The 112,201-nt window shown below is 70.4% G+C and carries 108 protein-coding genes (2 of these 108 running past the window's edge); 47 read left to right on the top strand and 61 right to left on the bottom strand.

Features of this window, described 5'->3' with window-relative positions:
• The 5 genes in view from L3Q67_RS43680 to rnhA are tightly spaced (at most 19 nt apart) and all read left to right on the top strand, a layout consistent with a single transcriptional unit that may run on beyond the window.
• A protein-coding gene (locus L3Q67_RS43680; RefSeq protein ID WP_499191790.1) for a class I adenylate-forming enzyme family protein crosses the window boundary here: on the top strand, positions 1-247 show its 3' end. It extends 1,313 nt beyond the left edge of the window; the window shows 247 of its 1,560 coding nt (coding positions 1,314-1,560); its start codon lies off the left edge, out of view; it ends in the stop codon at positions 245-247.
• Positions 238-1,017, top strand: a complete 780-nt coding sequence (locus L3Q67_RS43685; protein WP_499187255.1) for a class I SAM-dependent methyltransferase — start codon at positions 238-240, stop codon at positions 1,015-1,017. The genes L3Q67_RS43680 and L3Q67_RS43685 overlap by 10 nt, the downstream gene beginning before the upstream one ends.
• Entirely contained in the window at positions 1,017-2,483 is a 1,467-nt protein-coding gene (locus L3Q67_RS43690) for a CoA-transferase family III protein (protein ID WP_499187256.1), read from the top strand. Before L3Q67_RS43685 ends, L3Q67_RS43690 begins: the two co-directional genes overlap by 1 nt.
• Positions 2,480-3,919: a class I adenylate-forming enzyme family protein gene (locus L3Q67_RS43695; RefSeq protein WP_499187257.1), complete on the top strand. Its 1,440-nt coding sequence runs from the start codon at positions 2,480-2,482 to the stop codon at positions 3,917-3,919. Before L3Q67_RS43690 ends, L3Q67_RS43695 begins: the two co-directional genes overlap by 4 nt.
• Positions 3,920-3,938: 19 nt before the next feature.
• The gene (gene rnhA, locus L3Q67_RS43700; protein ID WP_209665226.1) at positions 3,939-4,391 is read left to right on the top strand and encodes a ribonuclease HI; all 453 of its coding nucleotides are present in this window, start codon (positions 3,939-3,941) and stop codon (positions 4,389-4,391) included.
• Here the strand turns inward: rnhA and L3Q67_RS43705 are convergent, their stop codons facing one another.
• Complete coding sequence (locus tag L3Q67_RS43705) at positions 4,392-5,675, bottom strand: alpha/beta hydrolase family protein (RefSeq protein ID WP_499187258.1); 1,284 nt, start codon at positions 5,673-5,675, stop codon at positions 4,392-4,394.
• Between the two features lie 119 nt (positions 5,676-5,794).
• Between L3Q67_RS43705 and L3Q67_RS43710 the strand changes: the two genes are divergently transcribed.
• Together L3Q67_RS43710 and L3Q67_RS43715 are read left to right on the top strand one after the other, a co-directional pair.
• Positions 5,795-6,727, top strand: a complete 933-nt coding sequence (locus L3Q67_RS43710; protein WP_499187259.1) for a CE1 family esterase — start codon at positions 5,795-5,797, stop codon at positions 6,725-6,727.
• Positions 6,728-7,193: 466 nt separating this feature from the next.
• Positions 7,194-7,883, top strand: coding sequence for an SGNH/GDSL hydrolase family protein (locus L3Q67_RS43715; RefSeq protein ID WP_499187260.1), 690 nt, complete (start codon positions 7,194-7,196; stop codon positions 7,881-7,883).
• A 21-nt stretch (positions 7,884-7,904) separates the two neighbouring features.
• Here the strand turns inward: L3Q67_RS43715 and L3Q67_RS43720 are convergent, their stop codons facing one another.
• A complete protein-coding gene (locus L3Q67_RS43720) occupies positions 7,905-9,047 on the bottom strand; it encodes a hypothetical protein (protein WP_499187261.1) in 1,143 nt (380 codons plus the stop codon).
• Between the two features lie 457 nt (positions 9,048-9,504).
• On the opposite strand from L3Q67_RS43720, the gene L3Q67_RS43725 reads away from it, so the two are divergent.
• Complete coding sequence (locus L3Q67_RS43725; protein WP_499187262.1) at positions 9,505-10,659, top strand: response regulator transcription factor; 1,155 nt, start codon at positions 9,505-9,507, stop codon at positions 10,657-10,659.
• Here L3Q67_RS43725 and L3Q67_RS43730 read toward each other — a convergent pair.
• Positions 10,616-10,903 carry a DUF1707 SHOCT-like domain-containing protein gene (locus L3Q67_RS43730; RefSeq protein WP_499187263.1) on the bottom strand — a complete coding sequence of 96 codons (288 nt, stop codon included), beginning with the start codon at positions 10,901-10,903 and terminating at the stop codon, positions 10,616-10,618. The two genes, L3Q67_RS43725 and L3Q67_RS43730, sit on opposite strands and share 44 nt — an antisense overlap.
• A 14-nt stretch (positions 10,904-10,917) precedes the next feature.
• Entirely contained in the window at positions 10,918-11,262 is a 345-nt protein-coding gene (locus L3Q67_RS43735) for a GntR family transcriptional regulator (protein WP_499187264.1), read from the bottom strand.
• A gap of 64 nt (positions 11,263-11,326) precedes the next feature.
• On the opposite strand from L3Q67_RS43735, the gene L3Q67_RS43740 reads away from it, so the two are divergent.
• On the top strand, positions 11,327-11,515 hold the full coding sequence (locus tag L3Q67_RS43740) for a hypothetical protein (RefSeq protein WP_499187265.1): 189 nt from the start codon (positions 11,327-11,329) through the stop codon (positions 11,513-11,515).
• A 65-nt stretch (positions 11,516-11,580) separates the two neighbouring features.
• Here L3Q67_RS43740 and L3Q67_RS43745 read toward each other — a convergent pair whose 3' ends face one another.
• The 3 genes from L3Q67_RS43745 to xylA all read right to left on the bottom strand — a co-directional run bounded on the left by L3Q67_RS43745 (position 11,581) and on the right by xylA (position 15,337).
• Positions 11,581-12,852, bottom strand: a complete 1,272-nt coding sequence (locus tag L3Q67_RS43745; protein ID WP_499187266.1) for a hypothetical protein — start codon at positions 12,850-12,852, stop codon at positions 11,581-11,583.
• A 225-nt stretch (positions 12,853-13,077) separates the two neighbouring features.
• Positions 13,078-14,013, bottom strand: coding sequence for an aminoglycoside phosphotransferase/kinase family protein (locus L3Q67_RS43750; RefSeq protein WP_499187267.1), 936 nt, complete (start codon positions 14,011-14,013; stop codon positions 13,078-13,080).
• A gap of 154 nt (positions 14,014-14,167) precedes the next feature.
• Positions 14,168-15,337 (bottom strand): apurinic/apyrimidinic endonuclease family protein, encoded by a 1,170-nt coding sequence (gene xylA, locus L3Q67_RS43755; RefSeq protein ID WP_499187268.1) that lies wholly within the window; start codon positions 15,335-15,337, stop codon positions 14,168-14,170.
• A gap of 95 nt (positions 15,338-15,432) precedes the next feature.
• Here xylA and L3Q67_RS43760 point away from each other — a divergent pair, with 95 nt between their 5' ends.
• The 8 genes from L3Q67_RS43760 (at position 15,433) to L3Q67_RS43795 (ending at position 21,071) form a co-directional block, all read left to right on the top strand.
• The gene (locus tag L3Q67_RS43760) at positions 15,433-16,572 is read left to right on the top strand and encodes an ROK family transcriptional regulator (protein ID WP_499187269.1); all 1,140 of its coding nucleotides are present in this window, start codon (positions 15,433-15,435) and stop codon (positions 16,570-16,572) included.
• 207 nt (positions 16,573-16,779) lie between these two features.
• On the top strand, positions 16,780-17,487 hold the full coding sequence (locus L3Q67_RS43765; RefSeq protein WP_499187270.1) for a type VII secretion target: 708 nt from the start codon (positions 16,780-16,782) through the stop codon (positions 17,485-17,487).
• Positions 17,487-18,518 (top strand): CHAP domain-containing protein, encoded by a 1,032-nt coding sequence (locus L3Q67_RS43770; RefSeq protein ID WP_499187271.1) that lies wholly within the window; start codon positions 17,487-17,489, stop codon positions 18,516-18,518. The genes L3Q67_RS43765 and L3Q67_RS43770 overlap by 1 nt, the downstream gene beginning before the upstream one ends.
• Positions 18,515-18,793 carry a hypothetical protein gene (locus L3Q67_RS43775; RefSeq protein WP_499187272.1) on the top strand — a complete coding sequence of 93 codons (279 nt, stop codon included), beginning with the start codon at positions 18,515-18,517 and terminating at the stop codon, positions 18,791-18,793. Before L3Q67_RS43770 ends, L3Q67_RS43775 begins: the two co-directional genes overlap by 4 nt.
• Positions 18,793-19,047: a hypothetical protein gene (locus tag L3Q67_RS43780; protein ID WP_499187273.1), complete on the top strand. Its 255-nt coding sequence runs from the start codon at positions 18,793-18,795 to the stop codon at positions 19,045-19,047. Before L3Q67_RS43775 ends, L3Q67_RS43780 begins: the two co-directional genes overlap by 1 nt.
• The gene (locus L3Q67_RS43785; RefSeq protein WP_499187274.1) at positions 19,040-19,348 is read left to right on the top strand and encodes a DUF6317 family protein; all 309 of its coding nucleotides are present in this window, start codon (positions 19,040-19,042) and stop codon (positions 19,346-19,348) included. The genes L3Q67_RS43780 and L3Q67_RS43785 overlap by 8 nt, the downstream gene beginning before the upstream one ends.
• Complete coding sequence (locus L3Q67_RS43790) at positions 19,345-20,532, top strand: hypothetical protein (protein ID WP_499187275.1); 1,188 nt, start codon at positions 19,345-19,347, stop codon at positions 20,530-20,532. Before L3Q67_RS43785 ends, L3Q67_RS43790 begins: the two co-directional genes overlap by 4 nt.
• Complete coding sequence (locus L3Q67_RS43795) at positions 20,532-21,071, top strand: hypothetical protein (RefSeq protein WP_499187276.1); 540 nt, start codon at positions 20,532-20,534, stop codon at positions 21,069-21,071. Before L3Q67_RS43790 ends, L3Q67_RS43795 begins: the two co-directional genes overlap by 1 nt.
• On the opposite strand, the gene L3Q67_RS43800 is transcribed toward L3Q67_RS43795, so the two are convergent.
• Entirely contained in the window at positions 21,062-21,835 is a 774-nt protein-coding gene (locus tag L3Q67_RS43800; protein ID WP_499187277.1) for an ESX secretion-associated protein EspG, read from the bottom strand. The two genes, L3Q67_RS43795 and L3Q67_RS43800, sit on opposite strands and share 10 nt — an antisense overlap.
• Positions 21,836-21,897: 62 nt before the next feature.
• Between L3Q67_RS43800 and L3Q67_RS43805 the strand changes: the two genes are divergently transcribed.
• Entirely contained in the window at positions 21,898-22,647 is a 750-nt protein-coding gene (locus tag L3Q67_RS43805; protein WP_499187278.1) for a helix-turn-helix transcriptional regulator, read from the top strand.
• Here L3Q67_RS43805 and L3Q67_RS43810 read toward each other — a convergent pair.
• The 6 genes from L3Q67_RS43810 to L3Q67_RS43835 all read right to left on the bottom strand — a co-directional run bounded on the left by L3Q67_RS43810 (position 22,628) and on the right by L3Q67_RS43835 (position 26,335).
• Positions 22,628-23,152: a hypothetical protein gene (locus tag L3Q67_RS43810; protein WP_499187279.1), complete on the bottom strand. Its 525-nt coding sequence runs from the start codon at positions 23,150-23,152 to the stop codon at positions 22,628-22,630. The two genes, L3Q67_RS43805 and L3Q67_RS43810, sit on opposite strands and share 20 nt — an antisense overlap.
• Positions 23,149-23,856, bottom strand: a complete 708-nt coding sequence (locus L3Q67_RS43815) for a hypothetical protein (protein WP_499187280.1) — start codon at positions 23,854-23,856, stop codon at positions 23,149-23,151. Before L3Q67_RS43815 ends, L3Q67_RS43810 begins: the two co-directional genes overlap by 4 nt.
• Positions 23,846-24,136 carry a hypothetical protein gene (locus tag L3Q67_RS43820; protein ID WP_499187281.1) on the bottom strand — a complete coding sequence of 97 codons (291 nt, stop codon included), beginning with the start codon at positions 24,134-24,136 and terminating at the stop codon, positions 23,846-23,848. The genes L3Q67_RS43815 and L3Q67_RS43820 overlap by 11 nt, the downstream gene beginning before the upstream one ends.
• The gene (locus L3Q67_RS43825) at positions 24,133-25,335 is read right to left on the bottom strand and encodes a WXG100 family type VII secretion target (RefSeq protein ID WP_499187282.1); all 1,203 of its coding nucleotides are present in this window, start codon (positions 25,333-25,335) and stop codon (positions 24,133-24,135) included. The genes L3Q67_RS43820 and L3Q67_RS43825 overlap by 4 nt, the downstream gene beginning before the upstream one ends.
• A gap of 2 nt (positions 25,336-25,337) precedes the next feature.
• Entirely contained in the window at positions 25,338-25,793 is a 456-nt protein-coding gene (locus L3Q67_RS43830; RefSeq protein WP_499187283.1) for a hypothetical protein, read from the bottom strand.
• 209 nt (positions 25,794-26,002) lie between these two features.
• Positions 26,003-26,335: a hypothetical protein gene (locus L3Q67_RS43835; RefSeq protein WP_499187284.1), complete on the bottom strand. Its 333-nt coding sequence runs from the start codon at positions 26,333-26,335 to the stop codon at positions 26,003-26,005.
• An 86-nt stretch (positions 26,336-26,421) separates the two neighbouring features.
• On the opposite strand from L3Q67_RS43835, the gene L3Q67_RS43840 reads away from it, so the two are divergent.
• From L3Q67_RS43840 to ligD, 6 genes are all read left to right on the top strand, one after another.
• Positions 26,422-26,985 (top strand): hypothetical protein, encoded by a 564-nt coding sequence (locus L3Q67_RS43840; protein ID WP_499187285.1) that lies wholly within the window; start codon positions 26,422-26,424, stop codon positions 26,983-26,985.
• Between the two features lie 44 nt (positions 26,986-27,029).
• Positions 27,030-28,532 (top strand): asparagine synthase (glutamine-hydrolyzing), encoded by a 1,503-nt coding sequence (asnB, locus tag L3Q67_RS43845; RefSeq protein WP_499187286.1) that lies wholly within the window; start codon positions 27,030-27,032, stop codon positions 28,530-28,532.
• A 74-nt stretch (positions 28,533-28,606) separates the two neighbouring features.
• Positions 28,607-28,984 (top strand): hypothetical protein, encoded by a 378-nt coding sequence (locus L3Q67_RS43850; protein ID WP_499187287.1) that lies wholly within the window; start codon positions 28,607-28,609, stop codon positions 28,982-28,984.
• An 8-nt stretch (positions 28,985-28,992) separates the two neighbouring features.
• Positions 28,993-30,054: a hypothetical protein gene (locus L3Q67_RS43855; RefSeq protein WP_499187288.1), complete on the top strand. Its 1,062-nt coding sequence runs from the start codon at positions 28,993-28,995 to the stop codon at positions 30,052-30,054.
• A 19-nt stretch (positions 30,055-30,073) separates the two neighbouring features.
• Positions 30,074-30,583: a YbaB/EbfC family nucleoid-associated protein gene (locus tag L3Q67_RS43860; protein WP_499187289.1), complete on the top strand. Its 510-nt coding sequence runs from the start codon at positions 30,074-30,076 to the stop codon at positions 30,581-30,583.
• A gap of 31 nt (positions 30,584-30,614) precedes the next feature.
• Positions 30,615-31,544 (top strand): DNA polymerase domain-containing protein, encoded by a 930-nt coding sequence (gene ligD / locus L3Q67_RS43865; protein WP_499187290.1) that lies wholly within the window; start codon positions 30,615-30,617, stop codon positions 31,542-31,544.
• 39 nt (positions 31,545-31,583) lie between these two features.
• Here the strand turns inward: ligD and L3Q67_RS43870 are convergent, their stop codons facing one another.
• Positions 31,584-32,237, bottom strand: coding sequence for a DUF899 domain-containing protein (locus tag L3Q67_RS43870; RefSeq protein ID WP_499187291.1), 654 nt, complete (start codon positions 32,235-32,237; stop codon positions 31,584-31,586).
• 83 nt (positions 32,238-32,320) lie between these two features.
• On the opposite strand from L3Q67_RS43870, the gene L3Q67_RS43875 reads away from it, so the two are divergent.
• Positions 32,321-32,773 carry a winged helix-turn-helix transcriptional regulator gene (locus L3Q67_RS43875; protein ID WP_499187292.1) on the top strand — a complete coding sequence of 151 codons (453 nt, stop codon included), beginning with the start codon at positions 32,321-32,323 and terminating at the stop codon, positions 32,771-32,773.
• Between the two features lie 115 nt (positions 32,774-32,888).
• Here L3Q67_RS43875 and L3Q67_RS43880 read toward each other — a convergent pair whose 3' ends face one another.
• Positions 32,889-33,260 carry a PASTA domain-containing protein gene (locus L3Q67_RS43880; RefSeq protein WP_499187293.1) on the bottom strand — a complete coding sequence of 124 codons (372 nt, stop codon included), beginning with the start codon at positions 33,258-33,260 and terminating at the stop codon, positions 32,889-32,891.
• 80 nt (positions 33,261-33,340) lie between these two features.
• The gene (locus L3Q67_RS43885) at positions 33,341-34,522 is read right to left on the bottom strand and encodes a glycoside hydrolase family 64 protein (protein ID WP_499187294.1); all 1,182 of its coding nucleotides are present in this window, start codon (positions 34,520-34,522) and stop codon (positions 33,341-33,343) included.
• 205 nt (positions 34,523-34,727) lie between these two features.
• On the opposite strand from L3Q67_RS43885, the gene L3Q67_RS43890 reads away from it, so the two are divergent.
• Both L3Q67_RS43890 and L3Q67_RS43895 read left to right on the top strand, forming a co-directional pair.
• On the top strand, positions 34,728-35,807 hold the full coding sequence (locus L3Q67_RS43890) for an NAD(P)H-dependent amine dehydrogenase family protein (protein WP_499187295.1): 1,080 nt from the start codon (positions 34,728-34,730) through the stop codon (positions 35,805-35,807).
• Positions 35,804-36,283, top strand: a complete 480-nt coding sequence (locus tag L3Q67_RS43895) for a carboxymuconolactone decarboxylase family protein (RefSeq protein WP_209665189.1) — start codon at positions 35,804-35,806, stop codon at positions 36,281-36,283. The genes L3Q67_RS43890 and L3Q67_RS43895 overlap by 4 nt, the downstream gene beginning before the upstream one ends.
• Here the strand turns inward: L3Q67_RS43895 and L3Q67_RS43900 are convergent.
• The 3 genes from L3Q67_RS43900 to L3Q67_RS43910 form a co-directional block, all read right to left on the bottom strand.
• Positions 36,280-37,908, bottom strand: coding sequence for a GMC oxidoreductase (locus tag L3Q67_RS43900; protein WP_499187296.1), 1,629 nt, complete (start codon positions 37,906-37,908; stop codon positions 36,280-36,282). The genes L3Q67_RS43895 and L3Q67_RS43900 overlap by 4 nt on opposite strands.
• Before the next feature lie 166 nt (positions 37,909-38,074).
• The gene (locus tag L3Q67_RS43905; protein WP_499187297.1) at positions 38,075-39,259 is read right to left on the bottom strand and encodes an MFS transporter; all 1,185 of its coding nucleotides are present in this window, start codon (positions 39,257-39,259) and stop codon (positions 38,075-38,077) included.
• A gap of 34 nt (positions 39,260-39,293) precedes the next feature.
• On the bottom strand, positions 39,294-40,139 hold the full coding sequence (locus tag L3Q67_RS43910; protein ID WP_499187298.1) for a LysR family transcriptional regulator: 846 nt from the start codon (positions 40,137-40,139) through the stop codon (positions 39,294-39,296).
• Between the two features lie 82 nt (positions 40,140-40,221).
• Between L3Q67_RS43910 and L3Q67_RS43915 the strand changes: the two genes are divergently transcribed.
• Together L3Q67_RS43915 and L3Q67_RS43920 are read left to right on the top strand one after the other, a co-directional pair.
• The gene (locus tag L3Q67_RS43915) at positions 40,222-41,076 is read left to right on the top strand and encodes an MBL fold metallo-hydrolase (protein ID WP_499187299.1); all 855 of its coding nucleotides are present in this window, start codon (positions 40,222-40,224) and stop codon (positions 41,074-41,076) included.
• Between the two features lie 27 nt (positions 41,077-41,103).
• Positions 41,104-42,030, top strand: coding sequence for a LysR family transcriptional regulator (locus tag L3Q67_RS43920; RefSeq protein ID WP_499187300.1), 927 nt, complete (start codon positions 41,104-41,106; stop codon positions 42,028-42,030).
• 6 nt (positions 42,031-42,036) lie between these two features.
• On the opposite strand, the gene L3Q67_RS43925 is transcribed toward L3Q67_RS43920, so the two are convergent.
• Positions 42,037-43,512 carry a flavin-containing monooxygenase gene (locus tag L3Q67_RS43925; protein WP_499187301.1) on the bottom strand — a complete coding sequence of 492 codons (1,476 nt, stop codon included), beginning with the start codon at positions 43,510-43,512 and terminating at the stop codon, positions 42,037-42,039.
• Positions 43,513-43,576: 64 nt separating this feature from the next.
• Here L3Q67_RS43925 and L3Q67_RS43930 point away from each other — a divergent pair, with 64 nt between their 5' ends.
• Positions 43,577-44,812, top strand: coding sequence for a PucR family transcriptional regulator (locus L3Q67_RS43930; RefSeq protein ID WP_499187302.1), 1,236 nt, complete (start codon positions 43,577-43,579; stop codon positions 44,810-44,812).
• Positions 44,813-44,855: 43 nt separating this feature from the next.
• Here L3Q67_RS43930 and L3Q67_RS43935 read toward each other — a convergent pair whose 3' ends face one another.
• The 11 genes from L3Q67_RS43935 to L3Q67_RS43985 form a co-directional block, all read right to left on the bottom strand.
• Positions 44,856-45,458: a GNAT family N-acetyltransferase gene (locus tag L3Q67_RS43935; protein ID WP_499187303.1), complete on the bottom strand. Its 603-nt coding sequence runs from the start codon at positions 45,456-45,458 to the stop codon at positions 44,856-44,858.
• Positions 45,459-45,604: 146 nt separating this feature from the next.
• Complete coding sequence (locus L3Q67_RS43940; protein ID WP_499187304.1) at positions 45,605-46,723, bottom strand: S1 family peptidase; 1,119 nt, start codon at positions 46,721-46,723, stop codon at positions 45,605-45,607.
• A gap of 398 nt (positions 46,724-47,121) precedes the next feature.
• Positions 47,122-48,603, bottom strand: coding sequence for a M1 family metallopeptidase (locus tag L3Q67_RS43945; RefSeq protein ID WP_499187305.1), 1,482 nt, complete (start codon positions 48,601-48,603; stop codon positions 47,122-47,124).
• Positions 48,604-48,772: 169 nt separating this feature from the next.
• Entirely contained in the window at positions 48,773-48,949 is a 177-nt protein-coding gene (locus tag L3Q67_RS43950; protein ID WP_499187306.1) for a CsbD family protein, read from the bottom strand.
• Between the two features lie 84 nt (positions 48,950-49,033).
• The gene (locus L3Q67_RS43955) at positions 49,034-51,949 is read right to left on the bottom strand and encodes a helix-turn-helix transcriptional regulator (protein ID WP_499187307.1); all 2,916 of its coding nucleotides are present in this window, start codon (positions 51,947-51,949) and stop codon (positions 49,034-49,036) included.
• 72 nt (positions 51,950-52,021) lie between these two features.
• Positions 52,022-52,228, bottom strand: a complete 207-nt coding sequence (locus L3Q67_RS43960; protein ID WP_499187308.1) for a hypothetical protein — start codon at positions 52,226-52,228, stop codon at positions 52,022-52,024.
• 67 nt (positions 52,229-52,295) lie between these two features.
• A complete protein-coding gene (locus tag L3Q67_RS43965) occupies positions 52,296-55,094 on the bottom strand; it encodes a type 2 lanthipeptide synthetase LanM family protein (protein ID WP_499187309.1) in 2,799 nt (932 codons plus the stop codon).
• Between the two features lie 474 nt (positions 55,095-55,568).
• Positions 55,569-56,450: a hypothetical protein gene (locus L3Q67_RS43970; RefSeq protein ID WP_499187310.1), complete on the bottom strand. Its 882-nt coding sequence runs from the start codon at positions 56,448-56,450 to the stop codon at positions 55,569-55,571.
• Between the two features lie 9 nt (positions 56,451-56,459).
• Positions 56,460-57,077: a hypothetical protein gene (locus L3Q67_RS43975; protein ID WP_499187311.1), complete on the bottom strand. Its 618-nt coding sequence runs from the start codon at positions 57,075-57,077 to the stop codon at positions 56,460-56,462.
• On the bottom strand, positions 57,065-59,941 hold the full coding sequence (locus L3Q67_RS43980) for an ATP-binding protein (RefSeq protein WP_499187312.1): 2,877 nt from the start codon (positions 59,939-59,941) through the stop codon (positions 57,065-57,067). Before L3Q67_RS43980 ends, L3Q67_RS43975 begins: the two co-directional genes overlap by 13 nt.
• Positions 59,938-62,004, bottom strand: a complete 2,067-nt coding sequence (locus L3Q67_RS43985) for a hypothetical protein (protein WP_499187313.1) — start codon at positions 62,002-62,004, stop codon at positions 59,938-59,940. The genes L3Q67_RS43980 and L3Q67_RS43985 overlap by 4 nt, the downstream gene beginning before the upstream one ends.
• Positions 62,005-62,136: 132 nt before the next feature.
• On the opposite strand from L3Q67_RS43985, the gene L3Q67_RS43990 reads away from it, so the two are divergent.
• On the top strand, positions 62,137-62,340 hold the full coding sequence (locus tag L3Q67_RS43990) for a hypothetical protein (protein ID WP_499187314.1): 204 nt from the start codon (positions 62,137-62,139) through the stop codon (positions 62,338-62,340).
• A 1-nt stretch (position 62,341) separates the two neighbouring features.
• On the opposite strand, the gene L3Q67_RS43995 is transcribed toward L3Q67_RS43990, so the two are convergent.
• Positions 62,342-64,948, bottom strand: coding sequence for a helix-turn-helix transcriptional regulator (locus L3Q67_RS43995; RefSeq protein ID WP_499187315.1), 2,607 nt, complete (start codon positions 64,946-64,948; stop codon positions 62,342-62,344).
• Positions 64,949-65,156: 208 nt separating this feature from the next.
• On the opposite strand from L3Q67_RS43995, the gene L3Q67_RS44000 reads away from it, so the two are divergent.
• The gene (locus L3Q67_RS44000; protein WP_499187316.1) at positions 65,157-66,026 is read left to right on the top strand and encodes an alpha/beta fold hydrolase; all 870 of its coding nucleotides are present in this window, start codon (positions 65,157-65,159) and stop codon (positions 66,024-66,026) included.
• A 168-nt stretch (positions 66,027-66,194) separates the two neighbouring features.
• Here L3Q67_RS44000 and L3Q67_RS44005 read toward each other — a convergent pair whose 3' ends face one another.
• The 5 genes from L3Q67_RS44005 to L3Q67_RS44025 all read right to left on the bottom strand — a co-directional run bounded on the left by L3Q67_RS44005 (position 66,195) and on the right by L3Q67_RS44025 (position 71,589).
• Positions 66,195-66,854, bottom strand: a complete 660-nt coding sequence (locus L3Q67_RS44005) for a transcriptional regulator (protein WP_499187317.1) — start codon at positions 66,852-66,854, stop codon at positions 66,195-66,197.
• Entirely contained in the window at positions 66,851-67,981 is a 1,131-nt protein-coding gene (locus L3Q67_RS44010; protein ID WP_499187318.1) for a sensor histidine kinase, read from the bottom strand. The genes L3Q67_RS44005 and L3Q67_RS44010 overlap by 4 nt, the downstream gene beginning before the upstream one ends.
• A gap of 195 nt (positions 67,982-68,176) precedes the next feature.
• Positions 68,177-68,929 carry an FHA domain-containing protein gene (locus L3Q67_RS44015; RefSeq protein ID WP_499187319.1) on the bottom strand — a complete coding sequence of 251 codons (753 nt, stop codon included), beginning with the start codon at positions 68,927-68,929 and terminating at the stop codon, positions 68,177-68,179.
• Between the two features lie 62 nt (positions 68,930-68,991).
• Positions 68,992-70,740 (bottom strand): serine/threonine-protein kinase, encoded by a 1,749-nt coding sequence (locus L3Q67_RS44020; protein ID WP_499187320.1) that lies wholly within the window; start codon positions 70,738-70,740, stop codon positions 68,992-68,994.
• Between the two features lie 69 nt (positions 70,741-70,809).
• The gene (locus tag L3Q67_RS44025; RefSeq protein WP_499187321.1) at positions 70,810-71,589 is read right to left on the bottom strand and encodes a polysaccharide lyase family 7 protein; all 780 of its coding nucleotides are present in this window, start codon (positions 71,587-71,589) and stop codon (positions 70,810-70,812) included.
• A gap of 119 nt (positions 71,590-71,708) precedes the next feature.
• Between L3Q67_RS44025 and L3Q67_RS44030 the strand changes: the two genes are divergently transcribed.
• The gene (locus L3Q67_RS44030; protein WP_499187322.1) at positions 71,709-72,869 is read left to right on the top strand and encodes a polysaccharide lyase family 7 protein; all 1,161 of its coding nucleotides are present in this window, start codon (positions 71,709-71,711) and stop codon (positions 72,867-72,869) included.
• A 143-nt stretch (positions 72,870-73,012) separates the two neighbouring features.
• Here the strand turns inward: L3Q67_RS44030 and L3Q67_RS44035 are convergent, their stop codons facing one another.
• From L3Q67_RS44035 to L3Q67_RS44060, 6 genes are all read right to left on the bottom strand, one after another.
• A complete protein-coding gene (locus tag L3Q67_RS44035) occupies positions 73,013-73,981 on the bottom strand; it encodes a beta-propeller fold lactonase family protein (RefSeq protein WP_499187323.1) in 969 nt (322 codons plus the stop codon).
• 369 nt (positions 73,982-74,350) lie between these two features.
• Positions 74,351-74,947, bottom strand: a complete 597-nt coding sequence (locus L3Q67_RS44040) for a TetR/AcrR family transcriptional regulator (protein WP_499187324.1) — start codon at positions 74,945-74,947, stop codon at positions 74,351-74,353.
• Between the two features lie 309 nt (positions 74,948-75,256).
• The gene (locus L3Q67_RS44045) at positions 75,257-75,961 is read right to left on the bottom strand and encodes an STAS domain-containing protein (protein WP_499187325.1); all 705 of its coding nucleotides are present in this window, start codon (positions 75,959-75,961) and stop codon (positions 75,257-75,259) included.
• A 346-nt stretch (positions 75,962-76,307) separates the two neighbouring features.
• Positions 76,308-77,522, bottom strand: coding sequence for a PQQ-dependent sugar dehydrogenase (locus L3Q67_RS44050; RefSeq protein ID WP_499187326.1), 1,215 nt, complete (start codon positions 77,520-77,522; stop codon positions 76,308-76,310).
• A 161-nt stretch (positions 77,523-77,683) separates the two neighbouring features.
• Positions 77,684-78,154, bottom strand: coding sequence for a VOC family protein (locus L3Q67_RS44055; RefSeq protein WP_499187327.1), 471 nt, complete (start codon positions 78,152-78,154; stop codon positions 77,684-77,686).
• 32 nt (positions 78,155-78,186) lie between these two features.
• Positions 78,187-78,684 carry a pyridoxamine 5'-phosphate oxidase family protein gene (locus tag L3Q67_RS44060; RefSeq protein WP_499187328.1) on the bottom strand — a complete coding sequence of 166 codons (498 nt, stop codon included), beginning with the start codon at positions 78,682-78,684 and terminating at the stop codon, positions 78,187-78,189.
• 137 nt (positions 78,685-78,821) lie between these two features.
• On the opposite strand from L3Q67_RS44060, the gene L3Q67_RS44065 reads away from it, so the two are divergent.
• From L3Q67_RS44065 to L3Q67_RS44080, 4 genes are all read left to right on the top strand, one after another.
• Positions 78,822-79,697: a LysR family transcriptional regulator gene (locus L3Q67_RS44065; protein ID WP_499187329.1), complete on the top strand. Its 876-nt coding sequence runs from the start codon at positions 78,822-78,824 to the stop codon at positions 79,695-79,697.
• A gap of 136 nt (positions 79,698-79,833) precedes the next feature.
• Positions 79,834-81,339 (top strand): amidase, encoded by a 1,506-nt coding sequence (locus tag L3Q67_RS44070; RefSeq protein ID WP_499187330.1) that lies wholly within the window; start codon positions 79,834-79,836, stop codon positions 81,337-81,339.
• An 11-nt stretch (positions 81,340-81,350) separates the two neighbouring features.
• Positions 81,351-82,544 carry a serine hydrolase domain-containing protein gene (locus L3Q67_RS44075; RefSeq protein WP_499187331.1) on the top strand — a complete coding sequence of 398 codons (1,194 nt, stop codon included), beginning with the start codon at positions 81,351-81,353 and terminating at the stop codon, positions 82,542-82,544.
• A gap of 43 nt (positions 82,545-82,587) precedes the next feature.
• On the top strand, positions 82,588-83,415 hold the full coding sequence (locus tag L3Q67_RS44080) for a MerR family transcriptional regulator (RefSeq protein ID WP_499187332.1): 828 nt from the start codon (positions 82,588-82,590) through the stop codon (positions 83,413-83,415).
• 45 nt (positions 83,416-83,460) lie between these two features.
• On the opposite strand, the gene L3Q67_RS44085 is transcribed toward L3Q67_RS44080, so the two are convergent.
• Entirely contained in the window at positions 83,461-83,754 is a 294-nt protein-coding gene (locus tag L3Q67_RS44085) for a hypothetical protein (protein ID WP_499187333.1), read from the bottom strand.
• A 277-nt stretch (positions 83,755-84,031) separates the two neighbouring features.
• Here L3Q67_RS44085 and L3Q67_RS44090 point away from each other — a divergent pair, with 277 nt between their 5' ends.
• Together L3Q67_RS44090 and L3Q67_RS44095 are read left to right on the top strand one after the other, a co-directional pair.
• Complete coding sequence (locus L3Q67_RS44090) at positions 84,032-84,523, top strand: 2'-5' RNA ligase family protein (protein WP_499191791.1); 492 nt, start codon at positions 84,032-84,034, stop codon at positions 84,521-84,523.
• A gap of 141 nt (positions 84,524-84,664) precedes the next feature.
• Positions 84,665-85,531, top strand: coding sequence for an alpha/beta hydrolase family protein (locus L3Q67_RS44095; protein WP_499187334.1), 867 nt, complete (start codon positions 84,665-84,667; stop codon positions 85,529-85,531).
• A 186-nt stretch (positions 85,532-85,717) separates the two neighbouring features.
• Here the strand turns inward: L3Q67_RS44095 and L3Q67_RS44100 are convergent, their stop codons facing one another.
• The 4 genes from L3Q67_RS44100 to L3Q67_RS44115 all read right to left on the bottom strand — a co-directional run bounded on the left by L3Q67_RS44100 (position 85,718) and on the right by L3Q67_RS44115 (position 89,002).
• Positions 85,718-86,161, bottom strand: a complete 444-nt coding sequence (locus L3Q67_RS44100; protein WP_499187335.1) for a hypothetical protein — start codon at positions 86,159-86,161, stop codon at positions 85,718-85,720.
• Positions 86,162-86,212: 51 nt separating this feature from the next.
• Positions 86,213-86,965, bottom strand: a complete 753-nt coding sequence (locus L3Q67_RS44105; protein WP_499187336.1) for an HD domain-containing protein — start codon at positions 86,963-86,965, stop codon at positions 86,213-86,215.
• Positions 86,966-86,985: 20 nt separating this feature from the next.
• Positions 86,986-87,939, bottom strand: a complete 954-nt coding sequence (locus L3Q67_RS44110) for a GlxA family transcriptional regulator (RefSeq protein ID WP_499187337.1) — start codon at positions 87,937-87,939, stop codon at positions 86,986-86,988.
• 91 nt (positions 87,940-88,030) lie between these two features.
• Positions 88,031-89,002: a TetR/AcrR family transcriptional regulator C-terminal domain-containing protein gene (locus tag L3Q67_RS44115; RefSeq protein ID WP_499187338.1), complete on the bottom strand. Its 972-nt coding sequence runs from the start codon at positions 89,000-89,002 to the stop codon at positions 88,031-88,033.
• A 168-nt stretch (positions 89,003-89,170) separates the two neighbouring features.
• Here L3Q67_RS44115 and L3Q67_RS44120 point away from each other — a divergent pair, with 168 nt between their 5' ends.
• From L3Q67_RS44120 to L3Q67_RS44140, 5 genes are all read left to right on the top strand, one after another.
• Positions 89,171-90,196: a fatty acid desaturase family protein gene (locus tag L3Q67_RS44120; protein WP_499187339.1), complete on the top strand. Its 1,026-nt coding sequence runs from the start codon at positions 89,171-89,173 to the stop codon at positions 90,194-90,196.
• A gap of 49 nt (positions 90,197-90,245) precedes the next feature.
• Positions 90,246-91,646 (top strand): NAD(P)/FAD-dependent oxidoreductase, encoded by a 1,401-nt coding sequence (locus L3Q67_RS44125; protein ID WP_499187340.1) that lies wholly within the window; start codon positions 90,246-90,248, stop codon positions 91,644-91,646.
• Complete coding sequence (locus L3Q67_RS44130) at positions 91,646-92,704, top strand: hypothetical protein (RefSeq protein ID WP_499187341.1); 1,059 nt, start codon at positions 91,646-91,648, stop codon at positions 92,702-92,704. Before L3Q67_RS44125 ends, L3Q67_RS44130 begins: the two co-directional genes overlap by 1 nt.
• Before the next feature lie 121 nt (positions 92,705-92,825).
• Positions 92,826-93,248, top strand: a complete 423-nt coding sequence (locus L3Q67_RS44135; RefSeq protein ID WP_499187342.1) for a nuclear transport factor 2 family protein — start codon at positions 92,826-92,828, stop codon at positions 93,246-93,248.
• Between the two features lie 102 nt (positions 93,249-93,350).
• Positions 93,351-94,151: a hypothetical protein gene (locus L3Q67_RS44140; RefSeq protein ID WP_499187343.1), complete on the top strand. Its 801-nt coding sequence runs from the start codon at positions 93,351-93,353 to the stop codon at positions 94,149-94,151.
• 128 nt (positions 94,152-94,279) lie between these two features.
• Here L3Q67_RS44140 and L3Q67_RS44145 read toward each other — a convergent pair whose 3' ends face one another.
• Positions 94,280-94,942 (bottom strand): TetR family transcriptional regulator, encoded by a 663-nt coding sequence (locus tag L3Q67_RS44145; protein ID WP_499187344.1) that lies wholly within the window; start codon positions 94,940-94,942, stop codon positions 94,280-94,282.
• A 66-nt stretch (positions 94,943-95,008) separates the two neighbouring features.
• Between L3Q67_RS44145 and L3Q67_RS44150 the strand changes: the two genes are divergently transcribed.
• Both L3Q67_RS44150 and L3Q67_RS44155 read left to right on the top strand, forming a co-directional pair.
• A complete protein-coding gene (locus tag L3Q67_RS44150) occupies positions 95,009-96,139 on the top strand; it encodes a hypothetical protein (RefSeq protein WP_499187345.1) in 1,131 nt (376 codons plus the stop codon).
• A gap of 24 nt (positions 96,140-96,163) precedes the next feature.
• Positions 96,164-97,333 carry a DUF5624 domain-containing protein gene (locus tag L3Q67_RS44155; protein ID WP_499187346.1) on the top strand — a complete coding sequence of 390 codons (1,170 nt, stop codon included), beginning with the start codon at positions 96,164-96,166 and terminating at the stop codon, positions 97,331-97,333.
• A 51-nt stretch (positions 97,334-97,384) separates the two neighbouring features.
• On the opposite strand, the gene L3Q67_RS44160 is transcribed toward L3Q67_RS44155, so the two are convergent.
• The 3 genes from L3Q67_RS44160 to L3Q67_RS44170 form a co-directional block, all read right to left on the bottom strand.
• The gene (locus L3Q67_RS44160; RefSeq protein ID WP_499187347.1) at positions 97,385-99,103 is read right to left on the bottom strand and encodes an alpha/beta hydrolase family protein; all 1,719 of its coding nucleotides are present in this window, start codon (positions 99,101-99,103) and stop codon (positions 97,385-97,387) included.
• A 172-nt stretch (positions 99,104-99,275) separates the two neighbouring features.
• The gene (locus tag L3Q67_RS44165) at positions 99,276-99,872 is read right to left on the bottom strand and encodes a TetR/AcrR family transcriptional regulator (RefSeq protein WP_499187348.1); all 597 of its coding nucleotides are present in this window, start codon (positions 99,870-99,872) and stop codon (positions 99,276-99,278) included.
• A gap of 141 nt (positions 99,873-100,013) precedes the next feature.
• Positions 100,014-101,138 carry a serine hydrolase domain-containing protein gene (locus L3Q67_RS44170; protein ID WP_499187349.1) on the bottom strand — a complete coding sequence of 375 codons (1,125 nt, stop codon included), beginning with the start codon at positions 101,136-101,138 and terminating at the stop codon, positions 100,014-100,016.
• Between the two features lie 223 nt (positions 101,139-101,361).
• Here L3Q67_RS44170 and L3Q67_RS44175 point away from each other — a divergent pair, with 223 nt between their 5' ends.
• The gene (locus L3Q67_RS44175; RefSeq protein ID WP_499187350.1) at positions 101,362-102,099 is read left to right on the top strand and encodes a hypothetical protein; all 738 of its coding nucleotides are present in this window, start codon (positions 101,362-101,364) and stop codon (positions 102,097-102,099) included.
• 174 nt (positions 102,100-102,273) lie between these two features.
• Here L3Q67_RS44175 and L3Q67_RS44180 read toward each other — a convergent pair whose 3' ends face one another.
• The 8 genes from L3Q67_RS44180 to L3Q67_RS44215 all read right to left on the bottom strand — a co-directional run.
• Positions 102,274-102,495, bottom strand: coding sequence for a hypothetical protein (locus L3Q67_RS44180; RefSeq protein ID WP_499187351.1), 222 nt, complete (start codon positions 102,493-102,495; stop codon positions 102,274-102,276).
• A 281-nt stretch (positions 102,496-102,776) separates the two neighbouring features.
• Positions 102,777-104,321: an alpha/beta hydrolase gene (locus tag L3Q67_RS44185; RefSeq protein ID WP_499187352.1), complete on the bottom strand. Its 1,545-nt coding sequence runs from the start codon at positions 104,319-104,321 to the stop codon at positions 102,777-102,779.
• A 217-nt stretch (positions 104,322-104,538) separates the two neighbouring features.
• Complete coding sequence (locus L3Q67_RS44190; RefSeq protein ID WP_499187353.1) at positions 104,539-105,261, bottom strand: type VII secretion-associated protein; 723 nt, start codon at positions 105,259-105,261, stop codon at positions 104,539-104,541.
• Positions 105,258-105,773 (bottom strand): RNA polymerase sigma factor, encoded by a 516-nt coding sequence (locus L3Q67_RS44195; protein ID WP_499187354.1) that lies wholly within the window; start codon positions 105,771-105,773, stop codon positions 105,258-105,260. The genes L3Q67_RS44190 and L3Q67_RS44195 overlap by 4 nt, the downstream gene beginning before the upstream one ends.
• Before the next feature lie 703 nt (positions 105,774-106,476).
• Positions 106,477-108,030: a hypothetical protein gene (locus L3Q67_RS44200; protein WP_499187355.1), complete on the bottom strand. Its 1,554-nt coding sequence runs from the start codon at positions 108,028-108,030 to the stop codon at positions 106,477-106,479.
• Positions 108,031-108,080: 50 nt separating this feature from the next.
• Positions 108,081-109,787 carry a right-handed parallel beta-helix repeat-containing protein gene (locus tag L3Q67_RS44205; protein WP_499187356.1) on the bottom strand — a complete coding sequence of 569 codons (1,707 nt, stop codon included), beginning with the start codon at positions 109,785-109,787 and terminating at the stop codon, positions 108,081-108,083.
• Between the two features lie 46 nt (positions 109,788-109,833).
• Positions 109,834-111,084 carry a hypothetical protein gene (locus L3Q67_RS44210; protein WP_499187357.1) on the bottom strand — a complete coding sequence of 417 codons (1,251 nt, stop codon included), beginning with the start codon at positions 111,082-111,084 and terminating at the stop codon, positions 109,834-109,836.
• Positions 111,085-111,210: 126 nt separating this feature from the next.
• Positions 111,211-112,201, bottom strand: the 3' portion of a protein-coding gene (locus L3Q67_RS44215; protein WP_499187358.1) for a WXG100 family type VII secretion target. Its footprint extends 254 nt past the window's final position; the window shows 991 of its 1,245 coding nt (coding positions 255-1,245); the start codon falls outside the window, past its right edge; its stop codon occupies positions 111,211-111,213.

Here is a 112,201-nt window from a genome sequence, read left to right on the forward strand (position 1 = left end):
GGCGCTGGAGTGCGTGGTGCTGCCCGTGCCCGGCAAGGAGCCGCTGCCGGTGGTGGTCACCGAAAGCGGCCGGATCGATCAGGAGGACTGGGCGAACGCGGTGCACGACCTGCCCGCGCTGCAGCCGCCGCGGGTGCTCACCTGGGACGAGATCCCCCGCACCGGCACCGGCAAGGTCCGGCGGCTGGCGTTGCTGACCACGCTCACCGGCTGCGCCGACACCCCGGGGACGGGCCGATGGACGTGAAAGCACCCGCGTACGTCTTCGGCGATCGCGCCGACGCGCTGCGCGAGCAGGCTCGTTGCCTCTCCGCTGCCTACGATCCGCTGACCATCGAAGGACTGACCGCCCTCGACGTCGGGCCCGGCTGGCAGTGCCTGGAGATCGGCGCCGGGGGCGGGTCCATCGCGCGCTGGCTGGCCGCTCGCACCGCGCCGACCGGGCGCGTGCTGGCCACCGACCTGCGCCTGGGCGAGCAGCCGGGCGCTCCGGGGTTGTCCTGGCTGCGGCACGATGTGGTGACCGATCCCCTGCCGGCGGCGGCCTTCGACCTGGTGCACGCGCGGCTGGTCCTGCGGCACCTGCCCCAGCGGCGGGCCGTGCTCCGGAAACTGGCCGCCTCGCTCAAACCCGGCGGCTGGCTGCAGATCGACGAGTTCGACACCTCGTACGGCCACTGCCTGCGTGGTGACGCCGAGGCGCTGTACCAGAAGTTCCTCGGCGCGGTGGCCACGGTGATGAACCGGGCAGGCGCCGACCGGACCTGGGGACGGCAGGCCGTCGCGGCGTTGACCGAAGCCGGGTTCACCGAGGTCACCGCCCGTCCGTCGCTGGAGGTGTGGAACGCGGAGTCGCCGGGGCTCCAGTTGCTGGTGCACCACACGCACCACCTCCGCGACGAACTGCTCGCGGCCGGGATGACCGCACAGCAGCTCGCCGACGTGCGTGCGGTGATGACCGATCCGGAGTTCCTCGCCGTGTCGTGCCCGATGTTCGTGATCCAAGGACGGCGGTGATGGCGGGGTCCACGCCGATGGCGCTCGAACCCGACTGCGAGATCGACTGGGCCGGCCCGGTGGCGCTGCCGCTCGCCGACGAACCCATGGTGCAGGCGGCGTGCGGGCTCATGCACGTCCACGGCCGCCGCTCCGGTCACCCCGAGCCGATCACCGTCGACTACGCCAGCACGGTCGCGAAGGTCTTCGCACGTCAGGGCGCTTTGGCCGCCTCGATCGCCACCGGGCGCGGGCTCCCGTTGCGGTCGGTACGGACATCGGTGGCGCAGGCGGCGCTGCATTCGGTGGCGCAGTACCTCGCCGTCGCCACCACGGACGACGACTGGCGCGAGATCCGCGGCACGGGCGGACCGCCGTTCCTCACCGCCGACGGCGTGCGCGTGGAGATCGAGACGCTGAACGCCGAGGACTGGTGCCGGTTCTGGAGCAGGCTCGGCGCTTCCCGCGAGGCCATCCGGACGGGCTGGCCGCCGTTCCAGCAGCGCTTCGGCAGCGCGGTCTGCCCGCTGCCGGACGAACTCGCCTCCTGCGTGGCCGCGCGGCTGTTCCATTCGGTGGCCGTGGCCGGGGCGGCGACCGGGGTGAGCGTGGTGCAGGTTCGCGAGTGCGCCGGTGACCTGACAGGGCCGCCTTTCCGCGTCAGGCCACTGGGCGCTCCCGGGCCGGCCCTCCCGCCCGCGGCCACTCGGCCGCTGGACGGGCTGGTCGTCGTCGAGTCCACCCGGCGCGTGCAGGGACCGCTGGCCGGGCACGTGCTGCGCCTGCTCGGCGCCGAGGTGATCCGGGTCGAGCCGCCGGGCGGTGATCCGGCGCGGTGGGTGCCGCCGATCGCGGGTGACTGCTCGGCCCGTTTCCTCGCGCTGAACCGGGGGAAGTCCGCGATCGACCTCGATCTGGCGACCTCCGCCGGGCGCGCCGATCTGCTCGAACTGCTGACTCGGGCGCACGTGTTCCTGCACAACTGGGCCCCTGGCAAGGCCACGCGGTGGAACCTCGACGCGGACCGGCTGCTGACCGTCCACCCAGGACTGGTCTACGCGTCCGCCGGTGGCTGGGGTGACGCGTTCGGCGACCGGGCGCCGCTGGGCACCGACTACCTCGTGCAGGCGCACAGCGGCCTCGCGGCGGCACTCCGGCCATCGGGTGCGCCTTCGCTGATGACGTTGACCGACGTGCTCGGCGGACTCGTCTGCGCCGAAGGGATCCTGGCCGCGCTGCTCGACCGCGTCCGGACGGGACAGGGCGCTCGTGTCGATTCATCGCTTTATTCCGCCACTTCACTCGTGCCACAAGCTCGTCCACAGTGGACCAGTTCGGTGTCGGTCCGCGACGGCCGCTTGCACGGCACCGGTGAGCCGATCGAGGTGTGCACCGACCTCGCCGAACTGGCCGCCGACCCGCGCTTCGGCGACGCGCTCGGCCACGACGGGTTCGCCTATCCGCTGCCTCCCTGGGAGTTCGCTTGACCGAGTGGGTGTCGAACACCGGCCTCCGCCTGCGTGACCTCGTCCCGGCCGAGTGCCGTGCCGACTGGGTCCGCCGTGGCCTCTGCCCGGACCGGGATCTGTTCTCGCTGTTCGCCGACCACGCGGCGGCGCGACCGGATCGCCCGGCGGTGATCGATTCCCGTGGCGTGCTCGACTACGCCGAGCTGCTGAGACTGGTCGAGCGAGCCGCGGCGGGCTTGCACAGGGCGGGTTTCGGGCGTCGGGACGTGGTCGGCATCCACCTGCCGAACGGCCGGGACGCGGTCGCGGTGGAACTGGCCGTCTACGCCCTGGGCGCGGTCGCCCTGCCCATTCCGCGGAGTTCGGGTGTCCGGGATCTGCGCGCGCTATTGGGGAGAGCACAGGCTCGTGGGCTCATCACGGCGGTCCCGTACGCCTCCGGCTCCTGGCCCCGGCCTTATCTGGATCCCGAGCACCCGGCACGGTTCCTGGTGTCGTCCGGTTCGGAGGCCGAGCCGAAGATGGTGGCCTACTCGCACAACGCGTTCGCGGGCGGGCGGGCGAACTACGTGCGCGCACTGGGCTCGGGGCCGATGCGGAACCTGGTACTGGTACCCCTGGCGTCCTCGTTCGGGTCGTGCGGCGTGCCGGTCGGCATCGCCGCGCTCGGGTCGACGCTGATCGTCCAGGATTCCTTCGACGCCGCGGGCGCGGTCCGCGCGATGACCGCCCACCGGCCCACGCACGTGTTCGCCGTGCCGACGATGCTCAGCCGGATGACTGCCGTGCCAACAGGTTCGTTCGAAGACCTGTCCGAATTAGACGCTCTGGTGGCCAGCGGTGCCGCGCTGCCCGGAAGCGTGCGGCGGGCGTGTGAAACGCGGTTCGGCCGCCGGGTGGTCGCCGTCTACGGCTCCTCCGACGGGGTCAACTGCCGTGACGGCGTACCGGATCCGGCGGTCGCCGGTATTCGGGTCGTCGGCGGGGAAATCCAGGCACGCGGCCCGATGAGCCCGCTCTGCTACGTCGGCGCGCCCGAGCTCGACGCGCGGTACCGAACCGCGGACGGCTGGGTGCGCACCGGTGACCTGGGCCGGATCGACGCCCGCGGCAGGCTGCACGTGCTCGGCAGGCAGCGGCAGGTCGTCATCCGCGGCGGGTACAACATCAGCCCCGCCGAGGTGGAGAGCGAACTCGGTGCGCACCCGGCGGTCGCCGAGGTCGCGTGCGTCGGCGTCCCGGACAGCGACCTGGGCGAGCGGCTGTGCGCGTGCGTGGTCCCCCGCGAAGGCGGCCTCACCCTGTCCGCGCTCACCGGCTTCCTCGAAGCCCGGGGCCTCGAACGCCGCAAACTACCGGAATCCCTGGTCCTGCTGCCGGAACTCCCCCACGGCCCCACCGGCAAGATCTGCCGCACCTCGCTGCGAACCCTGGTGAGTGCTCACGGTCATTAGGGGGCGGTAGGGTACCGGCGTGGCAGAGCAGATCGTGGAGATCTACACCGATGGCGCGTGCAGCGGCAATCCCGGCCCCGGTGGCTGGGGCGCGGTGCTGCGGTACGGCTCCCACGAGAAGGAGCTCTACGGCGGCCAGGCGGAGTCCACCACGAACAACCGCATGGAACTGACCGCGCCGATCCAGGCGCTGGAAAGCCTCAAGCGCCCGGTCGAAGTCCGGCTGTACACCGACAGCACCTACGTCCGCAACGGCATCACGTCGTGGCTGCCGCGCTGGAAGAGCAACGGCTGGCAGACCACGGGCAAGACCCCGGTGAAGAACGCCGACCTGTGGCAGCGGCTCGAACAGGCCGCCGCCCGGCACCAGGTGGAGTGGCACTGGGTCAAGGGGCACGCCGGGCACCCGGAGAACGAGCGCGCCGACCGGCTCGCGGTCAAGGGCCTGGAAGAGGCCGTCGCCGCGGGCTGATCACAGCTCGCAGTTCGTGGCCAGGTCCACGCCCGGCGTGCGCGGGACCGTTCGCGACGGTGGCGGCCGGTGCCCGTCGAGCCAGTCCCCCATCGCTTCGAACGCGCTGAGGAAGCACGGGCCGATCGGGCGCAGGCGGTCCGGATACGCGTCGTACAAGGCGTCGGCGTGGGTTCCGTCGGCGATCCGGTAGTACCGGTGAGGTGCGCCGCTCCTTCGGACTTGGTCCGCGTACACATCGGAATCGCGGCTGATCGGCAGGAGCGCGTCCAGGGTGCCGTGCAGGGTGATCAGCGGCTTGCCTATGTGGCCGGTGAGCGACACGCGTTCGACCGCGCGGTGCACGCGGTGCGGCCGGCTCGCGTAGTCGTACTCGGCGTCGGAGCCGACGTATCCGGGGTCGAATTCGGTGCGGTAGATGCGCTGGGTCAGGCCCCAGTAGACCTGGTCGTGGTAGGGCCAGAGGAATTCGGAGCCGGGGGCGAAACCGGCGTCGAGAATGGCTTGGTGGGCGGCTTCGGAACCGGCGGAATAGGCCGGGTAGTGGCGGACGGCGGCCGGGAGGAAGGTGAACAGGTTCGGCCCGTCTTCGGTCCAGAGCGTGCCTTCCCAGTCGACACCGCCGTCGTAGAGCCAGGCGCGGTTCTCCAGCTGCCAGCGGACGAGGTAGCCACCGTTGGAGATCCCGGCCATGAGTGTCCTCTGTGGAAACTCGCCGTAGCGCTGCGCCACCGCGAGTTTCGCCGCCACGGTCAGCTGGGTGATCCGGTGGTTCCACTCGGCCACGGCGTCACCCGGGCGCTCGCCGTCGGTGAAGAACTCGAGCCCGGTGTTGCCCTTGTCCGTGGCGGCGTAGGCGTAACCGGCCGCGAGCACGTGGTCGGCGATGGCCCGGTCGTTGGCGTACTGCGCGCGGTTGCCCGGCGAACCGGCGACCACCAGCCCGCCGTTCCACCGCTGGGGCAGCCGGAGCACGAACTGCGAGTCGTGCTGCCAGCCGTGGTTCTTGTTGGTGGTGGAGGAATCCGGGAAGTAGCCGTCGATCTGCGTGCCGGGGACCGCACCCGGGCGCGGCAGCCCGGCCGAGGTGAGACCGGCCCAGTCGGCGGGCACGGTGTGTCCTGTCGCGACGGTGCCGGTGGTGGTGAGGTCGGCCAGGCAGGCGCTGACCTGCTCGGCCGCGCCCGGCACGTGCGGCGCCACGCAGTCACCCGCCGCGGCGGCGGTGCCGGGCAGCAGTACGGTGGCCAGTAGGGCGCCGGCCAGCGCGAGTTTCGGCAGCATCCGGTGAAGGTAGGCCGCGTGTCCGCTGGTCGCCATGTCCGGTGACCACACAGTGCGGTGGGCGATTGTGTGCGCTCGGCCGTCCTTGCGGGCGGTGGTCGTTTCGTATCGTGGGGAAGATGCGAACGCTGACGATCGCCTTGGCCCTGCTGGCAACGCTGCTGACGGGGGTCACCCCGGCTTCGGCGGCGAACATCGTGGAGGTGACCGGGTTCGGGAGCAACCCGGGTGCGTTGAAGATGTTCCGCTACGTCCCCGACGGACTCCCGGCCGGGCGGCCGATCGTGGTCGCCATGCACGGGTGCACCCAGGACGCCGCCGGGTACGGCACCGGCACCGGGTGGCGCACACTGGCCGACAGCGGGCGGTTCAGCGTGGTGCTGCCGCAGCAGCAGCCGGCGAACAACCTGAACAAGTGCTTCAACTGGTTCCAGTCCGGGGACACGAAGCGGGGTTCGGGTGAGGCCGAGTCCATCGCGCAGATGGTCCGGCGCACACAGGCGGACACCGGTGGCACCAGCGCCTACGCCACGGGGTTGTCGGCCGGTGGCGGGATGACTTCGGTGATGCTGGCAGCTTATCCGGACCTGTTCGCGGGTGGCGCCGTGGTCGCCGGGCTGCCGTACGGTTGTGCCGCCACGATGGTGGACGCCTTCTCGTGCATGAACCCCGGCAAGGACCGCACGGCGGCGGCCTGGGGCGGCAGCGTGCGGGCGGCGAGCCCGCACCAGGGCCCGTGGCCGGTGGTCAGCCTGTGGCAGGGCACGGCGGACTACACCGTGGCCGCGGCGAACCAGCGGGAACTGGTGGAACAGTGGACGAACGTACACGGCGTCGCCGCCACCCCGAGCGAAACCGGCACGGTCGCCGGATACCCGCACGCCACCTACCGGGACGGCGGCGGACGGGCCGTGGTGGAAACGTACTCGCTCACCGGCATGGGGCACGGACAGCCGGTCGACCCGCCCACCTGCGGTACCGCGGGCGCCTACATCCTCGACGTGAACCTCTGCGCCGCCGCGAAAATCGCCACCTTCTGGGGCGTCCTCTAACCGCCCCACCTCCAGCAGTCCCACCCCGCACCCGAGCCCCACACTCCCGCCGCCGAGTCCCACGTTCAGGCACCCGAGTTCCACACCCACGCACCCGAGTTCCACGTTCAGGAAGCCGAGTTCCACATTCGGGCAGCCGAAACCCACACTCAGGTAGTCGAGTCCCACACTCGCGCCGAGTGCCGCCTCCAGGAAGACCCGAACCGAACGTAGACGCCATGTCGGACTCGGCCGCCTGAAAGTAGAACTCGGGTGCCCGAACGTGGAGTTCGGATGCGTGAACGTGGAGTTCGGGTGCCTGAACGTGGGGTTCGGCCCTGAACGTGGAGTTCGGGCGCGGGAATGTGGAGTTCGGGTGCGGGAATGTGGGGTTCGGGTGTTTGGGTGTGGGGGTTGGGTTGGACAGGGGGAAGGGGGCGAAGGTAGAGTTTTTGGGAGCGCTCCCGGAATCGGCCTAGGAGGTCCGATGCACCGCACGACGCTCGCCTTGCTCGCGCTGTTCGCCGCGATCCTGTTCCCGGTCCCCGCGTCCGCTGACGCACCGGCCCGCATCATGGCGCTCGGCGACTCGATCACCGGCTCACCCGGGTGCTGGCGCGCCCTGCTCTGGCAGCACCTGCAGCAGACCGGCCACACCGACATCGACTTCGTCGGCACGCTGCCCGCCCAGGGTTGCGGTTTCCCTTACGACGGCGAGAACGAGGGCCACGGCGGCTTCCTCGCCACCGGCATCGCCAACCAGAATCAGCTGCCCGGCTGGCTCGCCCCCACCGACCCGGACATCGTGCTGATGCACCTCGGCACCAACGACGTCTGGAACAACCAGAGCACCGCCACCATCCTCGGCGCGTACAGCACGCTGCTCGGCCAGATGCGCGCGAACAACCCGTCGACGGAACTGATCGTCGCGCAGATCATCCCGATGGCGGCCCCCAACTGCGGCCCGTGCGCCCAGCGCGTGGTCGACCTCAACGCCGCCATCCCCGCGTGGGCGCAGGCCCACAGCACCCCGCAGTCGCCGATCACCGTCGTGGACCAGTGGACCGGCTTCAACCCAGCCACCGACACCTACGACGGCGTGCACCCGAACGACTCCAGCGGTATCCAGAAGATCGAAAGCCGCTGGTACCCGGCGCTGGCCGGCGCACTCGGCTGACCGGCCAGCACCAGCACACCATCAGCAGACGTTCTGCGGGCTGTTCACCAGCGTGTTGTTCACGAAGTTCGTGTTGTTGCCACACGGGTTCTCGGTGATCGCGGAGTTCGTCACGGTCAGGTTCCGCACCGTGACGTCCGAGGTCACCGGGAATTCCGTGCGCGAGGCGAGCCGGATGTCACCGGGGCCGGCGACCTTCCCGCTCTGCGCGGCCAGGTTCACGTTGTAGCAGTTCTCCAGCAGGATCGCGTTGCCACCGGTCTGCGCGATGTCCAGCCGGTCGATCACCATGCCGCCGCTTTCCGACACGCAGAACACCCCGCGCCCGCCACCACGCGCGATCACCTCGCCGACGCGGATGTTGACCGGGTACGAGTTGCCGATGCGCCCGTTGCGGTTGGCCGTGCGGAAGGCCGCGTACCCGGTGCCGGTGCCCGCGCCACTGCCGTCGACCTTGGTCACCGTCGCGTTGATGGTCTCGTTCAGCAGCAGGCCCGAACCGCCGGTGTTGCGGGCGACCACGGTGCCGACGGTCAGCCCGTCGACCCCGTACGTCTCCACCCCGTGCGTGCTCGAACCCTGGACGTAGGCGTAGTCGATGCGCACGTTCCTCGTCCACCGCGAGGTGTCGCCGCGGTTGTCGATGCGCACGCCGAGCCCACTGGACAACCGCATGTCCAACTGGCCGAGCGTGACGTTCTCGGCGTTGCGGATGAAGATGCCGTACAGCGGTGACCCGGTCAGGTTCAGGTGCTGCACCTCGATGTCCCGCACGTTCCTGGCGTAGACCGGCGCCTGGTCGCCGGAACCCGAGCCGGTCACGTTGATCGTGCCGCACACGTCCAGCACGGTGTAGCTGGGCAGGGAGAACCGGCTGCCCGCGCTCATCGAACCGGAGCCGCGGACCACGATCCGCTCCTTCCACGTGCGTCCGGCGCTGAGACTGCCCGCGGCCGACTGCAACGCCGAAAGCAGGCTGGTCCCGGTGTAGACGGTGTTGCCACCGTTGCGAACCGTCCACGTACCGCCGTTGTTCACCGCCTCCGCGTTGAACGAGCCGGTGCCGCAGTCAGCCTGTGGATCGGCGGACGCCGCGGGCACACCGGGCACCAGCGCGGCGACCAGCGCGGAGATGGTAAGCGCTTTCCCGAATAACGAGCGCATCGTCGCTCCTCGTCTGTCCGTGATACTTGGGAGCGCTCCCAAGCGATATCGGATGCTAGCCGAGATAATCCAGGTGCACCCACCATCGATGGGCCGGCTCCGCGAAAGTCGCCGCCGTGCGCCACGCGCAACGCCGGGAAGTAGGCACTCAGCACCTACTCGCAGCCCACCCTCGCGGTGTGCGACGAGAGGAAACATCACCCGCTTGGACTATGGGCGGTTGTTCGACTACCGGGACATCGACCACGGTCACCGGTTCGACCGGTGCACGAGCACATCAGGCAGCCCGCGGCAGCACCACCGGCCGGTCCACCGGATCGGGGCGGGGGTTCGCAAAGGAATGGCTCGTCGCACCTCAGCCGAGACGAACGGGCGGGAGCCGGCGGCCCCGCATTAGCAATCGGCTCACTCGTTGTGATAAATCCACCAAAAGGGTACAGTATCCGCCAAAGGCGCCTTGGGGGGAGCGATGATTCGCGATGATCAGCCAGAAACCGCCATACTGTGCGTCGCCGACGAACTTCACCGCGTCGGCTTGAAATCACTACTCACCGGACAAGAAGCACTGCACGTCGTCGGTGATTTCAGCGACGGCGAGGCAGCGTTGTCGGCACTGGACCGGCTCAACCCCGATATCACCATCGTCGATTCCTCGGAAACCACCGCCGAATTCCTGCGAAAACTCGTTTTCGACCGCCCGGCCACGCCTTCGGTGATCATGCTGATCAAGGACGGGAACCAGTGCGCCCGGCTTTCCGAACTGCTGCACTCCGGCGCCAGGGTGATCACCCCGCTCCCGGGAAACCTGGACGAGATGCATCAGCTAACCGTCGCGATCAAGGCCGCGAGCAGCGGGAACCACTGGCTGGCCCCGCAGTTGCACCAGCTGCTGCGAGAGCACCAGCTCCGGTCGGCGACCGCGGTCCGCCGAAGACCGGCCCAGCTGGCGATCATGGACGACCACCCGCCGATCCGTTTTGCCATCCGCACCCTGCTCGATTCTGGCCGGGAGGTGGAAATAGCGCACGAATGCGCCTCACCGGAAACGCTGCTGACCACCGCCCGAAATTCGGAAATCGACATCGTCATCGCCGACCTGCATCTCATCGAGCCGCGCAAATGGATGGCATTCTGCCAGGAACTCCGTCGGCATGCCCCCGAAGTCCGACTGCTCGTCTACAGTTCACAGCGCGCACCGGAATACGTCGCCACCGCTTTGAACGCAGGTGCCGACAGTTATGTGCACAAAGGCGCGTCCTGCGGGGAACTGGTCGACGCCGTGCACCGAACCTGTTCGGGCGAACGGGTCTGGCTTATCGACCCGAGCGCCAGGGTCGGCGAGAATTCCACTGGCCTGCTGGAACGCATCCGGCTGACCAGGCGGGAGCGGGAAGTGATCGTCCTGCTCCTGCACCGGCACAGCAACGACGAAATCGCCAGGGAGCTCTGTCTCGCCAGGCAGACGGTCAAGAACCACGTCAGCAGCATCCTCCGCAAGGTCGGCGCCAACAACCGGCGGGAACTGTTCGAGCAGCTGCACTCGCCCCGCCGCGGACGGGACGACCGGCCTAGCCCCGGGCCAGGAGGATGGCGGCGAGCTGCCCGCGGCTGAGCCCCTGCCGGGCGGCTTCGGCCAGCAGTTCGTCCGCGACCGCCCACACCCGTTGCACCCCCGCCGGGGCGGGCAGGTCGGCCAGCACCTGTTCCAACTGCCCCTGTTCGCGCGCGGCACACACCTCCTCGATCCGCAGGCTCAGCTCGTCGACGGTCAGCCGTCCCTCGCCACACGCTTGGCCGAGCCGGGCGATCACCTCGTCCCGTTCGGCGTCGGAAGCCCGGATTCCTTTCGCGTCCACCACGTGCTCCTCTCTCACGACCTGCTGGCGAGCAGCGCGGCCAACTCGCCACGGGTGATGCCGAGCCGGGCGGCTTCGGCAAGCAGTTCATCGGCGAGCGAGTGCAACCGCGCCAGGTCGGGCTCACCGCTCACCGTCGCGCCACGCCCCCGCCTGAGCTCCACCAGGTCCTCCGCGGACAACTTCCGGTACGCCCGCAGGACGGTGTTGATGTTCACGCCGAACTGCGCGGCCAGCTCGCGCGCGGTCGGCAACCGGGCCCCCGGCGCCAGCTCTCCGCGCGCGACGGCCCGGCGCACCGCACCCGCGATGCGTTCGTGCAGGGCACCGGTGGAGTCAGGGTCGAGTCGCAAAGGCACGGATCCAGAATAGCAACAGTTGTGCTAATCTAAGTAGCACAACTTTCGACGCCAGGGAGGAACCGTGGAGGTCCTGGGGGTCATCGCCTTCGTCATCGCCCTCGTCCTGACCCCGGTCTACTTGCTCATCTTCGTCAAAGGGGTCCGCTCGCTCAGCGACATCCGAGACATGTTCAAGCGGCCGCCGGGCGACTACGGCGACTCGCCGATCAAGGGCGGGAAAAAGACCGACCGCAAGCACATCGACGAATAAACCCGGTCACAGATCGCGAATCGGCCACCGCGGACGCGCGGTGGCCGATCGTCGCGTACTCGGGCCTACAAGCAGCAACCACACCCGCAGCCGCAGGAGATGCAGCAACCCGGACCGCAGGGCTTCGGCGGGATGCAGAGGCCCAGCCCGCACCCGACCGCGCAGCACGCGCCGCAGCTGCACGAGCAGTCGCAGCCCATCGGCACCACGCTGGAGAAGGCAGCAGGGTATTCGACGAACTTCAGGATCTCCGGGGTCGCCGAGATCACCATCCGGTTCTTCACCGGCCGGTAGGTCTCCGGAATCACCTTGAGGAACTCGTCCGCCAGCCTGGTGAAGCCCTGTTCCAGCTCACCGTAGAGGTGCACGAACTCCTCGCGGCCGTCCTTGGCGTGCAGGCCGCGGAACTCCCCGATCGAAGCCCGGTAGACGTCGAAGTGGCCGGCCAGCGGCTGACTGGCCCCGTCGGCCATGGTCGCCACGTCGGCGACCGGCGCGGCGAGGTCGTGCCGAATGCCCACGGCGGTGGTGGCGCCCTGGATCACCCCGTCCGGCGAGTCCAGATCGCCGTAGCCGGCGAACAGCCCGATCTGGTATCGGGGAGCGTCGAGCGAAGCGCTGAAGGTGACCATCGAGCGATGCTCGGTCTTGCCGTCGACCTGGCGTTCCTTGACGAGCTTCGCGGAGTCGATCCGCGCGGTACCGAGTTGCGGCAGGGCCGCGTCGAGCAGGTTGCGCTCGTCGAGCCGGTCCAGCTTGCCCTGTGCGTGTTCGGCCTTGCGGGTGAAGTGCGCGGTCTTGCGCAGAGCGCCGGTGTTCGCCCACGCCCGCACCGAAGCCGCCCCGGAACCGTTGGCCTGCCCCTCGGCGAAATTGACCACATAGGACGGACTGGGCTGCTCGAACGCACTGGCCAGCCTCGGCATCCCGGCGAGCGGCACCGCGATCGCCCCGAGCGCCGCGCCCTTGAGCACATTCCGCCTTCCGGTGCCGACCACTTCACCGTCGACGTGTTCATGGGGTACCGCGAGGCGTTTCGAGGTGACCTTCGCATGGCTGTACTCGGCGATCAGCGCGGTGAGCTGCCGCGTGCCGAGGTGGCTGCGCAACCGGCCCAGCGAACGCACCCCCTTGCGGCAGGTGCCGTTCTCGAACAGGTAGAAGTCGTGCTCCCACCCGTGCGGGTAACGCGATCTCAACAGCTCGATGGCGGCGGGGTCACTCAAGGCCAGTATCTCCACCGGGATCCGGGCGTGGTGGTGGATCTTGCGGGCCAGGTCACTACACAGTGGACACTTGGCGTCGTAGATCAGCGTGGTTTTTCCCGAATTGCTCATGAAACGCCTCCAGGCTGGCAGATCGAGTCGATCCCTGGAAGCCTTCCGCAGGGCGGACGCGGCAGACAGGACTCAGCGGTCCTGACTTGCCGGGGCGGACCGGTACCCTGAGTACCGCACTAACCCACCGGTCAAAAATTTCCTCAGCATACTGTCAGCTTGTGATCGTGCCTGCCGTTGGCCCGCAGGGATCTCGGCCGCTCGCACGGCCGTCGAGCAGTCCGGTCAGCCGAGCCCACCGGCCGGTTCGGTGGTCCGCCAGTGCTCCAGCACCGGCTTCAGCCCCTCGACCAGCAGCGGAAGTTCCGGCACCAGCGCCAGACAGCCGACGATCTGCAGGTTGCGCACGGATTCCATGAACCGCAGCACCCGCGGGTCCACCGGCCGCAGCCCGAGCCGGGCGGCCTCGGCGTCGTAGGCGGCGACGCCCTCGTCGCCGATCGAGACGAGGTCCCATTCCACCGGTCCGCGGGTGACGTGCTCGAAGTCGGAGAAGTACACCCGATCAGCTGTTTCGATCAGGTTGTAGTAGGGCGCGTCCCCGTGCACGGGCTGAATCGTGGCGTCCGGGAACTCCGACAGGAATGCGTCTTCGGAGGCGATGAGCGGTTCGACGAGTGCCCATTCCCGGCGGGCGCGGTCCAGGTCCTCGGGCGCCAGCAGGTCGGGACGGTCCGCCAGTTGCGCCAGCGCGTCGTCCATGAAGCCTTCCATCGGCTCCAGGAAACGCAATCCACCGGGATACTCGCGCAACAGCGAATGCAGGCGGGCGGTGAGGGCGAGCCGCGCGCCCATTTCCAGCGCGGGCTCGGTCACGCCCTCGATCAGTTCCCAGAAGGTGATCCCGAACCCGTCACGGCGCACCGGTTCGGCGGGGACCAGCGGGCTCGGCACCACGGTGGGTTCACCGCGCTCGGCGAGCCACCGGGTGACGGCGAGTTCGTTGCGCTGGAAGCGTTCCTGCTGCGCCGGGGTGACCGAACGCGGGAGCACCGTGGGCACGCGGGCGATCACCGGCGCCGGGTCCAGGGCGACCACCACGGAGAACACGTCGTAGATGGTCCTGGGCGCGGTCACCGTGAGCCCGAGTTCCCGCGCCGCCTCGGTGGCGGCGCGGGACGCGCGATCGGTACGGGCAGCGAGATCCTCCGGCGAAAGCATCCCGCCACTCTAGTTTTGCCGCGCCTTCGGCACGGCGGCGAGGTCGCTTTGAGCCGGTGGCTGAAGCGAGCACCGGCCCGGCTTTGGAGGGCCGAACCGGTGTTCGCTTCAGTCACCGGCGCGACCTCGCGGGGGTGAGCAGCCGGGGAAAGCCTCAGCGAGCGCCGGTGAGGTGGTCGAGGGCCAGCTGGGCGAGGCGGACGAAGCCGTAACCGCGCTCGGCGGCCTTGTCCGCGTCGAAGTCCTCGAAGGCGGACCGGTCGGCGAGCAGGTCGGCGGCGGTCTCGCCGTCGTTCAGCGTCGGCACGGCCAGTTCCGGCACCAGCGCCGCGGCCAGCGCCTCCTGCACCTCGGGATCGGCGCGGAAGGCGCGGGAGCGTTCGGCGAAGATCAGGTAGCTGCGCATGTTCGCGGCCGCGCTCTCCCACACGCCGTCCATGTTCTCGGTGCGCAGCGGCTTGTAGTCGAAGTGGCGGGGGCCGTCGTAGCCACCGTGCTCCAGCAGGTCGACCAGGAAGAACGAGGACAGCACGTCACCGTGGCCGAAGATGAGGTCCTGGTCGTACCGCGGCCCGCGCTGGCCGTTGAGGTCGATGTGGAACAGCTTGCCCTGCCACAGCGCCTGCCCGATGCCGTGCACCACGTTCAGCCCGGCCATCTGCTCGTGGCCGACCTCCGGGTTGACGCCGACGATCTCGTGGTTCTGCAGGGTGGAGATGAACGCCAGCGCGTGACCGACGGTGGGCAGCAGGATGTCGCCACGCGGTTCGTTCGGCTTCGGTTCGAGCGCGAGGCGCAGGCCGAGGCCCTGGTCGAGCACGTACTGGGCGAGGAAGTCGATGCCCTCGCGGTAGCGGTCCATCGCCGCGTTGATGTCCTTCGCGGCGTCGGTCTCGGAGCCCTCGCGGCCGCCCCAGAGCACGAAGGTGGACGCGCCCAGGTCGGCGGCCAGTTCCATGTTGCGCATGACCTTGCGCAGCGCGAACCGGCGGACCGCACGGTCGTTGCTGGTCAGGCTGCCGTCCTTGAACACGGGGTGGCTGAACAGGTCCGTGGTGACCATCGGCACCACCAGGCCGGTTTCGGCCAGTGCCCCCTTGAACCGCTTGATCCGCCGGTCGCGCTCGTCGTCGGCGGAGCCGAACGGGAACAGGTTGTCGTCGTGGAAGGTGACGCCCCAGGCGCCGAGATCGGACAGGCGGTGCACGGCCTCGACCGCGTCCAGCGGACCGCGGCTCGCCGGGCCGAACATGTCGTTCGCCTGCCAGCCCACGGTCCACAGCCCGAAGCTGAACTTGTCCTCGCGCGTCGGTGCCTGCGTCATCACGCCTCCATCAAAAAGTTTGATGCCTGAACTTATCTGCGTCCCGGTGGCCGGTCAAGGCTTTCGTTCAGGCATCGAACGAATACAATCGGCCGATGATCGAGCCAGCCGGACAACACACGGTGCGCCGGCACAACTCCGCCCTCGTGCTGCGTGCGATCGCCGACGGACCCGGGGGTTCGCGCGCCGGGCTGGCCGCGGCGACCGGGCTGACCAAGGCGACCGTGTCCACCGTGGTGGACCGGCTGATCGCCGCCGACCTGGTCGCCGAGGGCGAGCCGGAACGCCGCGACGGCCCTGGCAGGCGCGGCACGGTGGTGTCGCTGTCCCCCACCGGGCCGCACGGGCTGGGCGTCGAGGTGGGCGTGGACTACCTGGCGTACTGCCTGGTCGACCTGACCGGCGAGGTGCGCGCGGAACAGGTCCGGTTCGCCGACAACCGCACGCCGGAGGTGTTCGAGCGGGCCAAGGAGTTCCTGCGTGCGGCGATGAAGGAGGCCGAGGCGCTGGGCGTGCCGGTGGGCGGCGTGGGGATCGCCGTGCCCGGCCTGGTCGAGTCGTCGACCGGGGTGGTGCGGCTGGCGCCGAACCTCGGGTGGCGCGATGTCGACCTGGCCGCGGAGCTCGGCGGCACGTTCTCGGTCGGCAACGAGGCGAACTTCGCCGCGCTCGCCGAACTCTGGCACGGTTCGGGCCTGCCCGACTTCGTGCACGTCTCCGGGGAGATCGGCATCGGCGCGGGCCTGGTGCTCGGGCGGTCGTTGTTCGAAGGCGTGCGCGGGTTGGGTGGCGAGATCGGCCACCTGCCGGTGAACCCGCAGGGTCCGCGGTGTTCCTGCGGTGCGCACGGGTGCCTGGAGCGGATGGCCGGGCAGGAGGAGATCCTGCGCCTGTCCGGCGCCGATTCGGTCGACGACCTGGTGGGCCTGCTGGAGGACGGCGCTCCCGTCGCGGTCTCGGCGGTCCGCGAGGCCGCACGCTGGCTCGGCATCGGACTGTCCACTGTGGTCAACCTGGTGGACGTGCCCGCGGTGGTGCTCGGCGGCACCTACGCGCGGCTGGAGCCGTGGCTGCGGGAACCGCTGCTGGCCGAACTGGAGCAGCGCGTGGCCAGCTCGGCGTGGTCCCCGATCCACCTGGTGCGTTCGCCACTGGGCACCGGCGCCGCCGTCCGGGGCGCGGCCGCCTCGATCATCCGCGACATCCTCGCCGCCCCCGACGTACCGCGAATGTGACTCCATCCGGCCGGTGGCGAATGCTATGAGTGGGGCATTACTAGCATTCAACGCAAGTAATGCCCCACTCATAGCATTCAGCGGAGCCGCCATCCCGCCCCTGCGCGGTGTCACGCAGGCGGGCCGGATGTTCCCGGTGTGCAGGAGAGTGGACCGGGTGTGCAGCGGCGTTACCCCCGGACGCACGTGACGGCTCAAGATCGGCGCATGAGCAAGTTGAGCGCCGAGCAGATCGCCCGGCACGCACGGGAAGCCGGGTTCAGCGGCGACGGGCTGACCACGGCGGTCGCCATCGCGCTGGCCGAGTCCGGGGGTGACCCCAGAGCGCACAACAGCACCCCGCCCGACGACTCCTACGGGCTCTGGCAGATCAACATGCTCGGCGCGATGGGACCGGAGCGGCGCAGGCAGTTCGGCCTCGACTCGAACGCCGAGCTGTTCGACCCCGAGGTCAACGCCCGCGCGGCCAACAGGATTTCCGGCGACGGCAGGTCGTTCACCCCCTGGTCGACCTACACCAATGGCGCCTACAAGAAGTACCTCGACGACGCGCGCCGGGCGACCCGTGCCAAGCCGGGGGGCGGCTCGTCCGGCGGGGGCCCCGGCTACACCGTCGACCCCGAACTGGTCGCCGGGTACGTCAAGCGCACCAGGCGGCTCTCCGACGAACTCGCCACCGCGGGCAAGGAACACCTGCGCGGCGTCCGCGAGATCGCCGAAGACAGCTTCGGCCGGATCGGCAAGGAGTCCGGCTTCGCCGCCGCGCTCGACGGGTTCTCCGCCGCCCTGCACCGCCAGGTCCGCGGCATCTCGGCAGGCGCGGACGCGCTCGCCGACCGGACGGCCAAGGCCGCCAAGGCCTACCGCGACCAGGAAGACGACACCGCGCGCCGGCTCGGCAGGAAGGCTCCCTAGTGGACACCAGGCAACTGGCGAAGCAGCTCGCCCCCGACCTCTTCTCCCACCGCAACAAGCTCGCCGGCAAGGCCGAGGACGCCGTCCGCGCGCAGTTCTCCCTGCACCAGACCGCCGGCACGCTCGACGAGCACCGGGACGCCCACGCCAAGGCCGCCGAGAACGTGCTCAGCCACTGGAAGGGCGAAGGTGAACGCGGGTTCGAGCGGCAGTCCGATCGGCTCGACCGCCGGCTCAAGGTCACCGGTTCCGCGGGCAGGCAGGCCGAGCGGGTGGTTTCCGAGGTGAGCGCCGCGTTGTCCGGCGGGCACACCGCGGCGCAGCGGCTGATCGACGAGTACCTGACCAGGGCCACCCGGCTGCTCGACGCCGGGTTCGCGGTCAGCGGCGCCGGTTCACCGGCCGCGCTGCAGAAGGCGGTGGCCGGGGTCGCCGACCTCGTTCCCCACTACACCAAGGAATCCGTCACCAACCTTCGCCGCGTGCACCGGGAAATGGAGGAGGCGGCCAAGAAGCTGCGCGCGCTCGAGAAGGAGATCGAGCACGACGGCATCCACGACCCCGGCCGCGAGCACGTCACCAAGCCCGCCGACGCCGAGCACCAGGGCAAAGGCAAGGCACGCACCATCATCTCCGCCGCCCGCAAGGAGCTCGGCACCCGCGAGAACCCGCCGGGCAGCAACCGCAACCCGTACGGCCCGACCGCGGCCTGGTGTTCCTCCTTCGCGACCGCGATGTGGCGCAAGGCAGGCGTGAAGATCCCGATCCTGCCGTTCACCGGCGACGTCTACCGCTGGGGCCAGGAGCACGGCAAGGCGTACGGCCGCAACCAGCTGGACAAGGCCGCGCCCGGCGACGTGCTGCTGTTCGGCACCGGTCCGGGCAGCCCGTCGACCAGCACGCACATCGGCATCGTGGAGAAGGTCGACGGCAACACCGTCACGCTGATCGAGGGCAACTCGGGCGACCAGGTCCGCCGCAACACGCACAAGCTGAGTTCGGCCACCTTCTACGGCGGGGTGCACCCGTGATCACCGGGACCGCGCGCGACGCGGACGCCGGGATCACCCTGGAGGTCGCGCCCGGCGGCAGCCTGCAGGACCTCACCTTCGACCAGCGCTCGCTGCGGCTGTCCGGCGAACGGCTGGCCGAAGCCGTGCTGCGGCTGGTCGAAACCGCCACCGCACGGGCTGATCAGCGCGTGCGCCACGAGTTCGGGCTGGGTGAGGCGGAACTGACCGCGCTCGGCATCGGCGGGGACACCGAACTCGCCGAGAACACCACCCCGGACACGTGGAGGGCCTGATGGAGTCGAAGACCGCCGAACTGGCGGCGATCCGGCAGTCGGCCGCCGACGGTGGCGCCACGGTGACCGTGGACCACAACGGCAAGCTGGTCGGCCTGGTCCTCGGGCGCGCCGCCATGACGCTCTCCCCCACCGAACTGGCCGCGCTCATCCGACGGCTCGCCGCCACCGCCACGGCCGCCGCCCTGATCGACGGTGTGGCCTGCCTGACCGGACTCGGCGGTTTCGACCTGGAAGGAATCGACCATGCCTGACGGCTACACGGTGGACACCACCGGCCTCGCCGCCCGCGTCGGGGAACTGCGGGCGGTCGCCGACGCGGTCGCCGACGCGGCGTCCGCTTTGGACAGTGCGGGTGGCGACCTCGGGCCGGGCGACCTCAACGCCGCGGTCACCGAGGTGGCCCAGGAATGGCGTGACGGGCTCGCCGAGATGACCGCGAAGATCGACAAGATCGCCGGGAACGTGGCGGACGCGGTCGACGGTTACGAGACCTACGAAGCCACCAGCGCCGAGTCGTTCCGGCAGGTCTTCGGCACGGTGGTCGCGCCGTGACCACCTATCCGACGCTCGGGTTCGACCCCGCTCCCGGCGACCGGTTCGCCGTCGCCGCGGTGCTGGAAGCCATGGCCGGTGCGCACAACCAGATGGCGGAGTGCTCGAAGCGGCTGCTCGAAGCCGTCCAGATCACCGACGACAGCGAATGGGGCGGGGACGCCGCCGAGGAGTTCAGCGACCACGGTGACGACCTGCCCAGGGCGCTGAGCACCGGGATGACCGCCGTGCAGGCCGTCGGCGAAGCGCTGAACACCTGGATCGGGCAACTGGTGGCGAACCAGAACAAGGCGCAGGACCTGGAGAACCGCGCGAAGGCGGTCGTGTCCGCCGCGGGAGGGAAGATCGACGACGAGCAGGAAGCCCGGCTGCGCGCGGTCCTCGATCAGGCGCAACGCTTGCAGGCCAAGCACGAACGCGAGGCGAACGCGGCCGCGTCGGCGATCCGCGGCGGTCCCGGTGACGCCTTCGAGCCGGAGAACGACGGGTTCGGCGTGCAGTTGCTCGACGGGATCTCGGTGGCTTCGGGGGAGGTCGCCAAGTGGAGCGGCACGGTCGCCGCGGTGGCGGCCGTGGTCCCGGGTGGACAGCCGCTCGCCGCCGGGGCGGGCACGCTCGCGGCGGGGGCCGCCGGCGTGAACACCCTGGCCGGGCTCGGGCAGAAGGCCACGGGTTCGGCCAACGCACCCAGCTGGGGCACGCTCGCGCTCGGCGTGGTCCCGGTCCGCACGGCCACCTCGGCGGTTCGAGGGCTCCGCCGAGGTGGCGCGCTGGACGGGGCGAAGAAGGGTTTCGGCGAGAACAGCTTCGTCAAGACCGCGAACGACGTCAAAGCCATCCGCAGGCACAGCCAGGGCACGCCGACCCTGCGGGACGCGCTGGCGCACAAGGCCAGCCGTGACGAACTGGCCAGGGGACGTGAGCTGGCGGGCGACCGGGCCGGTGACCTGAAGAACGGCGAACTGCGGGAACTCGCCCGTGCACAGGCGAGCCGCGAGGCGGTCGCGGCGGGTCTGCGCAGCCCGTTCGACGCCTACGAAACCTACGAGAAACTCGGTGGATCCGGTGGGAAGCTGCCTCCGGAGGCGGCCCTGTTCCGGGAAGGCCTCACGTTCGCCGTGGACCCGTCCGCCGACCGCGTCGAACGGATCATCACCAACGGCACCAAGGAGATCGCCAAGTGATGCGCCTCGCCTTCCCGGCCGGTGCCCGCCGGATCGCGCTGACCGACGCGGACCGGGCGATCCGCGAGCTCACCGAGGTGCTCGGCGGGCTGCGCCACGACCCGGCGGGCGTGCTGGAACCGATGGCGACCGAGGTCGTCGAGACGGCGATCGAGGGCGGGGCGTTCGAGCTGGCGCTGGTCGCGCCCGAGGACGCCGATCCGGCCGTGCTCACGCTGGTCGCGATGGAGGTGCCGGACGGCTGGGACGCCACCGGCGCCGAGGCGCTGCGGGACGCGATGGAGGACGTCGGCGGGCCCGATGTGAGGGAAACCAGGGCGCTGGACACCGAACTCGGCCCGGCCGTGCTCACGCAGCGTGTTCCCGGTGTCGAACAGGGGCGCACCGGGGAGCGGCTCACCCTGCAGTTGCAGGGTTTCCTGGTGGAGCCGGGGACCGGCCGGATGCTGCTGCTCACCCTGGCCGGGCCGTCGGCCCGCGGCTGGGACGTGCACCAGCGCTGGTTCACCGAGCTGGTGGCGTCGGCGGGTCAGCGGTGAACGGTGTCCAGCAGCCCGGCCAGCCGCCGGGCCATCCAGGTGCCGTCGGCCGGGGTCAGCGTGGCCAGTTGCTCGCCGTTGACCGTCTCCACGGTGACCGCGTACCGCCCGGCTTCGGTGTCATACCAGCTCAGGATGGGCGAGCGGCCGCCACGGCCGTTCGCGGCGACCTGCCCGGCCGCGGTGCGCCCGGAACCGGTGATGGTGGCGAACGCCCGGACCGCGCGGCCGGTGACGCCCGCGTCGGCCAGTGCGCGCTCGAAGCCGTCGTAACCGGTGCGGGCGTAGGCGTCCATCGCGGCGGAGAACGCGGTGCGCGGCACGCGGACCGGCTCCCCCGGGCCCGCCGGGAGTTCGCCGATGACGTTCGCGATCGCCGTGGTCAGGTGGCTCATCGCCAGCGGCTCCAGCGCGACCTCGCGTTCGTCGAGCACGGCCAGCACCGCCCGCTCGCCGTCCCCGGCGGCCAGCATGCGCAGCGAGTGCGCACCGAAGATCAGCGCGTCCACCGAGGCCAGCGGCCGGTCGAGCACCTCGAACATGCGCTCCAGCTCGGTGTCGAGTTCCTCGCCGCGGACCAGCCCGGCCTCTTCCAGCCCGGCGAAGACCTCGCTGCCCAGCGCGTCGCGCTCGGGCAGGGTCGCGCCGTGCGAGGGCACCTCCAGCGGGTAGGGCGGTTCGCCGTCGGCGAGGTCCTCCCACAGCAGGTCGAACTCCAGGTGGGACAGCACCACGCCACTGGTGGTCGACGTGCGCCGCGCCATTTCCGGTCCTCTCTCGTTTACCGTAGGCAGAATAGCGGCACGAAACGCGGTGATCACCCAGCATGCGCCAAGAACTAGCGGGCGGACTGCTCATCGTGCGGGCTTCGGGCGCCGACGCGGTGAAAGCCGCGCTCACCGGTGCCCAGTCCGCACCGGAGCGGATCCAGTTGCTGCTGGGCTGCCCGGTGCCGCAGGCCGCCGCGTTCAGCTTCGGTGACTGCTCGCTGCAGACCCAGCCCGGTGGCGTGGTGCTGCTGACCGTGCCCGAAGCGCGGCTGACCATCGGGTTCGCCGAACTGCGGCCGCTGATGTTCCAGCCGGTCGAGGTGGCGCCCGCACTGCGTTCGGTGTTCGCGGGCGCGGTCGCGCAACTACTGGCCGCGGGGCACGCGCTCGATCCGCACGGCTTGGCCCACCACCTGCTCGGCCTGGCCGAACTGGTGCTGCGCAGCGCGTTGCGCAGTGAACTGGACCGGTCCGACGCGGCCGAGGCGCGCCGTCGCGAGGCTGTCGCCTACATGCGTGCGCACCTGGCCGATCCGTCGCTCGGCGCGGAACGGATCGCCGACGCCCTGTTCATTTCCCGCCGCCGGCTCTACCAGCTCTTCGACGACGGGCAGGGCGTCTCCGAACGCATCCGCGTGATGCGCATCGAAAAGGCGAAAGCCCTGCTCGCCGATCCGGCGAAGGCGGCACGCGGAATCGCGGAAATCTCCCGGGACTGCGGCTTCACCAACGCGACGCACTTTTCCCGGTCGTTCCGGAAACTGGTCGGGGAAACCCCGCGTGAATTCAGGGAACGCGCGCGGTGAAATCGACGCTGGTGACCAACCGCCCGGCGACCGCGGCGAGGTCGAGCCAGCCGCGCCCGGACGGCGAGTGGAGGGTGAACACCGCCGCCCGCGCCCCCGCGCGATCGAGCACCACGGCCTGCAACTGCGCGCCGCCGAGCAGGATGCGCTCGGTGATCACCACCGGATAACCACGCGCGGTCTCGGCCTGGGTGACCTCGCGGAGGCCGGGGCCGCCCGCGTCGGCCAGGTAGTACCGCAGTTCGGCGGCGTTCTCGGTGGTCACCGCCCGATCGACCGGCACGATGCCGCCGACCAGGATGCCCGGATCGGCGCCGGGGTGTTCCACCAGCGCGAGCAGCGCGGCGGACTGCTCGTGGGCGAGTTCCGCGGCCTGCACGGCGGCCGCTTCCAGGGTCGGGTCGTTCTCGCGCAGGCGCGCGAGGAGCTTGCGCAGTTCGGCGGTCGTCTGCTCCACCGAGCGCAGTGACACCGAGGTGATCCCGGGAACCGAACCCAGCTTCATCGGGCCAGGGCCGCGGCGAACGCCCCCGCCGCGAGCTCCGGCTCGGCACGCGCCGCGGCCGGGCGCAGCACCGTCGCCGCCAGGTCGGCGGCGAACGCGGACTGCCCGGCCAGCGCACCGCCCAAGCCGCCGAACAACTCGGCGCGCCCGGGCACCCTGGCGGCCGCCTTGGCGCCCTCACTGTCCAAAGTGCGCAACCGGACGGTGACGCGCTCGGCTTCGGCGAGGTGGTCGCGTTCGAGCAGGTGCGCGGCTTCGAACACGCGCTCCAGCTCGCGGGTGAGCTGTTCGTGCCGCGCCACCGCGGCGTGGCGCTGGGCTTCGACCCCGGGCGCGGTGCTGAACTGGGCGGTCACCGTGGCGCTGTCGACCTCGTCGGAGGCGGTGAGCAGCGACCGCTTGAGGCGCAGGGCCCGATGGTCCAGCTGTTCCGCGCGACGCCGGTTGGCCAGCAGGGTGCCCGCCCACTCGTCGAGGATGGTCGACGCCGCGTGCAACGCCTTGCCCGCCGCGGTCACCTCTCCCGGCACCTCGGCCAGGCGCCTGCCGAACCCCGCCGCGGCGGTGCCGGTCCAGCTCGCCGGGCCGGAGGGCAGGCCGGGCAGCCGGGCGGCGGCGCGGGCGCAGCGCTCGGCCGCGGCCATCACCGCGTCGGGGCTGCCGGGAGCGGGGTCGAAGCCGAGGCCGCGGTAGTCAGTCCGCATCGGGGAGTCCCCGCGCGGCCTGGTTTTCGCCCTCGGTGTAGGCGTCACGGGCGCGGCGGACGTCCGCCGCGGCCCGGCTGAGCTCGGTGTGCACGCCGCTGATTCTGCCCGCCCAGGTGCCGATCAGCTCGTCGACCGCGGCGGTGATGCCCGCCGGGCCCAGGTCGCCGCCCGCTCCGGTGCCGAGCGCGGCGCCCGCCGCCCGCACCTCGTCGGCGGCGGTGTCCAGCCGGTCGGCGGTCGCGGTCAGCTCGGCCGGATCGACCCGGTGCCCGGTCATTCGCCGAGCACGGACGGGTAAGCGGGCGGCAGGTCGTCCATCAGGTCCAGGCCGTCGGCCCAGCGCACGCGGTGCTCCTTGTCCTCCTCGCGCCCGGCACCCTGGCCCTGCGGCGGGTAGAACGCGGAACCCATGCCACCACCGGCACCGCGGGCACCACCGGCCGGGCCCGAACCCGGACCAGCGCCCGCGACCCCACCGCCGCGTGGTCCCGCCGGAATCCCGGCGACGCCACCGCCCGCGCCAGGGCCGGGCATTCCCGCGGCGACGCCGCCGGCGGCACCCGCTCCCGGCACGCCACCGACGGTCGGGCCGCCGGAAACCGGGCCGGGCACCGTGGTGGTGCCGCCGCCGGGCACCAGACCCGCGGCATGCGTGCTGGTGTCCAGCGGGCCGCCTTCCGGGACCGCCGGTACGACCAGGGGTGGGACCGGGGGTGGGACCGGGGCTTGGCCACCGGGGGACGGGCTTTCCTCCGGCGCGGTCACCGCTGGCGGGGTCGGCTTCGCGTCCGGGTAGGCCACGGCCGGTGCGGCGTCGAACGGCTGCGGAAGTCCACTGTGGACACCCTTGCTGGCCGACTCGTACTGCTTCATCACCCGCACCGCCTCGGCCTTGGCCTCGGTGGCTTCCTTCTTGGTCGGCAAGTGGTCGTCGAGCAGCTGGTCCATCATGTACAGGCCTTGCGGCCCGTCCAGCGCCTTGACGTCGTAGCCCTGCCGGAACCAGCGCTCGGCGTGGTAGTGCACCGGCTCGGGCATCCTGTGCTGCGCCTCGACGATGGCCGAGGTGTAGGCGTCCAGCCCGCCGCCGACCTGGTGCGCGTGCCCGCTCACCCGGGCGGCCCAGGTGGTCAGCGCCGACACCGACTCCGCCGCCTTCGCCGCCGACGGCCCGCGCCAGGAGTACATCAGCTTCTGCACCGTGCGGCGGATGTCCTCGGTGGCCTGGTCGACGTTCTTCGCCACCTTGCCCCAGTCGTGCGCCACCTCGCCCAGCGCGCCCGGCTCGGCCGACTTGATCATGTCCCAGAGCTGGCGGTGCTCGTAGACCTGCCAGTTGACCGGCGCGAAAACGTCGTCCTGGCGCCAGTTCCGCTCCCGCTGCCGACGCACCTTGCGGTCCCGCGCGCGCTGCCGGGCCGTGGGTTCGCGTCCCTCGGAGCGGTAGCGCTTCTTGCGGTGCTCGTTGTACTCCATGCTCACTCCGGGCGCAGGGCTTGGGCGGCGGCCTGGTCGTTCTGCTCGTGCGTGGCGCGCACCTGGCCGATCGTCCGGCGGAGCGCGGTCAACTCGGTGAGGTAGCCCTGGAGCGCGGCCTGCAACCCGCCGGCCGCGTTGCCGCCGCGCAGGCCGAACGCGGTGCGCATGGGCCGGGTGACCGGGCTCGAGCCGTCACGCAGGGTGGTCCCGAGCTTGGCCGCATCCGCCAGGTATCGCGACAGCTCGTCGTGCCGCCGGGCCAGCTCGGCCTCCACGGCGAGGATCTCGTCGTAGTCGAGTTCGATCACGTCGGCGGGGTCGGCGATCACCCCGGCCGAGCCCGCGCCCGTCGGCGGCGCCACCTCGGCCGCGCGCGGGACCCTTCCCGGCTCGGGGCTCTCACGGGCGGACTCGGCCAGCCGCCGGGCGTCTTCCTTGTCGCGCACTCTCGCCATGCCGTCATCCTCGCCGACGTGCCGGACCTGAACCGGCGTTCATTGCACCACGGGTCAAGAGATGTGCACAGTCGATCTCTTCCCAGACACGCGAGGTCGCGCCGGTCACCGAATCGCGGCGCGCCGGGCCGCCCAGCGGCACGGGGTGTCGCGGTTCGGTGACCGGCTCAAAGGCGACCTCGCCGCCGCCGCCGGAGGCGCGGCCGAACTCACCGCCTGGGGCGTTGCTGGGGCTGACGGCGCTGCTGTTGCTGCTGGGGAGCCCTGGTCTGCCGCGGCTGCTGTTGCGCGGGGCGCTGACGGGGCGCCTGGGGCTTCGCCCGGGGCGGGGGCCTGCGCTCGTCGCGGTCTTCGTCGAGTTCGGGCCTGGGCCGATTGGCCCAGGAGTCGAACACGAGCAGTAGCACCGCGAGCACGACGAGAGCGATGCCGACGTCACGAAGGCCGACAAACACGATCAAAACGACCGAAACGACCACCATCGGGACGACGACGACCCAGCAGAGGGGGTCGATCCGCCCGAACTTCGGACTCCCTGCCATGGCCGTCTCCCTTCGCCTTTGCATTCGAAAGGCGTCACTGGGCGTTCACCCTAACTTGCCCCCCGGCTGCCGAGTACTGTCGCGCCATGCCAATTCTGGGTGGGCTGATCGCCGCTGTTTTCGGGACCGTGTTCGTCATGGTGAACGCCAACGAACCGCTCAATCCTACGGTCGGGCTGATCGTCCGCGTACTGGCCGGTCTCGCGCTGGTCTCGTTCCTGATCATGGGCGTGCTCGCCCTCCGGCGGGGTCTCGCCGCCCCGCCCTCGGCCGAAGCGAAGGGCGCCACCTGGTTCGGCGTCAAGTACTGGCTCGTGGTCGTCGGCGAACTGGTGCTCTTCGCCGCCGGTTCCGCGGTGCTCCGGCTGCTCGACGCGCCACCACAGACCGGAGTCGCCTGGGTCGCCTTCGTGGTCGGCATCCACTTCATCCCGTTCGCCTCGATCTGGCACGAGCGGAGCATCCTGGTGCCCGCCTACGTGCTCACCGCCCTCGGCGTCATCGGCCTGATCATGGCGCTGACCTCGGCGGTCGCCTGGACGCCGATCGTCAGCGGGGTGCTGTCCGGGCTCACGCTGCTCACCGGCAGCCTGTACGTTTCGTCACGTTCGCTGCGCTCGGACCCGGCGAAGGCCCCTTCCGCGGCCTAGACTCGACTCCCGACCTCGGGAGGTACAGCACTGTGTGCGGAATCGTGGCTGCGGTCGGTGAAATCGACGAGGCGCAGGCCCGGCGCTGCCGGGAGATGCTCGCCCGGATCAAGCACCGGGGCCCGGACGACACCGGGGAGATCCACCGGGGCCGGGTCTGGCTCGGGCACCAGCGTCTGTCCATTATGGACGTCGAGGGCGGCGCCCAGCCGATGAGCGGCCCCGACGGCACCTACCTGGTGGCCAACGGCGAGATCTACAACCACCGCCGCATCCGCGAGGACCTCGGGCACGAGTTGTTCGGAACCGGGTCGGACAGCGAAGCGGCACTGCACGCGCTGATCGTGGACGGCCCCGCCGGGCTGGCCCGCCTGCGTGGCATGTTCGCGCTCGCGTTCATGACCGAGGACGAGGAGTTCCTGGTCGCCCGCGACTCGGTGGGCGTGAAGCCGCTCTACTGGGTGCGCCGCCCCGAGGTGACGCTGTTCGCCAGCGAACTGCGTGCCTTCGACCAGGCCGACCGCCCACTGGTGGAAAGCTTCCCGCCGGGCTGCTGCTGGAGCCCCACCGGCGGCCTGGTGCGCTTCGCCGACGCCGTGCCCGCCGTGCTGCGGCCCGCGCACCGCGCCGAAGAAGCCGGGGTCTGGGGCGAGGGCCTGCTGAAGTCGGTGCGCGAGACGATCGTGACCGCGGTGGAGAACCGGATGATGAGCGACGTCGGCATCGGCGTGTTCCTCTCCGGCGGGCTCGACTCGGCCATCGTCGCCGCGATCGCCGCCGAGTACGCGCTGCGTCACCGCCAGCCACTGCCCACCTTCGCCATCGGCGCACCCGGCAGCTCGGACCTGGCCGCCGCGCGCGTGGTCGCCGACCACCTGGGCACCGAGCACCACGAGATCGTGATGACCGCCGAGGACGCGATGACGGCGTTGCCGAAGGCCGTGCGCGCGATCGAGCACTTCGACCCGTCGCTGGTGCGCAGCGCGGTGCCGAACTTGCTGCTCGCCGAGTACGCCTCGAAGCGCGTGCACGCCGTGCTCACCGGCGAAGGCGCCGACGAGCTGTTCGCGGGCTACGACTACTACCACGAGGAACCGTTCACCAGTCCCGACGCGCTGCAGGCCGAACTGGTGCGCACGGTCAACGAACTGCACCACCTGAACCTGCAGCGCTGCGACCGCACCACGATGGCCTTCGGCATGGAGGCGCGGGTGCCGTTCCTGGACCGGGACGTGATCAGCGTGGCGCTGACGATCCCGCCGGAGCACAAGATGATCGGCCCCGGCCGCGAAGCGAAGAAGCTGCTGCGCGACGCCTTCCAGGGCTGGCTGCCGGAGGAGATCCTGCGCCGCGGCAAGGAGCAGTTCGGCGACGGCTCGGGCGCGAAGGACGTGCTGGAGCAAGCGGTGCACGCGGTTCCGGAGGTCGCCGAAGCCGAGGGCGTGGAGCTGCGGTCCAAAGAGGAGGCAGCCTTCTACGCCATTTGGCGCAACGAGCTCCATGGCATTCGTCCCGGGTCCACGCTCGGTTTGTTCGCCACCACCTGAGCGGTCGGTGAGTTGCACCACTCGCCGCACGTTTTTGCCCGTTGACCTGCGCCGACGGTGTTTACATGCTCGCCATGATCGGATTCGAAACGGACCTGGACGACCTCCGCGCGTCCAGCGTTCACCTGGCGAACGCCGCCGACGCGGCCGGTGCCGCCAGGGACAGCGAGCACAAGCAGGACGTGCCGGTGGCGCCGCCACGGGCAGGCTTCTTCGACATCTCCGGGATGATCCCGGTCGACAACGCCTTCGGCGGTTCGCTGGGCATGCAGGCGGTGGCGCGGGCGTATGAGAACCACCGCGCGAAGATCGAGAAGCTGCTCGCCGAACTGCACCAGAGCACGCTGGACTCGAGCCACGCGCTGATGAGGGTCGCGGAACTCTACGAGCAGGCCGACATCGACACGCGCACCCGGCTGCAGCGCACCGCCGCCGTGCTGGACGAGAGCTGAGGCGGGCCGTGGACGACAACTACTTCAGCGCGCTCGACGCGGAGGGCGTGGGCACCACCGCCTGGGGCGACTACGAGAACAACCGCGAGGCCCACCTCGAAGGCATCGGCGAGGACCTGCTCGACGGCGCCAACGACGCGCTCGACGCCATCGACTTCCTGCGCTGGACCGAGATGTTCCTGCCGGAGGAACTGTTCGATCAGATGCGGAAGTCGGTGGCCGGGGTCTACCGCGAGTTCTCCGAGGCCGACATCGACCGCGATTCCGACGCCGGCCTGCAGGCGCTGATCAACGAGCACGACAAGATCTGGAAGGCGCTGATCGACGGCTCGATGTCCGAGCTGGACCAGGCGGAGAAGCGGCTGGAGCACTGGCGCGGCGACGCGGCCAACGACGTCAAGGCCTACCTCGGCAACCTGGCCCACACCTACGACCGGATCGGCACGAAGATCACCGTGCTGGAGAGCGACGTGGTGGCCGCCCGTGAGGCGATCGCCTCGGCCCGCGGCGACCTGACCAAGCTCGGCGAATCGTTCAAGGCGGTGGCCGAGAAGTACCAGGAGGACCAGTCCAACAAGAGCGAGTCGGCCGCGATGAAGGTGCTCGGCGCGGCCTTCGCCGGCGCGGTGGCCGGGTTGCTCACCGTGGCCACCGCCGGGGCGGGGGCGGCCGCGGGCGCGGCGGTGCTCTCCGCCACCGCCAAGGGCGCGATCATCGCGGGCAACGTGGCGGGTTCCGCGGTCAGCGCGGGCATCGCCAACGCCTCGGAAATCCGCGGCGACAACGCCAACGACCTGTTCGAGAGCTTCATGGAGAACACCGAGAAGCTCCGCCAGGGCATGATCGACGCGATGGACGACCTGGCCAAGCAGATCGACATCGAGGCGGAGGACCTGCCGAAGGTCCCGCCGCCCCCGGACGTCAGCCCCGGTGACTCCTTCGACCCGGACGCGTTCGAGACCGAACGGCTGGACAAGGACACCGAGCGCAGGGTGCGGGATTCGGGCGTGGACATCGCGCCGGACGGCTCCGCGGACAGCGCGGCCGGCAGCCCGGCTCCGTTAACCTGAGCCTGGAGGTGGGCTCCCCATGACCGACAAGCCGACGCCGCGGCCGTCGAAGAAGCCACCGGCGAAACCGGCCAAGGCGGACCGGGTGGCCATCGTCAAGGCGCTGCAGGAGCTTTCGGTGGAAGCCGGTTCGCCGGACGGCAACGTCAGCCTCTCGGTGAACACCGACGGCGTGATGACCCGGCTGCGGCTGGCGCCGGGGGCGGCGAAGCTGTCCCCGGCGCAGCTCGCCGACCTGGTGCTGCGCACCTACACCCAGGCCCAGCGCGAGTCCGCCCAGCGCAGCGCCGAGTTGCTCGGCCCGCTGGGCAACGCCGGTTACCTCAGCGACCGGCTGCGCTGGCGGATCGGGTTCCAGCCGCCCTCGGCCGCCGCCACCCCCGGCGCGGCCGAGGCCAAGGGCGGGAAGGCGGGGCCCGGCGTGCTCCAGGACCGGTCCGGCTCGTGGCGCGAGCCCGAGCGCCGGAGCGAGCCCGAATCGGATGACGAGTTCTACGAGAAGGGCGTGCGGTTCGATCCGTCGTGGTGAGCGGACCGGATTTTCGGGTTAACGTCGTCGCATGAGCAAGTCACCCGCGGTGGAACTCGAGGTCGGCCCGCGCACGGTGCGGTTGTCGAACCCGGACCGGGTCTACTTCCCCGCCCGGGGTGAGACCAAGCTCGACCTGGCCAACTACTACCTGTCGGTGGGCGAGGGCATCGTGCGCGCGCTGCGGGAGCGGCCGTGCATGCTGCACCGGTTCCCGTCCGGGGTCGCCGGGGAGAAGGTCCACCAGAAGCGCGTGCCGAACGGCGCGCCGCCGTGGCTGGAGACGGTGCGGGTGCACTTCCCCCGCTACGGCAGGCACGCGGACGAGCTGTGCGTGACCGAACTGGCCAGCGTGATCTGGGCGGTGCAGATGTCCACTGTGGAGTTCCACCCGTGGAACTCCCGCCGGGCGGACACCGAAAGCCCCGACGAGTGGCGCATCGACCTGGACCCCATGCCGGAGTGCGACTTCGCCCGTGTGCGGCGGGTCGCCACCGTGGCGCACGAGGTGCTCGACGACCTCGGCATCACCGGCTGGCCCAAGACCTCGGGCGGCAACGGCCTGCACATCTACGTGCGGATCGAGCCGACCCGGGGGTTCCAGGAGGTCCGGCGGGCCGCGCGGGCCTTCGCCATGGAGGTCGAGCGCCGCGCGCCGGACGACGTGACCACCGAGTGGTGGCGCAAGGACCGCGAACCGGACAAGGTCTTCGTCGACTACAACCAGAACACGCGGGACCACACCATCGCCAGCGCCTACTCGGTGCGCGGGGTGCCGGAGGCGGTGGTCTCCACTCCGATCACCTGGTCCGAGGTCGGCTCGGTCGAACCGCGTGAGTGCACCATCGGCGTGGTCTCGCGGCGGTTCGCCGAAATCGGTGACCCGCACGAGAAGATCGACGACACCGCCCACAAGCTGGACACCCTGCTGGAGTGGGCGGACCGCGACGGCCTCGACTGACGCGGCAGCTTTTTAATGCTCTCTAAGGGCTCGGCTGCTTCAGTACTCGTCGCGCAGGCGGAGCCAGGCCATGGCCTGGTCCTGCGGCCAGCCGGCGGGTGAGTCCTCCCAGGTTTCCTGGCGGCCGTACGGGGTCAGGTCCAGGAGGTTGAAGTCCAGGCGCAGGCGGTCGACGCCGCGGCCGCGGGTGAAGTAGGTGCGGAAGTACTCGTCGCCGTCGCGCAGGAGCACGCTCAGGCCGAAGCCGCCGTCCAGGCCGAGGTCGTCTTCGAAGGTGCTGCCATGGCTCGAGTACCAGGGCACGGTCCAGCCCATCCGCTGCCGGACCGGTTCGATCTCGGCCTGCGGGGCGCGGCTGAGCAGGATGAGCCGGGTGTCGCGGGCGTTGAGGTGGGTCTGGTCGGCGAGGTTGTCGGTGAACGACGCGCAGCCGGAGCAGACGTGGTCCGAGCCGGGCTGGAGCATGAAGTGGTAGACGACCAGCTGCCGCTTGCCGTCGAACAGCCCGGCCAGGCCGGTCTCGGTGCCGTCGGGCGCGGTGAACCGGTAGTCCGGGTCCAGCCGGACCATCGGCAGCCGCCGCCGCTCGGCGGCCAGCGCGTCCAGTGCGCGGGTGTGCTCCTTCTCCTTGACCAGGAGCGCGTCCCTGGCGACCTGCCATTCCTCGGGCGTGACCACCGGTGGGCGGTTCATCGTCTGCTCCTTCCGATCGGGTTCTCCTCCGGACCCTAGCCCAGTCAGTTCCCTGAGGGAACCCTCTCGGCTAGAGTGGGGGCATGCAGCGCACCCGGTTCGGTGAAATGGCGTGCTCGATCGCCAGGACGATGGACGTGATCGGCGAACCGTGGTCACCGCTGATCCTGCGGAACGTCTACGTGGGCATCACCCGGTTCGAGCAACTGCAGGAGTCGCTCGGTATTTCGCGCAAGGTGCTCACCGAACGGCTGAAGTGGCTGACCGAGCAGGACGTGGTGGCGCGGCGGCAGTACTCCGAGCGGCCGCCGCGCTACGAGTACGTGCTGACCGAGCGGGGCACCGAGCTGTGCGACCTGCTACTGGTCATGGTGCGCTGGGGCGACCGCTGGCTCGCGGGCGAGGCCGGGCCGCCGGTGCTCTACCGGCACCACGCGTGCGGGCGGATCAGCCACGTGGAGCTGCGGTGCTCGGAATGCGGTGAGCCGATGCGGGCCACCGACCTCGATGTGCTGCCGGGGCCGGGGTTGCCGTGAGCGGCATGGAGGCCGACCTGATCGCTGAATGGCGCGCGGAGCCCTTGCGGTGACACGAATGTGGCTTTGGGGGCGGATTCGGCCCCCAAAGCCACATTCGTGTCACCGCTGGTGGTCAGTCGGTGTACTTCACCGCGGTGAGGGTGATGACGGTGTCCGGGGGTACCTGGGTGCCGGGGGCGGGTGACTGTCCTGTTTGGACCCAGTTCCGGTCGACGACCAGTGCGCGGCCTTCGCCCTTGCCGTCGACTTCGCGCAGGTTGTACAGGCCCGCGGCCTGCATGGCGTTCTGCGCGTCCTGGTGGTTCATGCCTGAGACGTCCGGCACGGTGATCAGCGACCCGGCACTGCTACCGGTGGCCGCGGGAGCGGCGCTACCAGTAGCGGGCGGGGTGGGCGTCGGCGATTCTGGGGCGGAGGGTGCGCCGCAGGCACCGGCGAGCAGCGCGCCGAGCAGTAGCGGCAGCAGGCGAGCTGAGGCCTTCATGCGAAATCCTCCCGGAAAGCGGTGGCGGTCACCATGAACTCGTTCCCGCCACCGCCCGCGTTACCGGATCGGCCCGAGGATCAGCTGAACGGGTCCAGCGTGATGCTCGCCTGCTGCGGGTTCCCGTCGTGCACCAGGGACTCGTGCGCACCGACGTCGTCGAAGGCGAAACCGTAGGCCTTGCCGTCGACCATCTGGGCGTGGATCAACCGCGAATAGTGGTTGGTCACCCCGTCCTGGTAGAAGTTCGCCGCGTTCGGGTCCGGCTGGTTCGGGTTGCTCAGCAGCGTGGACCGGTTGTACCCGGCGCACAGCGTCCGCGAAATGGGTCCGCGCACCAGGTCGTTCGGCGCGTCCAGGTGTTTGTAGCAGCCGAAGATGCTGTCGGAGTCCGGTTTCTGGAACGAGGTGACCACCGCGCCGGACGAGTTGGTGAAGTTCATCGTGTTCCCCGAGACCCGGCCGAAGTACTTCGTGCCGGGCTGGTCGGTGAACGGCGTGACGGTCAGCGTGGACGAACTGTACTTCGACCACACCCGGTTCACGTAGTCGTCCATGATGCCCGGGTTGAGCGCGCCGGCGCCCACTCCGTGACCCGGGGAAAGCGCGCGCAGGAGGCTGCCGTCCGGCTTGGTCTGGACCAGATTGCCCCAGCCGCCGGATTGCGCTTTCAGCGCGGTGAAGAAACCGTTGTACCCGCCGGCCTTCAGCCTGCCGGTCGATTTCGTCGCGCCGCCCTGCATTTGCACGCCGACCGAGTACGGCGCGGAGAACATGTCCACCTGGGTGCTGTTGATCCAGATTCCCGCGTCGTTCAGCGTGTACTCGGTCCAGTTGAACAGGATATTGCGATTCGGGTCGCTCGGGTTCTGCACCGCGGGCTGCACCAGTCCCCCGGTGGTCAGCCGGAACACCAGTTTCTGGCCGTAGGAGAAATAGACCCGGCCGGAGAACTTCGGGAGCCGGATGGTGACCGACTGCCCGGCCGCCGGACCGGGGATCGAGGCGTCGGGCGCCGGGGTCGGCGGGTTGCCGCCCGCCGGCCAGGCGTGGAAGGTGCCGTTGGCGTCGGCCCAGCCCTGGCGGCCGGTGCTGAGCTCGGTGCCGAGGTTGTAGACGTAGATCGGGTCGGCGCGCCCGGAGTTGTTCGTGATGGTCAGCGGGATGGTGGCGGGCACCGCGACCGCGGGCAGCGCGGGTGCCACCGCGAGCGCGGCGGCCAGCGCCGCGCCGAGCGCGAGCAGCTTTCTTTTCACGGACATGCGCATTCTCCTCCTAGAACAGGAATATCCACAGGAGCGAAACAGAATGCACCGGAAGGCGTGTTAATGGCGGGGACCGTGCGCTTCCGGATACAAGGGAGAGCCTTCCCAGGATCACACGAACCCGGTTACCTGTCAACGCCACTCACCGAATGCACCTCCTCGGCCGCTAGGCACGGATCGAATCCCCGGTTAACCTCTGGACATGATTCCCACAGTTGTCTGGGGCACAGGCAACATCGGCCGCGCGGCCATCCGCGCGGTCCACGCCCACCCGTCGCTCGAACTCACCGCCGTGCTCGTGCACGACCCCGGCAAGCTCGGCCGCGACGCGGGTGAGCTGGCTGGTCTGGACCACGAGCTGGGCGTGGCCGCCACCGGCGATCCGTCCGCCGCGCTGGCCGCCCGCCCGCGTGCGGTGGTGTACGCCGCCTCCGGCGACACCCGGCCCGACGAGGCCCTCAAGGACATCCACGAAGCCATCCGGGCCGGGGCCGTGGTGGTCACGCCCGCCGTCTACGCGCTCTACGACCAGCGCAACGCCCCCGCGGAACTGCGGGAACCCGTGCTCGCCGCGATCGCCGACGGCGGTGGCTCGCTGTTCGTCTCCGGCGTCGATCCCGGCTGGGGCAACGACGTGCTGCCCGCGCTGCTCAGCGGCCTCGGCACCACTGTGGACGCGGTGCGCTGCCAGGAGATCTTCGACTACTCCACCTACGAGCAGCCGGATTCGGTCCGCTACCTGGTGGGCATGGGCCAGCCGATGGACTACCAGCCGCCGATGCTCGCGCCCTCGGTGCCGACCATGGTGTGGGGCGGGCAGGTGCGGCTGATCGCCAGGGCGCTCGGCGCGGAACTGGACGGGATCCGCGAAACGCTGGACCGCCGTCCACTCGAAACCACCGTCGGCACCCGCACCATGGGCGAGTTCGAGGCGGGCACGCAGGGCGCGGTGCGGTTCGAGGTGCAGGGCATCGTCGGCGGGGAGCCGCGGATCGTGATCGAGCACGTCACGCGCATCCACCCGTCGTGCGCCCCGGACTGGCCGCAGCCGCCGAACCCCTCCGGCGCGCACCGCGTGATCATCGAAGGCCGCCCGCGCATCGAGGTCACCGTGGAAGCCAGCGACGAAGGCGAAAACCGGTCGGCGGGCGGCAACGCCACCGCGGTGGGCAGGCTCGTCAACGCCATCGACTGGCTCACCGAGGCCGAACCCGGCTTCTACGACGCACTCGACGTACCGCTGCGCCCGGCCACGGGCCGGCTCGGAAGGAGCGCACGATGATCATCGACATCCCCGAGGGCAAGGACGCGATCGGGTACGTGTGGGGCGAGATGGTGCCCGGCATCGGCGCCGCCGCCTCGAACTTCTCCCTCGCCGTGTACAGCCACACCACGCTCGGCCTGCGCGAGTTCGAGGCCGCGCGGTTGCGCGTGGCGCAGATCAACGGCTGCGTCTTCTGCCTCGACTGGCGCACCGAACGGGACGGGCAGAAGGTCGAAGAGGAGTTCGCCGACGCGGTGGCCCAGTGGCGCACCACCGACGCCTTCGACGACCGCACGCGGCTGGCCGCCGAATACGCCGAGCGGTACGCACTGGACCACCACGGCCTCGACGAGGAGTTCTTCTCGAGGATGACCGCGCACTACAGCCAGGCCGAGATCGTCGAACTGAGCATGAGCATCGGTTCCTGGCTGGCGTTCGGCAGGCTCAACCACGTGCTGGGCATCGACTCGGTGTGCGTCGTGCCCAAGTTCTAGAGATCCTCGGCGATCACGCGCTCGATGTTGCGCTCGGCGAGCGCGGTGATCGTGACGAACGGGTTGACGCTGGCGTTGCCCGGCACCAGCGAGCCGTCGGCCACGTACAGGCCGGGGTGGCCGTGGAGGCGGCCGTGGTTGTCGGTCGCCTTGTTCAGCACCACGCCGCCGAGGGGGTGGTAGGTCAGGTGGTCGCCCCAGATCTTGTAGACGCCGAACAGGTCCGTCCGGTAGATCGTGCCCTCCTTGGCGTTGATCTTGTCGAAGATCGTCTTGGCGGCGTCGATGGACGGCTGCTTCCACGCGGTCTGCCAGTTCAGGTCCACCTTGCCGGTGGCGGGGTTGTAGCTGAACTGCCCGCGGTTCGGGTTCTTGGTGATCGAAAGGTAGAACGACGCGAAGGTCTCGATGCCCGTGGGCAGCGGCGCGACCTCGGCGAACGCCCCGCCGGCCGCCCAGTTGTCGATGCCGGCGGTGGGCATGGACGACTGCAGGGCACCGGTCGCGTCCCACATGTGGTTGGCGCGGCCGCACATGACGTTGCCGTTGTCGCCCCAGCCCTTGCCGATCTCGCCGTTGAGCCCCGGTAGCGCGCCGGTGGCCTTGAGCTTGGTCAGCAGTTTGCTGGTGCCCACGCTGCCCGCGGCGAAGAACACCCGGTCCGCGGTGACGGACTTGGTGGCGGTGGTGACGCCGCTGGTGTTGATCTGCTCGATGACCACGGTGTAGCGGCCACCGGAGGCCGGGGTCACCGAGGTGACCTTGTGCAACGGCGAGATGGCCACCCGGCCGGTGGCCCGCGCCTGGGCGAGGTAGGTCTTCTGCAGCGACTTCTTGCCGTGGTTGTTGCCGTAGAGCACCTCACCGCGCAGTGCCGACTTGGGCACGGTGCCCGCCTGCTCCTTCTCCATGTAGTCCCAGTCGTAGACGTTGGGCACGAAGACGAACGGGAAGCCGGAGCGCTCGGCGTGCTTGCGGCCGACGCGGGCGTACTGGTAGCACTCGGCGCTCTCCCACCAGTCCGGGTCCACTTCGGTGACACCCAGCCCGGCGTTGGCGCGCGGGTAGTACACGTTGTACATCTCGTCCGGGTTGACCGAGGGCAGCACTCCCCCGAAGTTCTCGCGCTTGGGCGTGACCGCCATGCCGCCGTTGACCAGCGAGCCGCCGCCGACGCCGCGGCCCTGGTAGACGCTGATGCCGCTGAAGTCCTCGGCGTCGAGGATGCCGGTGTGCAGCGGGATGTCGCGGTCGATCGGGAAGCCGAGGAAGTTGCTCAGCGGCTGCTTGGTCCGGGTCCGCAGCCAGTACGACCGGTGGTCGGGGCTGATCGTGTTGGCGAAGATGTTGCCGTCGGGGCCCGGGGTGTCCCACGCCATGCCCATCTCGACCATGTGCACGTCCACGCCGGCCTTGGCGAGCCGCAGCGCGGTGACCGAGCCGCCGTAGCCGGTGCCGATCACCAGCGCGGACACCTGCGCCCCGTCCGGGATCGGCGACGGCGGCGGTGCGGCGGCGGCTCGGCCGCCGAGGGCCGCCAGCCCGATGATAGAACCGGTTCCAGCGATGAACGCACGTCGTGATACGTGGGGAGAACCGTTGCCGGGCAGGGAGTTATCGCTCATGTGACGTTCCTCACTCTCGACATATGAGAACAAGTTATACTTCTGTCGATGATCAAGTCACTACGTACGCGACAGTAACTTGTCCTCGGTCGCTTGCCCACGGCCAAGTGGTCCAACCACGAGGATTTCCGCACTTTTGTTCCACAATGGACAGTGCGGCGGTGGGTCAGCGGCGCACCCGGCGGGTGAGGGCCACGGCGGTCAGGACGAGGGCGACGACGGCGCCGAGCGCACCCGCCACCAGGAAGGTGCCGCCCAGGCCAGCGGCACCGGCGATCGGCTGCGCGAGCAGCGGTGAGGAGAACTGCCCCAGGAACAGCGCCGAAGTGAGCAGGCCGAGCGCCCGCGTGCGCGCCCCCGGGTCCACCGACGCGACGGTCCAGCCGTTCAGCGTCGGGTTGCTCAGGCCCACCCCGATGCCGACGACCAGCATGCCCGCGGTCGCCGTCCACAGGTTCCCGGCCGTGCCGACGAGCAGCAGTCCGACGGCGTAGGCGGCGAACATCGCCACCGCGAGCGCCCGGAAGTCCCAGCGCGCCCGCAGCCTGCCGTAGTTCAGCCCGATCGCGGTCATCACCAGGTTCACCGCGGCGATCAGCGCCCCGGTGACCACCGGACCGGCGCCGCCGACCTCGGCGAGCCAGAACGGCGCCTGCGTCGGGATCACGTAGAACGAGGTGATGCTGAGGAAGGTCAGCGCGTACAGCCCGAGCAGCGGCCAGGTCCACGGCGAACCGACCGGCTTTCCGTCCGCGGGCGGCGCGGCCACCGGGGGTTCCGGGACGTGCCGCAGCACCAGGAACAGCACCGGCACCGCCAGCAGGTAGACCGCGAACGGCCCGCGCCAGCTCAGCTCGCCCAGCACACCGCCGAGCAGCATGGCCACCACCCCGCCGAAGCCCATCGCCGCGCCCTGCAGGCCGAGCACGCGGCCGTGTTCGGCGGGCGGGTGGTGGTCGGCCAGCAGCGCGGTGGCGGTGGTCATGATCGCCGCGATGCCGACGCCGAGCAGCGCCCGCCCGGTCAGCAGCGCGGGCAGCGAGTCGAGCAGCAGGCCGGAGCCGCCGCCGACGGTGTAGAGCACCAGGCCCGCGACCAGCACGCGCACCCGGCCCACGCGCACGCCGACGTACCCGAGCAGCGGGGCGGCCAGCATGATCGCCAGCCCCGGCAGCGTGAGCACGAGGCGCACCAGCACCTCGGCGTGGGGTTCGCCGGCGAAGTGCCGTTCCATTCCGGGCAGCGCCGGGGTGATCGTGGCGCTGGCCATGATCGTCATCGTGCTGACGCCGAGCAACGTCGCCAGCAGCGGGGTCGGGGTGCGCCGCGGGGCGACAGTCGTTCCGGTCATGCCCTCGAAGCTAGGACCTGGAGCGCACTCGAGGTCAAGGTCCGGTCTCGACGGCGATGCGCACGAACGAGCGGACCAGCGAGTTCGGTTTCGCCGACGGCCACGCGATGACCAGCTCGCACGCCGGCTGGTCGGCGAGCGGGACCGCGACCAGGCCGTCCGGCAGCGGCGAACCACCCGGCATGAGCCCGATCGTCGAATTCCAGCGGACCGCCTGGAAGCACTCCTGTGCCGTGCGCACCTTCGGCCCTTCGCGTTCCTTCCCACCGCTCCAGTACGCGGCCCACACCGGATCGGTGACGTCGGCGAGCCGGAACCACGGCCGGTCGTCGAGATCGCGCAGCCACAGCGATTCCCGTGTCGCGAGTGGATCATCGGCGCGGACGAGCACCGACACGGGGTCCGCGCGCAGGGTGTGCGTGCTGATCCCGTTGTCGTCGAAGGGCGCGCGGGTCAGCGCCACGTCGGCGAGTCCACTTCGGAGCCCGCAGGTCGGATCGCTGAAGTCGGCTTCCCGCACCCGCACGGTCACCTTGGGGTGCCGCGCGCGGAAAGCGGCCACGAGCCGGGGGCCCAGCTGCTCGGCGCTGTCGGCGAGCGTGCCGATGACGAGGGTCGATTCGGCGGCCGCGGCCACCCGGTCCCGGACCTGGTCCGCGTGCTCCAGCAGGACCTTCGCCTCGGCCAGCAGCTCGACCCCGGCGGCGGTGGGCGAGACGCCCTGTGCCGAGCGCTCGAACAGGTCCACGCCGAGATCCGTTTCCAGGCCCCGGATCGCGCGGCTCAACGGCGGCTGGGTCATGTGCAGCCGGGCCGCGGCCCGGCCGAAATGGCGTTCCTCGGCCACGGTGACGAAGTACCGCAGGGTCCGCAGGTCCATGACCGGTGACGATACTGCGCCGGTATCGCGGATACCGGACCGGACTTGGACGCGCGGCCCCCGCGGCACGTGGAATGGTGTCATGACAGCAGAGAAAATCGCCGAGGACGTCGTGGTGCTCCCGAACCGGGGCGCCGATCTGGTGCCGAACATCGGTCTCGTCGGCGGCCGGGAAGCGGTGCTCGTGGTGGACACGGGAATGGGCCCGCGCAACGCGGAAAAGGTGCTCGAATTCGCTGTGGAACACGCGCGCGGACGGGAACTGTATTTGACGACCACGCATTTCCACCCCGAGCACGCGTTCGGCGCGCAGGTGTTCCGCGAGCACGCGACCTATCTTCTCAACCAGGCGCAGGCCGACGACCTGGCGAACCGGGGCGCGGGCTACCTGGAGATGTTCCGCGGGCTCGGCGAATGGGTCGCGGAACAACTCGAAGGCGTCGAAATCCCCACCCCGGACGTGGTCTACCCGGAAAGCCACACGCTCGACCTCGGCGGTCGCGTGGTGCGGATGCGGGCCACCGGCCGGGCGCACAGCGCGGGCGACCAGCTCGTCACGGTGCCCGACGCCGGGGTGGTGTTCACCGGCGACCTGGTCGAAACCGGGCAGTTCGCCATCTTCCCGTGGTTCCCGCCGCACGACACCGACGTCTCCGGCACCCGCTGGATCGCGGTACTGGACAAGCTGATCGCGGAAGCACCACCGGTGGTCGTGCCGGGCCACGGCGATGTCGGCGGCCCCGAGCTGATCGCCGAAGTGCGGGACTACCTGGCTCTGGTGCGCGACGAGACCTGGCGGCGATGTGATGCGGCGATGAGCGAGCCCATGATCCTCGAAGAGGTGCGGGCGGCGATGATCGCCCGGCGCCCCGACTGGCGGGGCCGGGAGTGGATCGACAACACCGTGGCCTGCTTCTGCGCCGAACACGGGCGATAGGGTCGGAGCCGAGCGGGAGGAGCAGGGATGGAACTGGACCTCGGCGCGGTCCGGGCCTTCCTCGCCGTCGCCGACGACCGGCACTTCGGCGCCGCCGCCGACCAGCTCGGCCTGACCCAGCAGGCGACCTCCAAGCGGATCGCCAAGCTGGAGGCGAGCCTCGGCACCACCCTGTTCCACCGCTCCCGCACCGGCACGGACCTCACCGACGACGGCGCCGCCTTCCTCGCCGACGCACGGGCACTGATCGCGCTGGCCGACCAGGCGGTGCGCTCGGTGCGCCGGCCGGACCGGCCGCTGCGGGTCGACGTGCTCGGCACCCGCCTCTCCCCGACCGAGCTGATCCGCGCCTTCCACGAGGCCCACCCCGCCGTGGAGATCGACATCGTCACCTCGCGCGGGCTCCGGACCGGGCAGCCCGCCCTGCTCAGCGGCTCGGTCGACGTGGCGTTCGCCAGGGTGGCCGGGCCGCTCGACCCGGCCATCGCGCACCAGCCCGCCTACCTCGAACCGCACCACATGCTGGCCGGGCGCGAGCACCCGCTGGCCGGGCGGCGCCGCGTGCGGATGGCCGAGCTCGCCGAGTGGGTCGCCTGGATGCCCGGCAACGAGCCGGGCAGCGAATGGGCGGACTACTACGCCGGCCTGCGGCGGGAGTTCGGCCTGACCATCCACACCGCGGGCCCGCACTTCGGGCTGGACCACCTGCTCGACGAGCTCGCCGCCTCCCGCGACCGCTTCACCTTCGGCGGCGAGCGCATGCGCGTGCCGTGGCACGCCGGGATCGTGCAGGTCCCGATCGTCGACCCGACGCCGCTCTACCCGTGGTCGATGCTGTGGCACCGGCGCAACCGCCACCCCGCGCTGCCGCTCCTCGTCGACCACATCACCGCCGGCCTGCACCCGTTCGACCCGGCGAGCCAGTGGCTGCCACCCGCCGAACCGGTGCGCTGACCCGGCTCAGACGAGCGCGGCCGCCCGGGACAGGTGCAGTTCCGGATCGGTGACGCTGTCCGCGCGCAGCAGTTTCACGTCGGCGTGGTAGCTCATCGAGGTCAGCCACGGCATGCGATCGCCCTGACGCGGCAACCGGTCCACCGCGCGCCGGACGTATCCGGCGGCGAAGTCCAGCAGCGGGCGGGTCGGCATCGCCGGGTCGGCGGGCTCCGGGCGGCAGGTGTCGTAGCCGTGCTCGTCCATGTGCGCGAGCAGGCGGCAGAAGTGCTCGCAGAGCAGCCCGACCTTCAGCGTCCACGACGAGTTCGTGTAGCCGATGGCGAAGGCGAAGTTCGGCACGCCGGAGAGCATCATCCCCTTGTACGCCACGGTTTCCGGCAGGTTCACCGGCTCGCCGTCGACGGTGAGCTCGACCCCGCCGAACGCCTGCACGTTCAGCCCGGTCGCGGTGACGATGATGTCGGCCTCGAGTTCCCGGCCGGATTCGAGCAGCACCCCGCGTTCGGTGAAGGTGGTGATCCGGTCGGTCACCACGGACGCCGTGCCGCGGCGGATGGCGCGGAAGAGGTCGCCGTTGGGCACCGCGCACAACCGCTGGTCCCACGGGTCGTAGGGCGGGTTGAAGTGCTCGTCGACCGGATAGCCCTGGGGCAGCTGCCGGGTGTTGACCCAGCGGATCAGTTTGCGGGCCGCCTTCGGGAACCGCTGGCAGAACTTCCAGACACCGATCTGCTTGGCGATGTTCGCGCGCCGGGCGAAGGCGTAGCCGCGCTCGTCGCCGAGCACCTTGCGCGCGAGGTTGGCGACCTTGTCTTCACGCGGCACCGGCATCACGTAGCTGGGCGTGCGCTGCAGCATCGTCACGTGCTCGGCGGTGCCCGCCATCGCGGGCACGAGGGTGACCGCGGTGGCACCGCTGCCGATCACCAGCACGCGCTTGCCGGCGTGGTCGAGGTCCTCCGGCCAGTGCTGCGGGTGCACGATCGGGCCGCCGAACCGCTCGCGGCCCTCGAAGCGCGGGGTGAACCCCTCGTCGTAGCGGAAGTACCCACCGGCGCAGAACAGCCAGTTCGCGCTCAGCCGCAGGCGCTCGCCGGTGTCGGTGCGTTCGACTTCGGCCACCCAGCGGGCCGTCTCGCTGGACCACGCCGCCGAAACCAGCCGGTGGTGGTAGCGGATGTGGGCGTCGAGTCCGTTCTCGGTCACGGTTTCCCGCAGGTAGGACAGGATGCGCGGCGCGTCGGCGATGGACTGCCGGTCCCGCCACGGTTTGAACTCGTAGCCGAAGGTGTGCAGGTCGGAGTCCGAGCGGATGCCCGGGTAGCGGAAGAGGTCCCAGGTGCCGCCGGACGCCCCACGTGCCTCCAGGATGGCGAAGCTCTTGGCCGGGTGTTCGGCCTTGAGGTACCGGCCGGCGCCGATGCCCGAGATCCCGGCCCCGACTACGAGCACGTCCAGGTGCGTCTCCGTGGAGGTCATTGCCCCACCTTGCGACACCACCGGCCTCTTGCGCCAGTGCAACAGGCACCATCATGCTGCCGTGGTGGTGCAAAGTGCTGAGTGGCCCCGGCTGTCCGCCGCCGGGCGGCGGCTCTTCCAGCGGGGAGCCGAGACCGTGCTCAACCTCCGGCCCGACTGGCTGGAGGAACTGCACGAGGCCTCGTTGAGCAGCCAGCGGATGCGGCCGGTCGCCGAAGACCCGGTGCTCGCGGCGGCGACCCGGCGGGCGAACCTGGCGAACCTGCTGCACTGGGCGGCCGCGAACGTTTCCCACCCCGGCAGGCGGGTCCCGGCCAACACCTCGCCGGAACTGCTGGAGTCGGCCCGCGACCTGGTTCGCCGTGGGCTCGACGAGACCGCGCTGGAGGCCTACCGGACCGCGCAGAGCGTCGCCTGGCGGCGGTGGATGGACATCTGCTTCGACCTGACCGACGACCCGGCGCGGCTGCGGGAACTGCTCGACGTCTCCGCGTTGTCCATCGGCACCTTCATCGACGACACCGTGGCCGCGGTCTCCGAGCAGATGCGGGTCGAACGCGCCGAACTCACCCGCGGCGCGCACGCCGAACGGCGGGCCGTGGTCACGCTGTTGCTCGAAGGCGCGCCGATCAGCCGGGCCCGCGCCGAGGTGCAGCTGGGCTACGGCCTCACCGGCAGGCACACCGCCGCGATCATCTGGAGCGGCTCGGGCACCGCGTCGGACCAACTGGAGGCCGCCGCCGAAGCCGTCATGCGCGCGGCCGACGCGGCTCATCGGCTGACCGTCGTGGCCAGCGCCGCCGCGTTGTGGGTGTGGCTCCCGGTCGGCACCGTGCCGCGGCACCGGCAGCTGACCGCGGAACTGGCCGCCTACCCGGATGTGCGCGTGGCCGTCGGCAGGCCGGGCGCCGACGTCGACGGCTTCCGCAGCAGTCACCTCGACGCGGCCACCACGCAGCGGATGCTGACGCGGCTCACCTCACCGCAGCAAGTCGCGCGGTACCCGGATGTCCAGCTCGCCGCGCTGCTCACCAGCCAGCCCGCGCAGGCGGACGAATTCCTCGCCGACACCCTCGGTGGACTGCGCGCCGCCGACGCCGACACCCGGGAGACCGTGCTGACCTACGTGCGCGAACTGGGCAACACGACGCGCACCGCGGAACGGCTGTACACCCACCGCAACACCGTGCTGCGCCGCCTCGCGCGGGCCGACGAACTGCTCCCCCAGCCCCTGGCGGACAACGCGATCAGCGTGGCGGCGGCACTGGAAGTGCTGCGGTGGCGGGGCACCGGGCCCTGAGTCCACAGTGGACAAATCGCCGGTGACGATTTGTCGACAAACCTCAGGCCGACTTGTCGTTGAACCAGTGGCGCCCGCGCCGGGTGCGCCAGTGGCGGCCGCGCTGCGGCTCCGGCGGCGGGCGGTACGCGGCGAACTCCGGCGCGGTGATGGCCATCATGACCAGGTACTTGATGCCGCCGCGGTGCAGTTCGGTGTCCCGGATCCGGCGTTCCTCGCGGAAGCCGAGTACGCCGTGCAGTGAGAGCGAAGCGAGGTTGCCGCCGTAGATGCCGACCTCGCACTTGCGGTAGCCGCGATCCTGGAACATGTGCGTCAGCAACACGGTGATCGCGTCGGCGGCGTACCCGCAGCGGCGGTAGGACGAGCCGATCCCGATGCCGTAGCTGAACCGGCCGAGGCCCCCGTCGGCCTTGATCGAACCCACCAGCAGCCTGCTGTACCGGGTCTCGATGGCGAACTGGAGGTTGTCGCCGGTGCGGTGGGCGGCCCAGTGCTGATAGCCCCCGACGGCGTTGCGCGACGCGGCCTCGCGGTCGAACCCGGTCAGCGTGCGCCGATCAGCGGGGGTGACCGGGCGCAGGCGCACCTTCTGGCCGGTCAGTCCCGGCGCCACCGTGAACTGACCCACCGGCTGCGTCATCATCACCGGTGACCTTACTAGGACCGCACCGCCGCGATACCGCCGCCTAGGCGCTGCCCGGTGGGTCTGGTCGATGGGCTTCGTGATCCAGGTGGTTCCTGGCGGTGCCTAGCCCGGGATCGGCGCGGTCACCGATCCCGGGCGGTGGGTCAGGCGGTCACCAGTGACAGTCCGTAGGTCTGCAGGATCTCGTTGACCGGCTGGAACCAGGTCTCACCGCCGGAACTGCAGTTGCCCCAGCCCCCGGAGGTCACGCCCTGTGCCTGATCGCCGGTGATGAAGGAGCCGCCGGAGTCGCCCGGCTGGGCGCAGACACTGGTCTTGGTCATCTGGTGCACCGCGCCCTGGGCGTAGTTCACCGTCTCGTTGTGCGCGAGCACGGTGCCGCAGTGCCAGTGCGTGGTGGAGCCGGAGCGGCACACCGAGGTTCCGACCGGGGCCACCCAGGAGCCGCGGACCAGCGCGTCGCTCACCGTGCCCCAGCCGAGCACGACGGGCGCGGTCCACCAGCCGTTGCCGATGCCGACGTAGGCGTAGTCGTTGCCGGGGAAGGAAGAGCCGCGGAAGGAGCCCATCGCCGAGCCGTCCCAGCCGGTGACCGAACTGCCCACGCCACCGCAGTGACCGGCCGTGACGAAACCGCCGTGCACGGAGAAGCCGATCGAGCAGCGGACGTTGCCGTTGATGTAGAAGGGATCACCGCCGACCGTCCCGGCCGCGAAGGACACCGGCTTCGGTCCTTCCTCGACCCGGACCGGCCCGGCTTCCCGTGCTTGCCGGAGGAACGCGTCCAGCTCCGGGCTGCTCGCTCCACTTTGGACCGTAACCACCACGCTGCCGGACCGCGGGTCGGCACGCCACCCGCTGACCTCAGCCGGAGCCTGCGCGGCCCGCGCGTCGATCGCCGCTTTGGTGGCGTCCAACCGGGCCGCACTCACCTCGACCCGCTCGGCCACGGCGCCGGTGCGCTCCACAGCCTGGGCGGCGGTCGCGTCGGTGACCCCGACGACGAGCTTGCCGCGCTCGGGGTCGAACCAGGCCCCGCCGAACGCGTTCCCGGCGGCTTCCTGCGCCACCGGAGCCACCCGGCTCGCGCTGGCTTCCTCGGCCAGGCGGGTGTGCGCCTGGGCCGCGGTGAGGCCGAGGTCGCGCTGCATCGCCTCGACCAGCCCGGGCGAGGCGACCGCGCTACCAGCGGTTCCCACGGTGAGGACGGAGAGCGCCAGGCACGCCGTCGCGGTCAGGTTGAGCAGGTTTCTTCGACGCATCAGAACTCCTCGGAGCGGGGGGACCGGAGCAACACGTACGCCCAGAGTGTCGGTGCCTGCGCAGGTCCAGACCAGTTCTTGGCTGAAAATGCCCACCCGCCGCGCGAAAACGGTCAAAGACAAACAGCTCGACCTCGCCGGATGGGCGAGCCGGTCCTCGGCTGGGAGTCGTTCCTCCGCACCGGCTTCACCGCGTCCGGGTTTCCGGTGGTTCCCGTTTCCTGCTGCCGGCCGCGGTCGCGTGTGCGGGGCTGATCTGGCTTTACACGATCAGCCGCGGGGTGCAGAAGGTGCGCTGGGTTCGCGCTGTCGACGCGAAACTCGGCGCGGTCGCGCGGGCCTGAGCGGACTCACCGCCCGGGGGCGGGTGCCGACCGGCACCCGCCCCGAACCGGGGTTCAGTGCGGGTGCGCGGCGAGGTGGTCGTGCGCGTGGGCCATCTCGTCCATCACCGGGAGGTGGCGGGCGGTGGTGACCGCGGTGCCGTTCGGGCCGGTGGCGGGCTTGACCGGGTCGGCGAGCCAGGTCCGGAACAGCGCGTCCAGCGGGCGGCCGGCGAGGTCCTCGGCGAACTGGATGAAGTCCGGCGTGGTGGCGTGCCCACCGCGGTACTTCGAGTGGTAGCCCTCCAGGATCCGGAAGAACGTGTCGTCGCCGACTTCGGTGCGCAGGGCCTGCAGCGTCATCGCCCCGCGTTCGTAGACCGCGCTCGCGAACAGCCGCGTGCCCGGCCACAGCTTGAGCTGCCAGAACGCGTCCTCGGCCGGGTACTTCGCGTAGAAGGCGTCGGCCAGTTCGGCGGCGGTGCCGCTGCCCCGGTGTTCCGACCACAGCCACTCGCCGTAGGTGGCGAAGCCTTCGTTGAGCCACATGTTGGACCAGTCGGCGAGCGCGACCGAATCGCCGTACCACTGGTGGGCCAATTCGTGGGCGACCAACCAGGTGGCATCCTTGCCGACCTCGAACAGGGTGCCGTACACCGGGCGGGTCTGGTTCTCGATGGCCGAGTTCCAGCCGGTGGTGGCCACCCCGCCGAGCGAGCCGAACGGGTACGGGCCGAACTTCGAGGCGAGGAAGCCGGTGATTTCCGGGGTGCGCTCGATCGCCGCCTTGGCCGTGGGCAGCACCTCGCGCAGCGACTCGTCGTACGCGGTGTAGTACGGCAGGTTCCCGGCGACGCCTTCGGTGAACTCGTACTTGCCGAGCGCGATGAACGGCAGGTAGCTGACCATCGGCTCGTCCGCCCGCCAGTCCCACCTGCTCCAGCCGGGCACCGGCTGGGACCGGCCGGTCAGCACGCCGTTGGACAGCGCGGTCGTCCCGGCGGGCACGGTCGCCGAGACGCGGTAGGTGGCTTTGTCCGACGGGTGGTCGTTGGCCGGGAACCAGGTCTCGGAACTGCGGGGCTGCCCGATCGACACCCCGCCGGTTTCGGTGCGGTGCCAGACCTGCACGCCGTCCACCTGCACCTGCGAAGGGATGTCGGCGTAGTCGACGGTCACGGTCAGCGGACGGCCCTTGGCCACCGGCGCACCCGGCGTCACGATCAGCTCGGTCTTGTCGGCGGTGTCCACCCGGAAGCTCGCCGGTTCCCCGCCGACCCACACCGAGGTGACCTTCAGCGCGAAGTCGAGGTTGAACTGGGAAAGGTCCTGCGTGGCGACCGCGTGCAGCGTGGTCTGGCCGGTCAGCTCGTCGGTGGCGGGCTGGTAGCGCAGGGCGATGTCGTAGTGCTGGACGTCGTAACCGCCGTTGCCCGCCCGCGGGTAGATCGGGTCCCCGAGCCCGGGTGCCCCTGGCGCCGGATCCGCGGCGGCCGGTACCGCCCCCAGCATCCCCAGCGCGACGATGACCGCACCCGCGCGCGTGCGCTTGCGCATGTGATTCCTCCCAGGAGAAAGCCGGATACGGCCCAACCTAATCGGCCGCGGCCGTCCGCTTCCGCGGTTTCACCCACGCCCGAAGCGCCGTCCGGTCCGCTCTCCTGGAATGTCCTTTGTGGACAGGCGGATCCGGGTGGACGGAGAGATCCGCCCACCCGGGAAGCACTCAGTCGGTGACGCCCTTGACGGCGTCCTTGAGCTTCTCGCCGGCCTGCTTCACGTTGGCCTTGCCCTGCTCGGCCTTGCCCTCGGCCTGCCACTGCTCGTTGCCCGTGGCGTCACCGACGGTTTCCTTCGCCTTGCCCTTGAGTTCGTCGGTCTTGTTCTCGGCCTTGTCGCTCATCACGCCTCCATCGTCGTCCTGCACCGAGCTACTACCCGGTGGCGGACCGCCGGAAACCCCGCGCGCCGGCTTCCTGCCACCGTCCTAGTGCTGGCCGCGCAGCGTCCTCACCGCGTGGTCGGCCAGTGCCGACCGGTCCGCGCTGGAGGTCTTCACCATCAGGCTGGCCACGTGCTTTTCCACCGTGCGCGGGGAAATGTGCAGCCGCTCGGCCAGTGCCTTGTTGGCCAGGCGGTGCACGAGCAGCTGGTAGACCTCGAACTCGCGCAGCGTCACCCCCAGGACGCGGAGGCTGTCGGGCACGCGTTCGGAACCGGCACGCCGCTGCGCCACCGGAGCGCCGGTGCGGCGCAGCAGGGTGCGGCAGGCACTGGCCACCGCGGCGAGTTCGGCGCGGTGGAAGTATTCCTCGGCCTCGCGCAGCCACACCCCCGGCTCACCCCAGCCGTCCGCGATGGCGGCTTCGGCCACCAGCCGCAGTCCCAGCACCCTGGCGCTGCGGAAGGTTTCCGCGGTGCGCGAGGCGTCCGCGCGCACGCGCACGGCTTCCTCGGCCCGGCCGTCCCGGCCCAGCAACACGGCCTCGGCCAGCAACACGAACTGGCGGTTCCACCGCATGCGGCCGGCGGCGCTGTCTCGCACCCGTTCGTACTCGGCCCACCCCGCGCGCCCGGCGAGCACGTCCAGCAGCAACTGGAGGCCGTGGGGTCCGGCCAGGTAGAAGGTGCTCTGCCGCTCGGCCTGGGCGGCGGCGATCGCGGCCAGTTCCGCTTCGGCGGCCGGGCGGTCCTCCTCCAGGAGCGCGCAAAAGGCCTTGGCCAGCCCCTGCGCCAGCGGCATCTCCGGCGAGGATTCCCCGCCGTGCCCGGCGAACTCGGTGAGCGCGGCCGTCATCGCCGCGCGATCGCCCTGCTGCCCGGCCAGCGCCGCCTTGGCCATCAGCACGTACCGGGTGATCGCGGTCAGCTGCATGCGGGCCGATTCGGCCAGGCAGGCGTCCAGCCGCTCGGCGGCCAGCCGGAATTCCCCGCACAGCACCGAGTGCAGCCCGAGGATGGCGTCCGCGTTGTGGGCCAGGCTGATGCCGCCGGTGCGCAGGGCTTCGGCACGGGCGCGGTCGAGCGCGGTGGTGTCCCCTTCGGCGAGCCAGGCGTTCCCCGCCAGGCCGGTGAGCGCGTAGTTCCGCCAGGTGGCCAGGTCGTGCTGGGCGGCCAGGTCGAGCATCTTCTGGAAGCAGGCGTCGGACTCGCGCAGGTCGCGTTCCCGCACCGCCAGCCCGACGGCGTACCAGGCCTGGCAGGCGGTGGCCGGGCGGCCGATCCGCTCGGCGCCTTCCAGCGCGCGGCGCGCCAGCCGCTCCCCGCGGTGCACCCGGCCCGGTTCGGTGCCGAACATGGTCAGGTAGGCGTCGACGGCGTCCACCGGCACCGTCTGCTCCTCGGTGGCGTCCGGGCCGAGCAGGGCACGGGCGGCGCGCACCTGGGCATCACCGTCGGCCCAGCGCCCGGCCACCTGCGCGGCCCAGGCCAGGCGCACACAGACCTCGATCCGGCGCGAATCGTCGCCGAGCGCGGTAGTGGTGCGCAGGGTCTCGGCCAGCGCACTGGCGCGGTCGAACTGCCCGCTCTCCGCCAGTGCGTAGAGCATCGTCTCCAGCAGGTCACCGCGTTCGGCCGCGGTGCCGTGCTCGGTCAGGGCCGGTTCGGCGCGTTCGAGCAACGCGATCGCCGTGCCCGGCGCACCGCCGTCGAGCGCCCGGCGCCCGGCGCGCAGGTACAACTGCCCCGCGACGCGGTCATCACCCGCCCGCGCCCGCAGCTCGGCCGCCAGGTGACACCACTCGCGCGGCAGATCGGGGTGCAGTTCGGCGACGGCGTCGGCCAGCGAACCGGCGATCTTCGCGCGGTCGACCGGGGTGAGGCGGGTGAGCAGGCCCTCCACCGCGAGCGGGTGCTGGAAGCTGTACCAGTCGGCGCCGCGATCGTCCGGCGAAAGCAGTTGTGCGGCCACGGCCGCGCGCAGGTGGCTGAGCAGGGCGTGGTCGTCGAGGCCGGTCACGCGCTGCACCACCGAAAGCGGGAACCGCTGCCCCAGCACGGCCGCCACGGACAGCAGCTGCGAGCCCTGCGGGCCGAGCCGGTCCACCCGCCTGCCGATGCTGGTGACCAGGGTCTGCGGCATCGCCCGGGTCTGCCCGGCCAGCCGCCAGCCGTCCCGGTCGTGCACCAGCGTGCCGCCCGCGACCAGTTCGTGGAGCAGTTCCTCGACCACCAGCGGGTTCCCCGCGCTGTCGTCGAAGAGCAGGCGGGACACCTTCTCGGGCACCTCGCCGGGTTCGGCGTCGAGGCAGCCGCGGACCAGTTCGTGCACCTCTTCCGCGCTGAGCCTGGTCAGCGACAGCAGCCGCGCCTCGTCCCGGCGGGCGGCGTTTTCGGCGAGGTCGAGCGCGTCGCCCGGCTCGCTCCGCACGGTGGCCAGCACCATGGTGGGCAGCCCGGAAACGTTGCCGCAGAGGTACTCCAGCACCGCCAGCGTTTCCACGTCGGCGTCCTGGAGATCGTCGATGAACAGCAGGCAACCGCCCGCCGCGCCGGCCAGCGCGGTCAGGCGGAGCACCCCCTCGGCGAGCACCACCAGCGATTCACCGCCGCGCGAGCTCTCGTCCGCCCAGTCCGGGACCAGCCTGCCCAGCACCGGCCGGTACGGGCCGAGCCGGGCTGGCAGGTCGGGATCACCGGTGCGGACCAGGGAAAGCAGGGCCTCGGTCAGCGGGCGGAACGGCACCGCGGGGCCGGTGGTGCTGCCCCGGCCACGCAGCACCACCATGCCGGCGTCGAGCGCGCTGCCGATCGCGTCGGCGGCGAGCCTGGTCTTGCCGATGCCGGGTTCACCGGCGACGAAGAACGAACAGCCGTGTCCCGCACGGGTCCGCTCCAGGGCCGATTCCACCTGGGCGGACTCCGCGTCCCGGCCGATCAGTCGTGGGGCTCGGGTCCGCATGCTGCGACCCTAACCACGCCACGGCCCGTGCCGGACGGGCTGTCACCTGATCGCTACCGACCCGAGGGAAAATCACAGACTCCCGCCGCCGGGCGCGCTGACCGTGGTGAACTCGGCCGCGAGGGAGGCGGCGGCCACCGCGCCGAGGGTCAGCCCGGCCAGGATGCTCGCGCGGACCCCGGCGGTGGTGCGGCGGGCGGGCTCGGCCGGGGTGACGGGGTCGGTGCCCAGGTCTCCGCTGTTCTCGCGGGCGGCCGTGTTCTCCTGCTCGTCGTACATGTTTCCTCCTGAATTCGGTGCTTCCGGGTGATTCGGTGGGCTCGGTGGCTTCGGTGGTTAGCAGTGGCTATCGGTGGGCGCCCGGCCGCAGCCGCAGCACGGACGGGACCTCGGTGGTGAAACCCAGGCGCAGCAGGCCGTAGCCGATCCCGGCGATGCCGGTCAGCAGGCCGGGGGTGGGCACGGCGTCCGGGGTGCCGCACCGCGGCCCGTACCGCTCGATGGCCCCGAGCACGTGGGCGCTGTCGCGGGTGAGCGTGGCCGCGGCCTGCTCGTGCCCGGCGGCGGCCAGCTCCACGAGCACGTCCAGCACACCCAGTTCACCGTGGCAGAGCGAATGGTCGCCGGAGACGCGGCGAGCGGCCGCGGCGGCGACGAAGGTGTCGGCCCCGGGGTCGCCGGGCGGGCGGGACAACGCCACCCCCGCGGCTCCGGAGCACCAGCCGATGCCCGCCGGACTGCCCTGCGGCGCCCCGGCCGGGCGGGTCAGCGCGGTACCCGCTCCACCCCACAGGAATCCGGCGCCTTCGGGCTCGGGACGCGAGCCCAGCCGCCCGGCGAGTTCGGCGGCCACGTCGGCGGCCAGGGGAAGTCCGGTTTCCGCGTGCACGGCGAGCATGGCGACCAGTGCGCCGTCGGTGCCGTCGCCGATGCCGGGGCGACCGGCGTCGTCGGCGAGGCGGGTGGCGGTCACCGCGGTGGGCAGGGACTCGCGCAGAGCGTCGTCGTCGAGCAGCGTGCTCAACCGGGCCACGGCGTAGGAGATGCCGCCGAGCCCGAAGAACCCGCCCGAGCCGACCTCCCTGGCCAGTTCCGGGTGCCGGACCAGCACGCCCAGCAACGCGGGCAGCCCGTGGACGGCCCGGCGCGCCAGGTCCGAGTAGCGCGCCACCCCGGTGATCGCCCCGAGCTGGGCCAGGAAGAGCGCGGTGCCGCAGTAGCCCTCGGCCAGCCCGGCGCCCATCGGCAGCACGGACCAGTACCGGCCGTCGACCAGCTCCAGGCCGAGCCAGTTGGCCCGGTCGCCGTCCTGCCGGGACCCCGCGACCAGCTCGTCCCCGATGCCGCAGGCCAGCGCCAGCAGGTGCGGCTGGTCCGGCACCACCCCGGCGACAGGATCGCCCAGGGGTGCGGCCGGGAGGTGCCCGGTGGACCGCAGTCGCGTGGCGAGGGTCGCTTCCACCAGCCACTCCTGCTCTCGCCGGTCCACCGCGCCGAGGTGGGCGAGCTTGTCCCGCACCGCCTCCAGCCCACTGCGCCGCAGCAGGCCGGGCAGCACCGCGCCGGTGCCGGAGCGCACGTCGCGGGAGCCGACCCGCGCGGTGAACAGCGGGATGTCGCCGCAGAACAGCTCGGTCAGCTCACCCGGGATCAGCTGCGGCAGGTGGTCGTGCCCGGTGTCGACGGCGAGGTCGGCGAACGCGGCCTCGCGGGCGGCGCCGTCGGCGAGGTGCCGCGGGTGGGTGGACTCGGCGAGCAGGAGGCTGTAGGCCCGGGTGTCCCGCACGACCAGCCGGATCTCCTCGCCGGCGAACCGGGCCAGCGGCCCGTGCACGGCGGACAGCTCCTCGGCCCGCTCGGCCAGCGCGTCGTAGCCGGTGCGGAACCCGGCGAGCAGCGCCCCCCGGTGGTCCATCAGGTCGGCCGCCACGCCACGCAGCACCGGGCGGTTGCGGGCACCGGTCATCGGGACCCGGCCGGGCACCAGGCGCATCCGGTCCGTGCCCGCCGCCAGCCAGACCGGCACGTCGGTCGGGTAGTCCACATCGGACTGCCCGCCCGCGCCGGAGACGTCGAGCGAACCGTGCTCGCCCAGCAGCAGCCTGGGCAGCAGGGCGGTCCGCATCACCGAGGCGTTCAGCGCGGACAGCGCCGGGTCGGGCCCGGCGCTGGTCCGCGGGGTCCAGCCGGGGTGGAAGAGGGTCTCGACGTCCACCAGCACCGGCTGGTCCCCGGCGGCGACGAGGTTCTCGTAGTGCATGTCGGTCGCGTCCAGCACGTACAGCAGGGCGAGCAGAGCGCCCTGGCGGCGGTGGAACCGGTCGACCTCGGCGGGGGTGGCGCACGGCTCGTGGTCGACGAACTCGGCCCAGCCGTAACCGTCGCCCGTCACCACCCGGACCCCGCGCGGGGCCAGCTCGGGCAGCACCGTGGCGAACCAGTCCAGCAGTTCACCGAAGCGCGCCTGCAAGCCGAGCGGGCGCGGTTTGTAGACCAGGCGGGTGCCGTCGGCGAACCGCAGCACGGCCACCGAACGGCCGCCGGCGTGCAGGTCACCCGCGCCCAGAGCCAAGCCGGTGAGCGCACCGGGGTCGGTGCCGAAGAGGTCCGCGACCAGTGCCCCGCGGTCGGCGGCGAGGCGGTCGAGCAGTTCGGTGACCGCGTCGACCGTGTGCACGCAGGTCTCGGCGAGCAGCCGGGCCAGCACCGGGTAGCGCCGGAACAGCTCGGGCAGCCGCCCGCCGGTCTGCCGGACGAACTCGGCGAACCGCTCGTGCGGGGTCTCCCCCGCCCACGGTCCGCCCCGGTGCAGTTCGGTGACCAGCGCCCGGGCGGCGATACGCGCCAGCTTGCCGCCGAGCCAGTTCCGCACGTCCAGCCACACCGCGTCGGCCAGCCGCCCGCCGAGGCGCGCCTGGACCCGGTCGAGGAACGGCGTCAGCGGAGCCACCAGGTGTTCTTCGGGCGCGGCGTCCGCCGGAACCTCCCGGAACGTCCCGCGGTCCGGGGCCACCGCGAGCACCTCGTCCACCAGCTCCGCCCACCCGGGCCGCGCGGACCCGTGCTCCGTGGTGGAGAGCGCGGCCGTCCACCAGCCGCCGGACGGCGGGGCGGTGGCCACGGGGCTCTCGGTCGGGTTGCTCACCCCCGGAACGTTGCCAGCCGGACCCGCGCGGGCACATGGGTAATCACTACCCGCTTTCCCCCTCGGCAGATGAGGGCCGCCCCGTGGCCGAGGCATACGCCGCGGCACCCTTCGGCTGGGAGTGACCGTGCCCCCTCGCCGACTGCGACCGTTGCCCCGCTCCATCGTCGACCGGGCCGGAAGGAGCCCGGTAGCTTCGGGCCGGGCGCGGCGAGGGTGAGGTTCGGCTACGGGAGTGCGGGACTCGGCTGCCTGAATGTGGAACTCGCCTGCCTGAATGTGGAGTTCGGCCGCCGGAGTGTGGGACTCGCCTGCCGAGTGTGGAACTCGGCTGCCTGAATGTGGGACTCGGCTGTACCAACGTGGGAATCGGGCTCCCGAGTGGAGAACTTGGCCTCGCGAGTGTGGGACTCGGCTGCCCGAGTGTGGGGGTCGGGGGTGGGAGTGTGGGGGTTGGGGGTGGTGGGTGGGGCGTTAGTATTTTGGGCCGTGGCCGGGGGAGTAGCGGCCGGTTTCCAGGTTGACCGACTCGCCGTGACCGAGGTCCACGTGGCCCGGTGGTTGCGCGAGCCGGGTGGCCGAGTCCTCCGGTTTCGGCGCGGACTTGGGTACTTCGAGGATGAAGGGGGCGGCGGCTTTCCCCGTCGCTGCACCGAAACGGTCGAGGCCGCGGTCGTACCACGCCTCGCCGCCCGGGCGGCTGTGCGGCATTCCCGGTTTGCCCCGGCCGAAGCCCGGGTTCCGCCCGGTCAGTTCCTCGGCCGCCGCGTTGAGGGCGATGTCGCCGGGTTTGACGATCCCCTCGTAACCGCGGTCGATGAGCTTGCCGTCCACGCAGGGGGTCACCGACGGCGGCACGTGGTACTTGTGCGCCACGTGTTTCCGCAGCCATTCGGTACCCAGGCTGCCGTAGAGGTAGCGCTGGGCGTCGCGCAGGACGAGGCTCTCCGAAGTACCGATCCGCACGTCGGACTGGCGCAACGCCGTCAAGCCCCACAACGCTTTTTCCGACAGTGCGGCACGCTCGGCCTTCGTGTACTGGCGCTCGGGCACCGCACCGGCCTGCTTCAGGGCGTAGTTGACCACATAGGACACGCGGTAGTTGTGCTGCCGGTCATCCGGGTTCGCGGCGACGATCCGCTCGTGCTCCCGGACGGGCTTCTTCTCCGCGGCCACCCAGCCGCGGATCTCCTTGCCCGCCTTGGCCAGGTCCGACGGGACCGGCACCCCGTCCGGCCGCTGGAGCATCCCCGCTTCGTGCTTGTGCTGCCACCCGGCGTGGGGATTCCGCGGGGTGTCCGGCTTGGGCGCCACCGGTTCCGGCGCACCGGGCACCTTCGGCACATCACGGGGCATGACCGCCGCCTACCGGTGCGGCGAGTCGGGGGGCCGCCCGCGCTGCGGCTGGGGTGGGGGTAGCTCCCAAGGTGGGCGGGGCGGGGGCGACCCGGAACCGCCGCGGCGGTCCGCTGGGGCTTCCGGGGCGCGCAACTTGCCGTTGGCGTCCTCCACCCGGACCCTGACCAGGACACCCGCGTCGCGGCCGACGTCCTTGAGCGCCGTCTGGATCTTGACCGCCTCGCTGTCCTTCCCGGTGCCGACGTTGCGCAGCCGCACGTCGAACAACACGCCGCCGGAGCCCTTGCGCTGGTCCGCCTGCTGCTTGACCTCCTTGGCGAAGTCGGCCTTCAGGCGGTTCACGTCCACGGGCCCGCCCTGGGACGCCTTGAAGTCCTTGGTCTCGACCACCGTCTTCAGTTCGGCCCGCCACACCTTCCAGTCCGTGGCCAGTTTCCCCTGATCGCCCGGCTTCCCGGCCGGATCGGACCGGCGTTGCAGGGCGGCCACATCGGCCGGGGACAGTTTCTGCGGCCCCTCCGGCCGGTCACCGCGAGCGGCCGGATCGGGCGGCTTCGGCGCCACCGGTGGCTTCTGCCCGTCCGGCGGCCTGCTGTGTGCGTCCACAGTGGTCACTCCTGCCACGGGTGGCGCTCGTCGGGGATGAGGTGGACGAGCGTCCAGTTGGCGTTGTCGAACTGGTCGATCGCCTCGATGGCCCTGGTGTCCCAGCCCGTGCCGTCGGCGACCACGCCGCCGACCGCGGTTTCGAGGACCGACGGGCGCAGGGTCCCGAACGTCACCGCGTCCCTGGTGGCCTGGTCCCGCGCCTCCTGGCCGATCCAGTGGTGGACGGCCATGCACTGCGCGTAGCAGTCGTCACCGGGGATGGCCCGCCGGTACCGGTGCTCCCATTCCGCCGACCGTGGATGTCGTTCCTCGTCACCGATGCAGCGTTCGAGTTCCTGTTTGACCGGCAGCCATCGATAGGGCTTGGCGAGGAATCCCCAGTCGTCGTCGAGGCAGTGGTTCTCCTCCCCGGCCAGGGATCGGCTGAGGACCTCGTAGCAGTGCCGCGCGAGGTCTTCGGCCGAAGTGCCGGGTTGCAACTGCCCGGATCGCACGCCCACCGCGTCGTCGACGGCGTGGGACAACGCGCATTCGAGCAGGCGGGCGTCGAACCGGGCGAGCAACCGGCGTTCGCCCGGCGGCAGGCCGGGAGCGGCGTAGTTCACCAGGTGCGCGAACACGGTCAACTCCACCCAGAGCGCCAGCACGGGGTGCTGCGCTGGCAGCCGTCGTGCCGCGGTCATCTCGGCCAGCGTGCAGGCCCGCGCCTGGCACCGGCTGCCGCAGGTCGCGCTGCGCCTGCCGATCAGCCGGTCCACCGCGGCGGGCTCGGCGGGCGCCCGTTCCGCGGCGGTCCCGTCCGGCACGCCGACGAGCACCGGCCGGTCCATGTCGTCGGTGAAGACCGCGCTGCGGCCCCGGCCGAGCGACACCACGTACCGCGACTGGTTCGCGTCGAGGTTCATGGTGGCGCCGACGCTGCGGCGGTCGTCCTCCGCGGGCAGCCGGTGCACGATCTTCACCGCGGTGTTCTTGATGACGTCGGGGATCAGCTTGCCGGGGATCTGCTCGACGATCACCAGCCCTTCGCCGTACGCGCGGACTTCGGCCAGCAGGGCGGCGAACATCTCCACGCCCTTCGCCGCCGGTCCCGCCTTGTCCGGCTCGGGGCGGCGCAGCAGCCGGTGGGCTTCTTCGACCACGGTCAGGTGGTGCAGGTCGTTGTGCGCGGTGTCGCCGCGGGTGAGCCGGAGGTGTTCCATGAGCTGGATCAGCAGCGCGCCCATCAGGAACGCCTTGTCGGCGTCGTCGCCGACGTCCTCGATCTCGAACACCACCCTGGCGCGCAGCAGCCGGTCGAAGTCCAGTGGGTGCCCGCCCTGGAAGAACCGGCCGGTGGTGCCCAGCCGCAGGCTCGCCAGCCGGGTGGTGATGAACCCGTGCACGTCGGCGGCCATCTCCGGGCCGTAGCCGATGGCGGCGACTTCGGCGGTGGCGACCCGCTGGAGGTCGGCGAGGGTGGGGTAGCGGGGTCGCCCGCCGGGGTGGGCGGGTTCGCCGACGACCAGGTCCCAGCCGAGTTCCTCGTAGCAGCGGGTCAGTGCGGCGGCGAGGATCTGCGGAAAGGGTTCGTGTGCTTCGAAAGCGGCGAGGAACAGCGCGCGCAGCAGGTCGAGGTGCGTCTGCAGCGGAAAGCGTTTCGCGGTGCCCGTCATTCGGCTCACGGCCGGGACGAGCGGGTTGAACCCGGCGGGCGCCACCCCGGGAGCGCCGGGCCGGATCACCACGACCTCCTCGCCGGAAGCCCGCAGTCTCGCTGCCATCAGCCGGTATTCGGCCTTGGCCGGTTCGATGACGAGCCACGGCAATCCGATGCGGGTCGCTTCGGTCAGCAGGTGCCGGACGGTGAACGACTTCCCGCTCCCGGTAGCGCCGCAGACGAAGGTGTGCCGGTTCAACGACTCCGTGTTCACCGAGAGGGCCGCGACCTCCGCGCGGGCGGAGTCGAGGACGTGGCCGAGCAGCACCGCGTCCGCCGTGCGCCGCGGCTGCTCGGGCGTCACGTCGAACTGGTGCGGCTCGGTCACCCGGATGCCACTCAGCTCACGCCGGGGTGGCCGGTTCAGCGCCACCAGGAGGTCCGTGGTCGCCAGGAACTCGGCGCGGCGGTCGTCGGCGTGCGCCGCCGGACCGGCCGGCGTCAGCGTGTACGGCTGGTCCTGCAGATCCGCGGCGGCGCACAGCATTCCGGCCGTGCGCCGGGCGCCCGCCGGGGTTTCCGCGCCGACCAGGATCCGGACGCGCCACACGTTGCCCGCCTGGGAACGGGCGAGTTCGCGGTGCCGTGCCTGCTTGCGCTCCAGTTCGACGCGTTTGCCCTCCCCGACCTCCCCGCGTGACAACGGCAGGATCCGGCTCACCAGCCGATCCAGTTCGGGCTGCACCTTGTGCGGTGGCAGCGGTTCGGCGACCACGAGCCAGGCGAAGGGTGCGCGCAGATGCGCCACGTGCTGGTGGAACGAGCCGCGGCGGCGGCTTTCGGGTGACTTCTTCGACTCCGCGGGCGCCCACAACGCGTCGGGCAGCCCGGCGCACAGTTCCCAGTGCGGGAACGCCAGCAGCCCGGCCGCCACCCCGGCCGCCAGCGGCACCGCCCGTGCGCCGGGCGGGAACAGCAACTCCTGGCCGCTCGCGAGCGGAAGGCCACCCCGGCCGCCGAGGAGGAACCGCACCTGACCGGTGTCGCCTGGGCTGCGGATCCACGCCGCGACCAGGGCCGGTCCGGGCGTGCCCGTCCCCAGCAACGCCGAGTGCGCCCCACCCAGCGCGGTCAGCAGCGGCCCGTCCTGCGGCAATTCCCGCTGTTCCTGTTGCTGCTCCTGCCTTGCGGGACCCGGCACTTCGGTGACCTGGCGGAATTCGACCTCCCGCCAGGTCACAACGCCACCCGTCCCGGGGCCGGGGTGCCGGAGACCCGGTCGAACAGGCAGATCTCCGGGTGGCAGTTCGCCATGACCACCCGCCTGCCACGCCCGGAGTTGTCGACCAGGATGAACTCGGTGGGGTCCATGCCGAGGATGGCCTGCGTGTCGGTGATGAATTCGTACACCCGGGAGGTGGAGATCGACGTGCTGATGTTCTCGGCGCTGGACCAGGTGCGGTTCCCGGCCCAGGTGTGCCCGCGCGAGTCCGAGGTCCCGCGTTGCTTGCGGGAGCCATTGGTGCTGCCGTTGCCCGTGGTGGCGGAGAAGTTGTCGCCACCGCCGTCGCTGAAGGTGCGCCCGGACTGGTGGGTCAGCTGGTTGACGACGAACTTGTGCCCCTTGCCGATGAACTCGGCGGCGATGGTGGCGTCCTTGTGGTTGTACATCTTCATCACGCACACCGCTCCCCCGGTGCCGACGATCTTCTCCAGGTCGTCCTGCGGCTGGTCGAGGAACAACACCAGCCGGACCCCCGCCGCCCTGGCCTCTTCGGACAGCGCGCGCACCGCCGTCGCGCCGAGCCGGTCCACCCCGGCGACGGCGAGGTAGGAGCCGCGCAGTTCGGGCGACCGGATCGCGCGGCGCGCCAGGTGCACCAGCAGGCGGTCGATGAGTTCCTTGCGGTCGTCGTTGCCGCCCGGAGTGGCCAGCACGGACAGGGCGTGCCGGGTCCAGAGGGTCCACAGTGGACGCTGGCCGCCGGGCGCGACGCGGTGCAGCATGTCGAGTTCGGCCGCCCAGAGGCGCAGGTGCCGCGCGGTCCAGTCGTTCTGGTCGATGTCGCCGATACCGCCGATGAGGCGTTCGACCTCCTGCGGGGTCAGCACTTCCGACTCCGCGGCCCGCCGGAGCACGCGCAGCCCAGCCGACAGCCGGGCGAAGGTCGCCGGGTACTCCAGGCAGCTCAGCACCTTCCCCAGCACCTCGGTGGCCAGCGCGCGCTCGTGGTGCTGCTCGCCGCCTGCCGGCTTCGCGCGGCCGGTGAGCACGTAGGCCAGCGTTTCCGCGATCTCGTCGGGCCCGAGCCCGGCGAACAGGTCGAAGTCGGTGCCGTCGTCCAGTGCGACCTCGACCGTGTCCAGTCCCCTGGCCGCGGCGACGCGGACCAGCCTGCTCCCGGCCCGCTGCCCGGTCAGGTCGAGCACCGTCAGCCGGTGGCCGCGGGCCAGCAACGAGGTGCCGAACATGACGAGCAGGCACGCCCAGCCGTACCGGTCGGGATCGCCGCCGATGATGTCGACCCGCGTCGGCTCCGCCGCCGGGTGCACCGGGTACCACTGCGGCCCGGCCTGCTGGCGCACCAGCCCCTGCTGCGCCGCCTGGACCTGCTGGTCGTGCTGCCGCTTCGCCGCCTCCCACTCGGCGACCGCGTGCTGGTGCCGTTGCTTCTCGGCCGCCCGCATGGCGAGGTAGGGCTGGCGGAACCGGTGGATGTCCGCGGCGGTGCGCCGGATCTCGAACAGGGCGGAGACCACCCACAGCGCCATCAGCAGCCCGGCCGCGGGGAGCACGTAGCCGTACACCTGCGCCGCGTCCCGGCCCGCCGAGGAGACCTGCTCCTCGATGGTCACCTGGTAGACGCCGAAGGCCAGGAACGCCAGCACCGCCAGGGTGCTGCGGACCACGACCTTGCGCACCGCCTTCGCCCGCTTCGCGTACAGGCTGCTGGTGTCCGGGTGCGGGGTGTCGACCCACACCGGCCGGGGGCCGAGGTTCAGCGGTGGTGGCATCGGCGGCGCGGGTTCGGCCGTGGCCGCGGCCTGCCAGCCCCACCGCACGGGCGGGGCGAACAGCCGCGGCGCGAACAGCGCGGGCCAGTCCGCGCCCGCCGTCGTCGCCCAGTCCTTGGTGGCCGCCGGTGCACGGTATCGCCTGATCTCGGCCTCCCCCGCCATCCTCGCCTGCGTTTCCGTCGCGCCATTCGCCACCGCCGACATCGCGGCGCGCACGGCGGCGTCGAGCTGGGTCTGGTCCCCGCCGACCACCACACCGGCGAAGTACCGATGCCAATCCCTCATGGCGGCCTCCTCCCTCGGACGTCCTGACCAGCTTGGTGCGTGCCGGCGCCGAGGGCACGAGTAGCGGGGTACTCGAATCCGAGTGGCGGCCTACTCGTGCCACCGGCCGCGATCCGCGACAGCATCGGCGGCATGGCCACTTCGGATCGGCGCGTGGCAGCGCTGCGAGGGCTTCCGGAGTCGTACGCGCTGGGGTTGCGGCTCCGGGACGCGGGAACGCCCGAGGCGGTGATCGCCGACCGGCTCGGCGTCGAACCCGAGGCGCTGGGGCCATTGCTGGCGGTGGCCGAGGCCAAGCTCGCGACGATCCTCGGCAAGTCCGACGAGGGGCCGTGATTCAGTCGCCGTGGAGCAGGGCGGCGAATTCGGCGCGGACGCTGGTACCGAGTTTGGCGGCGGCACGGTAGAGATGGCCCTCCACCGTGCGCACCGACACGACCAGCCGGTCGGCGATGGCGCGGTTGGACAGGCCTTCGGCGGCGAGGGTGACGATCTCGCGTTCTCGTTCGGTCAGCGGCAGGGGACGCGCGGCCGCCGCCAGAGCCGGGGTGCGGGCGCCCTCGCTCCGCTCCGCGAGACGGTGGGCGCGGGCCGCAGCGGCCTGCGCGGCGGCACGACTGTCGTGACGCGCGTACGCGGTCACGGCGTGTGCGGCGGCATCGGCGGCGGCGAGCAGGTCGCCCATGCGTTCCAGTCGATCGGCGGCCGCGAGCAGCGCGTCACCGTCGTCCTCGGCCAGCGCCGCCGCGTGCGCCGCGGCCGCCGGCGCCCTCGGTCCGTCCACTGTGGACGCCAATGCGGCCAGCCGCCCGGCGGCCGTGCGCTCGCCGAACCGCACGGCGTGGTGCAGCGCGAGGGCTTCATACGCCGGCTGCCCACGCGAAGCGGCGAGCGACGCGGCCTCGCGGGCGAGCCGGATCGCCTCGGTCACCGCGCCCTCCGCGGCGGCCACCCACGCCCGGGCCGAAAGCAGGTCCGGATCGCAGAACACGAACGACGGGTGCCGCTCGGCTTCCAGTTCGGCCAGCGCCTTCCGGGCCGCCGGAGCGTCCCCGGACATGGCCAGCGCGTGCGTCAGGTTCATCAGGCACCGGAAGGCGAACCCCTCCTCGTCGACACCCGCGAAACCGGCCTGCGCCTCGCGCAGGTCCGCGATCGCCGTCCGGAGCCTGCCCCGGCACCTCGCCGCCTGGCCACGCAGGGAAACGCCCCGCAGCCGCGAATACCCGGGCATGTCGGCGGCCCGGCGGTAGTGCCGGTCGGCCAGTTCGTCCATCTCGTCCAGGTAGCCCGCGACGTGCAGGGCCATGGTGTGGATGTCGCACAGCCCGAACGTGCCCACCGCCGTGGCGAAGGACTGCGAAACCGTCGCGTAGGCACGCGCCGCGATCGGCCCGATCTCGTCCGCGCGCCCGAGCGCGCCGAGCGCGATGGTGGCGCCGTAGGAGGCCAGCAGGGCACCCACCTCCGGCAGTCCGGGTGAGGCCAGCGTCTCGGTGGCGGTGTCGAGGGCGAGCCGGGTGCGGGCGCGGAAGGCGTGGAACGCGGCACGGGCGCCGTTCACCAGGTGCTCGCCCTCGCCGCTGGTTTCCACCGCGTCGAGCACCGCCTCGGCTTTGTCGGGACTGCGTCCGGGCCAGAACAGGTTGGCGGCCCGGGGAATCGAGAGGGTGAGCCGTTCCTGCTCGCTTTCCGCCCGTTCGGCCATCAGCTCGAATTCGCGCTCCGAATCGGCCCCGCGGTTGAGCCACGACAGTGCCATCCCCAGCGTGAGGTGCGCTTCGAAACCACCGGACGCGTCGACCGCGGCCCTGGCGAGTTGTTCGGACAATGCCACGTCCAGCAACCGGATCGCGTCACGGGCCGCGATGGTCAGCAGCCGCGGATCGGGCGGGATGTCGGAGTCCACGATCAGCGCGGCCCGCCGGAGCGTGTCATCGGCACGGCGCCCGCCGGTGTCCGCGAGCGCCGTGGCGATCTCCCCGCGCAGCCGCCGGGCCCGGAACTGGCCGATACCCGGGCGCCGGACCTCGCCGTACAACGGGTGGGCCAGCCGGGCGTTCCAGCGGTGCCCGTCCCGCTGGAGTTCCACCAGCCCGCGCAGTTCCGCCTCTTCGACGTCCGGCGCGCTGGTCAGCCCGGCCAGGATCCGGACGCCGAGCGGTTCACCCAGTGCGAGCACGTCCACCACGTCGACCAGCGGGTCGGGCAACCGGCCCATCCTCGTGTGCACCAGCTCGGCCAGGCCCGCCGACACCGCGAGCCGCCCCGACCAGTGCCACCCGCCACCGGCCTCGCGCAGCTGACCGGCTTCGAGTTCGCCGTCGACCAGTTGCCGCAGGAACAAGGCGTTTCCGCGCGTCAGCGCCCACAACCGGCTCGTGGCGCCGCTGTCCACCGGACCGCCGAGCACGGCCTCCAGCAGTTCGGCGGTCTCCGGCGCCGACAGCGGCTGCACCTCCAGCCGGTCCAGGTAGCCGTCCTTCCACAGCGTGGTGACCGCGTCCGGCGCGAGTTCGCCGCTGCGCATGGTGAGCACCATGGGCGCGGTGCCGGACAACACCAGTTCGCGCACCACCAACGCGGAAAGCTCGTCCAGCAGATGGGCGTCGTCGACGCCGATCACCAGCCCGCCGGGCGGCGCACCGGCCACGAAGGCCTTGATCGCCGCACTCACCAGCCGGGTCGGGGCCGGGTCGACGTCACCGAGAACGCCCGCGAAGGCGCCGAGCGGCAGCGCCCGCGCCGAAGCCGTGCCCGTCACCCAGCGGACGGCCGCGCCGCGCGTGGCCAGCATCGCCAGCGCCTCACGAGCCAGACGGGTCTTCCCGACCCCGGGCGCACCGGCGAGCACGACACCGCGCGGCCGGTCCGCGCGGCGGCTCGCTGTCTCGATGAAACGCAATTCCTCGGCGCGCCCGGTCAGCGGCCACGTTCGCACCACCGGCACAGCATACGAATGCGCTTTGCCGCGCGGAAGCCGTCCGCCACCGCTTCACCCGCGAACACCCGCGAATTCGCCGGACGGCGGATTTGTCACCCGTGCGAGCTACGCGCAGTTGTCCACCCCGAGGTGACGATTTCGGCCGGTGCCTTCCCTAGCCTGCACGGGCAGTCGTTTTTCCCCACCAGTTCCGCACCAGGAGTACAAAATGACCCGTAGGGCATCCACTGTGATCGCGCTGTGCTGCGCCGTGGCCGGCGTCGCGCTGGCAGGCTGCGAGGAAGCCCCACCGGCGGAATCGGACCAGAGCTCCTTCACCGGGATGACGAAGATCGACGTCGACGGCCGCGCGGTGAACGTGTCCTGTTCGGGCAACGCCGTCGAAGACCGCCCGGTCACCGTGCTCCTGCACGGCGGCGGCGACGGGCTGGAGAAACTGGCCCGCCTCCAGGAAACCCTGGGCGGGCAGGAGCGGGTCTGCTCCTACGACCGGCTCGGCTCGGGCCTGAGCGACCAGCCGGAAGGGCCGCAGACCATGGAGAGCACCGGGAAGGTGCTGACCGCGGTGATCGACCGGTTCGCCGGGGACGCCCCGGTGGTGCTGGCCGGGCACTCGCTGGGCGGGCTGATCGCCGCCCGGTACGCGCCCGACCACCAGGACCGGGTCGCGGGCCTGGTGCTGCTGGACGCCACCTCCCCGACCCAGGGCGCCGATCTCGCCAGGGAGATACCGCCCACCGCCACCGGCATGGCGGCCGAGTTGCGGGACCAGACCGTGGCCGTGCTCCAGGGGCAGAACCCGGAGAAGCTGGCGATGCCCGACGGAGAGGTCCGGTCCGCCGGGAACATCCCGGTGGCGGTGATCCAGCACGGGAAGCCGTACCTCACGGCCGTGCCCGAGTACGGGCCGGGCCTGGAGCGGGCGTGGGCCGAAGGGCAGCAGAAGTGGCTGGCGGTCTCCAGCAGCAGCACCCTGACCACCGCGGCGAACAGCGAGCACTACATCTACCTCGACGAGCCCGAGGTCGCCGTCCAGGAGATCAAGCGCGTCGTCGGGGAAGCCGCCGAAGCCCTGTAGGGCCTTAGGCGCTGTCCTGTGAGTTTGGTCGATGGGCTTCGTGATCCAGGTGGTTCCTGGCGGTGCGGGCGATTCGGCCTCGTACTGGCCGTACTCGGCCGAACTCGCCCGTGCCGCCAGGGACCGCCTGGGCGCGGAGAGCGCGACCTTGACTCGCAGGAGGAGCGCCTAGGTGACCAGGCCGTGGCGGAAGGCGTAGACCACGGCCTGGACTCGGTCGCGGAGGCCTAGTTTGGCGAGGATGCGTGAGACGAAGGTCTTGACGGTCTCCGGGCTGATCACCAGCGTCGCGGCGATCTCGCTGTTGGACCGGCCGTCCGCGACGAGGCGCAGCACTTCGAGTTCCCGGGGGGTCAGCGAAATTTCGGTCGCCTCACCGTCGGCGGGCCGGATGCGGGAGGCGTACCGGCCCACGAGCTGCCGCGTCACCTCGGGAGCCAGCAGCGCCGCGCCCGTCGCCACGGTCCGGATGCCGTGCAGCAACTGGTCCGGCGGCGCGTCCTTGAGCAGGAACCCGCTTGCCCCGGCACGCAGGGCCTCGTAGACGTACTCGTCGAGGTTGAAGGTGGTCACCACGAGCACCTTGGCCGGGCTGGGCACACCCGCACCGGCGAGCAGCGCCGTGGCCCGGATGCCGTCGAGCACCGGCATGCGCACGTCCATCACCACGACGTCCGGGCGCAGGCGGGCGGCGAGGTCGACCGCGCTCCGCCCGTCCCCGCACTCACCGGCCACCTCGAGGTCGGGCTGGGCGTCGATGATCGTCACCAGCCCGGTGCGGACCAGCACCTGGTCGTCGCAGACCAGGACCCGGATCGGCGCGGTCACGAGGAACTCCCGGCCGGGATGCGGGCCCGCACGTAGAAGCCGCCGCCCGTGCTGCGGCCCGCGCTGAAGTCGCCGCCCAGGACGCCGACCCGGTCACCCAGCCCGGCGAGGCCCCGGCCGCTCCCGCCGGGGGACACGGTTTCCGAGCCGGAGCCGTCCGTGCTGACCTCCACGGTGATCTCCCGGTCACCGTGGTGGACCTGCACCGAGGTGGGGCTGCCGTGGGCGTGTTTGAGGGCGTTGGTCAGCGCTTCCTGCACGACCCGGTAGGCCACCGGACCGGCGCTGCCGGACAGCTGCGCCGGGGTGCCTTGCTCGGTGAACTCGACCGGCTGCCCGGCCCGGCGCGTCTGCTCCACGAGGTCGAGCAGGCCGTCGGCCCGGGTGCCGTGGTCGGGGTTGAGCACGTCGAGCAGGTGCCGCAGGTCGGTGAGGGCCCGCCTGCCGGTGCCCGCGACGTCGGTCAGGGTCCGGTCAAGGCGTTCCGGTTCGGTGGTCAGGTACCGGGCCGCCTCGGTCTGCACGACCATCGCCGTCACGTGGTGGGTCACGACGTCGTGGAGTTCGCGGGCGATGCGGGCGCGTTCGGCGGCGCGAGTTTCCTCCGCGACACGGAGGCGTCGTTCGGCCTCCGCGAGCCGGGTGGACCGCCACCACGCCCCGATGCCCCAGGCGAAGACCAACGCCAGGTAGAACGTCACGTACTCGGCCGGCGACTCGCCCGCGCCGAGCAGCTCGAACGTGACTCCCAGCAGCACGTACGCCGTGGTGAGCGCCAGCGCGGTGGTCCGGCGTCGCCGCTGCAGCTGCGAACTCGCGATCAGCATCGCGACGGGCAGCGCGGTGCCCGCGAACGAGTGGTACCCGCGAAGCTGGTCGATGGCGAAGCCGAGCACCACCACGGCGAGGCAGAGGACCGGCCACCGGCGGCACACCGCCAGCGGGACGCACTGGAAGGCGATCGCGACGATGGCCAGCAGGTCGTAGGACCGCGCGGGCATACCGCCGAACTGCGTGCCCTGGCTGTGCAGCGCCGGTACCAGCGACCCGGCGAAGAGCACCAGCCCGATCGCGGGGTACCAGACCGCGCCACCGCGCGGCTTCGAGACCCACCGGAGGTTGACCACGGGCAGAGCTTATTCCGGCAGGCCGGGCCACCGGCACGCCGCACCCCCACCCGCCGTCACGCCGACCTTGCTGTCCACTGTGGACGTACGGCCGAGTGGAGCCACCACGACTACCGGTCGACGTGGTGGCGTCGCTGTTCCCCACCTGCCGAGTGTCCAAAACGGACGGTTCATCCCGGGTGGGCGTACCGCGAATCACACGGAATCGAGCAGGGCCAGGTCCGGGGGAACCAGCGTGGTCGACAGGATCAGCTCGCGGAGCAGGTTGTCGTTGAGCGTGTTCCCCACCGGCTCCCCGACTTCCTCCCGCAGCAGCCCGTGCACCCCTGCCGCGGACAGCCGGACGCGGACGTCGGAGACCATGTGCTCCACGCGTTTGACGCTCCAGTTCGCCTCCGGCTGCAACTCGGCGAGCATCAGCGCGGCCTGCTGGCGGGAGATCGGCTGCGGGTTGGCGTCGTGGAAGAGGTAGCGCTGGCCCAGCACCACCAGCAGCAGCCGTTCGTCGGGCGTGAGCGGCCATTGCCGGGGCTGGTGGGTGACCGCGTCGTACCTGGCCGCGGGCTGGCCGCCGTCCTCACCGGAGATGTACAGCTCCAGCAGGTGTTCGCGGTCGCGCGAACCGCGGATGAACATCGGGGTGTACCCGGTGAGCAGCGGAACCGGCTCCTCACCGGGGAACAACCAGTTCGCCTTGGGCAGCCGGATGGGGAGCCGCCCGGTGTTGCTGACCCACCAGTGGGAGTCCCGCCGGACCAGCAGGCCGTGCCGGCGGCTCACCCGCGGATCGGTTTCGCCGACGGGCAGGTCGACCTCGGTGCGGTTGCGGCCGAACCGGATCGTGCGGCCTTCCACCGGCACCGCGGTGATCCGGCCGGTCACGGTGAGCGCGACGACGGTGCTCGCCGCGGCCGGGGGTACGCCGCGCGCCAGGCTTTCGCGAGTCATGCCTGCCTCCCTGTGTTCCCGGTGGCCGTCCAGTCTGACCGGGGCCGCGGGGACCCCTCCCCTCAGCGCGGCAACCGGGACGCGGCCGCCTCGGCCAGGGCGATCGCCCGCGGGCAGTACGCCGAATCCGGGCGTGGACCGTCGACGGTGAGCACCATGACGTCGATCGTCGGCCCGGCCGGCTGCCCGGACGGCCGGTGGACCACGTGCACCGTGCACGCGTCGGTTCCCGCCCTGATGTGTGCTTCGTGGCCGGGGAAGGAAATCGGGTCCCCCTCGACCGGCGAAGTACTGGAGTGCTGGTCGTACCGCACCAGGACGTCGATCTGGTCGGCGGTGCCGAACCACCGGCAGCGCCACCCGCCGAAGCCCTTCGCCCCGGCACCGGCGTCGATCGAGGGGTAGACGGCCAGCGCGGTGCTGTCCAGCAAGGTGCAGGCGTCGACGTGGGCCAGTGAAGACTCGGGCAACGGGGCATCACGACGCGGGATCGGCCCACGCTCGAGCACGCGGCGCACGTGCTCCGCGGCCACGTCGGCGGTGGTGCAGAGCCGTTCCTGGGGCTGGGGGCCCTTCGCCGCGATCTGGATGCCGTACCGGTCGTCCACTGTCACCGGCCGGGCGCATTCGTCCTTCCCCGGCGGGCCCTCGTCTTCGAACATCTCCCCCACCACGGGGTGCCGCTTGAGCCGGAGCAACTGCACCTCGATGTCCACCGCCGTGGCCGCACCGGATCCCGGGGAGAGGATCACGTCGCAGCGGTTGAAGTTGCCCATCGCCTGGTGCAACTGCGTCGGCACACCGAAGTGCGCGCTCAGCGCCTCCGCGTCGAGCAGGGCGCAGGGCGAGGCGGTGTGCTCGTCCCCCACCAGGTCTTCGGCGGGTTCGTCCTGCCACAGCAGGGGAACCAGCGCCGCGGCGGTCACCGTCGCGGCGAGCCCGGTCGCGGCGAGCACCAAGGGGGTGCGCCGGCGCCACCACGGCCGGCGGGCAACCGTGGCGGACGACCAGGCGATCCGCTGGGGGCCGGCGATCTCCTCGAGCCGCTGCCGGACCTGTCCGGCGTCCGGCCGCCGATCCGGCCGGACCGCCAGCATGTCGCCGAGCAGCGGCGCCAGCGGCCCCGCCCGGGACGGCTTCGGGACTTCGCCGCCGCGGACGCGCTCCAGGATTTCGGCCGGTTCGCCGGTGCCGAACGGCGGCTCGCCTTCCAGCGCGGTGAACAGCGTGGCACCCAGGGAATAGACGTCCGAGGCTTCGTCGGCCGGGTGCCCCTTCGCCACCTCGGGCGCGACGTAGGCGGGGGTGCCGCTGAGGTTGCCGTCGTGGGTCCAGGTCACCTCACGCCAGACGGAGATGCCGAAGTCGGTCAGCTTGGCCAGCCCGTCTTCGGTGACGAGTACGTTGCCCGGCTTGACATCCCGGTGCACGATCCGGCACTGGTGCAGGGCGGCCAGCGCGGCCGCGATCTGCACGCCCACCGTCGCCACCCACTCCGGCGGCCGCGGCCCCTGCTCGGCCAGGACCTCGTCCAGGCTCCGCGCGTGCAGGTACTCCATCACCAGCCAGCACCCGTCCGCCTCGACCGTGTCGAAGATCGAGATGGCGTTCGGGTGGTGCACCTGCGCGGCTGTTTCGGCTTCACGGACGAACTGGAGCCGGTCGGCCTCGCTGGCCATCACGTGCGGCCGCTTGAGCGCCACCTTGCGTTTGAGCTTGCGGTCGAAAGCCGTCCACACCAGGCCACCGGCCCCACCACCGGTGACGTCCTCCAGCTGGTAACGCCCGTCGATCACATCTCCCGTGCGCACGCAAGGTAGTGTAGCCAGCTCGCTGTGCTACCGGAGCCGTTTTCCGGGCACATCCGGCGGGCCGGTGGCTCACCGGTGCGTCACGGACAGCCCGTGGATGATCACCTCGCCGAAGTTCCCCGCCTCGCAGGGGGCAGACCTCGCGCAGTTGGCCTGGGTGTAGGCACCGGCCTTGAAGTAGGCGCCCGCGAAGGTGGCAGGCAGCGTCACCTTGGGCACCCCGTTGTAGAACGCCTCGATCCGGCCGTCGCGCACCTGGAACTTCGCCTGGAACCGGGTGCCGAGCACGTAGTTGTCGTCGATCAGCGCGAAGTTCGGGTCGTCCCCGTTGGTGACGTAGAGCTTCCGGCCTTCGAGCCGGAAGACGGTGACGTCGTCCTCGCCGTCGTGGATCTGGCCCGCCACCACGTGCGGTTTGTCGTTCGGCAGGTGGGTGATCGTCTGGTCGATGACCATGGTGTGGGTGCCAGAATCCGGGGGCCAGCTGATGTGCTGCGTGCCGCTACGCGTCATCTCGTGCAGTTCCGACCGGGGGTAGCTGCTGTTGGGCGTGGTCACCCCGTTGACCGCGCTGCGGAAGCGGACGCCGTCGCAGGCCGCGGTGGGCACGAACCACGGGTCGACGGCGTACCCCTTGAGCCGGGGCTGGCGGATCTCCAGCGGCTGGGGGCCCGGCTGGACCGGATCGTCGACCGGCAGGGTGATCTTCCAGTTCTTCAGGTCGAGCACCTGGGCCGGCCGGGTGCACCCACCCCCGCCGGTGGCTTCGGTGGCGTTCACGGCGGGTGCCACCAGGTTCATCGAAAACGCGCAGGCGACAACACCCACGGCCAGTCTGATCGACCGCATCCTTCTCCCAAGCTCGTCGGAGTTCCGCCCCCGGAACGGACGCTAGGTGCTCGGTCCCGGGACCGGTCCCCGCGCGCTGTGGCCATTTTGGTCAGGTGTCCAACCGAAGTGAGGTCCTCATGAGAAGAACTCTTGGCGTGGTGCTGGCGACGATCGTGGCCGGGGTCCCCGGCGCGGTCACCGCCGTCGCGGCCGCGGCGGGTTCTCCCCTGCAGATCGCGGGAGCATCGGCCAGCGCGGACGACGGCAACGTCGCGGCCAACACGCTCGACAAGGATCTGAGCACGCGGTGGTCGGCCGAGGGCGACGGGGTGTGGATCCAGTACGACCTCGGCACGGCGCAGACCGTCGGCTCGGTGTCCCTCGCCTGGCACAAGGGCGACACCAGGAAGCACACCTTCGACGTCGAGACCTCCGCCGACGGCTCTTCGTGGAAGACCGTGCTGGCGAACAAGGTCAGCGGTGACACCACGCTGGAGCCGCAGAACTACGACTTCGCCGACGGCTCCGCCCGGTACGTGCGCGTGGTCGGCCACGGGAACACGGCCAACGAGTGGACCAGCATCACCGAGGCGGCCGTCCACGGGGCCGACGGTGGCGGGGGCGGCACCTGCGCCTACCCGGCCGACGTGCTAGACCTGCGGAAGTGGTACGTCGGGCTGCCCATCGGCGAGGCGGAGAAGCCGAAGAACGTCGAACAGCCGGCTCTCGCGACGTACTCGATCGACCCGTGGTTCACCACCACGCCGGACTGCACGGCGGTCCAGTTCCGCGCCGCCGTCAACGGGGTGACCACGAGCGGGTCCAACTACCCGCGGTCGGAACTGCGGGAGATGACCGGATCGGGGCAGACGAAGGCCAGCTGGTCCTCCACCTCGGGCACGCACACGATGACCATCGACCAGGCCATCACCGCGGTCCCGAAGGGCAAGCCGCACGTGGTCGCCGGGCAGATCCACGACGCCGACGACGACGTGTCGGTCTTCCGCCTGGAGGACAAGAAGCTCTACGTCACCCACGGGGACGAGGACGAGGACTACACGCTGGTCGACGACAGCTACGAACTCGGCGAACGGTTCCAGGCGAAGTTCGTGGTGAGCGGCGGCAAGATCAAGGCGTACTACAACGGCGTCCTGAAGGCCACGCTCTCCGACAGCTTCACCGGCGGGTACTTCAAGGCGGGCGCGTACACGCAGGCCAACTGTGGAAATGCGTCGCCGTGTTCGAGCGGCAACTACGGCGAAGTGAAGATCTACGGTCTCGAAGTGACCCACAGCTGACACGCTTCACCGGCCCGCCGCCCGCGCGTTACGGGCGGTGGGCTTTTCTCAGCGTCCCCGGAATTCGAATTCGCCCGGCCTTTCCGCCAAGCGCGGAGTTCATCGGGATTCAGCTCCCGCCGAATCGATACGGCTGCGCCGGATCAGGAGGAGACGGCGAGGCCTTCCGGCCCGCTGCCGACCGGCACGGTGGCGGTCGCGGTGAACGTGCCGGTGTCGATGACCGACATCGAGTCGGCGGCGGTGTTCGTGACGTAGACGAAGCTGTTGTCCGGGGCGGCGGCGGCGCCTTCCGGTTGTGCCTGCACGGAAACGGTCGAAGTGACCACGCCGGGCGAGCTGGCCGTGATCGCCGGGCCGTCGAGCACGGAGACCGCGTCCGAGCCCGCGTTGGCGACGTAGACCTGACCCTGCGGCGTCACCGAAACACCCATCGGCGACTCCCCGACCGGCACGGTCGCCACGGTGGTCCCGGCGGCGGTGTCGACCACCGTCACGCTGTCGGAGCCGGTGTTGGCCACGTAGATCCGGTCACCCGCCGGGCTCGTCGCGATCCCGGCCGGGTAGGTGCCGACGGGGTAGGTCGCCACCACCTCCTGCGTGCTGGTGTCGATCACCGAGACGCTCTGCGAGCCGTTGTTGGTGACGTAGACCAGGCTGCCGTCGGGGCTGGTCACCGGCGTGTGCGGGAACCGCCCGACCGGCAGGGTGCCCACCGGGGTGTCGGTGGCGGCGTCGATGACGGTCACCGTGCCGTCCCCGAAGTTGGTCACGTACACGTGCGCCGGCGTGGCGGCGACGCCGAACGGATTGGCCCCCACCGGCACGGTCGCCACCACCGCGTAGGTGCGTGCGTCGATCACCGAGACCGTGTCGGCCAGTTCGTTGGTCACGTAGACCCGCTCACCCCCGGGCAGGACGCCGACGCCGACCGGCGAGTCCCCGACCGGCACCGTGGCCACCACCTCCCCGCGCCGGGTGTCGTAGACGGTCACGTTGTCGGATCCGGTGTTGGCCACGAAAACCTGCACCCGCGGCGGGTAGCGGTTCGCGTGTGCGGTGAGCGGGGCCAGGAGCACGAGCAGGAAACCGACGGCCACCAGCCGTCGCACGGCGTTCCTGCGGGGTTTTGGCGGACGCGCGGTCATGAGCCCTGCCATGAAAGTTCCTCATTTCCTGCCGGCAGGCAAGTCCAAAGTAGACGAACATATTTCAGGAAAGCGTTTCGGCTTCGGCCGTCGATTCCGAACTTAGTCGCCGTCCGTATCCGACGCTGTCCTTCAGAATGGCCACGCCACGCGTTTTCATCGCTCGCTTGCGACTATCGGGTGGATAACCCCACCCGAAAGTTGATCTTGCCGGGCGTTGCGACCCGCCGCCACATCGCAGCAGCGAATTCGGAGCGTGATCGACTGTACGTGCGGTCGGCAAAGCTACGCATTTATGCGTGCGTGAATACGCATATATTCGAATAGGGAATGTCAGGCCCGCGACTGGACGGCCGCCAGCAGAATCCGCTGCAAGCTGTCGAAGGCCCGATCGAGGTCGACGCGCTCGGGCGCCAGCCGCCATTGCTGGTGGATGCCCATGGTGGCGCCGAGCACCACCACGCCGACGTCGTCGGGGGTGACGCCCTCGGGCAGCCCGCACCCGTCGTAGGGCTGCTCCGCCCAGGCCGCGATGTGGGCGCGCATCGCGCGGTGCAGTTCGACGTACCGGTCGTGCACCGGCGAGTCCTCGTCCATCGCGTCGCCGAGCAGGCTGATCATCAGCTTGGTGATCGGCTGCCGGACGAACGCCGCGCTCTGATGAGTCAGGTCCCGCAGCCCCTCCGGGCCGGGGAGCCGCGGCTGGGCGGTGTTGCGGGCGACCAGCTCGAAGGCGTGCTCGACCACCGCGAGCAGCAAGCCCTCCTTGTTGCCGAAGTGCCACGGGATGGAGCCACGGCTGATGCCGGCTATCTCGGCCACCTCGGCGACGGTCGTCTGCCGGTAACCCCGGGCCGCGAAGGCCGTCGCGGCCGCCTCGACCAGCAGCCGGCGGCTCTCCTGACTGGTTTCCGCGCGGCGGGTGGGCATCGCTCTCCTCGCAAGGTGACCGGCGAATTCGTGGCACACCCTAGCGCATATGCCAGTCATCTGATTCTATGTCAGCTGACACAGGCGTGACGGGGAAACACCGATCGGTCCGCTCCAGGGCGGACCGATCGACTGTGTGTGGTGGCCGGGGGTTCGGACTGGGGGTCCGAACCACTCCGGCACCGCGCGGCTCAGCCCGCCGACCGCGTGCGGTTCACCGTCACTTCCCACCGGGGGATTCGAACTCGGGCACTGCGATGGCAGGCGGCTCGGTGTCCAGCACCGCCCAGACCACCTTGCCCTCGGCCATCACCGGACTGCTCCCCCACACCTTCGCCAGCTGCGCGACCACCACCAAGCCGTTCCCGCCGCCGAGCCGCCCTTGCCCTCGCGGATGACGGCCGGGTCCGGGGAAAGGTCACCCACGGCGACGCTGAGCAGGTCCGCCCGGAGTTCCAGCCGCAGCGCCGGTTCGGACTGGGTGTGGACGAGCACGTTGTCGACCAGCTCGTTGGCCACGACCACCGCGTCGGTCACGACTTCGTTGCCCGGCAGCCAATACTCGGTGATGTGCCGGGTGAACTCCCTGGCCTGCCGGGTGGTGCTGATCAGCCTGGGCAGCGTGAGCTTGGCCCGCCGCCGCTGGAGCCGGTCCCGCGCTCCGCCCACCGCGTCGTCCACCGTCGGGAACACCGGGACGAACCGGGGCACCGGCGTGTGCTCGAAGAGCCGCCGCGACGACTCTTCGCCGGCGACGAGCAGCACGGGCACGCCCGGCCAGTCGGACAGCCGCATCGACACCTGCGCGAACACGCTCACCAGGCTGGACGTGGCGACGCTCAGCTTCTCGATGTCCACGATCACCGCGGACGGCTGCTCCACCGCGCACTTCAGCATCACATCGCGCAACTCCGGATACCCGGCGATGGTCAATTCCCCGGAAACCGCCACCACGCGGCACCCCGACCGCTCGGCCACCGAGATGGAAAGGGCTTCGTCCCCGCCGGTCGTCACGAGCCGGCTCTCCCGCCTCCCAGGCACTGACTGCCCCGGATCGCCGCCGGCACCCACCACCGGGTGCCCGCCCAAGCGTTCCACGCTACACCGGCTCCTGGCACCTTGACCCCGACTTCTGGCTTTACCCCCGATCGGGCCGTCATCACCGCGGACGTCCACGTCACGGCAATGCTATGAGTGGGGCATTACTTGCGTTGAATGCAAGTAATGCCCCACTCATAGCGTTTGCCTTCTTCAACTTGGCTGGTCTGGGGCCCTGAGTGTGGAACTCAGCTGCCCGAGTGTGGGGTTCGGCTTCCTGGACGTGGAACTCGGCTGCGGGTGGGGAGCCGCTTTGCTCGGCTCACCGCGCCGGAGCGGGCGGAACGTGCTCGATGCGTACGCGGTTGAGCCATCCGGGGAGGTCGCTGAGTACGTAGAGTTCGCCGTGTACGTCGGTGGCGATCGCGGTGGGCTGGGTGGGGAAGTAGCCGATGGTCGCGGATTCGTAGCCGCCGGCGGAGTTGGGGCGTACCGCGAATACGCGGGTGGAGCAGTAGTCGCTGGCGAGGTAGGTCCCTCGTGCCTGCGGGGTTTCGGAGCCGCGGTAGACCACACCGCCGGTTACCGAGCAGTTGTCGTTGTAGTGGTCGTATTCGAAGACGGGGTCGGTGTACTTGCCGCCCGATCGGCATTGGTCCGGGTCGAACACGGGGGTGCCTTCGCGGCAGGACCAGCCGAGGTTCGCCCCGCGCTGCCAGGGGCGGATGTGGTTGATTTCCTCGACCAGGCCCTGGCCGACGTCACCGATCCAGAGTGAGCCGTCGACGGGGTCGATGGAGAAGCGCCAGGGGTTGCGCAGTCCGTAGAGCCAGATCTCCGGGCGGGCGCCCGGCGTCTGGGTGAAGGGGTTGCTGGCGGGTACGCAGTAGGGCTTCGTCCCGCAGGCGCGGTTGACATCGATCCGCACGATCTTGCCGAGCAGGGTGCCGAGGTTCTGCCCGGCTTTGAACGGGTCGTGGGTGTGGCCGCCGTCGCCGAGGGACCAGTAGAGGTAGCCGTCGCGGCCGAACGCGACCTGTCCGCCGTTGTGGTTGCCGTATTCGGCGTGTTCCTGGGTGAGCAGCACCTGTACCTGCTCGGGGGCGCCCCCGAGGGGTACTCGCGCGAGGGTCAGCGCGCCCGCGGGCAGGCTCGTGTAGGCCACGTAGAGCATTCCGGTCGAGGCGAAGTCCGGGGCGGGGGTGATGCCGAGCAGGCCGCGTTCGTTGTCCGAGGGATCGATCCGGGCGGTCAGGTCGAGCACCGGCTCGGCCGCCAGGCCGGTGCCGGGGTGGTAGGCGCGGACGGTGCCGTTCTTCTCCGCGATCAGCATCCGCCCGTCGGGCAGCCCGGTGATCGCGATCGGGCGCCGCAGACCGGACGCCACCTGTTCGGACACCACGGTCAGCTCCGTGAGCGGCACCGCGGGGGTGTGGGAGGTGCCGCCCGCCGTCACCGGAGGCAACAACAACGCGGACAGGGCCAGAACGAGCAAACCGGCCAGCATGGTGACCGGGCGACAACGCCGTCGCGACATGGTTCAGCTCCTCGAGCAGGTGGGGGACGCGGTCTGGGAGCGCTCCCAACCATACCCCGGCCACCCGGCAACATCCAGACGCCTTTTGCCGGGCGGAGAAGCGCAAGCCACCGGGCAGCCGCGCGAAGTCCGCAGCCGTTAAACCGACGCCGCCCCGCCGATCACCGGATTTCCTCGGCGAGCGCGACCATGATGCCCGCGGGGCCGCGCAGGTAGCAGAGCCGGTAGCTGTTCTCGTACTGCACCAGCTCGCCGACGAGTTCGGCGCCGTGTGGCCGCAGGCGCTCGATGATGTCGTCCATGTTCTCGACGGCGAACATGATGCGATGCGCGCCCAGGGTGTTCGCCGGAGCTTGCGGGTTGCCGTCTCGAACCGACGGCGTCTGGTACTTGGTCAGCTCGAGCCGTCCGTGGCCGTCCGGCATGCGCATCATCGCGATGTCCGACCGGACTCCCTCGAGCGCGACGAGGCGATCCACCGAGCTGCCCTCGACGGTCGCCTCGCCTTCCAGTTCCATCCCGAGTTCGGCGAAAAAAGCCTTCGCGGCGGCGAGGTCGTCAACGACGATGGCGACGTTGTCCATCCGCTGGATCGTCCCGCGTGCGGGGTTCGGCTGGCGGGCGTTGTCCATGGTGATCTCCGTTCGGCGGTGGGTGTGCGGGTTCAGGCGCGCTGGCGTTCCTGCTGCCGCCGCATGAGTTCCTCGATGGCGGTGGGCAGGGTGGTCTCGAAGTCGATCAGCTTGACCCAGGTCGGCTTCACCACGACCCGGACCATGCTCTCGTAGAGCGACTTCACGCCCACCTCCCACTCGGTCCGCTGCTCGGGCGTCATCTCGTAGGTGCCGTTCCACCGCAGGTACTCGTCCGGGATGCCGTCGACGAGATCCAGCTCCGCGTTGCCGCGCAGGAGCAGGATCTTCGGCGGGTGCGACTCGGTGTCGATCGTCAGCGCGACGGCGGGATTCCGGCGCAGCGCCGGGAGCTTCCGCGCGTTCGTCGCGGTGCACATGACGATTTCCGTGCCGTTCCAGACGATGCCGATCGGGATCGACCGCGGCGTGCCGTCCAGCGCGACGAAGGCCAACCTGGCCAGGTCACGGGCCAGCAGTTCCTGGCTGAGTGGGCGGTTCAGTACCTCGTCGATGGTGTGCTGGTCCACGGTTCGGACTCCTCGGTTTGGAAGCGGCGGCGCTGGACCCGGCTGTGGCCGGGGATCCGGGTCTCGCTGAGCCTTCCGCACGCCGACTCATTCGTCCAATGACAATAGTGGGGCCAACACATGCGTATCTTTGATACATGCTGGATATCCTGCGGTTACGGGTGCTCGCGGCGATCGCCGCGCAGGGCTCGGTCACCAAGGCCGCCAAGCAGCTCAACTACTCCCAGCCCGCCGTCAGCCACCACCTGGCCAAATTGGAAGCCGAGACCGGGGCCCGGCTCGTCCAGCGGGTCGGCCGGGGCATCCGGCTCACCCCCGAGGGCCGGCACCTGGCCCGCCGCGCCACCGAGATCATCGGCCGGGTCGATGCCGCCGCCGCGGAACTGTCCGCGATGGTGGGCCTGCGCACCGGCCGCGTCCGGCTCGCGGGCTTCCAGTCGGCGCTCGCCGCGCTGGTGCCGCACGCCGTGGGCACCGTGCGCCGCGAACACCCCGGCATCGAACTGCATCTGGTCGAGGCCCATCCGCAGGTGGCACTCGACCTGCTGCGAGCCGGGGAGGTCGATGTCGCGGTCGTCTTCCGCTACGACGAGACGACCCCGGACGACATCCGCGCCACGCACCTGTTCGACGACCCGATGTACCTGCTCAGCCTCGAACCCGGCCAGACACTGGCGGGCAACCGCGGCTCCGCCTGGATCGCGGGCTGCGAGAACTGCCGCCGCGAATTCCTCGAAGCTTGCGACAGGGCGGGGTTCGTCCCGGCCATCGCGTACACCAGCGACGACATCATCGTCCAGCAGGCACTGGTCGCCGCGGGCATGGGCGTGACCACCATGCCGGGACTGGCACTGCGCACCCACCACGCACCCGGGATCGAAGCCAGTCCCCTCCCCGACTTCCAGCGGCACGTCTACCTGGCCACCTACGGCGACCCACCGGACCCACCCGCGACCACGGCGTTCGTCGCCGCTCTGCGTCAGGCCGTCCGGCACGGGCAATGGGGCACATGAATTGAGACATCCATCCCATTGCCGGATGTGGCATTTCATGGCCTGCGGCGCGCGCGATTTCACCGACAAAGGTGGTCTCCTTATTGCGCGAACCGGAATTTCGTGCCCACCGCGGCAGTCCGATAACTTCGGATTCATGGAATGGAGCTTCGAAACAGCCGAAGGACTTATCGCCGCATTGCGCGCCGGTGCGGTGACATCGGTGGAATTGACCGAGGAGGCGATCGCCCGTATCGAGCGCGAAGACGAGGTGATCAACGCGATCTGCGTGCCGGACTTCGACCGGGCGCGGACCACCGCACACCGTGCCGACCAGGCACGCGCGCGTGGTGAGGACCGGCCGCTGCTCGGTGTTCCGGTGACGGTCAAGGAGTCGTACGACATCGCCGGGCTGCCCACGACCTGGGGCATGCCGCCGCACCGGGACCATGTGCCGTCCGAAGACGCGGTACAGGTGTCGCGGCTCAAGGCCGCGGGCGCGGTGGTGCTCGGCAAGACCAACGTGCCGCTGGGGCTGCAGGACATCCAGAGCTTCAACGACATCTACGGCACCACCACCAACCCGTGGGACCACGGTCGCACCTCGGGCGGCTCCTCCGGCGGGTCGGCGGCGGCACTGGCGTCCGGGTTCGGCGCGTTGTCCATCGCCTCCGACATCGCCGGTTCGCTGCGCACCCCCGCACATTTCTGCGGCGTCCACGCGCACAAGCCGACGCTCGGACTGGCGGCGACCCGTGGCATGGTCCCGCCGTCCGAGCCGGCCTTGCCGACCGATCTCGATCTCGCCGTCGTCGGTCCGATGGCGCGCTCCGCCCGCGACCTCACGCTCCTGCTCGACGTCATGGCCGGGCCGGACCCGCTGACGCTCGGCGTGGCGCACCGCGTGGCACTGCCACCCGCCCGCCACGAACGGCTCGGTGATTTCCGGGTCCTGGTCCTCGACGAGCATCCGCTCATCCCGACCGGGTCCGCCGTGCGGGCGGGCGTGAACCGGGTGGCCGCCGCGCTCGTCGACGGTGGCGCCCGCGTCGAACGGCACAGTCCGCTGCTGCCCGACCTGACCGAAGCCGCGACGCTCTACATGCAGTTGCTGATTTCGGGATCGGTCGCGCGTTTCCCCATCGACTCGCTCGAGCAGCTACGGACCCGCGTCGCCGGGCTCAGCGCGGACGACCAGAGTCTCGACGCCGTGCGGCTGCGCGCCTTGCTGTTCAGCCACCGCGACTGGATGGAGGCGAACCACCGCCGTGAACTCCACCGCCACGGCTGGCGGCGGCTGTTCGCCGAGTTCGACGCCGTGGTGTGCCCGATCACCCCGACGCCCGCGTTCCCGCACGACCACACCCCCAATCCGATGGAACGGCGCATCGACATCGACGGCGTCGAGTACCCCTATTTCGACCAGCTCGTCTGGGCCGGCCTGGCCACCATGCCCGGCCTGCCCGCCACCGCCATACCCGCGGGCCGGTCCCCCGAGGGCCTGCCGGTCGGAGTGCAGCTCATCGGCCCGATGTTCGAAGACCGCACCCCGCTGCGGCTGGCCGAACTGCTCGAGCGGAAAATCGGCGGCTTCCAGGCACCGGAGCAGGGCGCACGAACCCCGGCGAAGGAAGGTCTTGACCCCTCCCCTGGGTCAACCTGAAGCCTGGGCCCATGAACAACAACATCAAGACGCCGAGCGGCGGCTTCCGGAAGAAATGGCGGCGAGCGGCAGTCACGGCGTTGGCGGTCACGTTGCTGGCCTCACCCGGCGTGGCCACCGCGGACAGCGGCAGGCAGCATCGCCCGGAGTTGCAGGAGGCCGCTCAGGGGTTCGTCGACGTCGGTTTCGCCGGGATGCAGCTGCGGGTGCACGACCAGCGCGGCGAGTGGGTCGGCAGCGCCGGGGTGCGCGAACTGGGCGGGACCGCGAAGCCGCCGACGAACGGGCTCTTCCGGATCGGCAGCAACACCAAGACCTTCGTCGCGACCGTGGTCCTGCAACTGGTGGCCGAAAACAAGATCGGGCTGGACGCACCGGTGAGCCGCTACCTGCCGCAGTTCGGCATGGACCGCCGGATCACCGTGCGGATGCTGCTGCAGCACACCAGCGGGGTGTTCAGCCACACCGGCGACTACTACAACGGGACGACCATGCCGGGCCTTCCCTCGACGGGCCAGGAATGGGTGGACAATCGGTTCCGCACCTACCAGCCGGAAGACCTGGTGCGGTTCGCGCTGGCGAAACCGGCACTGTTCGAGCCGGGGTCGGATTGGAACTACTCGAACACCAACTACACGATCGCCGGACTGTTGATCGAAAAGGTCACCGGTCGTTCGTACGCGGAAGAAATGCAGCGGCGGATCCTGCGGCCGCTCGGGTTGCCGGGCACCGTGGTGCCGGGTGACCGGCCGGGCATCCCCGGACCGCACGCCCACGGCTACTACCGCTACCAGGACGCGGGCCAGCCGAAGACGGTCGACGTCACCCGACAGAATGTCTCTTTGCTGTTCGCCGCCGGTGACATGATCTCGACCACCCAGGACCTCCACAAGTTCTTCTCCGCGCTGGTGGGCGGCAAGCTCCTGCCGGCCCCGTTGCTGGCCGAGATGCGCACGCCGCACCCGAAGGCCGACTACGGGCTCGGGCTGTTCGTGGAGGACGCGGGGTGCGGCGTCGCAGTCCTGCGCCACAACGGCAGCACCATCGGCTACGGCGCGTTGATGTACAGCACGCTCGACGGCAGCAAAACCCTGACCGGCTCGATCACCGCCGGAAACGTCGAAGCCGACCTGGCCGAGGGCTACCCGAAGGCGTTGGGCAAGCTGCTCAGGGCGGTGTTCTGCGACGGGCGGGCCACGAACTGACGGCGGTTGACCTTGACCTTGGGTCAGGCTCCAAACTCGTCTCATGGCTCCCTCGACCCACTCGGTCACGTCGACCTCGATCGTGATGCCGCCCGCCGGTGGCATCACGATCGGCCAGGCGGCGGCCTTCGTCGGCATCACGGTGAAGACCGTGCGGCACTACCACCGGCACGGGTTGCTCGACGAACCCCGGCGCGACAGCTCCGGCTACCGGCGGTACGGATCGGCCGATCTGCTGCGGCTGGTGCAGATCCGGACGCTGGCCGCCGCCGGGGTGCCGCTGGCCGAGGTCGGGCCGATGCTCGACGCCGACGCCGAGCAGTTCGCCACCGCGCTCGTCGGCGTCGAACGGCGCCTCACCGAGCGGATCGCCGAGCTGAACGCGCGGCGCGACACCCTGCGGCAGCTCGCCGACGGCGACCGGCTCCTGCTGCCCGACCGGGCGCTCGCGATCCTGGACCGGCTCACCGCTCTCGGCTTCGACCCCGACTACGTGGCGGGCAAACGGGAAGCGCTGGTGCTGGCCAGGGCGCTGGCGCCGAAGTTGTTCGACCTCTTCCTGACCCAGTTCGAACACCGGCTCGACGACCCCGCGTTCGTCGACCTGACCAAACGCGGCTGGGACGCGCGGTCCTGGGAACCGGACGACCCGCGGATCGCCGAGCTGGCGGACGCGCTGGCCGACAACCTGCTGGCCGACCGCGAGCACCTGGCGATACCGGCGGACTTCCAGCCCCGGCCCGACGACGTGACCCGATACGGGCTGATCAACCACCACGGTGAAAACCGGGCAGCGACGACTTCCGCACGGCTGAACGCCCTCGTCGAGGCCAGATTGCGTGCCGCGGGCGTACCCATCCCCCACCAATGACGACGGTCCCGGCCGCCACTCGCCGAGTGGCGGCCGGGAAACCACTCAGTCGACCATGCGCAGTTCGAGCAACCAGCCCGGGCTGTCGAAAGTGCACCGGTAATCCACGACCGCGCCGACACCGATCATGTCGCGCCCGGCCTGGCGGCATTTCTCATAGGTCGAGTAGACCTTCCAGTCGATCCACACGTCCGGGGCGTTGATGGTCGTCTCCGTGCTCGCCTGCGGCGCCGGATCCGCGCTGGCGACGAGACCGCTGGCCCCGCCGGCGAAAACGGCGGCCACTGCCATTGTCGATGCCGCGATAAATCGTGCCGCGTTCCTGGGTGTAGCACTCATCAATGCTCTCCTTCGATTTGAGCATTCCGGTGACCGACCCAAGCTTTCAGCCTCGCCGGAGAACCGCAAGCGAACAGGCTCGCCCGGACCGGGTTGACGATCGGCGAACTCGGACGCACCTTCGATCGTCACTCTGAGACCCCAAGATGAGTCAATTCGCTTGTAGGTGTACACCTGCGGTCCCGATAGCATCATGTGAACCCCAACCTGCCGAGGGAATCAGCCTAGAATGGCTGGTGAACTTTGCCGCGGAGGTTTTGTGAGTGTTCCCCCTTTGGTGATCACGCTGGCTGTCGACCAGGAGACGCAGCAGGCGTGGGACGAGCTGCGCCGGACCTGGTTTCCGCCCAGCCGGTTGCTCGTCGGCGCTCATCTCACCCTCTTCCACGCTCTCCCGGGCGTGCATTCCGACGCGGTCGTCGCTACCTGCACCGATGTCACCAACAGCACACCGCCGTTCCCGCTCACCGTGGACGGCGTTCGCTCCCTCGGCCGCGGCACCGCGCTCACCGTGTCATCGCCCGTCCTCGTGCAGCTCCACCAGACCTTGCAGAGGCGCTGGCGCCCGTGGTTGACCGCCCAGGACGCCCAGCCGCTCAGGCCCCATGTCACCGTCCAGAACAAGGTCACCCCCCAGATCGCGGCAGCCACCCTCGACCTCCTGCGAGCCGACTTCACCCCGGCCGAGGCCACCGCCACCGGCCTTGACGCGTGGCACTACCTGGGCGGCCCCTGGCGTCCGCTGGCCTCATTCCCCTTCACGGGCTGATACCGGAGGCATGCTCCCATTCACCCATTCGGGTGCACGCGAATGGACCTACTGGCTGGTACGTTTGCCTTACCCGTTCGGGTGGCCTGGGCCATAGTCGACCCCCGGCTCTTCACGTAAGAATCCTGAAGGAGCACTCCTGTGCCCAAACGACTCACCGGTGCCGCGCTCGCCCTCGCGCTGGGCGCCGCTGTGTTCACCGCCCCCGCCGCGAGTGCGGCCGAGAACCCCTACGAGCGTGGACCCGCCCCCACCGAGTCCAGCATCGAGGCCACCACCGGCCCGTTCGCCACCGCGACCAGCACGGTTTCCAGCCTGGTCTCCGGCTTCGGCGGTGGCACGATCTACTACCCGACCAGCACCAGCGAGGGCACCTACGGCGCGCTCGCCATCTCCCCCGGCTACACCGCCGCCCAGTCCAGCATCTCCTGGATGGGCCGCCGCCTGGCGTCACAGGGCTTCGTGGTGATCACCATCGACACCAACAGCCGCTACGACCAGCCCGCCAGCCGCGGTGACCAGCTGCTCGCCGCCCTGGACTACCTGACCCAGCAGAGCCCGACCACCGTCCGCAGCAAGATCGACCCGACGCGGCTCGCCGTGGCCGGGCACTCGATGGGCGGCGGCGGCTCGCTGGAGGCCTCGGTCAAGCGCCCCAGCCTGGAAGCCGCCATTCCGCTGGCTCCCTGGAACCTGGACAAGTCCTGGAACACCGACCAGGTGCCCACGTTGATCGTCGGCGGCGAGTCCGACTCGGTGGCCCCGGTCTCCAGCCACGCCGAGCCGTTCTACACCTCGATGTCCAGCGCCCCGGACAAGGCGTACCTGGAGCTGAACAACGCCAGCCACTTCTTCCCGAACACGCCCAACACCACGCAGGCCAAGTACATGATCTCGTGGTTGAAGCGGTTCGTGGACAACGACACCCGCTACGAGCAGTTCCTCTGCCCCGGCCCGTCGAAGTCCACGCTGGTGGAAGAGTTCCGCAGCACCTGCCCCAACAGCTGACCCTGCCGGTTCCCGCCCGCCTCGGTGGGCGGGAACCGTTGCCTTTACTCGAAGCCGACGGTCGCGGGTGGCACAAGCCGCCCGCACCCTCGCAGAGGTTTCAGTAGCCAGAGGCGGACTGTCCTGTCAGGACGGTCCGCGGCGGCATTTGACCGACCAGGCACGAAACTCACCTACGTCCCTGCCTCAGGCGAAGGTCACCGCGGCCACCCACCACATCACCACGCCGTGGGCGATGATCAGTGCGACCCGGAGCCGGTGCGTGGCCAGCAGTCGCCGTAGCAGCGCGCGGTCCAGCCGGGTGGACAGGCGGACCTGCAGGGGCGCCCAGTACGCGGCGGTCGCGGCCGCCATGGTGATCGGCAGAGCCAGTGCCAGCCACACCGTCCATGCCGCGACCCGATCGGGCGGCCACACGACGAGCAGTGCCGAGCCCACGATGCCCAAGCCGTGAGGGACGAAGACCGTGTCGGGAAGCCGTCGCTTGTGGGCATTGTGGTAAGCACGCCAGTCGTCCGCACCGACCAGCGCCCACACGGGGTAGACCACCCGCTGCGTGAGCCAGATGACTCCGACGTTGAACATCGCCACCGCCAGCGTGCCCAGCACCACTACCTCGCGTGCGTCCACCGCACCCCCTCCTGATCGACGTCCCGGTCCGCCCGCACTCGCCTGGCGTGATCAGTCTTTCCAGCTGTTCGCGTCGAGGATCATGTCCCAGGTCAGGTAGGGCAGCGAGGGGTGGCGCTGGTGGTGGATCTCGCCGGGCAGGGTCATCGGGGGTGCCTTGAGCGGGTTGGCGGTGGTCTGCTCGATCATGGCGTCGGTGAGCGCGCGGGCGCCGCCGAGGCGGGGGTGGCGGCTGTGCACGCGGTCGGCGTATCCGGGCGGCAGTTGGCCGGGGTCGTCGGGGCCGGTCAGGTCGATGCCGATGCCGGTCTGCGCGATGCCGATCTCGGCGGGGCGACGGCGCTGGAACACCGGTGACCCGTGTATGTGTTGCGTGGTGTGCAACGCGATGGCGTCCCACACGGTGTCCACCCGGTGGTCGGTCACGCCGCGCTCTTCGAGGAACCGGGCGGCGAAGTCGGCGCCGGCGACCTCGAACCGCTGGTCGGTGTTTCCTTCGTCGGTCAGCCCCATGTCGTGCAGCACGCAGATGAGGAACACCAGTTCGGTGTCGTAGTCCTCGCCCGCTCGCCTGCCCTGCCGCTCGGCCGCCGCGCGGGCGAACAGGAAGCTGCGCAGGCTGTGGTTGCGCAGGAACGGTTGCTGTGTCTCGGTGACCAGTGTGTGCGCCTGCCTGGCCAACCGGGTGGTGGGAAAGGACAGTCCGGGCGGACTCGCGGCGACGGCGACGGCCGGGAGTCCGGCCGTGATCGCGCCGGTGACGGCGCCGCCCAGCACGGTGCGGCGGGGAACGGAATGCGACATGGTGTCTCCTTCGAAGAGTTCTACGAGTGGGCGAAGCGTTGCCGGTATGCGGTGGGGGTGATGCCGAGCACCTGGAGGAAAACCCGGCGCAGGGTCTCGTCGGAACCGAAGCCGCAGCGGCGGGCCACGGTCTCCACGCCGGCATCGCCGGATTCGAGCAGGGTGCGTGCCGCCTGTACCCGGACCCGCGTCACGTACTGCCCGGCGGTAATACCGAGGTCACGCTGGAAGAGGCGGGCCAGGTGGCGTTCGCTGAGCATCGCGCGCGCGGCCATCCCGGCCAGGGTGTGGTCGGCGGCCGGGTCGGCGACGACCGCGTCGAGCACCGCGCGCAAGGCGGGAGCGCGGGGCGGGGGAAGCTCGCCCCAGACGCTGAACTGGGACTGGCCACCGGGCCGGCGCAGGAACACCACCAGGTTCCTGGCGACCGTTCGTGCCGCGTCCGCACCGTGGTCCTCCTCGACCAGCGCGAGGGCCAGATCGATGCCGGCGCTCACCCCGGCCGAGGTCACCACGTGGTCATCGCGCACGTAGATGGCGTCCGATCGGACCGTCACGCCGGGGAACCGCGCGGCCAGCTCGGCGCACATCGCCCAGTGCGTGGTCGCCCGCCTGCCCCTGAGCAGGCCCGCCTCCGCCAGCAGGAACGCTCCGGTGCAGACCGAGGCGACCCTGCGGGCGGCGCCACCGAGCCGGCGGACCTCGGCGATCAGTGCCGGTGGGAAGCCGTCGAGCAGGCCGGGTTCCGGGCCCGGGACGACCACCGTGTCCGCCGGGTAGTCCACTTCGGACAGTGCACGGTCGACACCGAGCACGACCCCGGTGTCCGTGCGCACCGGCTTGCCGTCGAGCGAGGCGAGACGTGTCCGGTAGCCACCCGCACCGGTGAACACCTGCACCGGACCCGTGAGGTCGAGAAGCACCACTCCCTCGCACACGATGACGACGACATCCCGTTGCTCCGCCTCATCCACACCGGAAGTCTCACGCCCGAGCCCGAGGTCTTCAAGGACAACCACCCCACAGATTCGGACACCGGCAGGAACCTGGTGGCCGCCGTCCCCGCTAGGTCGCCTTCGGCACCCGCTCGCCCACCAGGATCGCGACCCCGTCGAGGTGCCGGGCGAGGCTGTATTCGAACAGCTCGTCGAGGTCGAGTGCCGTTTCGTCGTGGGCCTCGGCCAGCAACGGGAACCGCCCGCTCGCGAACAGCTCCTCGGCCCGCGCCCGCTGCGCCTGCAACCACCTGGCGAGCGTCACCCCGGTCTCCTGCTCGGCCTCCACTTCGTCCGCTGTGGACAGTGCGACGGTGAGCACCAGCGAGTGCAGTGCCACCGCTTCCTGCATCCGCGTCCGCAGCGGAAGGCCGAGGCCGTCGAGGGCGCGCAGGATCCACTCGGTGTGCACCATCAGGTTGGGCGAGAACGAGGGCCGGGTGAACGAAATCGCCTGGGGCAGCCAAAGGTGTCGCCAGCACAGCGCCCATTGCCGCCGCGCGACCAGTTCGAGCTTGGCCCGCCACCCCGCGGGCCCCGGATCGGGTAGTTCCGCTTCACCGAAGACCAGGTCGGCCATCTGCGTCACCAGGTCGTCCTTGTTCGCGATGTGGCGGTAGAGCGACATCGCGCCCACCCCCAGTTCGGCGGCGATCCGGCGCATGGACACGGCTTCGGCCCCTTCGACGTCGGCGATCGCGATGGCGGTCCGCAGCAGGTGCTCGCGGCTGAGCGGCTGCTTGGCACTCGCCGGACGCGGAGGCAGCCGGGAGGCGGGCCCCTTCACCCGGCCGGACGGCAGCGACCGGCCGGGGGACGCGCTGACCACCGTGCCCGACCCGACCTTCGCTTCGACGAGCCCGTCTTCGCGCAGGGTGGCGACCACCCTGGTCGCGGTCGCGATCGCGACCCCCCAGCGGTCCGCGATCTGGCGGATGGACGGCAGCCGCTCCCCCGGCGGGAGCTCACCGGACCGGATCCTGGCTCCGATCTCCCCGGCGATGCGCAGGTAAAGCGGCTCCGATGGGGTCCCAGACGGCATGTGCGGCTCCTGATCCACTCGTCGACACCGGCGAAGTGTACTAGTTCACTTCGGACAGACTAGTGCACTTCTTTCTTTCGTACAAACAGAAATCCTTGTCCAGACCACCGGCGTCATTACACTGGGCGCAGTCGATCAATACACTGTACGCATCCTGGTTAGGCGATCATGTTCCCCAGCGCACGCCCGTCGGCGCGAACCGCAAGCGACTTCGCGCACCTGTCCCACCGCATCTCCGAACTCGGCCTGCTCGACCGGCGCCCGGCGTACTACGCGGGCCGGCTCACCGCCGTCGCGCTGCTGTTCGCCGCCGGCTGGGTGGCCTTCACCCGGCTCGGCGATTCGTGGTGGCAACTGGCGGTCGCGGCGTTCCTCGCCGTCGTGTTCGGACAGATCGCCCTGGTGTCGCACGATTTGGCCCACCGCCAGGTGTTCCGCACCAGGAAGCCGAGCGAAGTGGCGGGCAGGCTGGCCGGGAACCTCGCGATCGGCATGGGTTACGGCTGGTGGATGGACAAGCACACCCGCCACCACGCCAACCCGAACCACACGGAACTCGACCCCGACGTCGACCCCGACATCCTGGTGTGGTCGAAGGACCAGGCCAGGGCCAGCCGCGGACTGCCCCGGTTCATCGGGAAGTGGCAGGCGTTCCTGTTCTTCCCGCTGCTCACGCTCGAAGGCTGGAACCTGCACTTCTCCGGCATTCGCGCGGCTCTCCAGCCGAAGATGAAGCACCGGTTCCTCGAGGCCGGCCTGCTCGTCGCGCACTTCGCGTGGTACTTCGGCGCGGTCTTCACCGTGCTGCCGGTGACCAAGGCGCTGGTGTTCATCGTGGTGCACCAGGGACTGTGGGGCGTCTACCTGGGTTCCATCTTCGCGCCCAACCACAAGGGCATGCCCATGTTCAGCGGGGACCAGCGGCCGGACTTCCTGCGCAGGCAGGTGCTGACCTCGCGGAACGTACGCGGCGGCCGGTTCGTGGACAACGCGCTCGGCGGGCTCAACTACCAGATCGAGCACCACCTCTTCCCCAGCATGCCTTCACCGAACCTGCGCCGGGCCGCCCCGGTGGTGCGGGCGTACTGCGCCGAAATCGGTGTCCCGTACCACGAAACCAGCCTGCTCGACTCCTACCGGCAGGCCCTGCGACACCTCCACCAGGCCGGCGCCCCGCTGCGCGCCGCCGAGTGAACCACCCCCAGCACACCGGCTCGAAAACAGAAAAGAACAGGAATACGTGATGGTGACCACTATCGAAACCGACTACCTCGTGATCGGAGCGGGCGCGACAGCGATGGCCTTCGTGGACACGCTGCTGACCGAATCGCAGGCGACCGTGACCCTGGTCGACCGCTACCACCGGCCGGGCGGGCACTGGACCGTCGCCTACCCCTACGTGCGGCTGCACCAGCCCTCCGCCATGTACGGCGTGAACTCCCGCCCGCTCGGCGAGGACCGGGTCGACCGGATCGGCTGGAACGCCGGGCTCTACGAACTGGCGAGCGCGGCCGAGATCTGCAGCTACTTCGACCAGGTCATGCGGCAGACCTTCCTGCCGTCCGGGCGGGTTTCGTACTTCCCCATGGCCGAATACCAGGGCGCCGGGCGGTTCTACCTGACGACCTCCGGCAAGGAGTACCAGGTGACCGTGCGGCGGAAGGTCGTGGACACCACCTACCAGAGCGTGACGGTGCCTGCCATGCGACCGCCGGAATTCCCGGTCGCCCCCGGCATTCCCGTTGTCCCGCCGAACGAACTGCCCGCCATCCGCGAGCCCTACGACCGGTACGTCATCGTCGGCGCCGGCAAGACCGGCATCGACACCTGCCTCTGGCTGCTGGAGCAGGGCGTCGACCCCGCCGACCTGACCTGGATCATGCCCCGCGCACCCTGGCTCTTCGACCGGGCCACGATACAGCCGCTCCCCCTCCGCCAGGCCGAAGACATCGGGCGGGAATACGTCGCCAAACACGAAGCCATCATGGGTGCCGAGTCCGTGCCCGACCTCTTCCACCGGCTCGACGCCATCGGTGCCTTGCTCAAGATCTTCCCGGACGACCGGCCGACGGCGTTCCGCTGCGCGACCGTTTCGAAGGCGGAACTCGAACAACTGCGCAAGATCAAGGACGTCGTCCGGCTCGGCCGGGTGAAGCGGATCAACGAAGCGGACATCGAGCTCGACGGCGGCACGGTACCGACCGATCACCGCGTCCTGCACGTGGACTGCACCGCCGACGCCGCCAAGCAACTCCCCGTCGTCCCGATCTTCCAAAGTGGACTGATCACCCTGCAGTCGGTCCGGGTCTGCCAGCCGGTTTTCAGCGCCGCTCTCATCGCGCACGTGGAGGCGACCCAGTCCGAGGACACCGTGAAGAACGAACTCTGCCCCGTCACGCCGAACCCGAAGACCGACGTGGATTGGCTCCGGTTCGCCATTTCCGCGAATTCGGAGCAGCTGCGGTGGGCAGGCAACGCGGATATCGGCAACTGGCTGCACACCTCGCGGTTGCAGCCGAACATCGCCCCGCCGATGCCGGACGATCCAGCGGAACGGGCGACCTACGAGCAGCAGGCCGTGCACATGGCACGAGCGCAGAACGCGAAGCTCGAAGAACTCCTGACCGCACACGAAGTGCACTGATGCACAAGCAGAACCCGAACCCGGGCAGCACGGCGGGACCGATGACGAGGAAACGGCGCTGGGACCGTGCACCCTGGGCGCTCGCACTGCCTGCTGTCCTGTGCGCGGCACTGACGTTCACCGCGGTGCCGATGACCTGGCTGCTCCTGCCCTTGCTCGTGGTGGTGTACGGGGCCGGTGTCCTCGTGATCCGCGAGGCGGTCGTGCGGGCAGGTGGTGGCTGGCCGAGTCTCGTGTTGCTGGGCGTGGCCTACCAGATCGCGAAGGACGGGCTGGGCCTGCAAGCCCTGACCAATCCCCGGATGTACGGCGCCGCGGACTGGGGCTGGCGAGGCCTCGGCGTGAACTGGTCGTACTGGGAGTCGCAGATCGGCGTCTACGTCGTGCTCGGTGTCCTCGTGCCCATCGGCATCGCCGACCTCCTCTTCCCGGCCCGGCGCGCCCGGCCGTATCTGGGCAAGAGGGGTTTGCTCGGGGTCGGCGCGTTGTCGATCGCGGGGGTGTTCGGGCTCGGCCTTTTCGTATCGACGTCCCAGGACCCCGGCTACCAGACGCCGTGGGGCTGGACGCTGGTGTTCCTCGCGCTCATCGTCGTGCTTGGACTGCTCGCGCTGGTGGCCGTGCCACGCCGCCTCAAGCGTCGCGGTCGAGCGACGCGGACCGCACCCCGTCCGGGAGTGGTCGGCTTCGTGTCCATGTACCTGACCATGGCCTTCCTGACCACCCTGCTCCCGCTCGGCCTCGGCGCCGACCTGCTGTTCGGCGACCTGATGCCGCCCCTGTTGCGGCTGGTCATGGCCGCCATGGCCGCCGTGCCCTTCGGCTTGCTGGTGCTGCGCTGGCAAGCGGCGGCCAACTGGACCGGCCGGCACCGGATCTGGCTCGTCGGCGGCATCCTGGTGTCGTACACCGCTTTCCTGGTGCCGGGTTCACTGGCCACCGCACTCGTCAGCTCGCTGGCACTCGCGGCGGCGGTGTACCTGCTGACCGTCCTGGCCAAGCACGTCGACCAGCGGGGACCCGAAACCGCCCCGCTCCAGCCGGTAAGCCGACGCTGACCAGCACGACTCCATAGCCCGGCGCGGCGGCGTATCCCAGTCGATACGCCGCCGCGTCCAGCCCAGCGATGAGGTCGGATTTCTGCCAGCCCCGCCCCGCGGCTTCTTCTAGGTTTTCGGTATGGCACCAACGAATCGCGATATCGTCCAGAAGGCGTGGCGGGTTTTCTCCGAGCACGATACCGAAAAAATATCGGCTGTCTTCACCGAGGACGCCGAGTGGCTGGCCCCCGATGACAATGCCACTGCTACCGCGTTGGGCGTTCCCAGCCACATGATCGGCCGGGAATCGATCGCCCAGTTCCTCGCCGACGACTTCCCCCGGCTTTTCACACGGGACGTCACCGTCACGTTCACCGGGTTCCATGCGGCCGGCGACCATGTGATCGTCGAGGAAACAATGAAGGCGACCCTGGCCAACGGAAATGCTTACGTCAACGACTACTGCTTTGTCTTCGAATTGCGGGACGGGTTGATCCACCGAGTTCGCGAGTACATGGACACCGCACGTGGGCACCGCATGGTGTTCGGCGAGGCACCCTGACCTCGGAACGCGTCCGGACGCACCGGCCCGGGCGCTCTTCTGATCTTGGTCCGGTTACTGGGACACTGAACCGTGGCCAGTTCACGGGTTCGGGGCGGTGTAGTGATACTGCTCCTCGGCGTCGCCGGGCTGCTGATCGCCCTCAGTTCGAACGTCCGCGCGAACCCGCTGTGGCAGGTTTGGGCGACCCTCGCAGTGACCCTGTGCGGCTCGTCCGGGCTGGTGGCGCTGCACGGCCTGGCGCAGTGGCGTGAGCTGGCGGCGATCCGGCCGCTGCCGCGGAGGTCGACCATACTGCCCACGGCGGTCATCTTCGCCGGGACATTGGTGGTGATCACCACCGCTGAGCTGGTCGCGGCACAGCCGGGCCACGGCTGGCGCGGGGACCTGCTGGTACTGCTCGCAGTCTCCGGTGGCGCCTGTGCCGGTGCCGCGATGTTCGGCGTGCGTCACCTCGCGATGACGCAGCCGCGGACCGCCGGCCTGGCGGGGCTCGAAGCGTCCGTGGTGGAGCTGGTGGGGCTCCGCCGCCGGTTGCAGCGGCTGGCATCCGGACTGGGTGCGCTGGTGGCGCTGTCCACGCTCGCGCTCGGCGCCGGGATTCTGATGGCCAAGAACGCACCGCGCGAGCTGGTGATCGTGTTCGGTGGTGGCGGGTCGGCGACAGTCGGCGTGTTCTACGCCCCGGCGGCCGCCGCGATCCGCAGGCGCGGCGAGCACCTCGTCGCCGCGATGTTCGCCGATCCACCCGCCGACCGCGCCGCGCTGGTCGACCGCGCCGAGCAGCGGATGAAGCTGGAACAGGTGATCGGCGTCGATCGGACGCTGCTCAGCGAGCTGCAGGCGGCGATCCCGGTGCTCGGGCCGTTGATCGCCGCCGCTGCCGTCTTCCTGCCCCGATGATTCCTGCCGAACACCGGCTCTTGCACGCCCGTACCCGTCAGTAGCGCTGCTCTGGTCGCGTTCTCGAACTCCTCGCCCTCGCCGGCTTCAGCGCCCGCTGGTGACTGCCCGGCAGGCTACGCCGCGGATCAGGATTTCAGCGGGTGCGCCGCGTCCGTCCGGACGTGCCGGGCGGCGAGGCCGTCGAGAATGATGCCGAGGTGGCGCTCAAACCTTTGGTCACCGTCATCGCGCAGGTGTCCGGCCGCCTTGACCAGCGGTGCGCCCTCGCCCAGCCCGGCGTCGCGTTCGGCGAGTGAGTACCGCGTGGGATCGGCCTCGGCCGACTGGAGCCGTTCCTGCTCCTCGATGACGAAGCCGACGACGAACGCGACGATCAGGTCCATCGCGTCGTCCGCCTCCGCGAGGGTGAACCCCTCCTCCGTCCACTGCCGGTAGAAGGGCTCCTTGATCCGCACCACCACTTCGGGATCGGACACCCGCGCACCGCTGAAGGTGCGGGCACCGTCGCGGTGACGCAGGTACTCGGCGCGGAGCACGCGGGCGTACACAGCCAGATCCTCACGCCAGCCCGAACTGGAAGTCGGCAGCACCGCCAGGATCCGGCGCAGGACCGTGGTGCTCATCTCGTCGAGCAGCTCCTGCTTGTTGCGCAGGTGCCAGTACAGGGCGGGTGCGCGGACGTCGAGCCGATCCGCGAGCGCGCGGACGGTGACACCCTCGATGCCCTTCTCGTCGAGCAGCTCCAGAGCGGCTGCCACGACCTTCTCCCGCGTGATCCCCTTCGGCATGGTTGACAACTTATCAAAGTTAAACCATGCTGGCCAAAGTCCACTTAACTTAGTTAAGGAGCTTTCGTGCCGAACACCGTCCCGAACCACCCGAGGGAGAAGATCCTGTCGGTCCACCAGCGTCTCGCCACGTCCGGCGCTCGTGGCGCGCACGTTTTCCGCGTCGGCGACGAGCTGCACCTCGTCGTCCCCCAGCTGGCCGAGGACGTGCCCGGACGGGCCGCCGACATGCAGGGCGGCAATGCGGACGTGGACGCCCTGCTCTACCGCTGGGAGGACGGGCGATTCGCCGAGCACGACCGTCTGCCCAGCCCGAGCGCGGAGGACGCGCTGAGCTTCCGCAGCGGCGGGAAGACCTACCTGGCCTTCGCCAACCTCCGAACCGGAAAGGGCCCGTACGAAACCGACGTCGACTCGCTCATCTACCGCGAGGAGGACGGCAAGTGGATCCTCGACGAGGCACTGCCCACCTTCGGCGCCAAACAGTGGCACCACTTCTCGATCGACGACCGCGAGTTCCTGGCTCTGGCCCAGGGACTGGTCATTCCCGGCCTCACCCTCACCCACCAGGGCCACGGGCGCTCGGTCATCTTCGAGCGCATCGACCGGCGATGGCAGGAATTCCAGGTACTGGACGGGCGCATGGGTTACAACTGGGCCTTCTTCCGCGTCGGCGGACACCACTTCCTGGCCTATGCCGACCAGCTTTCACCCAGTGTCGTCTACCGCTGGGACGGAGTTTCCTTCGTTCCACACCAAACGATCGGCGAACGGTTCGGCCGGAGTTTCCAGCACTTCTCGCAGGACGGCGAGGACTGGCTGGCGTTCGCGTGCATCACCGGCGAGTCGACGCTCCACCGCTGGAACGGCGAGCTCTTCGAGCCCCACCAGTCACTCGGCGGCGCCGGTGGCCGCGAGTTCGAACTGTTCCGTCACGGCAACCACCTGTACCTGGTCCGGGTTTGCTTCGTACAGGGCATGCCTCCCACCCCCGAGACCGAGCTGATGTCGCAGCTGTACCGGTGGGACAACGGAAAGTTCGAGGTTCTCGAAGAGTTCCCCACGTTCGGTGGAACCGACGCGAGTTACTTCGAGGCCGACGGCAGGAGCTTCCTGGTCGTCGCCAACAGCCTCACCCCGGACGTGCGGTTCCGTCAGGACAGCATCGTCCACGAACTCCACCTCGACAACGCCTGATCCGCACCAGCAAGGAGAAATTCGATGCGATACCAACCCAACTCGCACTTCATGCGGCTCTTCGAACTGTTCACCTCGGCTCCGGACAGCATCGGCCGGAACCTGCAGCGGGAACTGGGCGCGGCCCATTCCGACACACCGATGCTGGTCGCGACGGGCACCGACCTGGTGCTGTTCCCCGGCGGCGGTCGCCCGTCCACTTCGGTCGACTTCCGGAAGGGCACCCGGGGGTTCTTCGAGATCACCGCGGTCTCGCACCTCGGCCTCGCGATCCCCTACCTGGCCCGGCTGCGCGAACTCGGCCACCCCAGTTGCAAGGAAGACGCCAGGAAGCTCATCGCGCAATGCCGTGTCGTCCAGGACTTCAACACCGTCTCGTACTGGCGTGACGAAGTCGCCGCCGCCGCGTGGCGGGGGCACGAGGAGAAGATCACCGATCTCGTCGGCTACACCTGCGCGACCACCGCGGACTACCTGGAACGAGCGATCAAGAACCCGAAGCTCCTGGACTTCGAGCACCTGCGGGCGAACCTGCTCGAAGGCGATGGGCCGGACGCGATTCCCGTGTCGTTCAACGACATGATGGCGGCGACCTTCGCCCTGTCGGCGCTGGACTCGGTGCACCGGACCCTGGCGTGGCTGCACGAGCAGCCCATCGACTGGGCCCGGCTGATGGTGCTCGTCGTCGGTACCGCCGGACGTCCGAGTGCCGGCCTGACCTGGCAGACCAACAACATCTGCTCGCTGCTCCACGAAGCGTCCGACCGGGAGCTCGACCCCGCCCGGTTGATCATCGCGCCGTCGGCGCCGACCATCGATCTCGACGAGCTCGCCGACAGCGAGGCCGGCGCCCGGATCGAGGAGCTGTACCGCAGGTTCTGGTACAGCTCCCTGTCGTCGGTCGAGATGAGCCGTCTCATGTGGCCGGACTACCCGGCCTTCGAGAAGAGGATCGAGCAGGCGCCCGTGGTCGACGACGACACCGAGGTGGTCAACGCGATGCCGATTGTCCGGTCGGCGAACGACAAACGAGCCATCGTGACCCGGCTTCGCTACGTCATGGAGGACCCGGCCGCGCAGATCGCGACCGCGGGCATGCAGTTCGTGCTCGACCAGTTGAGCGCCAACGGAAATCGGCCCAAACTCGTCGAACTTCCCGGCTTCACCCACACCACCTACCCGGCCGGGCTGTGACGGACTGGACCCGCGCCCGGCACAGCCACCACCAGCGATACTACTGCGCTGTCACCGTGAAGCACAGGTGAAGGATCTTGCGTTGTTGACGTCGCCGAATCCGTTGTACTTCGGCCAACTGGGGAACATGCACAGCGGCCTGGTTCGGCCAGGAACGCCGGCATCATCCGTTGCCACGATGTTGTTCGCCGGATCAATGCCCTTCTCCACCCAGTTCTCGATGGTCGCCAACTGGTCCCACTCGGGATGGAAAGCTGACGAGAACCCGTGCTGGGCGCCGGGAACCTCGTAGTACCGAACAAACGAATCCACTCGCGCGGATCCCATCGCCGCCTGCACGCGCGAGTAGTAGTGCGCACTCGTCCTGGCCGCCAGCTCGGCGCCGCCCGTCCAGAGAAGGAGCTTTCCTCCGTTGTTCCGGAAAGGTGACAGATCGGTGATGTTGGAGAAGAGCGCCGAATGAGCTTCGATGCGCGAAGCCATTCCGCTTCCGCTCGTGATGTCCATCATCATGGTGTTGAAGTTGGGGTCCTTCGCGATCATGTGGCGAATGACGCCGTCGGCCAGGTACACGCCCATCTGCGGGGTCGGCGGGAAAGCAGGCGGCGTCGAGCCGTACACGCCGAGCTGGGTCAGCAGTTCCTTGTGGACGGCGTCGGGCACTCCTCCACCGTGGTCGGCGAGGTAGACCGGATGGCCGGGGATGCTCGACTCGCCCGTGCCGACCACGTAGGACAGGGACTCGGGGTCGTTGATCTTCTTCAGGGCGGCGAGCTGGACGTCGGACAGGCAAGCGTCGCCCGTGTCCGCTCCCTGCGGGCACCTCAGAGCGGCGGGGTCGAACCGGGCCTCGCAGGCCCGGGCGTTGCTGATCACGCCGTCCTTCGCGCGATCGAGCGCGTCACACGCTCCCAGCACGCCGGTGTAGAGGGTGTGGCGCTCCGCTTCGTTCAGCCAGGCTCCCGGTACGGCCACCGCCTGGGCGGCCTTGAGCGTGTCGAGCGCTACTCCGGTGACGTTCCAGCCCGGCGCGCCGGCGACCACGCCGTCCCAGTCGGCCGGCCAGCGCTGGGCGGCGGCCAGTGCCTCGCCGCCGCCCTTCGAGTAGCCGATGAAGTAGGACTTGCCAGGCGCACGACCGTAGTGGGAACGCAGCAATTTCATCGCGACGTCGCGGGTCTTCTTCAGCGCATCGCCCGCGTAGTTCTCGAGGGCCTCCTGGTTGGCGCCGAAAGCGGCGGGATGTTCCCCCGCCTTGTTCTGGTGTCCGGAGTCGCTCGAAAACACCGCGTAGCCCCGGCTGAGCGGAATCGGCTTCTTCTGGGATCCCCAGAGGTTCGACGCATTCGTCAGTGGCGGGATGGACCCGTTCAGACCGGCACCGCCGAGCATCGCGGCCTTGCCATTCCATTTTTCCGGGAGCGCCAACTGGAATTTGATGTTCGGCGCGTCCGGATCAACCGGTGCGATGTCCCCGGAGACCAGGCAATGGCTACCGTAAGCCTGGTTTCCGGACCCACCGGCGCTCACGGAGACCGCTGAGGAGACGGCGGCGCCACCGGTGGGCAGGCCGATGGCATCGGCCACGATCTTGATGCCGGCCAGATCGGAGCATTTCTTTCCTGTGGCCGCATTTGCTTCGCTGCCGGAGAGGGAGGAGCCGACCACTGGAATCGCGACCGCGACCATGAGCGTCGCGGTCAAAGCAAGGAGAAGCCTGTTGCGCTTGAAGGAAACGGGCATGCGTGCATCCTGTTCGGCCTTGATCAACGGGTGATCCACAGGGCAACGCCGCATCCACGGCGCCCCTGGGCGAGTCGAGCCTGGTGCGATCAGCCGCGATCTGCGGACGTGTCGCTGACATCCAACGTCTAGTTGGCAGTCTATGCCAGGTTGAGCGTGACCGTCAAGGCGGACAGGTCGTGCTGGTCAATGCCGGCTGTCAACCGCGGACGGCAGCGAGCATTTCTTCGTACAGGGCGAACGGGTCTGCCTTGCCGCCCTGGCGCACCCAGAGTTCCGACGCGGCGTCAACGCACGCGAACACCGTGGCGATGATGCCCACGGCGCGCGGATCGGGCGCCGGACCCGACTCGATGCCCATCCTGGCCTCGACGACGGGCACCAGTGCGGCCTGCCACTTCAGCCGCTTCTCGTAGTACCGCGACCGCAACGGCGGGTTGTCGAAGATCAGCGTGGTGATCTCCAGTACCTGTTCCGGGGTGTGGTTCGCCGAGGAGATGGCGGCGAACCCGGCGAGCAGCGCGTCCCACGGCGACACCTCGGCGGGCTGGGCCTCGACGGTGCTGACCAGCAGCCGCCCGAGGCCGTCCTGGTCACCGCAGACCAGGTCCTCCTTGGTGCCGAAGTAGCGGAAGAGCGAGCGCTGTGACACACCCGCCTGCTTGGCGATCTGGGCGACGGTCACGGCTTCGTAGCCGTGCTCGGAGAACAGCGCCAGTGCGGTGTCGACGATCTCCGCGACGACAGCCTGCCGCGACCGATCCCACAGCGTGGTCGGCTGGCGCGATGTGTCCATGACTCCCAATCGCAGTCGGCGGCAGCCTCGCCTGGCTCGCCCGGGTCAGGTACATGTTACGCGCCCGCGACCGTTCCACCCGGACACCGCGGCTCAGGTGGCGGACGCGACCATGCGTGCGGTGATCTTCGCGCCGACGGGTCAGCCGCAGAGGGCGATGTCCATGGTGTGGCGCATGTGGCCGATAGCCGGGCTGCCGGTCAGTGCGGTGATGTAGACGGTCGCCGCCCGGCCGGAATCGTTCTGCCCGCTGATGTTCGCGACGCCGCCCCCGGCCAGGTCACCGCCGTGGGTCCAGATGCCGCCGCCACACGACAGCGGCAGGCGAATCAGGCCGAGGCCGTATTCCACGTCCGGTCCCAGCCCCGGCGCCGGCACGGTGGTCTGCATCTGGGCCAGCACCCAGCTCGGCAGCAACCGGCCGCCGAGCAGTTCCTGCCAGAACCGGTTGAGATCCGACGGCGTCGACACCATCGCCCCGGACGCACCGGCCCAGGAAGGCTCGAACTCGGTGACGTCGATCAGCGGTCCGGCCGGATCGGCCTTGTCCACGGTGTAGTTGCGCGCGTGCGGGCCGCGGATCCGCCGCTCCCCCGCCGGCGGCCAGTACGTCTCGTGCAGGTGCGCGGGACGGACCACCAGTTCGGCCACGGCTGTCCCGATGTCTTTGTGCGTCAACCGTTCTACGATCATCCCGGCGAGAACGTAGCCGGTGTTCGAGTACTTCCAGCTCTGGCCGGGAGCGAAGTCCGGTTTGGTGGACAAGGCGATCCGGACCAGTTCCGCCGCTTCGACCGGCCGGTCCCGCTCGGCGGGGTCGATGAATCTGACGTAGTCCGGCAGCCCGCTGGTGTGCTGCAGCAGTTGGCGCACCGTGATGCCGCGGCCGTCGATCTCGCTTCCCTCACCGGTGCCCCGCACCACCCCGGGCAGGTAGTCTTCGACCGGCGCGTCGAGCCGGATCCGGTGCTGGGCGACCAACTGCAACACCGCGGCAGCGGTGAACGGCTTGGTGCCGCTGGCGATCCGGAAGCGGCCGTCACCACCGACCATCGCCCGATCCGTGCCCAGCTCGGCCGTACCGGACGTGATCGTGATCGACCTGCCACGCCGATCGCGGACCGCGGCCAGTGCCCCGGGAACCCGGTCGGCACCGGTGATCAGGTCGAGCTGGGCTCTGACGCCCGCGACATCGGTGATCGGGCCGCGCTCGGCGGCGGCCGGGACGGACAACGCTACGACCGACGCGGCCGCGACAACGGCCACCACAACGCGACGAACTGTCGAAGACTTCGAAGGCATTGATCAATCCTGCTGCCCTGCCCGCTGCGCGACCATGAAGCCAGCCCCAGAACCATCGGTAGGGCTGGCCCCCGCCCCAAGACGGCGATGTTGCGCTATCACGGAAATTATGACGAGTCCCTTGACGCAGCCTTCAAACCGCAGGAACCGGCATCGCAGCTGCGCTGACCGTGCCAGTCTTGACCCCATGCCGGACCCGTCTATCTTCACGATCATCGGCACGCTGGGCGGAGCAGCCCTGGGTGCGACAGCCGCGATGACCGCGCCATTGCTCCTGCATCGCCGTCAGGCACGCGAGCGCCTCGAACAGGAAGCGCGGCTCACCCAACGCCAGCGGGAGCAGGCGCAGCGCGAAGAGGAATGGCGCCGCCGCGAACTCCAACTGGAGATAGATCGCGACAACGATCGCAACCGTGAGGCCATGACCCGGCGCCTGATCAAGATGAGAGCCACGACCAGGGATTTCCAGGAGTTCCTGACCAGGACTTTCATGACGATCGCCGACGGCGGGGCGGTCGGCCTCGATGACTTCGAGAGCGGTCTCGACGGCGTGCACGCCGCGTTGAACTCGGCGTTCGACGAGGCGTTGCTCGACGGACTCTGGTTCGCCCATGCGAGAGAAGCCGGGTTCCTGATGCGCCCGGTGCCGGGCACGACGCCCCTGCACGGTGTGCTGGCCGCGATCGACAGCAAGGACAACGGGGTCAACGCCACCGATCTGGTCGGAAAGCTGATGGAGGCTTCCAGCCTGGTGCGGCAATGCGCGAAGGAGGGGCCGCCGATCCCGGACGAGCTGCGCACGGAAACCGAGCGAGCCCTGTTCGGGAGCGTCACCGCCCGTGAAGCACTGGTCGCCTACATCCAGGAACGACTCGACACCCACGGGCCGGAGACCCCGAAGGGCCCGGCGGGCACGACCACCTGAGGCACTGCGAGGCCCTCTGTTGCGCTGGTGCCTCACGGGGCGAGTTCCTGGGCCGCGTTCGGGAGACAAGTATAGCCGTCTCCCGAACAAATCTCAGAATGGTTCGTCAATAGAGAAGACCCCCTCCTCTCGGCTCATCCGAAGGGAAGGGGTCTTCGTGTACTCCAGAGGCGTTTAGAAACCGCCGTAGAACCACCAGCTGCCGTTGTTGCTGAGCGACCAGAAGCAAGGGTCGCTGTAGTTGAACAGAATCCTGGCGCTCTCGCACTCCCCTTCGGTTGCGAACGGGCCGTAGTAGTCGCCAGCCTCTTTCGCGCTTGCCGCACCACCCAGCGAGAGGGTCATCGCCGCGGCGACTCCCGTTCCGATCACCAGGTTCTTCAAAACACGCTTCAAGTCCACATACTCCTGATCGCTAAGCTGATACTTCGCCGAGGCGACGATATCTTAAACGGTGACGCCTAGAACCCGGGGACCTTCAAGTCTGGTTGAAACAGGCAGTACCGTACGGACCGTCACTCGACAAGAGTTGCGTTGGATGAGTTCCTGCCCGATTTGCTTCTTAGTTATCCTTCGCCTGCTAGCCGTTCGAGGAAGCTCGTGCCCCGAGCGATCCTGATACCGGCCGAGCCACCAGGAGTTCCCCGTCTACCGGCACTCACCGCCGGCGACCACGGTCACCGCGGGGCGATATCGGTGCAGTCGACCTTCTTGTCCGGCAGCCGGCCGGTGGTCAGGAACGTCACCGTCGCCTCGTCCACGCACGTGGAGCCCTGGTGGTAGACGTAGTGCCCGCCGTTGTCCGCGCCGACGAAAGCCGCTCGCTTGCCGAGGACCTGGTACAGCCCGAGGCCGTCCTCCCACGGTGTGGCGTTGTCCCTGCGGTTCTGCAATATCAGCATGTTGCGCGGTCCCTCGCCCGTCACGCGGACGGGCTCTTCGACCGGCTTCGGCCAGAACGCGCACGCCCAGATGTTGGCGGGCATCCCCGCGGTGAGCGGCCAGGCCGCGCGGTCCTCGGCGGTGCGGCGGGCGTACTGGTCGACGTCGCCGGACCACGGCGCGTCACCACAGGTCAGTGCCAGGAACATGGTGGCCTGGTTGTCGGCAGGCACGCCAGGGGTCGGCGGTGGCGCGGTGAACACCTGCTGCAGCACCTGGCCGTCCGCCTCGGTGAGCACACCGTCGGCCAGCCCGGCGGCGGCCTTCCAGAACTGCGCGAGCACCGGGAGGGTGTCGTCGTGCAGCAGAAGGCTGTAGGTGACGGTGCGCAGCATCGAACCCGTCAGTGCCAGCGCGGTGCCTGGAACGGGCGCGGGGGTGCGGTCGAGGCGGTCGGCGAGCGCGAGGTACTTCCGGGTCACCTCGTCGACGGTGCCGCCCAGTCCGAGCGTGGCGTGCTGCGCCGCGGCGACCCTGGCCGCGTCGGGGAAGCGTTCCGACATGGCCTTGCCCCAGTTGTCCGTCGCGTGGGCCCAGACCTTCGCGGGGTCGACGTTGCCCTCGAGGACCACCCGGTCGGCGCGCTCCGGGAACAGCGACGCGTAGACGGTGCCGAGGTACGTGCCGTAGGACTGACCCCAGTAGGAGATCTTCTCCTCACCGAGCGCCGTGCGGATGCGGTCCATGTCACGGGCGGTGTTGGCGGTGGTGAAGTACCGGAGCTTCTCGCCGGCGTTCGTCGCGCACCGTTCGGCGTCGGTGCGGGCGTGGTCGACGTTCGCGGTGATCGAGCCGTCCGCGGCCGGGTACGGGAAGAGGCCGGCGAGAGACGGGTCGTCGAGGCCGCAGCTCTGCGGGGTGCTGTGCGCGACCCCACGCGGGTCGAAGCCGATCAGGTCGTAGGCCGCCGATACCGACGGCGGCAGGGTCGGCGCCACGACCCCCGGAGTGTCCAGGCCGGGCAATGCCGGGCCGCCCGGATTCAGCAGCAGAACACCGCGGCGGTCGCGGGACTCCGCGGCCGGCAGCTTCGAGACCGCCACCTCGATCTTCTCGCCACCGGGGTTGCGGTAGTCGAGCGGAACCTCCACCGTTCCGCAGGTGAGCCGGGGGTCGCGACTGGCGCCCTCGGCCAACGCCGGGCACGTGCCCCAGGTGATGCCCGGCGTGGCGGCCGCCTCGGCGATGACCGGCGGTGCGTCCTCACTCTTCGCGTCTTCTTCCGTGGCGGCGTCACAGGCGCCCACCGCGGCGACGGTGAGCGCCATCGCGATCACCACCCTGATGAATCTGCGGGGGATACCGGTTCCCGCTGACCGTTGCCTTGTCTTCAACGCCCTTGCCCTCCAGTTTTCGGCGTGCCGCGACGCACTGATGCCGTCGCCAGCGAAAACCTAGGGAAGACCGCGGCGCCGCGGATCCCCTTGGCGTGGACACTGCTTGTAGTCCTCCCGAGGGACAGCGGCCTGCGGCCGAGTGGCCATCGCCGATTGACCGCTACCGAGACCCGCCGGAATCGATACGCAGGCTCGCCACGATGTTTTCGCAGGCTGCGCGTGTCTGGGCGACGGAGCCCGCCGGACCGTATTGACAGCCGACGAACACCTCCACGGTGCCCGCGGCCATGACGTACCAGTCCACATACACCCCAGCGTGCTGTTCGCTGTAGTAGATCACCGTCTTGCCGCCGAAACTCGCGTCAGCGTCGAAGTCGCTGTGGCCTGAGTCGCTGCCCGACAGCCTGCGGCTCGACAGCGAGTCCACCCAGCGCTGCCGCTCAGCCGATGCGTCGAAGGGGATCCGGGCCTGCTCGATCGTCACGAAGTTCCGAACCGCGCCGTCTCCAGGCGGCCGCAGTTCGACCCGTGGCGCCGTCGAGTTCTCACCGGCGGTCGCGATCCAGCCCTCCGGCGCGGTGTAGGTGAACGCTGTCTGCTCGGGAATGGCCGCTTCCAGCGCGGGCGGCCGGGCGTCCGGACGGGGAATCCACGCCCAAGCGGTGATCATCACGGCCGCGGCGACCGCCGCGCTCGTCATCATCAGCATGAGCCGGCGTCGGCGCATGAGCCCGCGGTGGCGCGTTCGGGCTCGAGTCAGCAAATCGACTGGCACGGTGACGGAGTCGGCCGCCTCCTGGAGGTCATCTCGTAGCCGTTGCATTTCCTCGCTGCCGGGTTCGTTTCCCGCAGGCTCGTCGTCAGCGTTGAACGTCGCTGTCATCTGGCATCGCCGTCCACGCCGAAGGCTGGGCTGACCAGTGCCTCACGGAGTTTCGCCACGGCTCGCATCCTGTTTCGCTGTGCCGTTCCCTTGTGGACACCCAGCAGTTCGGCGGCCTCGTCGAGGGAATGGCCGTCGAGGTCCACCAGGAGCACGACTACGGCCTCCTTCACCGTCAGTGACTGGAGCACGTGGGAAACCGCCTCCCACGATTCAAAGTGCGATAGGCCACCATCGTCCGATGCTTCCCCGGCCCGGTCCAAGGTGGTCGTTCGGCGTGCCGATCTCCACTGCCCCCGGGCGAGGTTCATTGCGGTGGCCAGCGCGTATCCGTAGGGATTCGGGTGCTCCACGAATCGTCCGCGGCGACCGGCGCGGCTCTTGAGCCGCACGTACACGTCCTGCACGAGGTCGTCAGCAAGGTGGCGACTCCCCACGAGAAGCGCCACCCGTGAGTACAGTCGATCGAGCACTTCCAGGAACACCTCGTCGAATCTGGCGTCGTGAACCACCGGTCCCCCTTCACGCGAGTGCTTCCGCCTGACGCGGCCTCACGCCCCCACCGCCCGCCTGCTCCATCCGGGTGACGCTCAGGATTTTCGCCGGCGCGCTCATACACAGCACACCCGCAAAGCATTACTCCATCGACCGTGCTCACACAACCAATACCAGGAGGCCTTCACAACACAGCAACAACACCAACAGCCTGAGCAGGGAGCACAGATTGCGCAAGATCGCGATAGCGATAGCCGTTGCGGCAACCGCAGGCGGATTGATCACCGGAAGTGGACCCGCGGCCGCGGACGACTTCACCGTACAAGCGTGCTACGACAACGCAAAGCCGTACAACAAACCAAGCGGACCTGCCAGTTTCCCCTACAACGGAACTTGGCTGACAGCAACCGCGAACTGCAATGACATCAATATTCGCCCCCATCAGACCACGACGGTTTACGTTTGCTTCGCACCGTCTTCGGGCGGGGTATCGTGCCAGACGAGACTCACTCACGTCTCGGCTGGTTCATGGGGTGTCGTGGCAACGAACGTCGCCAACGGCACAAGGTTCAGGTTCGAGTTTCTCTTTCCCACTGCGCAAAGCGGGGTCTACGCGGCTTGAGCCCCGGAGTCGGGTCAGCCTCCGCTCAGATCCACACCCCCACCGTGCTGCCGCGCTCCGGTATCGACCCGGCCACCGGTCATGGGAGTCGTGCCACGTCAGTGCCATCGAGCCGGTGAACGTGGTCCCGCGTGCTTCGCCGTACCCCGACCGGCGGCGAGACGGCGGGCCGTGAAATCCGGCAATTGGTGCAATTGCGCCATCGCGCTTCGTCGTTGACGTCTACAGTACGTCCAGCCGAGGGAGCACGATGAGGTTTGGGATACTGGGTCCGCTGGCGGTGTGGCGGGAGGACGAGCAGCAGCTCGATCTCGGTACGCCCAAGGCGCGGGTGCTGGTGGCGGTGTTGCTGTGCCGGGCGGGTCACCCTCCAGGAACAGCAGCCGGGCCAGGAGCTGGGCGGCCGAAGGGGTGTCCATGTGCGCCTGCGCCGCCCGCACGGTACGGGGCAGCAGCTCGCACGCGGGTGGGGCGTTCCCAGCGGTGAGGAGGTTCGCCATCCTGGCGGGCGCCAGAAGGTTCTCGATCGTCTCCGCGTCAAGGCGCAGCCGGCGGGCGAGTGTCTCCATCCGGTCGAGTTCTCGGCTGGCCCGTTCGATCTCGCCGGAGCGGCGATACAGCTCGGCCAGCCTGCCCAGGACCTCGATCTCCAGCACGGGCTGGCCGCGCTCCCAGGCCGCTCGTTCGGCGGTTTCGATGTCGTACCGGGCGCCGGTCAGGTCACCGGCGCGCATGCGTTCGGTGGCGAGCGCGAGCCGGGTCGAGACCTCGTCCTGTGAGCCGAGGTCGGTGGCGATCGCGATGCTGTGCTCGTAGGCGGCGATCGCCTCGTCGTGTTCGCCGCCGATGGCGTGGACCTGCGCCAAGCCGATCAGCGTCTTCGCCGTCCACCACCGATCGCCCGCCTCCTCGAACGCGTGCAACGCGGCCGTCATCGCGGTCGCGGAGCTTTCCCGGTCGCCCCGTTCGCGATACCGGATGGCTTCGATCATGCAGGTGCAGGCGATCGCCCAGCGGTCCGAGCCGCTGCGCACCCGGGCGATCTCCTGGTCGACCAGCTCGTCCAGCCCGAATATCGCCGCCGTCACCAGCACCGTCGTCAGCAGCATCGGATAACGCCGCAGTGCGCCCGCGTGCACGCAGTCGTCGATCAGCGCGCGCAGCCGCTCGGGGTCGGTGAGCGGCCCGCCCTCGCCTGCTGCCAGGTGGATCGCGGTGAACGCGGCCCGCGCGTCCGCGGGCAGCGCGTCGCCGAACCCGGCGACCTCGGCGACGTAGGCATCGGCCCGAGCGTCGTAGCGGAGCATGACCCAGTACCAGTACAGCGGGCCGAGAAGGCGGGCCGCCACCTTGGCATCGCCGGTGTCGATGGCCGTTCGCAGGGCGAACACCAGGTTGTCGTACTCGGCCTGGAACAGCCGCAGCGACTCCACCTGCTTGTCCGAGCGCAGCAGCGGCTCGTGTTCCTCGGCCAGGTCGGCGAAGTGCCGCGCGTGCCTGCGCAGGACGGCTTCGACTTCCCCCGCGAGGCGAAGCTTGTCCGCCGAATGGGCTCGGATGGTCTCCAGCATCCGGTAGCCGTCGCCTGCCTGCTCCACAATGGACTTGTCGGCCAGGGAGTCCAGCAGATAGACGACCTCGCCCGCGGCCACCGCCCTGGGATGCGTGGAAACGAGGGAAGACGCCCGCCGGGCACCGCTTCTCAAGATCGGCGACTGAACCTGAGTTCGCGCGATCCGGATGAGCTTTCGACGACAGGCGTCCCGCCGATGGCGGCCAGCACATCGTCGCGACGCAGCTCGCGCAGTTCGGCGGGCTCCGGGATCCGGCCGAGCCCGCGCAGCCGTCCCGACTGCGCCTTGCGCACGGCCTCGAACAGCTTGCGCGCGTCACGGGCGTTGCCGAAACCTGGTTCGGCGGAGAGCCGCCGGAAGTGCTCGGTGAGCTCGGGCGCGGCGGCTGAGTCGAGTTCGTAGTCGCCTGCCGTGACCATCCGGGCGATAATGCCGACCAGTTGGCCCGGGGTGTAGTCCTCGAACTCGACGGTCTTGGCGAACCGCGAGGAAAGGCCGGGGTTCGCGGCGAGGAACTGGCGCATCTCGTCGGTGTAGCCCGCGACGATCACCGCGATCTCCTCCCGGTGATCCTCCATCAGCTTCACCAGTGTGTCGATGGCTTCCTGGCCGAAGTCGCCGCCGCTGCCGGACTGCCGCGACAACGTGTAGGCCTCGTCGATGAACAGCACCCCGCCGAGCGATTGCTCGAACACCACCGCTGTTTTCTCGGCCGTGTGCCCGATGTACTGGCCGACCAGATCCCGGCGGGATACTTCGCGGAATTCGCCTCGTGGCAGCACGCCGAGCTCACGCAGCAGTTTGCCGTAGGAGCGGGCGACCGTGGTCTTCCCGGTGCCGGGGGCGCCCGCGAAGATCAGGTGGTGGCTCAGCGCGCCGGTGGCCAGCCCCGCCCGCGCCCGCCACCCGTTCACCTGGATCTCGTCGACGAGCGAGCGCACCTCGGCCTTGACCCCCGGCAGCCCGACCATGCCGTCCAGCTCGGTGAGCAGGGTGTCCAGCGGGCTGGCCCCGCCGACCGGCTCGCTGGGTTCGGTCACGACCCGCGCCGTCGCCGCGCCGTCGAGCCGGATCGCCGGTTCGGCGGTGTTGCTGATGTCGCACGCCTCGATCGAGCCGCCGCAGCCGGGGCCCACGTCGATGCCGACGCCGCGGGCGTCGCGCACCGAGGTGTGCTTCAGCACGGGTTCGCTGCGGTGGGCCACCACGATCGCGGCGTGCCCGGTACGGCTGATCCGGCAGTTCTGCACCGTGGGCCGCGCGTGCTGGTAGATGTAGAGGCCGCGCTGGCCGCAGCCGCTGATCGTGCACGAACGCAGCATCGGATCGGCGCCGAGGCCGATGATCACGCCGTCCGCGGCGACGTCTTCGATGGTGACGTTCTCCACGACGCCGGACGTACCTTCCAGGATCAGTCCCTGTTCCGCGCCGGTGATGGTCACGTCCTTGATCGCCAGCGGCCCCGGGCCACGGACCGCCACCCCTGGCCCCCGGCCGGCGTGCACGGTGCAGCCCGCCAGGGTCAGCTCGGCGTTCTCGGCCCGCACCGCCGCCGCGTTTCCGCCGCGCACGTTCACCCCGTGCACGGCGAGCGTGCCACCGCGGGCGAACAGCACCGGCACGTCGGCGCCGGTGCCGTCGAGCAGCACCTCGGCACCGTTCGCGGCGCGCAGGGTGAGGCAGCGCTCCGTCAGCTCGAGGGTCTCGGCGTAGGCCCCGGCCGCGATCGAGACACACGCGCCGTCGGGTGCGTCGAGCACCGCCTCGCCGACGGTGGGATAGGCACCGTGCGTCGCGGGGTCGACCAGCAGGGTGCGGCTTGCGGACATGGTCATCGGTGCGCCTCCTCGTCCGGCCGGGGCGGTTCCTGGGGCGAGGACATCATCGGGTCCCTCCGATCGGCAACGACGCGGCGACCGCAGGCGCGTGCTGGTTGTCCATCCGGTCGAGCCGCAGCCCGGGCACCGCCATCCGCAGCAACCGGTCGGCGGCGGCGTCCACGGCGGCGTCGGTGGTGGCCGCGACCCGCAGCACGCCCGTGTGCTCGGGCACGGTGATCGCGACGGTGCAGGCCACCCCGGGAACAGCGGCGAGCAACCGGTGCAGCACGTCAATCCGCGCGGTCAGCGAGCGGGCGCCGAGACCGGAGAGCCGCAGGCCCACCTGGGTCACCGCCCCGGCCCGCCAGTACCACCGCTCCTCCCTGATCGCGTTCCTGCCCGGCCCCGCGTGGCTGAGCCCGGCCAGCGTGGCGAGCAGCTCCGGCTCGGTCAGCGTCGCCGCCGCCATGCCGGCGTCGCGAAGCTTGCGGTGCAGCTTGCGCACCGTGTTGCCGAGGACCACGAGCAGCTCGCCATCCTCGGCGAAGTTCGGGTCGCGCAGCATCCGGACAGCCAGCCACGCTCTGGTCTCCTCGGCGGGCTGAGGGCCGCGATGCAGCACGAGCTGCGCCCGGACGGCGGGCAGGGTGGTGCCGGTGTCACCGGTGTCGGCCAGCAGCGCGCGGGACAGCGCGAACCTGGCGAACGCGGCCGGGGCCGTGTCGACGGGACGGAGCACGGCGAGCAGTTCCTCGGCGCGGCTGATCACCCCGGTGGGTATCCCGGCGAGTTCGACCGTGCGTACCCCGGCGCCTGGCGCCAAGCCGCTCAGCAGGGCCGTCGCATCGTGGGGCAGGTCCTTGGCACGGCGCCGCGCCAGCAGCCGGGCCCTGGACATCAGCTCGTCGGAGAGCCAGCGGCCACGGACCCGCACGGCGGTCCAGGTCAGCAACGCCGCGGCGGTCAGCAGCAGGCCGGTGCGCACGGGCCATGGACTGCCGATCGCGAGAAACACGAGTACCAGCGCGAGTTGCCAGCAGACGATGCGCAGCACCGGCAGCTCCAGCGGCCTCCGGCGGGCCGGCGGGGGCGGTGGCTCGATCCGGTTCACCGGCACGGTGCTGGCTGCTGCGGCTCTCGCGGGCGTCGGCGCGGGGCTGGGCCGGGGCGCGCTCGTCGTCGGAGTGGCCGGGCGTGGCCGGGGCGCGGCGACCCGTGCGCCGGCCACGGTCGCGACGGGTGGTGCCTTGGGCTCGGCGCGCTCCGCGGTGGCGCGCAGCGCGCCGGCCCACGGCCGCTGCTCGGCCGTCATCGCAGACACCTCATGCCACCCACGATCCCGGCCCGTACATGAGGTTTTGATGACGGCGACCGTTCTCGGTAACCGGGACTTGAGCGACATCGGGCCGGACGGAATGCCGTTTTCGGAAAGCGATGGTCATGCTCTCGGGCGGCGGGCCCTTCTCGGCTGTTCTTGCTCCACCGGCTCCGGCTTCAGCGGCGTGGCCGCGCCGGGCTTGCCGACCTGCCACACCTCGTGGTCGAGCGTTTCCCCGGACGCGGGATTGGCCGTGCCCGACATGGCGACCGGCCGGTAGCCGCTGCCCGCCGGGTCGGCCAGCGCCGAACGCCCGCGCAGCCGCGGCGGCACTCCCGGCGTCGCCGGCGGGGTCCGGGTGCGTCGCTCGCCGTCTTCCAAGGAACGGGCCGGGCGAGTCCGGCCGGAGCGGCCGGCCATCCCCGCCATCATCGGCGGCATCATCATCATGGGCGGCATCATCCGGCCCTGCCCCCGTGCCGGTCCCGGTTCGGTCGCGCCCGGCGACGCGGGCGGCTGCGGCGCCTCGGGCGTGGTGCGGGAGGTGGTGAGCGGTACCGGATCGGCGACCCGCTCGATCCGCTGCGGCACATCGGATCCGGCCGTACCCGGTACCGGCCCGCCTGCCGCGCTCGCGTCGAACCCGCCGCCCGCCAGGGAACTGCCCGGCGGGCGCGAGCCGTCCAGCGGTGAACCGTTCCGACCGCCGCCGGTCGTGCCGCTGGCCGGGCGGCGGGCGCCGGCCTTCGGGCTGCCCGGTGGCACGGCGATGAGTCCGGGGATCGACACGGTGCCCGGCGGCAGCGTCGCACCACCCAGGCCCGGCCCGGCGCCGGATACCGGAGCCGGCGCCCCGGTGAGCCGCGGGGCCAGACCGTCCGGCTCGGCGGAGCAGCAATCCGCCGTCGGCCGACCGGCAGGCGCTTCGGCGCCGGCCGCGCCGAGTACCGCCTCGGCGGCCGCGAGGAAGTAGCGGTCGAGCTCGCCGAGATGGGCGGCCGTCTCGTGGTTGCCGTCCTCGGCAGGCTGATCCACCGCGCCGGTGAGCCTTGTCCTGGTCAGCAGCAACTGCCTGGCCAGTTCGTCCAGCGCCAGCCACGGCTGGTGCCGG

It is taken from the genome of Saccharothrix sp. AJ9571 (assembly GCF_021725495.1).
Taxonomy (GTDB): domain Bacteria; phylum Actinomycetota; class Actinomycetes; order Mycobacteriales; family Pseudonocardiaceae; genus Amycolatopsis; species Amycolatopsis magusensis.

What these genes read in the sequence shown, in the direction of transcription:
- L3Q67_RS43685 (WP_499187255.1), top strand. Translation starts at nt 238, where the DNA reads ATGGACGTGAAAGCACCCGCGTACGTCTTCGGCGATCGCGCCGACGCG.
- L3Q67_RS43690 (WP_499187256.1), top strand. Translation starts at nt 1,017, where the DNA reads ATGGCGGGGTCCACGCCGATGGCGCTCGAACCCGACTGCGAGATCGAC.
- L3Q67_RS43705 (WP_499187258.1), bottom strand. Translation starts at nt 5,675, where the DNA reads ATGCTGCCGAAACTCGCGCTGGCCGGCGCCCTACTGGCCACCGTACTG.
- L3Q67_RS43710 (WP_499187259.1), top strand. Translation starts at nt 5,795, where the DNA reads ATGCGAACGCTGACGATCGCCTTGGCCCTGCTGGCAACGCTGCTGACG.
- L3Q67_RS43715 (WP_499187260.1), top strand. Translation starts at nt 7,194, where the DNA reads ATGCACCGCACGACGCTCGCCTTGCTCGCGCTGTTCGCCGCGATCCTG.
- L3Q67_RS43720 (WP_499187261.1), bottom strand. Translation starts at nt 9,047, where the DNA reads ATGCGCTCGTTATTCGGGAAAGCGCTTACCATCTCCGCGCTGGTCGCC.
- L3Q67_RS43745 (WP_499187266.1), bottom strand. Translation starts at nt 12,852, where the DNA reads ATGAGCAATTCGGGAAAAACCACGCTGATCTACGACGCCAAGTGTCCA.
- L3Q67_RS43750 (WP_499187267.1), bottom strand. Translation starts at nt 14,013, where the DNA reads ATGCTTTCGCCGGAGGATCTCGCTGCCCGTACCGATCGCGCGTCCCGC.
- xylA (WP_499187268.1), bottom strand. Translation starts at nt 15,337, where the DNA reads ATGACGCAGGCACCGACGCGCGAGGACAAGTTCAGCTTCGGGCTGTGG.
- L3Q67_RS43760 (WP_499187269.1), top strand. Translation starts at nt 15,433, where the DNA reads ATGATCGAGCCAGCCGGACAACACACGGTGCGCCGGCACAACTCCGCC.
- L3Q67_RS43765 (WP_499187270.1), top strand. Translation starts at nt 16,780, where the DNA reads ATGAGCAAGTTGAGCGCCGAGCAGATCGCCCGGCACGCACGGGAAGCC.
- L3Q67_RS43780 (WP_499187273.1), top strand. Translation starts at nt 18,793, where the DNA reads ATGGAGTCGAAGACCGCCGAACTGGCGGCGATCCGGCAGTCGGCCGCC.
- L3Q67_RS43785 (WP_499187274.1), top strand. Translation starts at nt 19,040, where the DNA reads ATGCCTGACGGCTACACGGTGGACACCACCGGCCTCGCCGCCCGCGTC.
- L3Q67_RS43795 (WP_499187276.1), top strand. Translation starts at nt 20,532, where the DNA reads ATGCGCCTCGCCTTCCCGGCCGGTGCCCGCCGGATCGCGCTGACCGAC.
- L3Q67_RS43800 (WP_499187277.1), bottom strand. Translation starts at nt 21,835, where the DNA reads ATGGCGCGGCGCACGTCGACCACCAGTGGCGTGGTGCTGTCCCACCTG.
- L3Q67_RS43805 (WP_499187278.1), top strand. Translation starts at nt 21,898, where the DNA reads ATGCGCCAAGAACTAGCGGGCGGACTGCTCATCGTGCGGGCTTCGGGC.
- L3Q67_RS43810 (WP_499187279.1), bottom strand. Translation starts at nt 23,152, where the DNA reads ATGAAGCTGGGTTCGGTTCCCGGGATCACCTCGGTGTCACTGCGCTCG.
- L3Q67_RS43815 (WP_499187280.1), bottom strand. Translation starts at nt 23,856, where the DNA reads ATGCGGACTGACTACCGCGGCCTCGGCTTCGACCCCGCTCCCGGCAGC.
- L3Q67_RS43820 (WP_499187281.1), bottom strand. Translation starts at nt 24,136, where the DNA reads ATGACCGGGCACCGGGTCGATCCGGCCGAGCTGACCGCGACCGCCGAC.
- L3Q67_RS43825 (WP_499187282.1), bottom strand. Translation starts at nt 25,335, where the DNA reads ATGGAGTACAACGAGCACCGCAAGAAGCGCTACCGCTCCGAGGGACGC.
- L3Q67_RS43830 (WP_499187283.1), bottom strand. Translation starts at nt 25,793, where the DNA reads ATGGCGAGAGTGCGCGACAAGGAAGACGCCCGGCGGCTGGCCGAGTCC.
- L3Q67_RS43835 (WP_499187284.1), bottom strand. Translation starts at nt 26,335, where the DNA reads ATGGCAGGGAGTCCGAAGTTCGGGCGGATCGACCCCCTCTGCTGGGTC.
- L3Q67_RS43840 (WP_499187285.1), top strand. Translation starts at nt 26,422, where the DNA reads ATGCCAATTCTGGGTGGGCTGATCGCCGCTGTTTTCGGGACCGTGTTC.
- L3Q67_RS43850 (WP_499187287.1), top strand. Translation starts at nt 28,607, where the DNA reads ATGATCGGATTCGAAACGGACCTGGACGACCTCCGCGCGTCCAGCGTT.
- L3Q67_RS43860 (WP_499187289.1), top strand. Translation starts at nt 30,074, where the DNA reads ATGACCGACAAGCCGACGCCGCGGCCGTCGAAGAAGCCACCGGCGAAA.
- ligD (WP_499187290.1), top strand. Translation starts at nt 30,615, where the DNA reads ATGAGCAAGTCACCCGCGGTGGAACTCGAGGTCGGCCCGCGCACGGTG.
- L3Q67_RS43870 (WP_499187291.1), bottom strand. Translation starts at nt 32,237, where the DNA reads ATGAACCGCCCACCGGTGGTCACGCCCGAGGAATGGCAGGTCGCCAGG.
- L3Q67_RS43875 (WP_499187292.1), top strand. Translation starts at nt 32,321, where the DNA reads ATGCAGCGCACCCGGTTCGGTGAAATGGCGTGCTCGATCGCCAGGACG.
- L3Q67_RS43880 (WP_499187293.1), bottom strand. Translation starts at nt 33,260, where the DNA reads ATGAAGGCCTCAGCTCGCCTGCTGCCGCTACTGCTCGGCGCGCTGCTC.
- L3Q67_RS43885 (WP_499187294.1), bottom strand. Translation starts at nt 34,522, where the DNA reads ATGTCCGTGAAAAGAAAGCTGCTCGCGCTCGGCGCGGCGCTGGCCGCC.
- L3Q67_RS43890 (WP_499187295.1), top strand. Translation starts at nt 34,728, where the DNA reads ATGATTCCCACAGTTGTCTGGGGCACAGGCAACATCGGCCGCGCGGCC.
- L3Q67_RS43895 (WP_209665189.1), top strand. Translation starts at nt 35,804, where the DNA reads ATGATCATCGACATCCCCGAGGGCAAGGACGCGATCGGGTACGTGTGG.
- L3Q67_RS43900 (WP_499187296.1), bottom strand. Translation starts at nt 37,908, where the DNA reads ATGAGCGATAACTCCCTGCCCGGCAACGGTTCTCCCCACGTATCACGA.
- L3Q67_RS43905 (WP_499187297.1), bottom strand. Translation starts at nt 39,259, where the DNA reads ATGACCGGAACGACTGTCGCCCCGCGGCGCACCCCGACCCCGCTGCTG.
- L3Q67_RS43910 (WP_499187298.1), bottom strand. Translation starts at nt 40,139, where the DNA reads ATGGACCTGCGGACCCTGCGGTACTTCGTCACCGTGGCCGAGGAACGC.
- L3Q67_RS43915 (WP_499187299.1), top strand. Translation starts at nt 40,222, where the DNA reads ATGACAGCAGAGAAAATCGCCGAGGACGTCGTGGTGCTCCCGAACCGG.
- L3Q67_RS43920 (WP_499187300.1), top strand. Translation starts at nt 41,104, where the DNA reads ATGGAACTGGACCTCGGCGCGGTCCGGGCCTTCCTCGCCGTCGCCGAC.
- L3Q67_RS43925 (WP_499187301.1), bottom strand. Translation starts at nt 43,512, where the DNA reads ATGACCTCCACGGAGACGCACCTGGACGTGCTCGTAGTCGGGGCCGGG.
- L3Q67_RS43935 (WP_499187303.1), bottom strand. Translation starts at nt 45,458, where the DNA reads ATGATGACGCAGCCGGTGGGTCAGTTCACGGTGGCGCCGGGACTGACC.
- L3Q67_RS43940 (WP_499187304.1), bottom strand. Translation starts at nt 46,723, where the DNA reads ATGCGTCGAAGAAACCTGCTCAACCTGACCGCGACGGCGTGCCTGGCG.
- L3Q67_RS43945 (WP_499187305.1), bottom strand. Translation starts at nt 48,603, where the DNA reads ATGCGCAAGCGCACGCGCGCGGGTGCGGTCATCGTCGCGCTGGGGATG.
- L3Q67_RS43950 (WP_499187306.1), bottom strand. Translation starts at nt 48,949, where the DNA reads ATGAGCGACAAGGCCGAGAACAAGACCGACGAACTCAAGGGCAAGGCG.
- L3Q67_RS43955 (WP_499187307.1), bottom strand. Translation starts at nt 51,949, where the DNA reads ATGCGGACCCGAGCCCCACGACTGATCGGCCGGGACGCGGAGTCCGCC.
- L3Q67_RS43960 (WP_499187308.1), bottom strand. Translation starts at nt 52,228, where the DNA reads ATGTACGACGAGCAGGAGAACACGGCCGCCCGCGAGAACAGCGGAGAC.
- L3Q67_RS43970 (WP_499187310.1), bottom strand. Translation starts at nt 56,450, where the DNA reads ATGCCCCGTGATGTGCCGAAGGTGCCCGGTGCGCCGGAACCGGTGGCG.
- L3Q67_RS43985 (WP_499187313.1), bottom strand. Translation starts at nt 62,004, where the DNA reads ATGAGGGATTGGCATCGGTACTTCGCCGGTGTGGTGGTCGGCGGGGAC.
- L3Q67_RS43990 (WP_499187314.1), top strand. Translation starts at nt 62,137, where the DNA reads ATGGCCACTTCGGATCGGCGCGTGGCAGCGCTGCGAGGGCTTCCGGAG.
- L3Q67_RS44000 (WP_499187316.1), top strand. Translation starts at nt 65,157, where the DNA reads ATGACCCGTAGGGCATCCACTGTGATCGCGCTGTGCTGCGCCGTGGCC.
- L3Q67_RS44015 (WP_499187319.1), bottom strand. Translation starts at nt 68,929, where the DNA reads ATGACTCGCGAAAGCCTGGCGCGCGGCGTACCCCCGGCCGCGGCGAGC.
- L3Q67_RS44025 (WP_499187321.1), bottom strand. Translation starts at nt 71,589, where the DNA reads ATGCGGTCGATCAGACTGGCCGTGGGTGTTGTCGCCTGCGCGTTTTCG.
- L3Q67_RS44030 (WP_499187322.1), top strand. Translation starts at nt 71,709, where the DNA reads ATGAGAAGAACTCTTGGCGTGGTGCTGGCGACGATCGTGGCCGGGGTC.
- L3Q67_RS44040 (WP_499187324.1), bottom strand. Translation starts at nt 74,947, where the DNA reads ATGCCCACCCGCCGCGCGGAAACCAGTCAGGAGAGCCGCCGGCTGCTG.
- L3Q67_RS44050 (WP_499187326.1), bottom strand. Translation starts at nt 77,522, where the DNA reads ATGTCGCGACGGCGTTGTCGCCCGGTCACCATGCTGGCCGGTTTGCTC.
- L3Q67_RS44055 (WP_499187327.1), bottom strand. Translation starts at nt 78,154, where the DNA reads ATGGACAACGCCCGCCAGCCGAACCCCGCACGCGGGACGATCCAGCGG.
- L3Q67_RS44065 (WP_499187329.1), top strand. Translation starts at nt 78,822, where the DNA reads ATGCTGGATATCCTGCGGTTACGGGTGCTCGCGGCGATCGCCGCGCAG.
- L3Q67_RS44070 (WP_499187330.1), top strand. Translation starts at nt 79,834, where the DNA reads ATGGAATGGAGCTTCGAAACAGCCGAAGGACTTATCGCCGCATTGCGC.
- L3Q67_RS44075 (WP_499187331.1), top strand. Translation starts at nt 81,351, where the DNA reads ATGAACAACAACATCAAGACGCCGAGCGGCGGCTTCCGGAAGAAATGG.
- L3Q67_RS44080 (WP_499187332.1), top strand. Translation starts at nt 82,588, where the DNA reads ATGGCTCCCTCGACCCACTCGGTCACGTCGACCTCGATCGTGATGCCG.
- L3Q67_RS44085 (WP_499187333.1), bottom strand. Translation starts at nt 83,754, where the DNA reads ATGAGTGCTACACCCAGGAACGCGGCACGATTTATCGCGGCATCGACA.
- L3Q67_RS44105 (WP_499187336.1), bottom strand. Translation starts at nt 86,965, where the DNA reads ATGTCGCATTCCGTTCCCCGCCGCACCGTGCTGGGCGGCGCCGTCACC.
- L3Q67_RS44115 (WP_499187338.1), bottom strand. Translation starts at nt 89,002, where the DNA reads ATGCCGTCTGGGACCCCATCGGAGCCGCTTTACCTGCGCATCGCCGGG.
- L3Q67_RS44120 (WP_499187339.1), top strand. Translation starts at nt 89,171, where the DNA reads ATGTTCCCCAGCGCACGCCCGTCGGCGCGAACCGCAAGCGACTTCGCG.
- L3Q67_RS44125 (WP_499187340.1), top strand. Translation starts at nt 90,246, where the DNA reads ATGGTGACCACTATCGAAACCGACTACCTCGTGATCGGAGCGGGCGCG.
- L3Q67_RS44130 (WP_499187341.1), top strand. Translation starts at nt 91,646, where the DNA reads ATGCACAAGCAGAACCCGAACCCGGGCAGCACGGCGGGACCGATGACG.
- L3Q67_RS44135 (WP_499187342.1), top strand. Translation starts at nt 92,826, where the DNA reads ATGGCACCAACGAATCGCGATATCGTCCAGAAGGCGTGGCGGGTTTTC.
- L3Q67_RS44145 (WP_499187344.1), bottom strand. Translation starts at nt 94,942, where the DNA reads ATGCCGAAGGGGATCACGCGGGAGAAGGTCGTGGCAGCCGCTCTGGAG.
- L3Q67_RS44155 (WP_499187346.1), top strand. Translation starts at nt 96,164, where the DNA reads ATGCGATACCAACCCAACTCGCACTTCATGCGGCTCTTCGAACTGTTC.
- L3Q67_RS44165 (WP_499187348.1), bottom strand. Translation starts at nt 99,872, where the DNA reads ATGGACACATCGCGCCAGCCGACCACGCTGTGGGATCGGTCGCGGCAG.
- L3Q67_RS44175 (WP_499187350.1), top strand. Translation starts at nt 101,362, where the DNA reads ATGCCGGACCCGTCTATCTTCACGATCATCGGCACGCTGGGCGGAGCA.
- L3Q67_RS44190 (WP_499187353.1), bottom strand. Translation starts at nt 105,261, where the DNA reads ATGACAGCGACGTTCAACGCTGACGACGAGCCTGCGGGAAACGAACCC.
- L3Q67_RS44205 (WP_499187356.1), bottom strand. Translation starts at nt 109,787, where the DNA reads ATGACCATGTCCGCAAGCCGCACCCTGCTGGTCGACCCCGCGACGCAC.
- L3Q67_RS44210 (WP_499187357.1), bottom strand. Translation starts at nt 111,084, where the DNA reads ATGACGGCCGAGCAGCGGCCGTGGGCCGGCGCGCTGCGCGCCACCGCG.